Source organism: Rhizobium sp. BK491 (genome assembly GCF_014194925.1).
Taxonomy (GTDB): domain Bacteria; phylum Pseudomonadota; class Alphaproteobacteria; order Rhizobiales; family Rhizobiaceae; genus Rhizobium.
Genome location: NZ_JACIAR010000006.1, coordinates 56,018 through 170,107, shown reverse-complemented (window position 1 = coordinate 170,107; position 114,090 = coordinate 56,018). Strand labels below are relative to the sequence as shown.

Here is a 114,090-nt window from a genome sequence, read left to right as displayed (position 1 = left end):
CAGGAAACACTAGAGCGAAGGTCTTCGTCGCCAGCAGCGCCGCCGCCCTCGTCAGTGATCGGGCTTATAGACCCTACCTCCGAACCAAGTCAACACTCAGACTGTAAAAATTCTGACATTTTTGTAAGGGCTTGATTTTAAACGGGGTTTTGTAAGTGCCGTTGAAATCCTGGAGATTTTTTCGCGATTGGCGGCGATTTCAGGATTCATTTTACGTCGCCTGCCGGAATCGTCCAGATAGCCACTCCCAAAGGGCTGCTTGCGCCCTGTTGCAAGCAATGGATCCGCTCTCATTGCCAGCCGAACACCCAGGACCTAATAGACATCGAGAGATTGAAGGGAGCAGATATGGTGCCTCTCGATAAAAGGCGGCGCGCGCCGCGTCGAACCCGCAAACTCCAGCTTTCGCCCATAAACATATGTGGAGCCAGCCGGCGTGACATATAGAGTGCCTTTATTGCCGGAGCTGCCGGTCTCGCATGTGCTTGCCGATATTGGCACCGCGCTCTGTAGAGAGCGGCGTGCGGTACTCTCCGCGCCGCCCGGCGCCGGCAAGACGACGCTGGTGCCGCTTTATCTCTTAGGGCAGGCATGGCGCGGCGATGGCAGGATCATTCTTCTGGAACCACGGCGGCTGGCGGCACGGGCCGCTGCTGCCCGCATGGCCTCGCTACTTGGCGAACAGGTCGGCGATACAGTCGGCTATCGCATGCGGCTCGACAACCGCATTTCTTCCAAGACCCGTATTGAGGTGGTGACGGAGGGTGTCTTCGCGCGGATGATCCTCGACGATCCCGAACTGTCAGGCATCTCCACCGTCATCTTCGACGAATTCCACGAGCGCTCGCTGGATGCGGATTTCGGCCTGGCGCTGGCGCTCGACGTGCAATCGGCATTGCGCGACGATCTGCGCATCCTTGTTATGTCTGCAACGCTCGATGTGGAGCGCGTCGCTGCACTCCTCGACCATCCGCCTGTGATTGAAAGTATGGGCCGCAGCTTTCCGATCGATATCCGCCATCAGGATCGGCCAGCGGGAGAGCGGATCGAGGATACAGTGACGCGGGCGATCCTCAATGCGCATACGAGCGAACAGGGTTCCATCCTCGCCTTCCTGCCCGGTCAGGCGGAAATCACCCGCACGGTGGAGCGGCTTGAAGGCCGCTTCGGGTCGGAGACGATGATCGCGCCGCTCTATGGCAACCTCAGCCAGAAGGAACAGGATGCGGCGATAAGGCCAGCCGCGCAGGGCACACGCAAGATCGTGCTGGCAACCTCGATCGCCGAGACATCGATCACTATCGACGGTGTGCGCATCGTCATCGACAGCGGATTGCAGCGGCTGCCCGTCTTTGAGGCTTCGACCGGCATCACGCGGCTGGAAACGGTGCGCGTGTCACGTGCTTCGGCCGATCAGCGCGCCGGCCGTGCCGGGCGAACCGAGCCGGGCATTGCCATCCGGCTCTGGCATCCGGGGCAGACCGCGGCGCTTCCGGCCTTTACGCCGCCGCAAATCCTTTCCAGTGACCTTTCAGGCCTAGCGCTCGATCTCGCCCATTGGGGCGTGCAGGATCCGGCAACGCTTGCCTTCGTCGACCAACCGCCGGCAACGACGCTCGCCGAGGCGCGGACCCTGCTGCGGCAGCTGGGAGCGCTCGATGCGGAAAACGGGCTGACGGCGCGCGGCCGGCTGATGCGCGAGCTTGCCTTGCCGCCACGGCTGGCGGCCATGGTGATTTCCGCTGGCGAATTCGGCCAGGCGCGGGAGGCGGCGCTGCTTGCTGTGCTGCTGACGGAACAAGGGCTTGGCGGCCAGAGCAGCGATCTGGAAGATCGTTTGCGGCGCTTCAAGACGGAGAAGGGCGAGCGGGCCGAGGCGGCGCGGCGGCTGGCCGGGCGCCTTGCTCAGGCTGCCGGCGGCAATGGCGGCTTTGCCGCTTCTACTCCTCCGCTTGCCGGTGCGCTGCTGCTGCATGCCTTTCCCGATCGGATCGCGCTGCAGCGCGGCGGGCGAGGACGTTTCGTCATGGCCAACGGGCGCGGCGCGGAGCTGCCGGAGACCGAGCGGCTGGCAGGATCGCAGATGCTTGTCATTGCCGACCTAACCGGACGTGCGGCGCAGGCGCGTATTCTGACGGCGGCGGAGATTTCCCGCGCCGATGTCGAAGAGCATTTGCCGGGCGAGATCCGCACCGAAGATCAAAGCTTTTTCGATAAAGCGAGCCGACAGGTGCGGGCGCGGCGGGCGACAAGGCTCGGCGCCATCATCTTCGAAGAGACGCCCCTGCCCCGCCCCTCCGGTGAACAGGCGGCGAAAGCGCTGGCCGAAGGTATTCGCGAACTCGGCATTGACGTCCTGCCTTTCTCCAAAGAGGCGGTGCAGCTGCGGGACAGGATCGGCTTCTTATACAGGACGATCGGCGAGCCCTGGCCCGACATGAGCGACGAGGCGCTGCTTGCCCGACTCGACGAATGGTTCACGCCGTTTCAAAGCGATGTGCGCGGCCTCTCCGATATTTCGGCCGGCGGACTCTCCAATGGACTGATGTCGCTGGTGCCGCACGAGCTGCAGCGCGATCTCTCCCGGATGGCGCCGACGCATTTCGAGGCGCCCACCGGTCAGCGCCATCCCATACAATATGACGGCGAAGAGCCGCTGCTCACCATCCGCGTGCAGGAGCTGTTCGGGCTGAAGCAGCATCCGGCCATCGGCGGCGGCAGATTGCCGCTGGTGCTGGAATTGACATCGCCCGCACATCGCCCGATCCAGACGACGCGCGACCTGCCGGGCTTCTGGGCCGGATCCTGGAAGGATGTCCGCGCCGACATGCGCGGCCGCTATCCCAGGCATCCTTGGCCGGAGGATCCGGCCGAGGCCTTGCCGACAACACGCGCCAAGCCACGGGGGACCTGACGATGGCACGCTTCTTCCGGGGACTGGAAAAACTCTCCGAAGCCGAAATGAAGGCACAGGAGGGCCATCATACCAGCCGGCGGCTGAGATTGCAGACGCTGGTGCGGTTGCGCTGGCTGGCAGTCGGCGGTCAGACGGTGACGGTCATGATCGTCGCCTTCTGGCTGAAATTTCCGATGCCGCTTCTCCCATGCTGCGTGCTGATCGCCTGCCTTGCCTGGATCAACTTCTTCCTGACGCTACGCTACCCGCCGACGCACCGGCTGGAACCGCCGGCGGCCTTCGCGCTGCTCAGCCTCGATCTGCTGCAGCTCTGCGGGCTGCTCCTAATCACCGGTGGGCTTTCCAACCCTTTCTCAGCCTTGGTCTGCGTGCCCGTCATCATTTCCTTTGCCTCGCAGCCGATCCGCTACAGCATGCCGCTCATCGGACTTGCGATGATCTGCATTACCGCTCTGGCATTCTCTCCCTTCCCCTTGCCTTGGTATGAAGGCGTTTCGGTCAGCGTGCATAGCGTCATGCAGCTGGGCGTGTGGTGCTCAATTGCCTCCACCATGGCGTTTGCCGCCTTCTATGCCTACCGTGTCTCTATGGAGGCCTCGCAGCTTGCGGATGCTCTTTCAGCGACGGAGCTGGTGCTGCAGCGGGAAAAGCACCTGTCGCAGCTGGATGGGCTGGCGGCAGCGGCCGCACACGAACTCGGCACGCCGCTTGCGACGATCAGCGTCGTCGCCAAAGAGATGGAGCGGGAACTCCGGGAAGACGATCGGTTCCGGGAGGATGTGGCACTGCTGCGCAGCCAGAGCGAGCGTTGCCGCGACATCCTGCGGCGGCTAACGACACTCTCTTCGGAGGATGAGGCGCATATGCGGCGGCTGACCCTGTCTTCGATGATGGAAGAGGTTATCGCGCCGCACCGCGAATTCGGAATCAACCTGGAATTCATCGAGAAGAGCCCGCGGGCGGGCGAACCTGTTCTGTCACGCAATGCCGGCATCATGTACGGCCTCGGCAACCTCATCGAAAATGCGGTCGACTATGCCCGCAAGACTGTGACCGTCACGGTGGAATACACCGCCGAAACTCTGACTATTATCATCGAGGACGATGGCGGCGGGTACTCGCCGGAAATACTGGCGCGGATCGGCGAACCCTATGTCACCTCGCGCCAGCGCGACGACACGGCAGGCGGGCTCGGGCTCGGGCTCTTCATCGCCAAGACCTTGCTGGAACGCTCTGGCGCTACACTTTCCTTTAGCAATCGCGATGCGGAGACGCCGGGAGCGCGCGTCCGCGTCGAATGGCCGCGCGTGTTAATCGACAGTAATTCGACAAAATGATTTTCGCGGCCTAAAACTGCCATCGTCAAAATTGGTTGAATATGCAGGCGGATGGTCGCCGGGATAGAAGATAAAATGACGGATAAGGAAAGCGTGGCCCCGCAAGCAGGGGTCAAGGATGCCGAGGCCCATATCGGCCCGGATGCTACATTGCTGATCGTCGATGACGACGGCCCCTTTCTGCGCCGGCTGGCGCGGGCAATGGAGACACGCGGCTTTGCAGTCGAGACGGCGGAATCCGTCGCGGAAGGCGTTGCCAAATCCAAGGCGACCCCGCCGAAATATGCCGTGGTCGACCTTCGCCTCGGCGACGGCAACGGGCTCGACGTGATCGAAGCCATCCGCCAGCGTCGGGACGACACACATATTGTGGTGCTGACGGGCTATGGCAACATCGCGACGGCAGTGACCGCCGTCAAGCTTGGCGCTCTCGACTATCTCGCCAAGCCCGCCGATGCAGACGACGTCTATGCCGCGCTGACGCAGCGCCCCGGTGAAAAGGCCGAAGTGCCCGAAAACCCGATGTCTGCGGACCGCGTGCGCTGGGAGCATATCCAGCGCGTCTATGAAATGTGTGAGCGTAATGTCTCCGAGACGGCTCGCCGGCTCAACATGCATCGCCGCACTTTGCAGCGCATCCTTGCCAAGCGGGCTCCGAAATAGAGCATACTTTGCCTCGGGAGAAGGACGCTGTAAGTGCGAGTTGCAAAAACCACTCGAAGCTAAAGCTCTTCACCCCTCTCATCGGCGTCCTGAGCTATCGAAGGGCGGGCACTAACCAGGGTCGAGCCATCGGTCTCGACCCGTCCTTCGGACCCCCGTGGGGAGAAGGCAAAATCTTTACCCGTTGCCCACTCGGCCAGCATTAGGCGCTGGGCGGCAGCGCGGGAGAAGTTGAGCGTTACCGACTTGCGCGTCGCCGGCGGCAGGCGATGCTCCGGCGCCTCGCGGATCATATGGGCGCCATAACCATCTGACAGAAACAGCCCGCAATCTTCCGGGAAGATATCCAGGGGCACGTCCTTGTGCGTCGCGAAGAACATCCGGTCGCAATGCTGCCGGTATTCGGGCCATTTGCGGTCGACGCGGAAATCCTCGATCGAGGTCTTGATCTCGATGATCCAGATCTCGCCCTTTTCCGAAAGGCTGATGAGATCGGCGCGGCGACCGCTGGCGAGCGGCAGCTCGGGTAGCACGGCGTGACGCATGTCGTGCAGTAATAGTTGCACGCCCTTGCGTACAAGCATGGCCCGTTCCGACTGCCGGCCATCTATTAACGGATTGTTATTGTAAACGTTCAAAATCGTCATGAATTGTCTCTGGGACAGGCCTGGCGTTGTTGCAAAAAAACCATGTCCTTCTAATTTGCGCGCCGGCGCTATTTTTGTAGGGCCAGAGCAGCTTGCAAAGCTAAGTTTAATGGAAAATAAACTTTAGACAAAGATGGTTGATAGCCATCCGTTTCCCGCCACGAAAATTCAAGAGACTTCCATGCGCATCCGTAATGCTATGACCGCACTCGGCCTTGTCGCAATGCTCGCATCGGCTGGCTATGCCACCACCGCCGCAGCAGCGCCGGCCGCTACCGCCAATTCGGCTACCGAGACCATCAAGACGTTCGATGGCGATTACGGTGTGACGACCGACAATGGCTTTCAGCTGCCGGCGATCCCGATCCAGAAGGTGAAGCCGCAGTTCCGCCGTCAGATCGTCGAATACAAGACGGATGAGGCCGAAGGCACGATCATCGTCAACACGCGCGAGCGTCACCTCTACTACATCCTCGGCAATGGCGAAGCGATGCGCTACGGCATCGGCGTCGGCAAGCAGGGCTTCTCCTGGTCCGGCACCGCCTATGTTGCCTGGAAGCAGGAATGGCCGAATTGGCATCCGCCGAAGGAAATGGCTGTTCGCCGTCCGGAAATCGCCAAGTACGTCGATGGCGGCATGAACCCGGGCCTGTCGAACCCGCTCGGCGCGCGCGCCATGTATCTCTACAATGAAAAGGGCCAGGACACGCTGTTCCGCCTGCACGGCACGCCGGAATGGGCTTCCATCGGCACCGCCGCCTCCTCCGGCTGCATCCGCCTGATCAATCAGGACGTGATCGATCTCTACAGCCGCGTTCTTCCGGGCCGCAGCACCAAGGTTGTCGTGATCCAGTAATCACTGGGAATTCGCATTGAAAAAGCCGCCGGATATCGTCCGGCGGCTTTTTTGTTTGCGTTTTTCAGCTGCCCTCCGGCAGGCCTATCCGGCCTGCTTTGCCTTCAGCTCGATGCGGCGGCGATGCAGGACCGGTTCGGTATAGCCGTTTGGCTGCTGGCGTCCCTTGAGGACGAGATCGAGCGCTGCCTGGAAGGCGACGGAGTCGTCGAAATTGCCGGCCATGGGAATATAATTGGGATCGTCGGCATTCTGCTGATCGACGACGGCGGCCATACGCTTCATCGTTTCGACAATCTGCGCTTCGCTGATGACCTTGTGGTGCAGCCAATTGGCCATATGCTGCGCCGAGATGCGCAGGGTAGCTCTGTCTTCCATCAAGCCGATATTGTTGATGTCAGGCACCTTGGAGCAGCCGACGCCCTGATCGACCCAGCGCACGACATAGCCGAGAATGCCCTGGCTGTTGTTGTCGATCTCGCGCTGGATTTCCTCCGGCGTCCAGTTCGGCCGCGAGGCGACCGGCACGGAGAGGATGTCTGACAGCTTGGCGCGGGCGCGGCTCTTCAGGCTCTTCTGGACATCGGCGACATTGACGCGGTGGTAATGGGTGGCGTGCAGCGTGGCGGCGGTCGGCGACGGCACCCAGGCGGTGTTGGCGCCGGCCTTGGGATGGGCGATCTTCTGCTCGAGCATGGCGGCCATCAGGTCCGGCATGGCCCACATGCCCTTGCCGATCTGCGCATGGCCCGAGAGGCCGCATTCGAGGCCGATATCAACATTCCAGTTCTCATAGGCCGCAATCCAGGCCGCCTGCTTCATGTCGCCCTTGCGGATCATCGGGCCGGCTTCCATGGACGTGTGGATTTCATCGCCGGTGCGATCGAGGAAGCCGGTGTTGATGAAGACCACGCGCTCGCGGGCGGCGCGGATCGCCTCCTTGAGGTTGACCGTCGTGCGGCGCTCCTCGTCCATGATGCCCATCTTCATGGTGTTGCGCGCCATCCCAAGCAGGTCTTCGACGCGCGTGAAGATATCGACCGCGAAGGCGACTTCTTCCGGGCCGTGCATCTTCGGCTTGACGACATACATCGAACCCGCGCGTGAATTCTGGCGGCGCCCGTTCGGACCGATATCGTAGAGCGCGATCAGGCCGGTGATGACGGCGTCCATGATGCCTTCCGGCACCTCCTTGCCATCCCGGTCGAGAATGGCCGGATTGGTCATCAGGTGGCCGACATTGCGCACCAGCATGAGCGAGCGGCAATGCAGATCGAAGGTGCTGCCATCCGGCGCGGTGTAGGTGACATCGGGGTTCAGCCGACGCGTGAAGGTCTTGCCGCCCTTGGCGACTTCCTCAGCCAGATCGCCCTTCATCAGGCCAAGCCAGTTGCGATAGACCTCTGCCTTGTCCTCGGCATCGACGGCGGCGATCGAATCCTCGCAGTCCATGATCGTCGTGATCGCCGATTCCAGGCGAACATCGGAAATGCCGGCCGGATCAGCCTTGCCGATCTCGGTGCCGGCGTCGATGACGATTTCAATATGGATGCCGTTCTGCTTCAACAGGACATGCGAGGGGCTGGTGGCATCGCCGAGATAACCAGCGAAATGATCAGCCTCTGTCAGTTTTGCGGCGCCAACCTTCGTGGTGATCGTCAGTGCGCCGTTCTTTACGGCAAGATTGGTGACGTCCTTCCAGCTTGCACCATCAAGCGGCACGGCCGAATCAAGGAAATCACGGACCCAGGCAATGACCTTCTCGCCGCGCTTGGGGTTATAGCCCCTGCCCTTTTCGGCGCCATCGGTCTCGGCAATGGCATCGGTGCCGTAGAGCGCATCGTAGAGCGATCCCCACCGGGCATTGGCGGCATTCAAGGCATAGCGCGCGTTCATGACCGGAACGACAAGCTGCGGGCCGGCGATCTCGGATATTTCCGGATCGACATTGGTGGTCGAGATCGTGAAGGCCGGGCCTTCGGGCACGATATAGCCGATCTCGCGAAGGAAAGCCTCGTAGGCGGCGAGATCGACAGGCGCGCCGTTCTTGCGATACCAATCGTCAAGTGCTGCCTGCATGCGGTCGCGCTTGGCTAGAAGCTCACGGTTCCTTGGCGCGAGATCGTGGACGATCTTGGAAAAGCCGGCGAAGAAGGCCTCCGCATCCACGCCGGAACCGGGCAGCGCCTCCTTGACGAGGAAATCGTAGAGGACCTGTTCGATCTGAAGCCCGTGTTTTTCAATGCGGCTCATGCCATATACTCCTCAAGGCCGTTCCACGGCTCAATTTTTACATGTTGCCACTTTGCTCACGGTTTCACTTCTGTCAATTTGGCAATGGTTCGAAAGATTTATGCCACTCGGGAAATAATTAGTCCGCGGCGATACGGGGACGGCCCGTAGCGGTCGCCACGAACCGGGCCTCGATCAGCTTGCGACTGCCTTCCACCTCGGGCGCATCCACCTGCTCGTCCACCGCAACCACCAGATCCACGGCACCATTTAGCCTTGCCTGCGCCATTGCCGCCTCGATGGCGCGCGAGCGGGCATCGGCGAAGCTCCGATCCTCATTGGTGAAGCGTAGACTTTCGCCGGCGCCGTTTAGCACATAGATGCCATCCTCCGGCATGGTGACGAAAACGGTGACGCTGGTGCGGACCTGACCGACGACGGCACCGACGGCATTCGCCACATCCGAATCGCCGGGAATGGCGTTCTCGGTCGCCAGCATCTCGGCAATGGCGGGATAATAGACCGGAGCGGAAGCGCCGAGGCCGACAAGCGGCCGATCGAGCGAAATGGCAAAACGGGCGATCCCCGGCGCACGGCGAAGGGCGCGATCGATGGAGATGGATTTCGCGGGATCCAGATCGGCCACGCCATCTTCAGCAAGGCAGGCGGCGAGAATGACATCGGCCGACTGGCGGGTGAGGCGATCGACGATCTTCTGCGCCAATTCCTCGACAGATTCGGCGATGAGACGTCCCGAACCATCCTTCAGCCGCATCGCCAGAGCGAGCCCAAGGCGGGCAGCCTCTGCATTCCACTGGTTTTGCCCGCCGAGCACGTGCATGGCATCGGAAGGCGTCAGGCCGCTCAGATGCACGAGGCCGCGCGCGACAAGCCGATCCAAAGTCGCCTTCTGCGACGTCATTGTCAGGAGCTTGTCGAGCGCCACGGGAACGGCGCCGATTCGATCGAACAACGCCTGCTCCGGGCTGCTGAGGCCGCTTGCCAGATGATCCGGCACGCCGGTGCGCAGCGCAAAGCGGCCGGCGTTGCGGGCGAGATGCGTCGCCCGCAGCTGTTGCTCCAGGACATTCAAGACGGCATCGCCATGCATGTGAGCGGCGAGGCTCAGCGGCAACAAGCGGCGCGGGCCGAGTTCGAAGGCGGCGACGAGGCCGCGGTCGTTGATCTTCACTTCGGAATCGCCGCCAAGGCCATAAGTGCGCATGGCAACGGCCTCGACCATGGTGCGATAGCCTCCGACCACGGCACCATCGGCATCCAGCCGCGGCCTGCCATCCTCCATGACGGCGACATCGGTGGTGGTGCCGCCGATGTCGGAAACGACGGCATTGTCGAGGCCGGTGAGATAGCGCGCGCCGACGAGGCTTGCCGCCGGACCCGAGAGGATCGTCTCGATCGGGCGGAGCTTGGCTTCATCGGCCGAAATCAAGGCGCCATCGCCGCGCACCACCATCATCGGCGCGGCAATGCCGCGCGTCGCCAAAAACCCTTCGCAAGCACCGACGAGGCGGTCGATCATCGAGACGAGGCGAGCATTGAGCAGCGTCGTCAGGGCGCGGCGCGGGCCACCCAATTTGGAAGAGAGTTCATGGCTGCAGGTGACCGGCAGATGCGAGATCTCGCGGATGCAATCGCGCACCCTGATTTCATGAGCCGGATTCCGTACGGCGAAATAGCCGGCGACGGCAAAGGACGACACCGACTTCGCCAATTCGGGTAACGCATCGCGCAGCGCCGTCAGATCGAGCGGGTTTTCGTTGCCGTGAACATTGTGGCCGCCGGGGAGGAACAGCACAGGATCGGAGCCCAACGCTTCCGCAAGGCCATCACGCTTGAGATCCTCGGGGCCGAAACCGATCATGACCAGGCCGGCCCGGCCGCCCTGCCCTTCGACAAGCGCGTTGGTGGCAAGCGTCGTCGACAGCGATACGAGGCCGATGGCCGAAACGGGAATATCGGCCTTGGCGATGACGGCATCGACGGCGCCGGCAATGCCAACGGCCAGATCATGCCGCGTCGTCAGCGATTTCGCCTTGGCGACCACGCCCTCGGTTTCATGGAAGAGAACGGCATCGGTGTAGGTTCCACCCGTATCGATGCCGAGCAGGAAGTGAGATGTCACGACAATATCCAGCCTTGAATGCACTGCGATGCCGTTATTGCACCCTTCCGGGCCGGGCCGCTAGCTGGCAAGCGGCAAAAACAGTCCTACCGCCTCGTCACCCGCATCGGCAATCCGCCGTGCGGCTGCGTCGTGAGCTTCTGCACCGGCCAGGGATCAGTCTCATCAGTCAGGTCGAAGCGGAAGCGACGCATCATGACGGCAAGGGCGATGACGGCCTCCTGAAGCGCGAAAGTGGCGCCGATGCAGACGCGCGGACCGGCGCCGAAAGGCAGATACTGGAAGCGATTGATCTTGGCCCGGTTTTCCGGAAGAAAGCGCTCCGGCATGAAGGCGCGCGGCTTTTCCCAGTAGAGCTCGTGGCGATGCAGCGTCCAGGGCATGATGAGGACGGTGATTCCCTTCTCCATCGTCACGCGCTCGCCCTTGTCGCTCACCCATTCGTCATCGGCGATCGCGGCGCGATTGATCGACGGAGCCGGCGGATAGAGGCGCATCGCCTCCTCGAAGGCGGCGCGGACGTTCGGCATCAGGTCGAGCCAGGCGACCGGCTCGGCATCGGTTGCCAGCACCCGGTCGATTTCCTCTTCCATGGCCTCGCGAATATGCGGGCTATTGGCGACGCAATAGAGCGTCCAGGCAAGGGCACGGGCTGTTGTCTCGTGGCCTGCGCCGATGAAAGTGAGGATATTGTCCTCGATCTCCTCCATGGTCAGTCCATCCGGACCGGCCTTTTCGAGCAGCAGCGTCAGAAAATCGTCCGGCGCGCTGGCGCGATCCCGGCGCATCTTGTCCAGCCGCTGATCCATGGTGGTGCGGACGATGCCGCGGAACTTGTCGAGCACGCGCTGGCCGCCGATCCGGGTGATGCGCGGCACCCAGGCAGGGGCGCGCAAAAGATCCATCGGATCGACCCGGCCCATGCGATGCAGGAGCTCATTGACCTCATCGGCGAAATGCTCGCCTCCGGTGACGATCTCGCCGGAAAACAAGGTCTCTGCCAGGATGGCGAAGGTCAATTCGGTCATATCGGTGGCAATATCGAACACGGCGCCCTCCGCGCCGATGTCCTCGTATTTCTGCAGATATTCCAGGCTCTGGCTCAGCATCTGGCCGGCAAAGCCCTGTGCGTGACGTGGCGTGAACACCGGTGCCACAGCCTTGCGCGAGCGCTTCCAAACTGGCCCCTCCGCCGTCAGCAGGCCATCGCGCAGGATCGGCCGGAGCACGAGCTGGCGGATATCGGCCATGCGATAATTGGCTGCATTATCGACCAGAACATGCTTGATCAGGCCGGGATCGTTGACGATGAGCGTCCGCTCGTTGAAGAACTTGGTCTTGATCCAGGGCAGCGTATAGGAAGGCTCGCCCCAGAGTTCGAGCGGATTGCGCAGGATGGTCTTGATGATGGTCCATCGCGACGGCGGAATGGTACGCGGGATCGGCGCCGGCGGAGAGAAGGCTTCCGGAATCATATCCATGGATCAACTCTCCTCGAAATCCGGCGATTGCCGTAACAAACACAGCGGGAGCTGCGTACCCGTTCGATATGGGGAACGCCGCCTGCCAAATCCAGACGATAAAACGTCGCGCTGAGTGCTTACAAAAGCGACTTCAGATCGCTCAGCTTATCATTGATGAGCCAGCCATAGTAATTTTCTTCGGGCCAGACCGGCTGCGAGGAGCCGCGGTTCTTGGCGGCAAGGGCTGCGGCGCGCTTGCGGGAGTTGCCGAGATTATAAAGCGTCGCCGTGATGCCGGGATTGCCTGAGATATCCATGCCGGCGATCGAGCGATAGTCATCGATCGACTTGCGGATCGAAGCCGCGACGAAGGCCAGCGACAGGTCCGGGTCCATGATCGCCTTGTAGACGCCGCCCGCATCCTTCTCGCTGAGCTTCGGGATGCCCGAGGTGCGGCTGACGAGATCCGATAGCTCAAGGGCCGTCAGCGGATTGACTTGGCCGAGGCCGAAAGTCTGACCGGCATAGAAGGGCTGGAAGAAGACCGCGCTGAAACGATTGTCGGGATAGGATGTGCCGCCGACGGTCTTGCCGCGGAAGTCATCTTCCCAGACATCCTCACGGCAGGTCCAGAGGCTGTAGGAATCGCTCTTGCCCTTGCAGGCATCGAATTGCGGCCGCGCAACGAAATCATCGACGTTTTCGCCATTATAGGCAAAGCGGAAGCTCTGGCCGGCATAGGAGGCAGCCTTGACGTAATAGGACTGCAGGCCATCATAAGCATCGACATTGTAGGTATGCTCGCCGACGAGCGCGCCGATGATGTGGATGGGCTCGATACCATAGGCCCGCGCTGTCGACTTGATCTTTGCCATCAGCTTCGTATCGGTCGCCAGTAATTCGCGGACTTTCTGATACTTGCGCTCAAAGCTCGAATTCGTGCCGCGGGTCCGCCGGACCGAAGCGCCGGGAACCGGCGGCTGCTCGGCATTGCGGTTGCCCGGGGGCACCGCGGTCGCCGCCTCCGCATAGGCTGGTATCCAGGAAAGGCTGACAACTGCCAGAAGAAGAGTGATCAGTATCCGTCGCAAGATGGCTGTCCTGTCGAAGTTTAAACCGATGTTTCCGTGCGGTTGCCTGACGGATAATCTTGGCCGAATAAAGCCACGCGACACAAAGAAACGGGCCCCTAACTAAAAAGTTAACGGCCCGCTGTCGAGTGTTTACTGTCTTAAATCGCTTCTGCCGGCCCGCTTACAGAATGAAGCGGGACAGATCGGTGTTGGTGGCGAGGTCACCGACATGCTCGCGGACATAGGCGGCATCGATGGTTATCGATACCCCGGCGCGATCCGAGGCGTTGTAGGAGATCTCGTCGAGCACCCGCTCCATGACCGTCTGCAGGCGGCGGGCGCCGATATTCTCGACGGTCGAATTCAGATGCACGGCGACATCGGCGAGAGCGTCGATCGCGTCATCCGTGAAGTCGAGCTTCAGGTCTTCCGTTTCCATCAGTGCCTTGTACTGGCGGATGAGGCTTGCCTGCGGCTCGGTGAGGATGCGGCGGAAGTCTTCCTTGGTCAGCGGCCGGAGCTCGACGCGGATCGGCAGGCGGCCCTGCAACTCCGGCAGAAGATCCGAAGGCTTCGAGACATGGAAGGCACCGGAGGCGATGAAGAGGATATGGTCGGTCTTGACCGGGCCATACTTCGTCGACACCGTCGTGCCTTCGACCAGCGGCAGCAGGTCGCGCTGCACGCCTTCGCGGGAGACGCCGGCACCCATGCCGCCATCGCGGGCGGCGATCTTGTCGATCTCGTCGAGGAAGACGATGCCGTCATTTTCGGCGGATTGCACGGCTTCGCGCTGGATCGCCTCATTGTCGATCAGCTTGTCGGACTCGTCACGGATCAGCTCCTTGTAGGAATCCTTGACCGTCGTGCGCACCTTCTTCGTGCGGCCGCCCATGGCCTTGCCGAACATTTCGGAGAGGTTGAGTACGCCGATATTGGCGCCGGGCATGCCGGGGATCTCGAAGCCGCCGGGCATGCCGGAGCCGGTATCGGCCACCTCGATATCAATTTCCTTGTCGTCAAGCTGGCCGTCGCGCAGCTTCTTGCGGAAGCTGTCGCGCGTTGCCGGCGAGGCGGTGGCGCCAACCAGCGCATCGAGCACGCGCTCTTCGGCGCTCATATGCGCCTTGGCTTGCACCTCGGCGCGCTTCTTTTCGCGCACCAAACCGATGCCGACTTCGACGAGATCGCGGACGATCTGCTCGACATCGCGGCCGACATAGCCGACCTCGGTGAACTTGGTGGCTTCGACCTTGATGAAGGGGGCGCCCGCGAGCTTCGCAAGGCGGCGGGAGATTTCCGTCTTGCCGACGCCGGTGGGACCGATCATCAAAATGTTCTTGGGCATGACTTCGTCGCGCAGCTCAGGCTCGAGCTGTTGGCGACGCCAGCGGTTGCGCAGCGCAATCGCCACGGCGCGCTTGGCCTCATGTTGGCCGACAATATAGCGATCGAGCTCGGAAACGATCTCGCGGGGGGAAAAAGTGGTCATTTCGTATGTTCCCTATCAGGGCTGGAAACTATCAAGAGAGGAACTTATTGGGCTTCGGCATCGAGCGTTTCGACGACCACATTGTGGTTCGTGTAGACGCAAATGTCGGCGGCGATATCGAGGGCGCGGCGGGCGACGTCTTCAGCCGATTTGTCGCTATCCATCAGCGCACGGGCAGCAGCGAGCGCGAAATTGCCGCCGGAGCCGATTGCCATGGCGCCGTGTTCGGGCTCAAGCACATCGCCGTTGCCGGTGATGGCGAGCGTTATGTTCTTGTCGGCAACCAGCATCATGGCTTCGAGATTGCGCAGATATTTGTCGGTGCGCCAGTCCTTGGCGAGCTCGACGGCGGCGCGCATCAGTTGGCCGGGATATTGTTCGAGCTTCTTTTCAAGCCGTTCGAGCAGCGTGAAGGCATCGGCAGTCGCGCCGGCGAAACCGGCGATTACATCGCCCTTGCCGATGCGGCGAACCTTGCGCGCATTGCCCTTCATTACGGTCTGGCCAAGGCTGACCTGGCCATCGCCAGCCATCACGACCTTGCCGTCCTTGCGAATAGTCACGATTGTCGTCATTTAACACCTGTTTGCCCCCGTTTCGGCGGGCTTTCTGCCGGGCCGCGTATCGGCCCCGTCAGCACCTATGTAAGAGGGGTTTTGGCGATTGCAAATGGCAACCGCGCCCGAATAATGGCGGCAAGCCGGCTAAACGCGTAAGGCCCTTGCGTAACTTCTGGATATTTCCCGATACGCCTGATAAGGAACGGCCGTATTCCGATGGAGCAGCCCATGGCAGAGACCGCAGCGAGCCGCACGGCAAGCGTTTCCCGCAAGACCAACGAGACCTCGGTCTCCGTTTCCGTCAACATCGACGGCAGCGGCAAATCGACGATTTCGACGGGTGTCGGCTTCTTCGACCATATGCTGGAACAGCTGTCGCGACATTCGCTGATCGACATGGAGATCGACACCAAGGGCGACCTGCATGTCGACGATCATCATGCCGTCGAGGATACCGGCATCGCGATCGGCCAGGCGATTGCCAAGGCGCTGGGCGACCGGCGCGGCATCACGCGCTACGCTTCGATCGACCTCGCCATGGACGAGACCATGACGAAGGCGGCCGTCGATCTCTCGGGCCGGCCCTTCCTCGTCTGGAACGTCTCGTTCAGCGCGCCGAAGATCGGCACCTTCGATACCGAACTGGTGCGCGAATTCTTCCAGGCGCTGGCGCAGAATGCCGGCATCACCTTGCATATCCTCAACCATTATGGCGCCAACAATCACCATATAGCCGAGACATGCTTCAAGGCCGTTGCGCGCGCATTGCGTACCGCAACCGAGATCGATCCGCGGCAGGCAGGCCGGGTGCCCTCGACGAAAGGCACGCTCGCCTGAGCCCCGAACTGGGGAATTGAGGAAATGGCAAGCTATCTGATTTTGACTCCGCCTGGAGCGACGAACCGATCCGAAGCATCGGATCGGTATCGCGACGAAACACGATTCATCCGCGACGGCTTTTCATGGACGGCTTTCCTGTTTCCGACGCTCTGGATGCTCTTCCATCGGCTTTGGCTGCACGCGATCGCCGTCGTTCTGCTGCAGGGTATTGCGCTGGAACTGATACGCCAGCCGGGCTTTTTCGCCGCGGGGGCAGCACTTCTGCTTGGCGTGCATGTTCTTGTCGCTCTAGAAGGCCCGCATGCGATCAGCGATCGTCTCATCGGCCGCGGCTGGAAAGTGGAAAATCTCGTCTCGGCGCCTGATCTGGCAACTGCGGAGCAAATCCACTTTTCCGAACTTGAGCAGCAGCCAAACCGGAATATCCGTTCCGAAAATTGGGATATCCCGGCCAAAAACACCAATACCAGCCGCCCAGGCCCGAGCTTCGGCCTTCCCGGCTATGACGGAGGACGCTGACCATGCGGGTCGCGATTATCGACTATGGTTCCGGCAATCTGCGCTCGGCCACCAAGGCTTTCGAACGGGCTGCCCGCGAGGCAGGCATCGACGCAGAGATCGACCTGACCGATGATGCCGAGCGCGTTGCTACCGCCGACCGCATCGTGCTTCCCGGCGTCGGCGCCTATGCCGATTGCCGGCATGGCCTCGATGCCGTGCCCGGCATGGCAGAAGCCGTCGCCGACGTCGTGGAACACAAGGCCCGCCCCTTCCTTGGCATCTGCGTCGGCATGCAGCTGATGTCGTCGCGCGGGCTGGAAAAGACGATCACGAAAGGCTTCGGCTGGATCAAGGGTGACGTCAAGGAAATGACGCCGAGCGATCCCAACCTGAAAGTCCCGCAGATCGGCTGGAATACGCTGGATCTCCGCCACCCGCACGCGCTCTTCGACGGCATACCCACGGGGCCTGACGGCCTGCACGCCTATTTCGTACATTCCTACCATCTGGCCGCCGACCACGGCGACGATGTCATCGCAACCACAAGCTATGGCGGCGCGATGACCGCCTTCGTCGGTCGCGACAATATGGCGGGCTCGCAGTTCCATCCGGAAAAGAGCCAGAAGCTCGGCCTTGCCCTGATCGCAAATTTCCTGCGCTGGAAGCCATAAGGCTCGCGCTTCAAGGACAGACATCATGATTCTTTTTCCTGCTATCGACCTAAAAGACGGCCAATGCGTGCGCCTCAAGCTCGGCGACATGGAGCAGGCGACCGTCTACAACCCCGATCCCGGTGCCCAGGCGAAAGCCTTTGAAGACCAGGGCTTCGAATGGCTACATGTCGTCGATCTCAACGGCGCCTTCGCTGGCGAGACCGTCAACGGCGCCGCCGTCGATGCCATTCTTAAGGCGACGAAGAACCCGGTGCAGCTCGGCGGCGGTATCCGCACGCTCGACCACATCGAAAACTGGCTGTCGCGCGGGCTTGCCCGCGTTATCCTCGGCACCGTGGCAGTGCGCGATCCAGCGCTTGTCGTCGAAGCCTGCCGGCGTTATCCGGGCCATATTGCTGTCGGCATCGATGCCAAGGGCGGCAAGGTGGCGGTTGAGGGCTGGGCCGAAGCCTCCGAACTCGGCGTCATCGAACTCGCCAAGAAATTCGAAGGTGTCGGCGTTGCCGCGATCATCTACACCGACATCGACCGCGACGGCATTTTGACCGGCATCAACTGGGACTCGACGCTGGAACTGGCCGATGCCGTTTCCATCCCCGTCATCGCTTCCGGTGGGCTTGCCTCGCTCGTCGATATCAAGCGCATGATCCAGCCGGACGCCCGCAAACTGGAAGGTGCGATTTCCGGCCGCGCGCTTTATGATGGCCGGATCGATCCGAAAGAAGCACTGGCGCTGATCAAGCAGGCCAAGGAGGCAGCGCAATGACCCTGAAAGCCCGCGTCATCCCCTGCCTCGACGTCAAGGACGGCCGCGTCGTCAAGGGCGTCAACTTCGTCAATCTTATCGATGCCGGCGATCCGGTCGAGGCTGCCAAGGCCTATGACGCCGCCGGTGCTGACGAGCTATGCTTCCTCGACATCACGGCCTCTTCCGACAATCGCGACACCATTTTCGATGTTGTCGCCCGCACCGCCGAGCAGTGCTTTATGCCCGTTACGGTCGGCGGCGGCGTGCGCACCATTGCCGATATCCGCAAGCTGCTGCTCTGCGGCGCCGACAAGGTTTCGATCAACTCGGCGGCGGTCAACAATCCCGATTTCGTGGCTGAAGCGGCCGACAAGTTCGGCAACCAGTGCATCGTGGTATCCATCGATGCCAAGCGACGCCGGACCGAGGCGCTCGGCGGCGACAATCTGAGCGCCTGGGAAATCTACACCCACGGCGGCCGCATTGCGACCGGCATCGATGCCGTCGATTTTGCCCGCAAGATGGTCGAGCGCGGTGCCGGCGAGCTGCTCGTCACCTCCATGGACCGCGACGGCACCAAGGTCGGCTACGATCTGGAGCTGACACGGGCGATTGCCGATGCGGTGCGCGTGCCGGTTATCGCCTCAGGCGGCGTCGGCGATCTCGACGACCTCGTTGCCGGCGTCAAGGAAGGCCATGCGACGGCGGTGCTTGCCGCTTCGATCTTCCACTTCGGCACCTATTCGGTGGGCGAGGCAAAGCGCTATATGGCCGAGCGCGGCATTCCGATGCGGCTGGATTAGGAGACAGCGGACCAATGAGCGGATTTACCCTTTCCGACCTCGAACGAATCATCGAGGAACGCTCCAAGGCTTCGCCGGACGAATCCTGGACGGCGAAGCTTTTCGCCGCCGGCCAGCCGAAGGCAGCGAAGAAACTGGGCGAAGAAGCGATCGAAGCCGTGATGGCCGCGGTCACCAACGATCGCGACAACCTCGCCTACGAGGCGGCCGATCTGCTATATCATCTTTTAGTCGTATTGAAGATTGCCGGCATTCCGTTAGAGAATGTCATGGGTGAGCTCGAAAGGCGCACCGCCCAATCCGGCCTTCAGGAAAAGGCCAGCCGGTAAGAACGCGATGACAATAGCGACCAAGAGCGAGCCCGCGCCCGAGACACTCGATATTTTCGAGGCGAAGGCCTATTCGCCGTACTACTTCTTTTCCTCGGAAGAATGGGCGAAATTCCGGGCCGACACGCCGCTGACGCTGACATCAGACGAAGTGAAGCGACTGCGCTCCATGGGCGACCCGATCGATCTTGACGAAGTCAGGCGCATCTATCTGTCGCTGTCGCGGCTTTTGTCCTCGCATGTGGAATCCTCGCAGATCCTGTTCGAGCAGCGCAACCGCTTCCTCAGCCTCTCCGATATCGCCAAGACGCCCTTCGTCATCGGCATCGCCGGTTCGGTCGCGGTCGGCAAGTCCACGACAGCTCGTATCCTCAAGGAATTGCTGGGCCGCTGGCCGTCGAGCCCGAAGGTCGATCTGGTCACCACGGACGGCTTTCTCTATCCGAACGCCGAATTGCAGCGCCGCAACCTGATGCAGCGCAAGGGCTTTCCGGAAAGCTACGATACCGCAGCACTGCTGCGTTTCCTCTCGGCGATCAAGGCCGGCCAGCCGAATGTGCAGGCGCCTTCCTATTCGCACCTCGTCTACGACGTGCTGCCGAATGAATTCAAGACGGTCGACCGCCCGGATATCCTGATCTTCGAGGGCATCAACGTGCTGCAATCGCGGCATCTGCCGGCCGACGGCAAGATCGTGCCGATGGTCTCGGATTTCTTCGATTTCTCCATCTATATCGATGCCGACGAAGAACTCATCCACAACTGGTATGTCGCCCGTTTCATGCGGTTGCGCGAGACCGCCTTCCGCGATCCCAACTCCTTCTTCCATCGCTATGCCTCGATCAGCGAGGAAGAGGCGCTGGCGATCGCCGAGGGGCTCTGGAAGAACATCAATCTCAAGAACCTGCGCCAGAACATTCTGCCGACGCGGCCGCGCGCCGATCTCATCCTGCAGAAGGGCAAGAATCATCTAATCGAGCAGGTGGCGCTCAGAAAGCTCTGAGGCTCAGGGCTGAACACGCCGTAACGTCAGATTGATACGTCCACCATTCTTCAGCAATGTCGACGTTGCCGGATAGATGCGATCGACGCCGTGGAAGCATAGCCTGCCCTCGCCGCCGAGAACGACAATATCGCCGCTTGCAAGCTTGAAGGATAGCGTGCGATCATTGCGGTTGAGACCTCCGACCCGAAAGAGGCAGGTATTGCCGAGCGAGACCGATAGCACGGGCGCCTTGAGATCCTGTTCGTCGCGATCCTGATGCAGGCCCATGCGGGCATCGTCGCCATAGAAATTGACGAGGCAGGCTTCCGGCGGCTTTTCATAGCCAGCTATATCGCGCCAGAGATCGAGCAATTGCGGCGGCATGGGCGGCCACGGGCGACCGGTGACCGGATGGGTCGGCTGATAGCGATAGCCGCGCTGCTTGTCCGTCACCCAGCCGAGCGAACCGCAATTGGTCATGCGCACGGACATCTCCTTGCCGGTACCCGGCATGACCGGTGTGTAAAGCGGCGCCTCTGCCACGATGCTGCGAATCGTCTGGACGAGCGCTTCCTGGGTAGGGCGGTCGAGATATCCGGGGAGATGGCGAATTCCGTTGGGGAGCAGCATTTTGGTTTCCTGCAATGGTGCTGATCAGGTGAGCATATCATTGCCGCGCTATTGTGCCTGGCCCCTCACCCCCGCCCTCTCCCCGCAAGCGGGGCGAGGGGGTTTACCCTGCCTCAAGCCAGCCGCCGCAACTGAGAGTCTTGTTGTTTCGCTGTGTCGTCCCTTCTCCCCGCATGCGGGGAGAAGGCTAGGATGAGGGGCCGGGCAGACAGCGTCCACAAAACTGAACTCGCCCGACAAGCTACAATTTTACCCAGCCAAGCCAAAACTGCAGCCCGAAAACCAAATCTAGTCGCCGCCGACCTTGCCGCGCATCTTCTTGACCTCGGAGCGGCCGGATTTCTCCTTCAGCCGGCGCTCGATCGATCCCTTTGTCGGCTTGGTCTTTCGCCGCGGCGGCGGCGGCGGGGCGGCGGCTTCGAGGATCAGTTCCTTCAGCCGCTCGCGGGCGTCCTCGCGATTGCGGTCCTGGCTGCGGAAGCGGCTGGCCTCGATCATCAGAACGCCTTCCTTGGAAACCCGACGGCCGGCGAGCCGGATCGCATTCGCCTTGACGCGCTCGGTCAACGCGGGAGAATTCTGGAGATTGAAGAAAAGCTGGACCGCGGTCGCGACCTTGTTGACGTTTTGACCGCCAGGACCGCCCGCCAGAACGAATTGTTCCGTCAGTTCCCAGCCGGCAATGGTGATCCGGTCGTTAATGTAAAGCGCGTCGCTGGCCATGATTTTCTCCGCGCCTGTCTATCCCACATTGCATTGCGGTTGAAAACCACTGCCAGACAAAATGAAACCCGGCGAACTAGTCGCCGGGTTTCACGTGAGTCATTCCCGTTCTGGATGTTTATTCGGCTGCGACGCGGATTCCCGGTGCCGCATCGCGGACGTTGCCGTCCACATGATCCTCGAACTTGGCGAAGTTGGTGACGAACATCTGCACCAGCTTCTTGGCCTGTGCATCATAGGCTTCGCCATCGACCCAGGTGGAGCGCGGGTCTAGAATGGCCGTATCGACACCTTCGACGGCCACCGGAACCGCAAAGCCGAAATTCGCATCGATGCGGAATTCGACATTGTCGAGATCGCCCTTCAGGGCGGCCGCCAGCAGCGCGCGCGTCGCCTTGATCGGCATACGGCGTCCGGTGCCGTAAGCGCCGCCGGTCCAGCCAGTGTTAACCAGCCAGCAACGAGCGCCGTGGCGGGCGATCAGCTCCTTGAGGAGATTGCCGTATTCGGCCGGATGGCGCGGCATGAAGGGAGCGCCGAAGCAGGTCGAGAAGGTCGCTTCCGGCTCGACGACGCCCTTTTCGGTGCCGGCGACCTTGGCGGTGTAGCCGGACAGGAAGTGGTACATCGCCTGATCCGGTGTCAGCTTGGCGATCGGCGGCATGACGCCGAAAGCGTCCGCTGTCAGCATGATGATCGTCTCGGGATGACCGGTGATACCGGATTCCGAGGCATTCGGGATGAAATGCAGCGGGTAGGCGCTGCGGGTGTTTTCCGTCAGCGAGCCATCGTCGAGATCCGGCCGGCCATGCTCGTCGAGCACGACATTTTCCAGCACCGTGCCGAAACGGCGCGTCGTGGCATAGATTTCCGGCTCGGCTTCTGCCGAAAGGCGGATGGTCTTGGCATAGCAGCCGCCTTCGAAGTTGAAGATGCCGTTTTCGCCCCAGCCATGCTCGTCGTCGCCAATCAGCGTACGGGTGGGATCAGCCGACAGCGTTGTCTTGCCAGTGCCCGACAGGCCGAAGAAGATCGCGGCATCGCCTTCAGGGCCGACATTGGCCGAGCAGTGCATCGGCATGACGCCGCGCTCGGGCAGCATGTAGTTCAGCGCCGTGAATACCGATTTCTTCATCTCGCCGGCATAGGAGGTGCCGCCGATCAGGACAATGCCATTGACGAAGTCGCAGGCGATGACCGTTTCGGTGCGGCAACCATGGCGCTCGGGATCGGCGCGGAAGCTTGGCAGGTCGATGATCGTCAGCTGCGGTACGAAGCTTTCGAGCTCAGAGCGATCGGGGCGGATCAGCAGGTTGCGGATGAACAGCGAATGCCAGGCGAATTCGGTGATGACACGCGTCGGCAGAGCATATTCGGCATCGGCACCGCCGATCAGATCCTGCACGAACAGGTCCTTGCCGCGGGCATGGGCCAGCATGTCCTCGTGCAGCAGCGCGAAATGCTCCGGCGACATCGGCTTGTTGTTGTCCCACCAGATCTGGTCTTCGGTGGTGGCGTTGCGCACCACGAACTTGTCCTTCGGCGAACGGCCGGTGTGCTGTCCGGTCAAGGCCCTGAGCGCGCCGTCGGCGGTCAGATCGGCTTCGCAACGGCGAATCGCCTCTTCGTAAAGATGGGCTTCCATGAGGTTGTAACGCACACTGGCGGCGGCTCCCAGGCCGATCGATCCCAGTTCAGTCGCGGGATTGCGGACGCCGAATTGCTCCATCACTTTTTCCTCTACAAGGGGCTTGGCCGTTAGAATTATCTAAAGCGTAGAGGGGTCTTTTTAAAAGCACAAGAGCCTGCCGTGAGAAATATTTAATGATATCAGTTATTTAATCGATTTAAATAAATTTCCACAATTTTAAATCGTTTGAATAGCGGGCCGCGGGACGTTACGTCACACAACCCTTGCGCAAGGGTTTTTCTCCGCAACAATCCTCCCCTTTATCTTTGCCACAATTTGTTCCACCTTTATCCCCATAAGCGCGCCAGGTTACCGCCGACCGAGCTGGCAGACCGCCTGGGCTGGATTCCAAATCCGGGAGACGCGCACTGATGACGGAGACGAACACCATGTTGACAATCGCGCTCGTTGACGACGACCGCAATATCCTGACTTCCGTTTCGATTGCCTTGGAAGCAGAGGGATATAAGGTAGAGACCTACACGGACGGAGCCTCGGCGCTGGACGGCCTGCTTGCCCGGCCGCCGCAACTGGCGATCTTCGATATCAAGATGCCTCGCATGGATGGCATGGAGCTTCTGCGCCGCCTGCGCCAGAAATCCGATATACCAGTGATTTTCCTGACCTCGAAGGACGAGGAAATCGACGAACTCTTCGGCCTGAAGATGGGCGCCGACGATTTCATCACCAAGCCGTTCTCGCAGCGCCTGCTGGTCGAACGCGTCAAGGCCGTTCTCCGCCGTGCGTCCGCTCGCGAAGCCGCAAATGCTGCCGGCGGCGCAACCGCCGCCAAGCCGGGTGCTGCGCAGCAGGCCCGCTCGCTGGAACGCGGACAGCTCGTCATGGACCAGGAACGCCATACCTGCACCTGGAAGGGCGAGCCGGTGACGCTCACCGTCACCGAATTCCTCATCCTGCATTCGCTTGCCCAGCGCCCCGGCGTGGTCAAGAGCCGCGATGCCCTGATGGATGCGGCCTATGACGAGCAGGTCTATGTCGACGACCGCACGATCGACAGCCACATCAAGCGGCTGCGCAAGAAATTCAAGATGGTCGACCTCGATTTTGATATGATCGAGACGCTGTATGGCGTCGGCTACCGCTTCCGTGAAGCTGCATAAGAGTCAACTGGACCATACGGCGGACGATGGAATAAGAGCAGGCGGACGGGGTCGCGAATCCCGTTCTTCGAAAGGGCCGTAGGCTTGGCACAGCTGGTGCAGGACAGGGATATAGACGACTCGGAAAGCCTGAGCGGCGCTCGGATCGCGCGCCGGCGCTGGACTCATCCCTTCGTGCTGATCCGCCGCATCTTCGGCAATGCAGTCTTTTCGAGCCTGACGCGGCGCATCCTGTTCTTCAATCTGGCCGCCCTCGTCGTTCTGGTCGGCGGTATCCTGTACCTCAACCAGTTCCGCGAAGGCCTGATCGATGCCCGCGTCGAGAGCCTCTTGACACAGGGCGAGATCATCGCCGGTGCCGTCTCGGCCTCGGCATCGGTCGATACCAACTCCATCACCATCGATCCGCAGAAACTGCTGGAACTGCAGGCCGGCCAGAGCATCACGCCCGTTCCGAACGATGAGGATCTCGAATTCCCGATCGATCCGGAAAAGGTGGCGCCGGTGCTGACGCGGCTGATCTCGCCGACACGCACCCGCGCCCGCATCTTCGATGCCGATGCCAACTTGCTGCTCGACAGCCGCCATCTTTATTCGCGCGGTCAAGTGCTGCGCTACGACCTGCCCCCCGTCGACGACGAGAAGCAGAGCTGGTCCGACTGGTTCAGCGGCCTGCTCAACAAGATGCTGCAGCCGGGTAACCTGCCTGTCTACAAGGAAGCGCCCGGCGGCGACGGTTCGATCTATCCGGAAGTCATGAATGCGCTGACCGGCGTGCGCGGTGCTGTTGTCCGCACCACGGAGAAGGGCGAGCTGATCGTTTCGGTCGCCGTGCCGATCCAGCGCTTCCGCGCCGTTCTCGGTGTCTTGCTGCTTTCGACCCAGGCCGGCGACATCGACAAGATCGTTCATGCCGAGCGTCTTGCCATTATGCGCGTCTTTGGCGTTGCGACGCTGGTTAACGTCGTGCTCTCGCTGCTTTTATCCTCCACCATCGCCAATCCGCTGCGCCGGCTTTCGGCTGCGGCCATCCGCGTGCGCCGCGGTGGGGCGAAGGAACGCGAGGAAATCCCTGACTTTTCCGCCCGCCAGGACGAGATCGGCAACCTGTCGATCGCATTGCGCGACATGACATCGGCACTCTATGATCGCATCGATGCCATCGAGAGTTTTGCAGCCGACGTCAGCCACGAGCTGAAAAACCCGTTGACGTCGCTGCGCAGCGCTGTCGAAACGCTGCCGCTCGCCAAGAGCGATGATTCGAAGAAGCGGCTGATGGACGTGATTCAGCACGACGTGCGCCGCCTCGACCGCCTGATCAGTGATATCTCCGATGCATCGCGCCTTGACGCCGAACTTGCGCGCCCGGATGCGAAGTCGCTCGATCTGGAAGTACTGCTGCGCGACATGATCGATATTTCCAGACAAGTCGGACACAGCAAGAAGGCCGTCGAAATCGAATATGTCGTCGACCGCAAGCCGGGCAACAAGACGAATTTCTCCGTCGAGGGTCACGATCTGCGCATCGGTCAGATCGTCACCAATCTCATCGAAAACGCACGATCCTTCGTCCCGGCGGAAACCGGCAAGATCACCGTGCGGCTGACGCGGACGCGGACGCGTTGCGTCATCTATATCGAAGATAACGGTCCCGGCATTCAGGCCGAAAATATCGACCGCATCTTCGAACGCTTCTATACCGACCGGCCTGAATCCGAAGGTTTCGGGCAGAATTCCGGCCTCGGCCTTTCGATCAGCCGGCAGATCGCCGAAGCGCATGGCGGCTCGCTACGCGCCGAGAATATCGTCGACAGCGATGGCTCGACGCTGCTCGGGGCACGGTTTATCCTGTCGCTTCCCGCCCAGACACAGGCGTGAGCGCTCGCATGACCGGCGAAGCGACCAATATCCACGCCACGGCGATCACCATCGGCAGGACCGGGCTCCTGTTTCTCGGTCCTTCGGGCAGCGGCAAATCCGCCCTCGCCTTTTCGTGCCTTGCCGCTGCCAAACCGCTCGGACTGACTGCAAGCCTTATTGCCGACGACCGGGTGCTGATCAGCGAGCAAAGTGGCTCCGTGATTGCGAAATGCCCGCCCTCCATCGAAGGGCTCATGGAAATCCGCTATACCGGCATCGTCCGGATGCCTTACATTTCCGAAGGCGAAATGCACTTCGCCGTCCGCCCTGTCGATCCGGCCACGGCGGAAAGGATGCCGCCGGAAGACGAGCAGGTCGATATAACCCGCTCCATCCGGTTGCCCGTGATCCGCCTGGCCGCAACCTCCGCGAATCCGCTGGCCGTAATAATAGCGAAAATCGGCGCGAGTTTCCGCTAATCGGCCATTTAGGCCCGAACAGGCATGCAAATCCTATATTTTAAGCTTGCACTTCGCCTTTTCATCGCCAAGATGTCCCCCCACCGGTGGACGACATTGCTGCATTGCGATATTGGCCACCTGTTTGCGTATGCCATGGGAGCAGTAATATCATGATTGGACTTGTGCTTGTCACTCATGGCAAGCTGGCTGAAGAGTTTCGGCATGCCGTCGAGCATGTCGTTGGTCCGCAGAAGTTCATAGAGACGGTATGCATCGGTCCCGAAGACGACATGGACAAGCGGCGGCAGGACATTCTGCAGGCCGTTGCCGGCGCCGATGACGGGCACGGCGTCATCATCCTCACCGACATGTTCGGCGGCACTCCTTCCAATCTCGCAATCTCCGTCATGAATAGCGGCCATACCGAGGTCATCGCCGGCGTCAATTTGCCGATGCTGATCAAGCTCGCGGGCGTACGCGGCGACAACAACATGGAAAGAGCTCTGGTGGAGGCCTCAGAGGCCGGGCGCAAATATATCAACGTGGCCAGCCGTGTGCTCAGTGGCAAATAACGAGGCAAACACCGCTCCCATGACCGAGCTTTCCCGGGAACTCCTGATCATCAACAAGCGGGGCCTGCATGCCCGTGCCTCCGCGAAATTCGTCCAGACTGTCGAAGCCTACGACGCCGTGATCACCGTTTCAAAAGACGGCACCACGGTCGGCGGAACTTCGATCATGGGCCTGATGATGCTGGCAGCCAGCCCGGGCTGCAGCGTGCTTGTCGCAGCAAGCGGCAATCAGGCAGCCGAAGCGCTCGAGGCACTCGACCAACTGGTCGCCAACAAGTTCGGCGAGGAAATGTAGGCTTTTCCGCCTGCTATCGCGGATATAAAGACATAAAGACTTCTTTATATCATTATTGATTTCCACCCTGAAGCCTGCTACACGGCATCATCCACACGCTGTCAGCGTGCAATTCTTGTTGCATTCGGCCGAGGCGTCTGCCCGCGGCGCGACTGCATCGTTCAGGCTGGAGACCTTCATGAGCACTGAAAAGGACTACATCGTCGCGGATATCGGCCTTGCCGACTTCGGCCGCAAGGAAATCACGATCGCCGAAACCGAGATGCCGGGGCTGATGGCCTGCCGCGCCGAATTCGGCGAAGCGCAGCCGCTCAAGGGCGCCCGCATCACCGGCTCGCTGCACATGACGATCCAGACGGCCGTTCTCATCGAGACGCTGGTGGCACTCGGCGCTCAGGTGCGCTGGGCATCCTGCAACATCTTCTCGACGCAGGACCATGCCGCCGCCGCAATCGCCGCATCCGGCGTTCCGGTCTTTGCCGTCAAGGGCGAGAGCCTCGAAGATTATTGGATCTATACCGACAAGATCTTCCAGTGGGCCGATGGCGGTCTTTCCAACATGATCCTCGACGATGGCGGCGATGCCACCATGTACATCCTGCTCGGCGCCCGCGCCGAAGCCGGTGAGGACGTGCTCTCCAACCCGCATTCGGAAGAAGAAGAAATCCTCTTCGCGCAGATCAAGAAGCGCCTTCAGGCAACGCCTGGCTGGTTCACCAAGCAGCGCGATGCCATCAAGGGTGTGACCGAAGAAACCACGACGGGCGTCAACCGCCTCTACCAGCTCAGCCAAAAGGGCCTTCTGCCCTTCCCGGCCATCAACGTCAACGACAGCGTCACCAAGTCGAAGTTCGACAACAAGTACGGCTGCAAGGAATCGCTGGTCGACGGTATCCGCCGTGCCACCGACGTCATGATGGCCGGCAAGGTCGCCGTCGTCTGCGGCTATGGCGATGTCGGCAAGGGTTCTGCCGCTTCGCTCTCCGGGGCCGGTGCTCGCGTCAAGGTCACGGAAGTCGACCCGATCTGCGCACTGCAGGCTGCCATGGACGGCTATGAAGTCGTTCAGCTCGAGGACGTCGTTTCCTCGGCCGACATCTTCATCACCACGACCGGCAACAAGGACGTCATCCGCATCGACCACATGCGTGCGATGAAGGACATGGCGATCGTCGGCAACATCGGCCACTTCGATAACGAAATCCAGGTTGCCGCCCTGCGGAACCAGAAATGGACGAACATCAAGCCGCAGGTCGACATGGTCGAATTCTCCAAGGGCAACCGCATCATCCTGCTCTCGGAAGGCCGTCTCCTGAATCTTGGCAACGCCACCGGTCACCCGTCCTTCGTGATGTCGGCTTCCTTCACCAACCAGACGCTGGCGCAGATCGAGCTCTTCACCAAGCCCGGCCAGTACAAGAACGAAGTCTACGTCCTGCCGAAGCACCTCGACGAGAAGGTTGCCCGCCTGCATCTTGCCAAGCTCGGCGTGAAGCTGACGGAGCTTTCGGAAGAGCAGGCATCGTATATCGGCGTCACGCCGAAGGGCCCGTTCAAGTCCGACCACTACAGATACTGATTATTAAAACAGTATCCACAACATCTTGTGGCCCTGGCATTGACAAATGCCGGGGCTTATTTTTTAGCCAGCTCCCTTCCCCCAGATTCTCCTAGGCAGTATTGTTTTTACACTTGATTCGTGACGAACCGGGCGTGCCCGGAGCCATGAAAATGGGATGTCTTGTCAGGATGCGGCACAGTAGAGCCGGATGATTTTAGGTCTGCTCGACCTAAAATCTGAATCCGCTCCACAATCAGATGAGTAGAGCATGATGTCATCCGAAAACCGCTTACACTTTTCGGCATCATGCTCTGAAGGACGGAGACAGACCTCTTATGTTTGAAGGGGAAGACAACCTGCATCAGCCAGCGTTACGCCGAGCGGCGACGCTGTTGCTGCAGGGCGGTGCACATCGGCTCCCGGCGGGGGCGAAGCAGGTCAAGGGCCGGCTCGCTCGCCTGAGCCGATTGTTGAAGCTCAGCGTTTTCGGCGGCCTGTTGACCGGTTTGACCGGACCCGTTCTTGCGCAGGGCAATGACGCTGCTCAGACGAGCATGCGCCTCTTCACCTCGTCGGAAATGGCCGTCTTCTCCGTTATCATCGGCGTGATTTCCGCCGCACTTCTCTCGACCATGTGGATGGTTCGGCAGCGCGGCAATATGGAAAGCGAAAGCCGCGAGATTCGCACGGCCCTTTCAGATGCCAATCAGCGTATTTCCCAGTATCAGGCTTTGATTGCCGACAAGAACCGCCGGATCGTCATCTGGGATGGCCAGAATGCCCGGCCGGAACTGCTCGGCCAGCTGCCGGTCGAGACGGGCGCGCCGCAGGACAATGAATTCCTCGCCTTCGGGCGCTGGCTGAAATCATGGTCGGCTGGCGAGCTCGACAAGGCAATCGACAAGCTGCGTAGCAGCGGTCAGAGCTTCGATATGGTGGTCGAAACCAACCGCGACGAAATCCTGGAAGCGCAGGGCCGCATTTCCGGCGGGCGAGCTTTCGTCCGCTTCATCGCTCTCAACAATCTGCGTGCCGAACTCGCCGAGCTGAAGATCGAGCGCGATCGGCTGATGACCTCGATCTCCGCATTTCAGAATCTGCTCGATGCCATCGACCTGCCGGTCTGGCAGCGCGACGCGGAAGGCAAGCTCACCTGGGTCAATCAGGCCTATGGCGAGGCCGTGGAAGCGGTTTCGACCGATGAAGCGGTGCGCGAGGGGCGGGAATTCCTGACGACCGTGGCTCGCGAACGCATTCGCGCGGCTGCCACACCGGAGTCGCCATTCCACGACAAGATTTCGACCGTCGTACACGGCAATCGAACCTTCTTCGACGTTATCGACGTCAAATCGCCAAACGGCTCGGCCGGCATTGCGATCGATGTTTCCGAAGCAGAAGCGGTTCGCGCCGAGCTGGCCCGTACGCTGAAGAGCCACGCCGAGACCCTCGACCATCTGGCGACACCGGTTGCGATTTTCGATGGCGACAGGCGGCTGCAATTCTACAATCAGGCTTTCGTCCAGCTGTGGGAACTCGATATTGCTTTCCTCGAGAAACGACCCGACAACGGCGAGCTCCTGGACAGGCTGCGCGGCGCCAAGAAGCTGCCGGAACAGCTGAACTGGAAGACCTGGAAGGACGACGTCCTTTCGGTCTATCGTGCGCTCGATACGCAAACGGATCTCTGGCATCTGCCAAACGGCCAGATTCTCAAGGTTTTCGCGACCGCGCATCCGCAGGGTGGCGCCACATGGGTCTTCGAGAACCTGACCGAGCAGGTCGATCTTGAAACGCGCTACAACACGCTGGTCAAGGTCCAGGGCGAGACCATCGATCACCTCTCGGAAGGCGTCGCCGTTTTCGGCCCCGATGGTCGCATTCGGCTCTCGAACCCCGCCTTTCGCATTCTCTGGAACATTACCGAGGCACAGGCCAAGCCCGGCACGCATATCCAGGCTCTGGCGGAGGCATGCTCGCCTTCCTACGACCGGCCGGATGGCTGGAAGCGGTTTGCCGAGCAGATCACCAGTTTCGACGACGAGCGGCCCTCATCGCAGGGCACATTGGAACTTTACTCCAATCTCGTGCTCGACTATGCCGTCATTCCGCTGCCGAATGCGCAGACCATGCTGACCTTCGTCAACAAGACCGACAGCGTTCGCGCCGAGCGCGCCCTGACCGAAAAGAATGAAGCGCTGCTGAAGGCCGACGAGCTAAAGAACGATTTCGTCCAGCACGTCTCCTACGAGCTGCGTTCGCCGCTGACCAACATCATCGGCTTCACCGACCTCCTGAAGACGCCGGGCATCGGCTCGCTGAACGATCGGCAAGCGGAATATATCGACCATATCTCGACCTCCTCTTCGGTGCTGCTGACACTGGTCAACGACATTCTCGACCTTGCGACGGTCGATGCCGGCATCATGCGCCTGAATTATTCCGAAATCGTGCTCAACGACCTGCTCGACGAAGTGTCGATGCAGATCGCAGATCGGCTTCAGGAAAGCGGCGTGATGCTTGAGATCACCGTGCCAGCGCATCTCGGCTCTATTGTCGCCGACCAGCAGCGACTGAAGCAGATCCTGCTCAAACTTCTGACCAATGCCGCCAATTTCGCGCCCGAGGGATCGACGATCTCGCTGAAATGCGGACGCGAAGGTACGGATTTCGTCTTCTCTGTCTCGGACAAAGGTCCAGGCATCCCGGAGGATTTGATCAACACGGTTTTCAACCGCTTCGCCTCCGGCGCCAAGGGTGGCAAGCGCAGCGGCGCCGGCCTCGGCCTTTCCATCGTCGAAAGCTTCGTCAGTCTGCATGAGGGCGAGGTTTCGATCGAAAGCCAGGCGGGCAAGGGAACGACGGTCACCTGTCGAATTCCTTCGGCCGAACTGCCCCACTCCGTCGCAGCAGAATGACAGCCTCAGAGAGCAGCATTTCCCTCTTCCTCGCAGATGACGCAGCCACGGCTCAGCTCGGCGAGGATCTGGCACTAGCCCTGAAGGTCGGCGATTGTCTGGCGCTATCGGGCGATCTCGGCGCGGGAAAATCCTCGCTCGCTCGCGCGTTGCTGCGCGCCATGGCCGACGATGCCGAACTGGACGTGCCGAGCCCGACCTTTACCCTCGTGCAATCCTACGAGCTGCGCATCCCGGTCTCGCATTTCGATCTCTATCGCCTTGGCGACCCCAGCGAATTGACGGAGCTCGGCTTCGACGAAGCCCTGCAAACCGGCATCTGCCTTGTCGAGTGGCCCGAAATGGCCGAAGGCGAGCTGCCGAAGGAACGCATCGATCTCAAACTGACGCATGAGGGCGAAGGACGGCGCGCCGTCCTCACGGCACCGGACAAGCAGATGGCACGCATTGAGCGCGTGCTTGCTATCCGCGCCTTTCTCGATTCACACGGCTATCGCAGTGCCGCCAGACGTTTCCTCACCGGCGATGCCTCGCTGCGGGCCTACGAGTCCCTTTATCCTGCCGATGGCAGCGACCGCGTGATCCTGATGGACTGGCCGCGCCTGCCGGAAGGGCCGCCCGTGCTCGACGGGAAACCCTATCCAAAAGTCGCGCATCTTGCCTGGGATACTTATCCCTTCGTGGCAATCGCCAATATCCTCGGAGAAAATGGCTTCGCCGCCCCTCAAATTTTCGCCGCCGACTACAATCTCGGCATTCTTCTGATCGAGGATCTCGGCACCGACGGCGTGCTCGATGCGGAGGGCAAGCCGATCGCCGAGCGTTATCGGGCTAGCGTCGCCTGCCTTGCGCATCTGCACAGCCTTTCCATTCCTCGCGACATCCCGGTCACGCCGGATCACATCCATCACATTCCGGATTTCGACCGGACTGCGATGAAGATGGAAGCGCGGCTGCTGCTCGACTGGCATCTGCCCTGGAAGCGCGGCACGCCGGCAAGCGACGAGGAACGGGCCGACTATCTGGCGATCTGGGACAGACTGATCGATCAGCTCGACGACGCGGAAAAGAACCTGCTGCTGCGCGACATGCATTCGCCGAACATCATCTGGCGGGCGCATGAACAGGGTATCAAGCGCGTCGGCATCATCGATTTCCAGGATGCGATGATCGGGCCGACCTCGTACGATGTCGCCTCGCTCGTGCAGGATGCGCGGGTGACGATCGAGCGCGATCTGCATGATCAGCTGATGGCTGACTATCTCGCACTTCGTCACGCCCAGGGCGGCTTCGACGAGGCGAAATTCCTGAAGAGCTGGGCGATCATGTCGGCACAGCGCAATTGCAAGCTTGCCGGCCTTTGGGTGCGGCTCTTACAGCGTGACGGCAAGCCAGGATATTTGAAGCATATGCCGCGCACGCTCGCCTATCTCGCCATCGCCTTCGAGCACGAAGCGCTCGCGCCTCTCAAGGAATGGTGCGAGAAGGCCGGGATTGGCCGGGCATAACGGCCAGAGACCGGCGACGGCTTTCCGGCCTTGTGCTAAGGAAAACTGATAGCGAATCGAAAGTTCGAGACCAGATGACCATCAAGCAAGCCATGGTATTGGCGGCGGGGCTCGGAACCCGCATGCGGCCGATCACCGACACTATCCCGAAGCCGCTGGTGAAGATCGCCGGCAAGGCGATGATCGACTATACACTGGATGCGTTGGTGCAGGCAGGTGTGGAGCGGGCCGTCGTCAACGTCCATCATCATGCCGACCAGATGGAAGCGCATCTGAGCGCCTATCGCGGCCTTGAAATCCTGATCTCCGACGAGCGGGACGCGCTGATGAACAATGGCGGCGGCCTCGTTAAGGGCTTGAAACTTCTGAGCCGCGCTCCGGTGTTCGTCATGAATGCCGATCTGTTCTGGATCGGCGAGAAGCCCGACCATCCGAGCAATCTCGATCATTTAGCCGGATTCTTCGACGAACGGCGTATGGACATGGCCATGCTCTGCGTCGAGCTAGAGCGGACCACGGGCCACAACGGCAAGAATGACTTCAGCATGGCTGACGATGGTCGGCTCACACGCTATCGCGACAACCCATATAACGGTGTCGTCTATGCCGGTGTCTTCGCCATGAAGCCATCCTTCCTCGATGATGCGCCTGATGATGCCTTCAACATCAATATCTACTTCGACAAGGCCATCGAGCGCGGCCGGCTCTATGGCACGATGCTCGACGGCCACTGGCTGACTGTCGGCACGCCGGAGGCGGTCGGGGAAGCGGAGGAAACGATCCGGAATTTCCGGGCGTTTGCGTGAGCCTATGGCAGGCGGACACCGGCAGCGCATTCTGACTATTCCGGCAGGCCTGCCCTTCCTGAAAACGCTTGCGACAGCGCTCTGCGATGGCCGGCTGACCGAGCATTTCCGTCACGATCCGGCGGACCCGCTGTCACTCGCCAAGGTCAGCATCTTTCTGCCGACGCGGCGCGCGGCGCGCGTGCTGCGCTCGGAATTCGTCGATCTGCTCGGCGGCCGCTCCGCCATTCTGCCCGTCATCCGCCCGCTCGGCGAAACCGACGATGATAGCGGCTATTTCGAAGAAACCCTGCCGGAAACGGCCGATCTGGCGCAGCCGCTTGCTAATACGGCGCGGCTCTTGGAACTGGCACGGCTGATCCTTGCCTGGCGCAACAAGCTGCCGCAGATCGTGCGCGATATTCACTCCGATTCGCCGCTGGTGGCGCCGGCAAGTCCGGCTGATGCCATTTGGCTCGCACGTAATCTCGCCGAACTCATCGATTCGCTGGAAACCGAGGACAGGGAATGGAGCGAGCTTGCCACTCTCAGCGCGGAGGATCATGCGCTCTGGTGGCAGCTGACGGCCGAATTCCTGGCGATCGCCAGCGACTTCTGGCCGGCGCGTCTTGAAGAACTCGGAAAGTCCTCGCCCGCCCGCAACCGCAATGCCATCCTGCGCGCCGAGGCGCAGCGCATCTCCAACATGCGGCATCCCGGGCCGGTTATCATAGCAGGCTCGACGGGCTCAGTGCCGGCAACAGCGGAATTGATTGCAGCGGTCGCTGCCTTGCCGCAAGGCGTGATCGTGCTGCCCGGACTCGATCTTGCGATGCCGGAAGAGGATTGGCAGCTTGTGGCGCCAGAGACATCCATCGGCGAAAGAGCTGATCCGACCACGCGCAGCCATCCGCAATATGGTCTCTCGCTGCTGCTGAAACGGTTGCAGGTCACGCGGCGCGATGTCGAACCCATCGCGGATGCAGCTGAAACCATGCAGATGCGGGCGCAGATCCTATCGCGCGCGCTGGCGCCGGCCAAGGCGACGAGCGGCTGGGGAAGCTGGCGCAACACACTCGCTCCCGATGCGATCTTGGGCGCATTTGCCGACGTCGCCCTCATCGAAGCCGCCAACGAACGCGAGGAGGCGACCGCGATCGCCATCGCCTTACGGCTGGCGCTGGAGAAACCGGGGCGCAACGGTGGTGAAAGCCAGGCGGCTTTGATTACCCCCGACCGCAATCTCGCCCGACGGGTAACAGCCGAGCTTGCCCGCTTCGGCATCACCGCGGACGATTCCGCCGGTACGCCGCTGAACGCCACGCCTCAGGGCACGTTGCTGCAATTGCTGCTGGAAGCATCGCTTCGCCCTGGCGATCCCGTCGCCGTCGTCGCGCTGCTGAAACATCCTCTTGCCTTGTTCGGCCTGCCTGCGGAGACGCACCAGCCAGGCGTCGATGCGCTGGAGATCCTGGCGCTCAGGGGCGGCGTCGACACCATCGACATCGGCAGTCTGGAGGCCCTGCTGGACGACCGCATGGCGGAACAAGCCAATGACCGTTACGCCCCGCAATGGCGCAAAGCGCTGCCGCGTGAGGCGATCGAGCATGCACGCGCGCTTGCCCAGCGAGTGGCTGCGGCATGCGAACCGCTGATATCGGCGCTTTCCCTACCCGCATCAGAGGGTCTCCTCACACTTTCGGATTGGGCGGAGCGTACCGGCCGCGCCCTGGAAGCCGCGGCCGTCGACGAGCGCGGCAGCCTCGCAGGCCTCTGGTCCGGCGAGGCGGGGGACACCCTTGCCGGCCTCCTTCGCGATGTCATCGAAACCGATGGCCAGCTGGAGGCCGACGGTGTGCAGTGGATCGATATCATGGCCGCGCTCTGCGTGGGGCAGGCGGTAAAGCCCCGCGCACTCAGCCATCCCCGCCTCTTCATCTTCGGTACGCTGGAAGCGCGCCTGCAGAGCGTCGACACGCTGATCCTCGGCGGGTTGAACGAAGGGTCCTGGCCGGGGCAGACGGCCAACAACCCCTTCATTTCCCGCAGCATGAAGACCGAGATCGGCCTGGAACCACCGGAGCGCCGTATCGGCCAGCTCGCGCATGACTTCGAAATGGCGAACGGCACGCGCGACCTCATCTATTCCCGTGCGCTGCGTCAGGGATCAACGCCGACGGTCGCGTCGCGCTGGCTGCAGCGGCTGATCGCGCTCGTCGGCAAGGAGCTGGAAGACGCGATGAAGGCCCGTGGCGACCAGTATCGCCATTGGGCTGCGATGATCGACGAGGGCGAAAATCAGGCCCCGGCGCTGCGCCCGGCACCAAAGCCGCCTGCAGAGCTGCAGCCGAAGAGCTATTCCTTCAGCGAGGTGGGGCGGCTGCGCCGCGATCCGTACTCGATCTATGCCCGGCGCGTGCTGCGACTCGATCCGGTCGATCCGTTCAACCGCGATCCCGGCCCGGCCGAACGCGGCACGCTCTACCACAAGATCATCGACCGCTTCGTCCGAGAAGGGCATGTGGCCGGCACGCCCGATGCGGCGCTGGCCATGGATCGGATCATCGCGGAGCTTTTCGATGCCGAAAGGCTGCCTGTTCATATCGACAGCGTCTGGCGGCCGCGGTTCCGCGAAGTGGCGCGCGCCTTCCTTGCCTGGGAAGCTGAACGGCGGCCGACGGTTCGCAAAACGGCGACGGAAGTGCCCGCCGGCGTCGAGATCGAGCCGATCGGCATTCGGCTCACGGGCGTTGCCGACCGCATCGACATCAAGAGCGACAAGGGCGCGGATCTCATTGACTACAAGACCGGCTACAATCCCTCTCCGCCACAGGCGCGCGCGCTGCTCGATCCACAGCTGGCGTTGGAAGCCTATGCGCTGAAGGCCGGCGCGTTCCGCAACATCGGTGCACTGATCCCCGAAAACCTGTTTTATGTCCGGCTGCGGCCCGGCGATCGCTTCAAGGTCGACCAGGTCAACAACGAGCACTCCAGCCGCGGCGGCAAGACGGAAACGAAGTCGGCTATGGATCTGGCGCAGGAATCGATGGACCAGCTGGTGAAATTCGTCTCGTTACTGCAGTCGGGCGAGAAGGGTTTTTCCTCGCGCCTGATCCCGGCGCAGCAGTTCGAGTATGGCGGCGATTACGATCATCTCGCCCGCGTTTCGGAATGGTCGACGGCCGAGACCGAGCAGGAAGGCGGCGGCGATGAGTGATTTTCCCGCCGACGATATCGCCATCCTGCCCGAGAGCGACGATCCAGGCGTCTGGATCAGCTGGACGACCATCCAGCAGTCGATCGCGTCGGACCCCGAACGCTCGGCCTGGGTCTCGGCCAATGCCGGATCGGGCAAGACGCATGTGCTGACCCAGCGTGTCATCCGCCTGCTTCTTTCCGGCGCGCGGCCCTCGGCCATCCTTTGCCTGACCTATACCAAGGCCGCAGCGTCCGAAATGTCGAACCGTGTCTTCGATCGGCTTGCCGCCTGGGCGACGATGCCGGACGAGGAGCTGAAGAAACGCATCGCCGATATCGAAGGCAAGGAGCCCGATCTCTTCAAGCTCGCCGAGGCACGCCGTCTCTTTGCCAAGGCGCTGGAAACGCCCGGCGGATTGAAGATCCAGACCATCCATGCCTTCTGCGAAGCCTTGCTGCACCAATTCCCGCTCGAGGCCAATGTTGCCGGCCATTTCTCCGTTCTCGATGATCGAGCCGCCGAAGTTCTGCTCGACGATGCACGCCGCGCGTTGCTGACGGCAACGACGCCGCATGGTGATGCCGAACTGGCGCGAGCTTTCGACTATGTGCTCGATCTCGGCGATGAATCCGGCCTTGAGACCCTACTGGGTGATATCGTCGCCAATCGCAATGCTATCCGCCGCTTCACCGAAGCGGCCGAGCGCAAAGGCGGCATCGAAGCAGCACTGCTTGCCCGGCTTGGCCTTTCGCCCGGCGAAACGGAAAGAAGCATTGCCGAGCAATACTGTCCGTTGCCGGGCCTCTCAGGCGCGACGCTGGAGCTTTACCTCAGACTCGCAGACGAGAAGGGCGGCGCCAAGGCGCAGGAAATGGCCTACGCACTGCGCCTTGCCAAGCGCGAGGCAGATCCGATCGCGCGCGCCGAAATCCTCGAAAAGGCCATGCTAACCGCGAAGGGCGAACCGAAGTCGGACAGCCAATTCTTCGTCAAGGCGATGCTTGCGGATGCGCCGGCACTCGCGGATGCCGTCGCTGAAGCACGCGCCCATGTCGTTGCCTGCCGTGACCGGCTGAGGCTGATGCGGATGTATCGCGCCACCCATGCGGCCCTCATTCTCGCCGATCGCTTGAACCGCGACTATGAGGAACTAAAGAAGCGGCGCAGCCAGCTCGATTTCGAAGACCTCATCACCCGCACGGCCGATCTCTTGACCAAGAAGGATGTCGGCCCCTGGATTCACTACAAGCTGGATCAGGGCATCGACCACATTCTCGTGGACGAGGCGCAGGATACGAGCCCGATCCAATGGAGCGTCATCCAATCGCTGGCCGAGGATTTCTTCTCCGGGGACAGCGCCCGGCCGACGCAGCGCACGATCTTTGCCGTCGGCGACGAGAAGCAATCGATCTATTCGTTCCAGGGCGCTCGTCCCGAACGCTTTTCCGAGGAAAGCGATCGCACGCGGCGGCGCGTGGCGGCGAGCGGCCTGCAATTCTCGTCGATTCGCTTGCCGCTATCCTTCCGCTCGACTGCTGATGTGCTCGGCGCCGTCGACCATGTCTTCACCAGCCCGGAGAATGCCCGAGGACTCAGCGCCCTCAACGAGCCGGTGGTGCATCGCTCCAGCCGCATCGGCCATCCCGGCGCCGTCGATCTTTGGGAGATGATTGCACCGGAGCCGGCCGCCAAGGAAGAAGACTGGACGGCACCTTTTGATTCGACACCGGAAAGCGCGCCGGCCGCCATCTTGGCGCGACGGATGGCGCATACGATCGGCAATCTTGTCGGTCGGGAAACGATCATCGAGAAGGGTAAAGCCCGTTTCATCGAGGCTGGCGACATTCTCGTGCTGGTGCGCAAGCGCGACAGCTTCGTCAATGCTCTGACCCGCGCCCTCAAACGACGTGGCAATATTCCCGTCGCCGGCGCCGATCGCCTGGTGTTGACGAGCCATATCGCCATTCAGGATCTTCTCGCGCTCGGCCGCTTCCTGTTGCTGCCGGAAGACGATCTTTCGCTCTGTGCGCTACTGAAGAGCCCATTGTTTGATTTAAGCGAAGAGGATGTCTTTGCCGTTGCCGCCTATCGCGACGACGAGGAAAGCGTCTGGAGCCACCTGCAGAGATTTGCCGCGGACGACCATGACCGCTTCGGCCAGGCGGTCGAGCGGCTGCGAACCTTCCTTGTTCTGTCGAAGAACCTTCCCGTTCATGATTTCTATGCGCGCGTGCTCGGCAGCTTTGGCGGCCGGCGGAAATTTCTGGCGCGGCTTGGCACAGAGGTCAGCGATATCCTCGACGAATTCCTGACCTTTACGCTCGATCACGAGACAAGCGGCCTGCCCGGCCTGCAATCCTTCATCTCGACGCTGGAACTGGAAGCGCCGACGGTCAAGCGCGAGCAGGACAAGGGCCGCAACGAAGTCCGGATCATGACGGTGCACGCCTCGAAGGGGTTGGAAGCGCCGATCGTCTTTCTCGTCGATGGCGGCGGTAAGGCCTTAACCCATACACATCTGCCGAAGATGCGGCTGATGGAAACCGGCAGAGACGAAATCCCGCTGCCGGTCTGGGTGCCGGTCTCGGCACTTGCCAATTCGCTGACGCGGGCCGATACGGCGCGGCTGCAGGCGCTGGCGGAGGAGGAATATCGACGGCTGCTCTACGTCGGCATGACGCGCGCCGCCGACCGCCTGATCATCTGCGGTTACCGCGGCATCCGCGAGAACGCCGATACCTGGCATGCGATGATTTCAGCCGCCCTACGCGGCGATGAGCTGCACTGCACACAAAAGACCTTCACCGGCCCGGATGGCGACTGGGAGGGGTTAAGCTGGCGCGTCGCCCAGGTTCAGCTCGAATTCGAGGCCGCGAGAGAGCATGAAAGGCGTTCGGAACGGGCGGATTTGCCTGCAGGTCTGAGCCGGCCATTGCCGCCGCAGAAAAGCTTGCCGCGGCCGCTGAGCCCCTCCGGCGTCGGCACCGTCATCGATGAGGAGGCCGACGATCTGCTGGTGACTTCGGCGCTTTTCGGCGAGAAAGCCAAATCCGACCGCGCCTTGCAGAAGGGTCGCTTCATCCACCGTATGCTGCAGACCTTGCCTGAAATCGCGCCCGAAGAGCGGGTCGATGCCGCCCGGCGCTACGCCGAGCGGGCCGCGCGGTTCTGGCCGCAGGCCGAGCAAGAGGCGCTGGTGAAGTCCGTCATAGCGCTGCTGTCGCATCCGGATCTGCAAGGCACCTTCAGCACCCATGCACAGGCCGAAGTGTCGATCATGGGCACGCTGAAGCTCGCCAACCAGTCCTATGCCGTCTCCGGCCGCATCGACCGGCTGGCTGACCTAGACGATCGTGTCGTCATTCTCGACTATAAGACGAATCGCGTGCCGCCCGGCGAGGAAAGCAGCATTCCCTTCGCGCACAAAGCCCAGCTTGCCATCTATCGGGAAATTCTTTCGCCGCTCTATCCGGCGAAACGCATCGACTGCATGCTGGTCTATACCGAAAATGCCTCGATCTACACGCTGTCAGACAGGGCGCTTGCATTGGCGCTTGCGGAGCTCGAGACAAAGTGAAATACCAGATATTGAAATATGGGCACCGCACCATCACATATCTAGCAACCCGTAAATCCTGGTAAGGAGCAGCCTATGGCTACCGTTAAAGTCGATACCTCCAACTTCGCCACCGAGGTGCTGCAGTCTGCAGAGCCTGTCGTCGTTGATTTCTGGGCCGAATGGTGCGGTCCGTGCAAGATGATCGCCCCGGCTCTGGAAGAGCTTGCCGTGCAGTTCGAAGGCAAGGTCAAGGTTGCCAAGCTCAACATCGACGAAAATCCGGAACTGGCCGCCCAGTTCGGCGTTCGCTCGATCCCGACGCTCGCCATGTTCAAGGCCGGCGAAGTCGCTGACATCAAGGTCGGCGCCGCTCCCAAGACGGCCCTGCAGAACTGGATCTCCAGCGCAGCCTGATCGGTATCAATTGTAGGAACAAGGACCCCGCTTCGGCGGGGTTTTTTGTTGGTGCGGAGAGAGCGGGGCATGCTTGCCTTCGAAGCTTCGCACCTCAGGGGTGAGGATGGAGTGGGCTCGTCTCCATGGCAACGCAGAGGCCACGAAGAAATGAGCCCGTAGCGGCTGGGCGCGAAGGTCAGCCCTCATGCCGAGGAGGCCCAGGCCGTCTCGAAGCACGAGAGCGGGTGGTTGACCACCCGACCAGAATCACCGCGGCGGCGTGCCGTTGTCGGCAAGGACATCGCCGACCAGATAGAGAGAGCCGCCGATCAGGATGCGTGGGGGAGGCGAATTTGGCACGGCCGCACCCTTGATCGCATCCAGCGCCTCAACGACGCTGGACATGGGTTCGGCGATAAGGCCGGCATCATAGGCTGCATTCGCCAGGATAACTGGATCGATCATGGCTTCGCTGCCTCGGATCGGCACGCAATAAACCTTTTCGGCCAGGCCGACAAAGGCCTTGAAATAGCCGATCGGATCCTTGGTATTGATCATGCCGATGATCAGAAACAGAGGCCGCGGCTGGCGCTCCTCGAAATTCGCCATGGCCTCGGCGATGACTTCGCCGGCGCCGGGATTGTGGCCGCCATCGACCCAGATCTCGGAGCGCTCCGGGACATGCGCAACCAGCTCACCTTCCGTCAGTCGCTGCAGGCGGCCCGGCCATTCGACCGAGGTCATCGCCTTTTCCATCATCGCTTCGGTCACGACGAAGCCAGCGGCCTTGACGGCGCGGATGGCGGCGGCGGCATTGCCGTGTTGGTGACGGCCCGGCAGGCGCGGCAGCGGCAGGTCGGCAAGGCCGAACTCGTCCTGGTAGACCAGCTTGCCGTATTCCTCATGGGCGGAAAAATCCTGACCGAAAACGGCGGTCGGACAACGAAGCCGCTCGGCCGTTGAGATCAGCACGTCGAGTGCTGCATCATAGTCCTGATGGCCGATGACGACAGGGTGGCCCGGCTTCATGATGCCGGCCTTTTCGGCAGCGATCAGTTCGACGCGGTCGCCGAGGTAGGGCTGGTGATCGAGCGAAATCGGCATGATGACCGAAACCGCCGGATCGGAGAGGACATTGGTTGCATCGAAACGGCCGCCAAGACCAACCTCGATGACGGCAACATCTGCCGGATGTTCGGCAAAGAGGAGAAAGGTCGCTGCCGTCAGGATTTCGAAGACGGTGATTTTTTGCCCACCATTGGCCTTGGCGATGCGTTTCAGCGCATCGGCAAACACGGCATCGTCGACGAGCTTGCCGCGGCCGCCCTTGACGCCGATGCGATAGCGTTCATGCCAATTGACGAGATGCGGCGAGGTGTGGACGTGCACGCTATAGCCGCCGGCTTCGAGCAGCGCGCGGCAGAAGGCCGTGACGGAGCCCTTGCCGTTGGTGCCGGCGACATGGATCACCGGCGGCAATTTCTGATGAGGGTTGCCGAGGGCGTCGAGCAGCCGGGTTATTCTCTCCAGAGAAAGATCGAAGCCCTTGGGGTGCAACCCCATGAGCTTCTCGATCTCGCGTGCTGCCTCGCTCATTGCGGACTGATCCATAGACGTCATCCCGCACCTCCGCCCGTCGGCAATCGATGATGTCAGGCGCTCGCTGCTATCGCCAGTGCTGCGCCATTCTTGTTCTTGACCGATACGTCGTTTGCCGGCGCCTTGGTCAGGATCTTCAGAAGCGTCGCCAGGGTGTCAGGAATGTCGTGACGCTTGACCACCATATCCACCATGCCGTGCTCCAGCAGGTATTCCGAAGTCTGGAAGCCTTCGGGAAGCTTTTCGCGCAGCGTCTGCTCGATCACGCGCTTGCCGGCAAAGCCGATTTCGGCGCCGGGTTCCGCGAGATGAATGTCGCCCAGCATCGCGTAGGAGGCCGTGACGCCGCCGGTCGTCGGGTTGGTCAGAACCACGACGTAGGGCTGGCCTGCTTCCTTCAGCATGTCGACGGCAACCGTCGTGCGCGGCAGCTGCATCAGCGACAGAATGCCTTCCTGCATGCGGGCGCCGCCCGAAGCCGGGAACATCACGACAGGGCATTTTTCGGCGATCGCACGCTCGAAAGCCTTCACGATAGCTTCGCCGGCCGCCATGCCGAGCGAGCCGCCGATGAAGTTGAACTCATGAACGATGGCGACGAGCTTCAGGCCGCGAACTTTGCCGACGCCGGAGAGGATCGTATCCTCCTGCTCGGTCTTCAAGCGGCTGTCCTTCAGGCGGTCGGTATATTTCTTCGAATCCCGGAACTTCAGCGGATCCTGCGCGACCTTCGGCTGCAGCAGGGCTTCGTATTCGCCGTTGTCGAAGAGATCAGCAAGGCGAGCCTTGGCCGGCATCTTCATATGGAAGCCGGATGCGGGGATGACCCACTTGTTGTCTTCCAGATCCTTGTGGAAGACCATCTCGCCCGTTTCCGGGCACTTGATCCAGAGATTCTCCGGAACCTCGCGACGGCCCAGCATGGAATTGATCCGCGGGCGGACGTAGTTCGTGATCCAGTTCAATTCGAAACTCCTAATCGACCGAATTAATCGATATCCTAGTCGTCACCAAATGCCCATAGGGCTTTTCCATCAATCCGCAGGGGATTGATGGGAGGCCTATATGGGAAAACTATTCGGCGGCAACAAGGCGGGCGGAACGCGTTCCTGTCGACAGGCCGCGCACCAGGGTGGCAACAGCCTGGATGGTGTCTGCTGTTGCCTTGCCGTCCTTGGTCAGGCTGGTGGCGATCTGGTTGACGATCGCGGTGCCTACAACGACGCCATCGGCGGAGGCGCCGATCAGCTTGGCATGTTCGGCCGTCTTGACGCCAAAGCCGACGCAGACCGGCAGCTCGGTGTGCTGCTTGATGCGCTCGACGGCACCCGAGACCAGCGACGGATCGGGCAATGCCGAACCGGTGATGCCGTTCATCGAGACGTAGTAGACGAAGCCGGTCGTGTTCTTCAGAACCGTCGGCAGGCGCTTGTCATCGGTGGTCGGCGTTGCCAGGCGAATGAAGTTGATGCCCTTGCGGATCGCCGGGATGCAAAGCTCGTCGTCCATTTCCGGCGGCAGATCGACGACGATCAGGCCGTCGATGCCGGCGGCCAGAGCATCGTCGAGGAACTTTTCGACGCCGTAGATATAGATCGGATTGTAATAGCCCATCATGACGATCGGCGTATCGGCATCGACCTTACGGAAGTCCGCAGCGAGCTGCAGCGTCTTCTTCAGCGTCTGGCCGGCCTTCAGGGCGCGCTGGCCGGCAAGCTGTATCGCCGGGCCGTCGGCCATGGGATCGGAAAAGGGCATGCCGAGCTCGATGACGTCGGCGCCGGCTTCCGGCAGCGCCTTCATGATGCCGAGCGAGGTCTCGTAATCGGGATCGCCGCCCATGAAATAGGTGACGAGTGCCGGGCGGCCTTCAGCCTTCAAAGCGGCGAAGCGTTTGTCCATACGTGCGGTCATGGCGTCTAACTCACATTCCCAGAATCTTGCCGACGGTAAAGATATCCTTGTCACCGCGGCCGGAGAGGTTCATCAGGATGATCTCGTCCTTGCCCATCTTCGGGGCACGCTTGATGACTTCGGCGAGCGCATGGCTCGGCTCCAGCGCCGGGATGATGCCCTCAAGGCGCGTCAGCGTCTGGAAGGCTTCGAGCGCTTCGTGGTCCATGATCGGCACATATTCGGCGCGGCCGATATCGTTCAGCCAGGAATGTTCCGGGCCGATGCCGGGATAGTCGAGGCCGGCCGAGATGGAATGGCCTTCCTTGATCTGGCCGTCGCCATCCTGCAGCAGATAGGTGCGGTTGCCGTGCAGCACGCCGGGCGAACCGGCGGTGATCGAGGCACAATGCTCGTCACCCTGCAGACCCTTGCCGCCGGCTTCCACGCCGACGATCTTGACGCCCTCGTCATCGAGGAAGGGATGGAAGATGCCGATGGCATTCGAGCCGCCGCCGACGGCCGCAATGACGAGATCCGGCAGGCGGCCTTCGGCCTCCAGGATCTGCGCGCGGGCTTCGGTGCCGATTACGGCCTGGAAATCCCGGACCATTTCCGGATAGGGATGCGGGCCGGCGGCCGTGCCGATCAGGTAATAGGTGTCTTCGACATTGGTGACCCAATCACGAAGAGCTTCGTTCATGGCGTCCTTGAGCGTGCCGCTGCCGGCCGTCACTGGGATGACCTCGGCGCCCAAGAGCTTCATGCGGAAGACGTTCGGCGCCTGGCGTTCGACATCGGTCGCGCCCATGTAGACGACGCAAGGCAGGCCGAAACGGGCGGCTACGGTCGCGGATGCGACACCGTGCTGGCCGGCGCCGGTTTCAGCGATGATGCGGGTCTTGCCCATGCGCTTGGCGAGCAGGATCTGGCCAATGCAGTTGTTGATCTTGTGCGAGCCGGTATGGTTCAGCTCTTCGCGCTTGAAGTAGATCTTCGCGCCACCAAGCTCAGCCGTCAGGCGCTCGGCAAAGTAAAGCGGGCTCGGACGGCCGATATAATGCGTGCCGAGAGACTTCAGCTCCGCCTGAAAGGCCGGATCATCCTTCGCCTTCGCCCATTCCTCCTGCAGGTCCAGGATCAGCGGCATGAGCGTTTCAGCAACGAAACGACCGCCGTAAATGCCGAAACGGCCATCCTCATCGGGGCCGGAGCGGAAGGAATTGAGTTTAGGCGTCTGGTTCACTTTCTACTCCCTGCTGCCGGTTCCGGCAGGCATGCTTCTGCAAAAGCGTCGAAAAACTGGTCGATCTTGCCGAGATCCTTCACGCCGGGCGCACTTTCTAACGCGGAGGAAAGATCGATGCCACTGGCCTTGGTGGAGGCCAGCGCCTCGGCGACATTGTCCTTGTTGACACCGCCGGACAGCATGTAATCCACCCGATCGTCGAGCCAACTCATCAGGCTCCAATCGAAGGATACGCCGTTTCCGCCCGGCAGCACAGAGCCGGCCGGCGGCTTGGCGTCGAAGAGGAAGCGGTCGGCAATGCCGATATAGGATTCCACCCGCCTCAGATCGTCGGCATCGCGCACCGACATGGCCTTCATGACCGGCACGTTATGGACCGCCTTGATGGTCAGTACGCGTTCCGGGCTCTCATTGCCATGGAGCTGCAGCATATCGGGCTTCACAAGCGCCATGATCTCGTCGAGATCGTCATTCGTCGGATCGACCGTGACGGCAACGACCTTTGCCTTGCCGCGGGCACGCTCGGCGAGCGCGCCAGCGAGGTCCGGCTCGATATAGCGCGGGCTCTTTTCAAAGAAGATGAAGCCGATATGGGTGGCGCCGCGCTCAAGAGCACGATCCACCGCTTCCGGCGTCTTCAGACCGCAAATTTTGACATCGGGGTTCATGGCAGCGGAGTGACACGAAATTTCGAAAGAGTCGAGCCTAAAGGCGAGGGTCAAGGGTGGTTTTTCGGCCCGTGACCCACTCGATGACCTCTTGAAACAACAGTTTGCGGTTACTTTACGGCGATTACGACCTTGCCTTTGGCGCGACCGGTGTCGACATATGCCAGCGCCTCATTCGTGCTGTGGAACGGGAAGACCCGATCGACGACCGCTCTTATGGCTCCTGCCTCTATCAAAGAGGTGATCTTGCGGAGCTGTCCGCCGTTCGCGGTCATGAAGAGGAACGAATAGCTGACGCCACGACGTTTTGATTTTCTCCGAATGCCGAAGCTCAACAGCCCCATGATCAACTGAAACAACCATCCGGAACCATTCTGCCTGGCAAACGCCGCGTCCGGTGGACCAGAAATCGATATGAGCTTCCCACCCGGCTTCAGGACACGAAGCGATTTCTCCAGTGTATCCTTGCCAAGGCTGTTCAGCACGACGTCGTAGCCCTGCAATACCTTTTCGAAATCATCTTTTTTGTAGTCTACGACGGCGTCGGCTCCGAGGCTTTTGACGAGATCGACATTGGCTGTGCTCGTTGTCGTCGCAACATGCGCTCCAAGGTATTTGGCGAGCTGGATGGCGACCGTTCCCACCCCACCCGAGCCCGCGTGAATGAGTACCTTTTGCCCCTTCCTCAGTTTTGCCTTCTCGACAAGCGCCTGCCAGGCGGTCAACGCAACGAGCGGCATCGACGCCGCCTCTTCCATCGTCAGGTTCTGCGGCTTGAGCGCCACGTCAGCCTCGTTCATCGCGATGAACTCCGCGAACGTGCCGATGCGATCGTGGCCCGGACGCGCATAAACTTCGTCACCCGGCTTGAAGCCACGGACACTGGGGCCGACCCGGACGACGACGCCCGCGACATCGTTGCCGAGGATGAGCGGAAGGCGATAAGGCAGGATGAGCTTGAACTCACCATCTCTGATTTTGGCATCGAGAGGATTCACGCTGGCGGCATGTATCTCCACCATCACATCGTTCTCTCGCAACTCCGGCACCGGGCTTTCACCGAACCGAAGAGCGCCACCTTTCGCATAGCGATCGATCAGAAATGCTTTCATGGGACTGACTTCCGTTTCCAGGGTAGCAAATAGCCGGGCATCGAAGATGTAGCATCGGCAATGGAGGTTATCAGGCGGGAAGCCCGTTGAACTTGCGCAGGTTTTTGTCGACGAACGCTTCCGGCAGAAAACGGCGTATGAAGTGAACCTGCTTTGCTATCTTGCCTGCGGTATAGCGTCTCCTGGGCGATGCGGCGTTGGCGGCTTTGACCACCATGTCGGCGACCACCTCCGGCGCGTCGCCTCTCTCGACGATCTCACGCATCAGCTTTTCCGCATCGGCGCGAGCTTTATCGTACGCAGAGAGCGGTCGATCCGGCCGCGTGATGTTCTCTTCGAAGGCGGTGCGGGTAACGCCTGGTTCGACGAGGACGACGCGTATGCCTTGGGTACGGACTTCATGGTCGAGGGATTCGGAATATCCCTCTAGGGCATGTTTGGTCGATGCATAGAGTGCATTGTAGGGCGCAGGAATCAGCCCGAGGATGGAGCTGATATTGATGATCCTGCCTTTTCTCTGCCGTCTCATTACAGGCAGGATTGCGTTCGTCATGCGCAGAACGCCGAAAACATTGACATCGAAAAGCGCCCTCGCCTGTGCCACGGAGGATTCCTCGGCGCCGCCAAGCAATCCAATTCCCGCATTGTTGACGAGCAGATCGATCCTTCCGGCGCGGACCATTATATCATCGACTGCCGCCTGCACGGATTTATCGTCCGTGACATCACAGACCAGCATCGAAACGCCGTCGGGAGCGTCGGCCAACGGTTTCCGGCTGGTTCCAAATACTTTGTATCCCTCGCGCAGTAGCGCCTGCGCGGTCACTCGCCCTATACCGGAAGAGGCGCCCGTGACCAGGGCGACGCCGCGTTCTGTCTTACTCATCGGTCTTCGCTTTCATTTTCACGTGGAATATCGATGAACATTCTGTTACTATCAAATTAGTAGTAAGTCACTATCAAAAAGATATCGACATGAAGAATCTTTCGAACCAGCCATGTCTGATCGCCCGCAGCCTCGCATTGGTGGGCGATGCGTGGAGCATGTTAATCTTGCGGGATGCCCATGCAGGGCTCACGCGCTTTGACGAGTTTCGCAAGAGTCTCGGCATCGCGCCGACGATGCTGACCGCTCGGCTATCCGCCCTCACAGAAGATGGCCTGCTGGAGAAACGCCGCTACTCCGAGCGGCCTCCGCGTGATGAATATGTGCTGACGGCGGCTGGTCAGGATTTTCTGCCGGTCCTGTTTGCGATCGGGGCATGGGGGCGCAAGCATCGCCCAAGCGACGGCGTGACCCGTTTCTTTGACGCTGAAACTGGAACAGAGATCGATGCCGTCACGATCGACCGTGCGACGGGGGCTCCCATCGGAACGCGCCGGATCCGCATTGCCGTGCCGGAATGAAATGTCCCGGGCGCGAGGAGCAGAGGTCTTGCTCGTGTAACATGCCGCTATCGGCTCACAGCGGAGTTTGAGCGCCTTCGATCGACCCAAACAGCATGTTCAATCAAAATCGATCGCGTGCAGCTGGCTGCCATGGCGCTTCAACCAGGCCTTGGCCTCGTCCATGTCGGGGCAAAGCTTGCGGCAGAGCGCCCAGAAGCGAGGCCCATGGTTCATCTCGCGCAAGTGCGCGACCTCATGTGCGGCGAGGTAATCGATGACCAACGGCGGCGCCATGACAATGCGCCATGAGAAGCTCAGGTTCCCTTGCGAGGAACAGGAACCCCAGCGGCTGCGAGTATCCTTCATAGCAATTGACGTGACGGTGGCGCGGATGGATTTGGCGTGGACAGCGACAAGCTTTTCCAGATCGGCGCGCGCCTCCTTCTTGAGGAAAGTGGCGATGCGGCGGCCGGCATGTTCCGGCAGGCCGCTGACGCGCAGCACTGGAACGCCTTCAATCACGATCGCTTCGGTGAGGCCGCGCAGGGTTCCGGTATGCTCGATTCGATGACGGACACCGCGCAGCAGGATTTCGCTGCCACTGCGCAGGCTGCCATCGGCCGCAAATTTCGCGAGCTTCGTCAGTAGCCAACCCTGATGCCGATCGAGGAAGGCATTGACCTCGCGTGCCGCCAACCCACGTGGAATGGTCATCTTCAGCGACCGCCCGCCGGGCTCGATCCTGAGCGTGATGCGCGTTGCGCGCTCGTGCTGGCGGATCGTCAGCGGCATCAGCCGGCCGGCGACCTCGAGGGTGCGCGTTTCCGGCGCGGGCGGCTTGGCCGGCTGTTTGCGAGATCTGGAGAGCAGCGGAAACATGAGGCAGTTTTATATGATTCGCCAAAGCGCGTCGCAATCTTTCAGATTTGCTCCTTGCGCTTTGGTCCTCGATTTTCGCATATCGTTATCGCAAAACCGCTGCGCACTTTTGTGCGACTTGCTTTGCGGATTCTGGCAAAGAAAAACCGGCATCGGGTGATGCCGGTTTTGACCTCGTGACGGAACTTCCGTCACGGCGTCTGGAATTCAGTCGGCGAGCCGCCATTGTCATTGCGCTTGACGCTGTTGCGCTCGCGCATGAAACGGTCGAACTCTTCCTGGTCCTTGGCACGGCGCAGTTCGCGGGCATAGGAGTCGAATTCGGCGCGCATCTCATCCAGCTTGCGGCGTTCCTGCTCGAGGCGCTCAAGCTCTGCCCGGCGCCAGTCGTCGAAGGCGACGTTGCCGGTCGAGGAGAAAGAGTGGCGATGACGATTGCGATGACGTCCGCAGCCAGCAAACATGCCGTCAGTCCTTTCGTTCACATCCCGTTTGAATTCCCGCAAACGTTCTCCGAAGAGAATATAGGCGAGCATGGCGAAGCCCAGCGGCCAGAAGACCACGAAGCCAAGCACCATCAGGGCAATAGTAGCCGGAGTCCAATCCGGGCGAAGCAATGCAGATTGATTCATTGTCAGGTATCCTCGCACGGCGCATCGCCCCTCGACCGATACCGGTCAATGGTCAGGCTTCTGCGCGGTTTTTAAAGCTCTACCTGCATCTCAGCGCGTTCCAAGGACGCGCGGCGCGGTAAACGGCCCGATCATCTCTGCGGTACCGCTGCAATCGAGATGGTAACCTCTTCGTGAGGCTTCAATGGGATCGCCAGGCGGAATCGGACAAGTACTTGAATCAACCCGGATAATTCAACAAAAGCTAATAGTTTGCACGGCAGGAACCACTCAGCCGTTTAACAACGCTCCGAACTGCTCCATCTATCTGATTTTATTTACTTTCAGGCGGACTTTCCGCCCTTGATGACGCGCTTGACGACCGACCGACCGGTACGGGCGTGCTCGCGGGTGAAGGCGAGGATGCGCGGCGCGATCTCGCGGCGGAAGCGCGAGCCGTTGAAGACGCCGTAATGGCCGACATCCGGCTGCAGATAGTGCATGCGCATGTGGTCTGGGATATTGGTACAGATGGTCTGTGCCGCATGCGTCTGGCCGACGCCGGAAATATCGTCGTTTTCGCCTTCGACGGTCAGAAGCGCAACGTTGCGGATGGCGGAGGGATCGACGCGCTCGCCGCGATGCATGAGCTCGCCCTTGGGTAGCGCGTGTTTGATGAAGACCTGATCGACCGTCTGCAGATAGAACTCCGCCGTCAGATCCATGACGGCCAGATATTCGTCATAGAAATCGCGGTGCTTTTCGGCCGGCTCGCCGTCATTCTTGACGAGGTGCACGAAGAAGTCCTTGTGAGCGATCATGTGCCGATCGAGGTTCATCGACATGAAACCGGAAAGCTGCAGGAAGCCGGGATAGACGGGCCGCATGAAACCCGGCTGCGGCCAGGGCACGTTCATGACGACATTGTCGGCAAACCATTCCAGCGGCTTCTCCTTGGCGAGCTGGTTGACGGCAGTCGGATTGATGCGGGTATCGATCGGGCCCCCCATCAGCGTCATGGATGAGGGCGCCAAGCGATCGCCCGCCGCTTCCATCACGGCAGCTGCGGCCAGAACCGGCACCGAGGGCTGGCAAACAGCGACGACATGCGTATCCGGCCCGAGGTGGTGCAACATCTCGATGACGTAATCGATATAATCCTCCAGATCGAAGGTGCCCTCTGTCATCGGCACCATACGCGCATCGATCCAGTCGGTGATGTAGACGTCAGCACCCGGCACCAGGGCTTCCACAGTGCCGCGCAGCAGCGTCGCATAGTGGCCGGACATCGGCGCGACGATCAGAATGCGGGGATCGGCGCCATGGCCGGCGGGCAGGCTGCGCTCGAAATGGATGAGATTGCAGAAGGGCTTCTTCCAGACGATCTTTTCGTGCACGGAAACCGTCCTGCCGTCGATCTGCGTCTCATTGAGACCGAATTCCGGCTTGCCGTAGCGCCGGGTCGTGCGCTCGAAAACCTCGAGGCTCGCCGTCAAGGTGCGGCCGAACACGGTATGAGAGAGGGGATTAAGGGGATTGGCATAGGCCAGGCGCATCATGTCCGCCGCGGCGCGAAAAGGGGCGAGAGCGGCATGATTGAGTTCATAAAACTGATAAAACATGGGGGCTTTACCTTTCGTGATGCGGGGCATCCGGCCGCGCAAATCACCTAAATCATTGAAGCGCACGCGTCTTGCGTGTCGCTGCCTTCACTGCGGCGCTCCTCCGGTCGCGCTGTGCAGCAGGATAATGATGGCTCCTCGGGCGCGATCTTCATCCTTCCTATGATCCAACCTAGCAGTTTTTGCTGCAGAGCAACATAACTACAATTGGTTCTTATCTATAAAAAACGCCGGAGAATCGCTTCCCCGGCATCAAGAATGATCTCAAAAGGTTAAAGTTCCTGAGCCTCGCACGCCTTACGCGTCGGCAAGGAAGGTCTGGCGCTGCGTGCCCAAGCCTTCCATGCCGAGCTCGACGACATCGCCCGGCTTCAAATACTGCGGCGGCTTCATGCCCATGCCGACGCCGGGAGGCGTGCCAGTGGAGATGACATCACCCGGGTGCAGCGACATGAACTGGCTGAGATAGGAGACGAGGTAGGCGACACCATAGACCATGGTCCTGGTCGAGCCATTCTGCATCATCTTGCCGTTGACCTTGAGCCACATGCCGAGATTCTGCGGATCGGCAATCTCGTCCTTGGTGACGAGCCAGGGGCCGATCGGGCCGAAGGTGTCGCAGGACTTGCCCTTGGTCCACTGTCCCGAACGCTCGGTCTGGAAGGCGCGCTCGGAGACATCGTGGGAAACGCAGTAACCGGCAACATAATCAAGCGCATCGGCTTCGCTGACATATTTCGCCGTCTTGCCGATGACGACGCCGAGCTCGACTTCCCAGTCGGTCTTTTCAGAACCGCGCGGGATCAGCACATTGTCGTTCGGGCCGACGATAGCAGAGCTTGCCTTCATGAAGATGATCGGCTCCGGCGGTACGGTGGCTCCCGTTTCGGCGGCGTGATCGGAGAAGTTCAGGCCGATGCAGATGAACTTGCCGGTGCCCGCGACGCAGGCGCCGAGGCGCCCTTCCGGCAACTCGGGCAGGCTCTTCGGATCGAGGGCCGCAATCTTTGCCAGACCTGCCGGCGAAATCGCCTCGCCGCCGATATCGGCGACATGGGCGGAGAGATCGCGGATCTTGCCGTCGCTATCCAGAAGCGCCGGCTTTTCCTTGCCGACTTCGCCAACACGCAACAGTTTCATGGATTTTCCTTCCCTGCATTTTCAAAGACGAGATCGATGACGTCATATATGAACGAGTTATTCACCAGTGTCATCAATCGATTTCCGAAAGCCTAGCATGGCTCGGCCCTCCGCGCTGGAAAAACAGCTTTTCTAGTTCGGGGATAATGACCTGGCGATTTCGACGATGACGTCAAAGGCCGTATTGATGTCTTCGGCCGTCGCCTCGAACTGACCGGCCTGGAAGCGGATGACCAGCCGGCCGCCGACGCGGGTCTGCGTCAGATAGATGCGGCCGTCATTGTTGATGGCATTGAGCAGGCGCTGCGTATGCTGTTCCTGATCGACCCCCGCGGGCGCCTTATGATCGAAGGAGAACAGCGACAGGAACGGCTCGGTGACAACCTTGAAATCAGCCTCTGCAGCTAGGCGCACCGCCAGATTCTGCGACCAGGACACATGGTTGCGGATCATCGTGCGCAATCCTTCCAGGCCGTGATAGCGCAACAAAAACCAGAGCTTCAGCGCACGGAAGCGGCGACCGAGCGGCACGGACCATTCCGAGTAATTGATGATGCCATCATGGCCGTGCGTGCGCAGATATTCGGGCTGTATCGCCAGCGTGCGGACCAACGTCTCCGGCTCACGAACGAACTGTACGGAGCAATCAAATTGCGCGCCAAGCCATTTATGCGGGTTGAAGACGACGGAATCGGCCTGTTCGACGCCTTGCCACAAAGTGCGGAATTCCGGGCAGATCATCGCCGAGCCCGCCCACGCGGCATCGACATGGACATATAGCCTATGCGCATGGGCGACCTCAACGACGGCGGCGATATCGTCGCAGGCGCCAACGCTGGTGCCACCGACGCAGGCAATGACGCCGGCGGGCAGCAGCCCGGCCGCGCGGTCACGCTCGATCGCCTCGGCAAGTGCTTTCGGATCCATGGCCTTGTTGGGACCGCCCGTGGGGATGCGCACCAGATTATCCTCGCCGACACCTGATATCCAGATGGCCCGGTCGATGGAGGTATGGACCTGATCTGTCGAATAGATGCGCACTGCCTTGTTGGCCGCAAGCCCGCTTTCGTTGCCTTGCCAGTCCAGCGCTCTTTCGCGCATGACCAGCACAGCCGCAAGGGTCGCGGTCGAGGCGGAATCCTGAATGACGCCGGTGAAGCTTTCCGGCAGGCCGAGCGCCTGGCGCAGCCAGTCAACGACCTTCGTTTCAAGTTCGGTCGCGGAAGGCGATGTCTGCCAGAGCATACATTGCGCGGCAATGGCGCTGACCAGATATTCGGCAACCACCGAGACGGGAGCGGCATTGGCAGGAAAATAGGCGAAAAAGCGCGGATGCTGCCAATGCGTCATGCCAGGCACCAGGATATCCTCAAAATCCTTGAAGATATCCTCCATGGCTTCGCCCGTTTCCGGTGGAGAATCGGCGATATGAGCCGCGATCTCGCCTGGCGCCATCTTCGCCCGGACCGGCCTGTCGCGAAGCGACGCACGATAATCCGCGCCCCAATTGGCCGCCTTCTCCGACCACTGTCGGAACTCCTCCCAATCCATGACGCTCCTCCTGCTCCATCGGACGGGGCGGACCTTAGACCGGTTTGACCACTCGGTCGAGTATCAGAACAGCTCGTCCAGCGCGGGCCCTAGCGGTACGATGCCGGTGGGATTGAGCGTCGAAATCGAGTAGTAGCCGCGCTTGATATGATCGAAGTCAACGGTTTCGGCAACACCTGGCCAATCGAACATCCGGCGGCAGAAAGACTGGAGGTTGGCATAGTCCGACAACCGGCGGAGATTGCATTTGAACAGGCCGTGATAGGCGACGTCGAAACGGACGAGGGTGACGAAGAGCCTGATATCGCTTTCCGTCGGATTGGCGGCAAAGAGGAAATCCCTGCCCTCCAGCTCGGTTTCGATCTGATCGAGGCAATCGAAGACCTCGTTGAAGGCTTCTTCATAGGCGATCTGCGTCGTGGCGAAGCCCGCGCGATAGACGCCATTGTTGAGAGCGGGATAGATCCGGGCATTGAAACTGTCGATTTCATCCCGCTTACCGGCCGGATAGAGATCGATGTCATTGCGGGCAAGATCGCCAAAGCCGTCATTCAGCATGCGCAGAATATCGGAGGATTCGTTGTTGACGATCGTGCCCTTCTGCTTGTCCCATAGGACCGGTACGGTGGCGCGGCCAGTAAACGTCGGATCAGCCTTGGTATAGATCTCATGCATGTAGCTGGCGCCGTTTATCGGATCGTTCGTCGCACCGGGATAATCGCCAAACTGCCAGCCCTGCTTGGACAACACGGGTTCGACGATGGAAACGGAAATGACCTCTTCCAGACCCTTCAGCTTGCGGCCAATCAGGGTACGTGAAGCCCAGGGGCAGATCAGAGCGACGTAAAGATGATAGCGGCCGGCCTCTGCTTTGAAACCGCCGTCACCCGTCGGTCCTGCACGACCATCGGGCGTGACCCAGTTGCGGAAGCTCGAAATCTGGCGAACGAAACCGCCCTTCTCATCCTTGGCCTGGACCGGCTGCCAATCCTCAGTCCATTTTCCATTTACCAGCAAGGCTCTGTCTCCGCTCGCACGCGTTCCTATAGGGGCGGAGCATAGCGGAACAAAATTTCAACGGAATAACGCAAACTTGAAACAGACTGTCTACCTGGCGAATGTAGATACCTCTATGTATCAAATGACGCGTTTGCGATCAGGTTTATCGGAGAAATCCCATGGCGACATCCGTTTCCAACGTCAGGACCGACCATGCCAGCCGCTATCTCCAGCAGCTCTGCAAGCATTGGAGCCATCGCTTCAGCGTGGAATTTGATGCGGCTGCCGGCAGGGTGCCGTTCGGCGCGGAAAACTTCCTCGATCTGGCGGCCGAACCCGGCAACCTCGTCATGACGCTGACGGTCGAGAAGCCCGAAGACCTCGAGCGCATGCAGAACGTCGTTGCCGACCACCTCAAGCGCTTCGCCTTCCGCGAGGAGCTCGACGTGAACTGGACTGCCCGAGTTTAAGTTCTCATCCTCTATTTATGACCAGCCAACGGCCAGTTTCGATCGCCTGCGGCAAATGCTCTCTAAGGAAGAAGCCCTCATGACATCAAGCAACAGCCGCGAATCCCAATATCCGATCGACAAGCTCTTTCTCGACCGCTGGTCGCCGCGCGCCTTTTCCAACGAGACCCTGCCGGAAGCCGACCTGCTGACCATTCTGGAAGCGGCGCATTGGGCACCCTCCGCCTCGAACCTGCAGCCCTGGCGTTTCCTCTATGCGCTGCGCGGCTCGGAACATTGGGACCGGTTTTTGAGCGTCCTGATCGACTTCAATCAGGGCTGGGTGAAATCCGCTGGTGCGCTGCTTTTCGTCATTTCCCGCACTCACAGCGGCGAGCTTGGCTCCGCCGAGCAGAAGCCCAGCTACAGCCACTCTTTCGATGCGGGCGCGGCTTGGGGCTTCCTGGCCATCCAGGCACATTTAGCCGGCTATGAAGCTCATGGCATGACGGGCTTCCACGTCGAAAAGGCGTACGAGGTTCTCGGCATTCCGGATGGCTTCCGCGTCGAGGCTGCCGTTGCGATCGGCAAGATCGGCGACAAGAATCAACTTCCGGAAAAGCTGCGCGAGCGCGAAGTGCCGAGCCAGCGCAATCCGCTGTCAGGACTGGCCTTCAACGGGACCTTCATCGCCAAGTAATCGATAAAAAAGAAAGGCCCGCCGAAACTATCCGGCGGGCCTTTTGTGTTTTCGTCAAACAATCAGATGTCGAGATTGGCGACGTTCAGCGCATTGTCCTGAATGAACTCGCGCCGCGGCTCGACCTCATCGCCCATGAGCCGGGCAAAGAGGCCGTCTGCATCGGTCGCATCCGTGACCCTCACCTGCAGCAGCGAGCGGACGTTCGGGTCGAGCGTCGTTTCCCAGAGCTGCTCGGCATTCATCTCGCCGAGACCTTTATAACGCTGCAGCGTCAGCCCCTTGCGGCCGCCGGCGAAGATCGTGTCCAGCAGCTGGCGAGGGCCGGAAATCTCCGTCTCTCCATCGCGGCGAACGAGCTTTGGCGGTGTGATATAGACCTCCTTCAACCGCGCGCCGAGCTGATCGATAAGGCGGGCATCCTGCGAACCGATCAGCGCCATGTCGAGGAAGACGACTTCCTTGACGCCGCGTACGGTGCGCTCAAAGCGCAGGCCGCCCTCGCTCGTCACGGCGCCAGTCCAGCCGCGCTCGGTTTCCTCGGCGATGACATCTAGCCGCTTGGCAACGTCATTGGCGAGCGCCTCCGCACGCGCGGGATCGCTGACCATTTCGGCATTGAGAGCGCCTGCAATTGCCGCCTGCTCGACGACGGAGCGATTATAGCGGGAATGCAGATTGTCGATCAGCGTGCGCAGACGAAGCGCGTCATAGATCGCCTCGCGCAGATCCTGACCGGTACGGACTTCGCCGTTGCCGAGGCGCAGGCTCGCATCGTCCGTGCCCTGGCCGATCAGATATTCTTCCAGCGCCTTCTCGTCCTTGACATATTGCACCGACTTGCCGCGCGTCACCTTATAGAGCGGCGGCTGGGCGATATAGAGATGGCCGCGCTCGATGAGATCGGGCATCTGCCGGAAGAAGAACGTCAGCAGCAGGGTGCGGATATGCGCGCCGTCGACGTCTGCGTCCGTCATGATGATGATCTTGTGATAGCGGAGCTTTTCGGCGTTGAATTCGTCCTTGCCGATGCCGGTGCCGAGTGCAGTGATCAGCGTGCCGATTTCCTGGCTCGACAGCATCTTGTCGAAGCGAGCGCGCTCGACGTTCAGGATCTTGCCACGCAGCGGCAGGATGGCCTGGTTTTCGCGCGAACGGCCCTGCTTGGCCGAACCGCCCGCCGAGTCGCCCTCGACGAGGAAGACCTCGGACTTGGCGGGATCACGCTCCGAGCAGTCGGCAAGCTTGCCGGGGAGCGAGGCGATATCAAGCGCGCCCTTGCGGCGGGTCAGTTCGCGCGCCTTGCGGGCCGCTTCACGGGCGGCTGCGGCTTCGACGACCTTGCCGACCAGAACCTTGGCTTCGGACGGATGTTCCTCGAGCCAGGTGCTGAGGGCTTCGTTGACCAGGCTCTCGACGACGGGGCGAACTTCGGAGGAAACCAGCTTGTCCTTGGTCTGCGAGGAGAATTTCGGATCGGGAACCTTGACCGACAGCACGGCCGTCAGGCCTTCGCGGCAGTCGTCGCCCGTCAGCGTCACCTTTTCCTTCTTGGTAATGCCCGAGCTGTCCGCATAGGAGGTGATCTGGCGCGTCAGGGCAGCGCGGAAACCGGCCATGTGCGTGCCGCCATCGCGCTGCGGGATGTTGTTGGTGAAGCAGAGTACGTTTTCGTGGTAGCTGTCGTTCCACCACATCGCAACTTCGACGGTGATTCCGTCCTTCTCGCTGCGGATCGAAACCGGCTTTTGGACCAGCGGCTTCTTGGCGCGATCGAGATAGGAGACGAAGGCTTCCAGGCCGCCGTCGTAAAGCAACTCTTCCTGCCTGACGTCGGAATGACGCTTGTCGGTCAGAAGGATGCGGACGCCGGAATTCAGAAAAGCGAGTTCGCGCAGACGATGCTCGAGCGTGCCGTAGTCGAACTCAATCATGGTGAAGGTTTCGGAGCTCGGCATGAAGCTGACTTCGGTGCCGGTCTCGTCGCCCGCATCACCCGTTTCCTTCAGCGGTGCATCCGCCACGCCATGGGTGAAGCTCATTTCATGGATCTTGCCCTGGCGGCGGATCTTCAGCTTCAGCCAGACAGACAGCGCGTTAACGACCGAAACGCCGACGCCATGCAGGCCGCCGGAAACCTTATAGGAATTCTGGTCGAACTTACCGCCGGCATGAAGCTGGGTCATGATAACCTCAGCCGCCGAAACACCTTCGCCGCTGTGAATATCCGTCGGGATACCGCGGCCGTTATCAGTGACCGTGACCGAACCGTCGGGATTGAGCGTCACCGTTACGATATCGGCATGGCCGGCCAAGGCCTCGTCGATCGCGTTATCGACGACCTCATAGACCATATGATGCAGGCCCGAGCCGTCATCCGTATCGCCGATATACATGCCGGGACGCTTGCGCACCGCATCGAGGCCCTTCAGGACCTTGATGGAATCTGCGCCATACTCGGCGTTGCCACCATTATCGGTTACGGACGTGTCGGTCATATATTGAAGTCTTTCCAGTGTTTAGAGAACGCTGCCGATCCGTAGAGCATGATGCCGAAAAGTGTGAGCGGTTTTCGGACGACATCATGCTCTACTTCTTTGAGTTTAGAGCGGATTCAGATTTCAGGTCGTTTCGACCTGAAATCTTCCGACTCTAACGAATCAGCGGTTTTTCCTAGCCTGTATATAGGATGTTTCACCCTGAAGTTCCAAACGGAAGGCCCCGAAATCAGGTATAAAACAGGGGATTAAGGCGGTTTTCAGCCGGTTTTTCCGGCATTTTCCAGAACCTTCGAGAGTTCGCGGATCGTTGCCGCGTCAAGGCTGCGGATCTTGCCTGCCAAGTGATTGACAAAGGCCGTATATTCCGGCGAAAGCCCGGAGGTATCGACGACAACGCGGGGGTCGGAAAACCGCGCCAGTAGGAACAATTCCTCGGCCTCGTCCCAGATGATGTTGAAATAACCGGCGATGCGCTGCAGGAGATCGAAGGTCGGCAGGCCGCGCTTTCCATGTTCTAAGGCGGATAAATAAGCCGGAGTCACGTTCAGCGCAGCCGCCATCTGCTTCTGCGAGACGCCTTTGCGCAGCCGCAGCTTGCGTACCGCTTCGCCGAACGGGGTCAAAGCTTCTCCCCCTTCAGGCGCGACAGGCGGATATAAAGCGCACCCTCGCCGCCGTGATGCTGCGCCGCCGTCTCATAAGAGGAAATCAGAAAGCGGAATTCGGGCTTGGAAAACCAGAGCGGTACGGCACGCTTCAGGGCTCCCTCGCTGCCCATGGAGCTACCCTTGCCTGTTATGACGAGCACATGGCGAAGGCCGCGGCTATGGGCGCGCAGCAAGAAATCCAGAAGCATGCCATGGGCCTCGCTCTGGATGAGGCCGTGAAGATCGATCCTGGCCTCAAGTGCGAGATGCCCCCTAGCTATCTTGCGCTTGACGGGGCGTTCGAGCGGATGATGGCGGCCAGCGGGCTGCTTTACAGGCGCGGGAGCTTCCTGCATTTCGGCCGAGGGAGGCACTGGCTTCGTCCTTGCGGCGCGGGCGCTTTCTTCGATTTCGGCTTCCGCCTGCAGTACCGCTTCGAAAGCCTCTATATCGGCCACACGTCCGGGCATGGGACGCGTGCTCTTGGCGACCTTACCCCAGAGGATACGGTCTTCCGTGCTGAGCTTTCGTTCCTTGTTCTGCCGTTCCGGGGCCATCAGCCGAACCTCTGCGCCGCCGCCTTCGGGATGAGTATATAAAAATCGGCGTCGTTGCGCACGGTACCGGCAAGCTCGCCGGCATCGTAGCCGGAGCCGGTAAAGATATCGCCACGCGCAGGCCCGACGATCGCCGAACCCGTATCGAGCGCCAGCATGAGGCGTGCAAATGGCTTGCCGGCGTCGAGATGCGTCAAGCTTTCAGACCGGATGAAGAAGGGGAAACCGAAGGTGTGGATCAGCCGATCGACCGCAAGGGAACGGCCGGGTACTAGCGGCACTTTTGCCGCTGCAATCGGCCCGAGAGCGGGATCGCTGACATCGGCTTCGCGGAAGAAGATATAGGACCGATTGTGCCAGAGAACTTCATCGACCTGCTCGGGGTGCGCATAAAGCCAGTCGCGGATCGTCTGCATGGAGATCGTCGCGCGATCCAGCAGGCCACGGTCGATGAGCAGGCGACCGACCGCCGAAAAGGGATGACCGGCCTTGGCGGCATAGGTGATGCGGCCGAGACGCCCGTCCGGATAGCGCAGACGTGCCGCGCCCTGCACATGCACGAAGAAGATATCGACCTTGGATTTCGCCCAGGCGATCTCCAAGCCCTTGCCTTCGAGATAGCCGCGATCGATTTCGCCGCGGTCGGGATAGCCGGAAATTAACCCGCCTCGCAGCCGTCCAAACATGTAGGATGGATCGAGCTCGGCAGGGCGATTGCTGTCATCCAGATCGATGAGATCGTCCGGGCGGCGATAAAAGGGATAGCGGTAGATCTCGTTCGGCTCGGCGGAGACTTCGATTTCCGGCTCGTAGAAGGCTGTCACAAAGCCGGCCGCGCCGCTATCACGGCGAATGAAAAAGGGCTGACAGTGTTGCTCGAAGAAAGCCCGGGCTTCGGCCGCATTGCGCGGCTCCTGCCCGTCTGCCGCATCGAGGAGCGTCATGAGATCATCGGCTGTCAGTCCCACTACACCCGTGCGATAGGGCTTCACATCGCGGATATGGGTGCGACAGTCTTTCATCGCGCGAAAAAGGCTGGAAGGATCGTCCTCCTCCCAGCCCTTCAGATCGGCGAAGGTTGCCGGCTCCAGCCTGAAATCCTGCGATAGGCTCGTCATTGTTCCGATTCGGTCGCCACAAGTTTCCAGTTCGGATCGCGCGAACGCGTGTCGCGGGCGAAGGTCCAGAGATCGCTGACCTCGGCCACGGCTTCGGCATCGCCATCGATCAAAGTGCCGGCCTTGTCGTAGGTGGCCGAGATCATCTGGCTGACGATGCGCATGGTGATGAGGACATCCGTTCCCTTCACCTCGGCGGTGACGATATCGGCCTTGTCGATACCGACAAAGGTGGACTTCACCTTTTCGCCCCTAGCTTCGCGTTCGGCGATGGCGGCATCGAAGCCCTCGTAGACCTCGCGCGACAGCAGGCCTTTCAGCGACTTGCGATCACCCTCGGCAAAGGCCATGACGATCATCTCGTAGGCCATCCGGGCACCGTTGACGAATTCCTTGGGATTGAAGGAAGGATCCGCCTTGCTCACGTCGCGCAGCGAATCATTGAGCGGCGTGCCGGCCGGCGTAAAGGCATCGATGGCAGCAAAACGATCTTCCTCTTCGGTCCCATCGCGCCGCGGCAAGGTCACCACCTTACCGGCATCCGGTGCCGTTGGGCCATTGGCCGGATCTGCGGAACCATAGAGATCGCGCGGCGGCTTCTCATTCCCCGTGCGGCGGCCGAGAACGCTGCGCAGCTGAAAGAAGATCAGCACCGCTGCCACCAGGAAAAAGATCGTCACAAAATCGTTTGCACCCATCTCGTATCGGAACCACCGTTAAAATTAAAAGATCAATCCCCATATAGTCCGCATCGATCTATCATTCAAATAGCGGACCGGTTTCTTTATTATACGCGCGAAACCAACGCTTACGCGAAGAAACCCCGCTCTCAGGACCACCGTAACATGCGCCTATCACTTCTTCCTATCTTCGTCTTTCTGATGCCTCTGGCTGAAATTGCCGGATTCATCGTGGTTGGAAAGATGATCGGCGTCTGGGCGACACTGGGGCTTGTCATCCTCAGCGTGCTGCTCGGTGCTGCTCTTCTGAGAATCCAGGGCATCGGCATTCTCCAGCGCATTTCGGCCGAAAGCCGCAATGGCGGCGATCCCGGCCGCGAGATGGTGCATGGCGCCATGATCGTCGTTGCCGCCTTCTTCCTGATGCTGCCCGGCTTCATCTCTGATATCATCGGCCTGCTGCTCTTCATCCCGGCCGTACGCGATCTCGCCTGGCAAGTTTTGCGCAAGCGCATCGTCGTCGTCGGCAATTCGCGGGCGTTCCGCCGCGGGCAGGGCCCGGGCGCCGGACCGCAGAGCCGGCCGAACAAACCCGGAAACGTCGTCGATCTCGATGAAGGCGATTTCCATCGGGAGCCAAACCGCAACTCGCCCTGGTCGGACCAAAAGCGGCTGGAAGACTAGAGAACGGCCTCCGGAGCGCCGGAGCCATAAGGGTTGTAAGCCCCTTTTCTAAATGCTAGATGGCGACACCCATCGAGACGTGAGAGGACACCCCCATGGCCAACGAGACCAACGGCAACGGTGCTGCCAGCCCGAGCCTTAGCATCCTTGCTCAGTACACCAAGGATCTTTCCTTCGAAAATCCGGGTGCCCCGCGCTCGCTTCAGGCCCGGGAAAATGCTCCCGACATCAATATCAATGTGAACGTCAACGCCAACCCGCTGTCGGATTCCGATTTCGACGTCGTGCTGACGCTGAGCGCCGAAGCCAAGGATGGCGAGCGCGTTCTCTTTCACACCGAGCTGGTTTATGGCGGTGTCTTCCGCGTCACCGGTTTCCCGCAGGAACACATGCTGCCGCTGCTCTTCATCGAATGCCCGCGCCTGCTGTTCCCCTTCGCACGCCAGATCATCGCCGACGTCACGCGCAACGGCGGCTTCCCGCCGCTGATGATCGATCCGATCGATTTCGCTCAGATGTTCACGCAGCGCATGGCCGAAGAACAGGCCCGCGCCCAGGTTTCGGCCGTTCCGAACTGAGCCTCGATTTTTCCTGTTCTGGAAACGAAAATGCCCGGATCGCACGTCCGGGCATTTTCTTTTGATTCTTGAAAAAACGCCCTATTCGGAAGCAGGGTATTTCGACCAGATTCCCTTCGTGCCGAGCTTGGCGACCAGCGCCGCGTGAGCCGCGAGTTCCTCCTCGGTCAGCCGGCTCGGCAGCGGAGCGGGCCGCGCCAAGATGTCGACGACGATTTCCTCCGCGACATCGTTCTGGCGCGAGCGCGCCGATGAACCGGTGACACTGCCAAGCCCAAGCGCCGTCTGCCGGCCGCCGATCATCTCGATATAGACTTCAGCCAGCAGTTCGGAGTCGAGCAACGCGCCATGTTTCGTGCGGTGCGAGTTGTCGATGCCGTAGCGACGGCAAAGAGCATCGAGCGAATTCGGACCCATCGGATGTTTGCGCCGGGCCATGGCCAGCGTATCGATCACCATATCGGGCAGGATCGGCGGCCGGCCTAGCCTTGCGAATTCGGCGTTGACGAAGCCCATGTCGAAGGTGGCGTTGTGTGCAATCCATTTGGCATCGCCGAAGAAGTTGAGGATCTTGTCGGCGACCTCTTCGAAGGGCGGCTTGTCCTTCAGCGATTCATCGGTGATGCCGTGCACCGCGAGCGCATCCGGATGCACCTTGCGATCACCAGGATTGATATAGAGGTGCAGCGTGTTTCCTGTCGGGAAATGGTTGATGAGCTCGATACCGCCAATTTCGATGATCCGGTCGGCCCTGTTGTCGAGGCCCGTGGTTTCCGTATCGAAAATGATCTCGCGCATATCGAAACTCCGCTTTCCTATGTCTTGCTCTGCTGCTTGCGCCGCAGATCAGCAATAATCTCTCTGACCTGCTCGCCGGCCGCCTCGATACTCCCGCCGGTATCGATGACGTAATCGGCGCGCGCCCGCTTTTCCGCGTCCGGCGTCTGGCGGGAGAGAATCATATTGAATTTTTCCTCCGTCATGCCCGGTCGGGCAAGAACCCTCTCCCGCTGAATCTGTGGATCGCAGCTGACGACAACAACCTTATCCACTCGTTTGTCGGCGCCAGTTTCGAAGAGCAGCGGGATATCCAGCACCACCAGATCGGCGCCGGCCTCGCTTTGACGTTCCAAAAACTGACGCTCGCGTTCGCGCACCAGCGGATGAACGATGGCCTCGAGACGCTTGAAACCGGAGGGATCGCCGGCAAGCTTTCGGCTGAGCTCCTGCCGATCGACCTTACCGTCGCTGGTCGTTCCCGGAAAGGAAGCCTCGACCAGCGGCACGGCTTCGCCACTATAGAGATCATGCACGACCGCATCGGAATCGTTCACCGGTATTCCGGCTTCGGCGAAAAGTTTTGCCGAGGTCGATTTTCCCATGCCGATCGATCCGGTGAGCCCGATCTTGATCATATTAGTGCTTTTCCATATCGGCGATGATCAATGCCCTCAAGGTTTCATCGACCGCCGGACGTTTTCCGAACCATTTTTCGAAGCCCGGCACGGCCTGATGCAGCAGCATGCCGAGGCCATCGACGATGGCGAAGCCCTGTTCCTGGGCCTGGGCGAGAAGCGGTGTCTTCAACGGTACATAGACAATGTCGGTGACGACGGCGCCTTCTGCAAGAGAGGAAAAATCGATACGGGGCGATGCTTCGCCGTCCATGCCGAGCGATGTCGTATTGATAAAGAGACCGGCACCCTGCATCACCTCACGGAGTGCGGCCATTGGATGGGCATGAACCCGTTCGCCGAAGCGGTCCGCTAATTCCTGCGCCCGCTCGACCGTGCGGTTGACCACATGAATTTCCTTGAAGCCGCGGTCGCGCACCGCCTGGATCACGGCGCGGCTGGCACCCCCCGCCCCGAGGATGACGGCACGATCGCTACGATCCCAGCCAGGGTGACGCTCATCCAGATTTGCTGTGAAGCCGCGGCTATCGGTGTTCGTTGCGTGCAGCTCGCCGCCTTCGAGCCACAGGGTGTTGGAAGCGCCCAATTCTTCCGAAAGTTCGTCAGGCCGATCAGCGAGTTTGAACGCCGCTTCCTTATGGGGGATGGTGACGTTGCCGCCCACGAAGCCGGTGGTGCCGTCCTTCAAGGATTTAATGAAGGCTTCGAAAGCTTCTACTGGAACTTCGTGGGCACGATAGCTGCCGGCCAGACCGAGCTGTTTCAGCCAGTAACCATGGATGAGCGGCGAGCGCGAATGCTTGACCGGATAACCCGTTACGAAAGCGTTTATGCTTTGTGTTTCACGTGAATCATCCATCGATCGTCCCCAACTCTCGCAGTTTTTCCAGAAGCGGCAGCATCGGCAATCCAACGATGGTGAAATAGTCGCCGTCGATTTTGGAGAAGAGCTGGATGCCTTCGCCTTCCAGCTGATAGGCGCCGACGCTCGACAACGCCTTCTCGCCGACGCGGCTCAGATGGCGGTGAATGAAATCGGCCGACAATTCCCGCATGGTCAGATCGGCGTGAGACACATGCTCCCATATAATGTCGCCGTTGCGTGCGAGCGCGATGGCGCTGTTCAGCCGATGCGTCTTTCCGGACAAGGTCCGCAGATGATTTTCCGCATCGGCTATCGACTTCGGCTTGTGGAAGACCTGGGCACCCAACGACATGGTCTGATCGGAACCGATGACGAGCGAGGCGGGAAAGCGATCGCTCACCTCTTTTGCCTTCGCCTTTGCCAGCACGAGCGCGACCGCATCCGGGCTGGCGCCGCCCAGTTCCAGCGGTGCTTCGATCGCGCGCTCATCGATATCGGCAGCGATCGCCTGAAAATGCAATCCGGCGTTTTCCATCAGCATCCGCCGGAATGGGCTGGAGGATGCAAGGATAAGGGGCGAGGTCATGACGGCTGCCTCCGAGATAGTCATGGGGAGCGCTTAGCGCAGCTTGGGGCGCAGGGCAACAATGGCGGCGGCCGTCTCTTCGATGGAACGGCGTGTGACATCGATGATCGGCCAGTTGTGCCTGGCGCAGAGCGAGCGAGCATATTTCAGCTCTTCGGAGATTGCGGCCCGATCGGTGTAGTCGCCTCGATCGAAGCCGGGCGTCGTGCCGAGGATGCGGTTTTCGCGAACCTGCGAGATACGGTCGGTCGTCGCAACAAGCCCGACGATCAAGGGCTTCGTCGCCCTGGCAAGGCTTTCAGGCAACGGCACGCCATGGACGATCGGAATGTTTGCTGTCTTGATGCCGCGGTTGGCCAGATAAATGCTCGTCGGCGTTTTCGAGGTGCGGCTGATACCGATTATGACGACGTCGGCGTCGTCATAATCATCGGGCATCTGGCCGTCATCATGATCCATGGTGAAGTTCAGCGCTTCGATGCGGGCGAAATAATCCGCATTCATCACATGCTGCGCGCCGACGCGGCGGCGCGACGCCGTGCCGAGATAGGTCTGAAAAACATTCATGACCGGCTCGAGAACATTGACTGATGGTACGCCCATCTCCCTGCAGCGCTCGGCGATGAAATCGGCAAGTTCTCGATCGACGATCGTATAGAGGACGATACCCGGGCTGTGGTCGATCGCCTCCAAGACAGGCAGAAGCTGCTTGCGGTTTCGGATCAGCGGATAGACGTGCTCGATCGGCTGGCTGGCATGGAATTGCACAGAGGCGGCGCGGCCGGCCGAGATGAGAGTCTCGCCCGTTGAGTCAGAAATCAGGTGCAGATGAAAGAAGCTCGTCCGGTTTTCCACGCTACTTTCCATCACCTGTTGATATCTCGGGAGAAAAGAGAGGTACGAGAAGGGGGCTATCTAGGGCAAGTGGAAAACGGCCAAGTTTTCCACATTTGGAATTTTCGAGAGAAGGCTTTCGCGGCGGCTGTGGGCAATGTGGACAAGATTGGCAACACCTCGTTCATCCCCGACTTGTCCCCAGACCGGGACGAGCCAAATTTCTCGTCAACCTCCTCAAAAGATTGAAAAATCGCCTTTCTTTTCCACATATCAGCTTGTGATCTCGAAATCTCTCCCGATTCCATGCTCGAGGCGCGACAAATTGGACAGGCAAGGGACGAACTTTAATCCTTGCTACTCACCGACTCTAAGAAATAGAAACCTTTTAATATATGTTTGGTTTTATATAGGACGACGTCTGTGACCGATGAACGCCGGAAGATCCTGCGGGTGCTGAGCGGCGAAACGCTCACCCCTCCTCCCCTCTGGCTGATGAGACAGGCAGGCCGCTACCTACCCGAATATCGTGAAACGCGTGCGAAAGCCGGAAGTTTCCTCGATCTCTGTTATACACCCGACCACGCTGTCGAAGTGACGCTGCAGCCAATCCGGCGTTATGGCTTTGATGCTGCCATTCTCTTCTCCGATATTCTGGTCATCCCCGATGCGCTGAAGCGGAATGTTCGCTTCACCGAGGGACATGGGCCGGAAATGGACCCAATCGACGAGACGGGTATCCTGGCTTTAAAAGCAGAGGGTATACTGGCGTATCTGGAGCCCGTCATGGAGACGGTGCGACGGCTGCGGCGGGACTTGCCCCAGGAAACCACGCTTCTTGGCTTCTGTGGAGCTCCCTGGACCGTTGCGACCTATATGATCGCCGGACACGGCACGCCGGATCAGGCCCCTGCCCGGCTGTTTGCCTATCGCTATCCTAAGGCCTTCGAACATCTGCTGATGCTGCTTGCCGAGATCTCGGCCGATTACCTCGTGGCGCAGATCGATGCCGGTGCGGATGCCGTGCAGATTTTCGATTCCTGGGCGGGCGTGCTCGGTGAGAAGGAATTTGAGGCTTTCGCCATCAAGCCCGTCGCGAAGATGATCGCGTCGATCAAGACGCGGCGGCCACGGGCTCGGGTAATCGCCTTCGCCAAGGGAGCGGGCTATCTGCTGAAAACCTATCGGCAGAAGACCGGTGCCGATGCGATCGGGCTTGATTGGTCGGTACCGCTTGCCTTCGCGCGGGAGCTTCAGAAGGATGGCCCGGTGCAGGGCAATCTCGATCCGATGCGTGTCGTTGCCGGCGGCAAGGCGCTGGACGACGGGATCGACGATATCCTGCAGCAGCTCGGGAACGGCCCGCTGATCTTCAATCTTGGGCACGGCATTACGCCGCAAGCCGATCCGGCCAATGTGGCGGCGCTGGTCGAACGCGTGCGGGGATGGAGGAGCTGATGACGGTGGAAAAGCAGACGGATTCCGTGCCGGGCCAGAAGGCCGGACGGCGGGCCTATTTCATGATCCTGATCTTTGCGGCGCTGGCGATCGGGCTTTTCGCCTGGCATCCGGCCGATCTTTATCTCTGGATCAAGGCGCTGCACATCATCGCCGTGATCTCGTGGATGGCCGGCATGTTCTATCTGCCGCGGCTTTTCGTCTATCACACCGATGCCGAACCCGGCTCCCCGCAATCCGAGACGTTCAAGGTGATGGAACAGCGGCTGCTGCGCTACATCATCAACCCGGCGATGATCCTGACCTGGATTTTCGGGCTTTATCTTGCCTGGTCGGTGTATGATTTCCAGGGCGGCTGGCTGCATGCCAAGATCGGGCTTGTCTTGGTTCTCTCGGGCGTTCACGGCCATTTCAGCAGTGCGGTGCGGGCCTTTGCCCGCGACGAGAACAAGCATTCGGCGCGCTACTGGCGTGTCATGAACGAGGCGCCGACGCTTTTGATGATCGCAATCGTCATTCTCGTGGTCGTCAAGCCGTTTGCGTGAAGCGGGGCTGTATTAGGGGCGGCGTTAAATTTCTTTCATTTTGCCTGCCCCCCTTGCGGTTCAGAAAGTGAGTCGCTATTTTCCCGCCATCTTCTCTTCGTGGCATGTATCCATTCTGTCGCCCGCGAGCGCCCCTATCGCGGTTCTGAATACGAGCAACATTGCCTTTCCCCTCCTAAAAAAATGAGTAATTCCCTTCATGGCTGAAATGAAGCTTCAGGAACTGAAAAATAAATCCCCGACCGATCTCCTGGCCTTTGCCGAATCGCTCGAGGTCGAAAACGCCAGCACGATGCGCAAACAGGAACTGATGTTTGCAATTCTGAAGGAATTGGCGAGCCAAGACGTAGAAATCATCGGCGAGGGCGTCGTCGAAGTTTTGCAGGACGGCTTCGGTTTCTTGCGTTCCGCGAATGCAAACTATCTTCCCGGTCCGGACGATATCTATATCTCCCCCTCCCAGATTCGCCGCTTTTCCTTGAAGACCGGCGACACGGTCGAGGGACCGATCCGCGGACCGAAGGAAGGCGAACGTTATTTCGCGCTCCTGAAAGTCAACACCATCAATTTCGACGATCCGGAAAAGATCCGTCACAAAGTTCACTTCGATAATCTGACGCCGCTCTATCCCAATGAGCGCTTCCGCATGGAACTCGACGTGCCCACGTCGAAGGATCTTTCGCCGCGCGTGATCGATCTCGTTGCACCGCTCGGCAAGGGTCAACGCGGCCTGATCGTCGCTCCGCCGCGTACGGGTAAGACCGTCCTGCTGCAGAATATCGCCCATTCTATCACCGCCAATCATCCGGACTGCTACCTGATCGTTCTGCTGATCGATGAGCGTCCGGAAGAAGTGACTGATATGCAGCGCTCTGTGCGCGGCGAAGTTATCTCGTCGACCTTCGACGAGCCGGCAGTTCGCCACGTCCAGGTCGCCGAAATGGTCATCGAAAAGGCCAAGCGCCTCGTCGAGCACGGCCGCGACGTCGTCATCCTGCTCGATTCCATCACCCGCCTCGGCCGCGCCTACAACACCGTCGTCCCCTCCTCCGGCAAGGTTTTGACCGGTGGTGTCGACGCCAACGCCCTGCAGCGCCCGAAGCGCTTCTTCGGTGCCGCGCGTAATATCGAAGAAGGTGGTTCGCTGACGATCATCGCGACGGCCCTGATCGATACAGGCAGCCGCATGGATGAAGTCATCTTTGAAGAGTTCAAGGGTACCGGTAACTCGGAAATCGTTCTTGATCGCAAGGTCGCCGACAAGCGCATCTTCCCGGCGATGGATATCCTCAAGTCCGGTACGCGCAAGGAAGACCTTCTCGTTCCGCGCCAGGATCTGCAGAAGATTTTCGTTCTTCGCCGTATCCTCGCGCCCATGGGCACGACCGATGCGATCGAATTCCTGATCGACAAGCTCAAGCAGACGAAGAACAACCCGGATTTCTTCGATTCAATGAACACCTAACCTGCTGCGGGATCGCTCCTGTCGAAGGTTTCTCGGTGTTGAATAGTGCGATGATCGGGCTGCGTTATGCGGCCCGATTTTGTTTTTGATGTATCGAACGTCGAAGTGAGAAATTCTTCGGCAATCGATTCGGATGCGGTTCAATCTGATGTTGGCGACAAGCGAGACAATCTATGCACTATCCAGCGGCGGCTTGCCCGCTGGAGTTGCTGTGGTGCGTATCAGCGGAAATGGAGCCTTTCGCGCGGCCAAGTCGCTTGCTGGCGCGTTGCCGATGCCACGACAAGCGGCTCTTAAAACGATTCGGACTCGTAACGGTCTAATTATCGACCGAGCTCTTGTCCTGACTTTTCCCGGTCCTGCCTCCTTCACGGGTGAGGATTGCGTGGAAATTCACGTTCATGGCGGCAAGGCGGTGGTGAACGCGCTCCTCGACGAGCTCTCGAGCTTCGAAAACTTTCGCCTGGCGGAACATGGTGAGTTCTCCCGACGGGCGCTGGAAAATGGAAAGATGGATCTGGTCGAGGTAGAAGGTCTTGCCGATCTCATCAGCGCCGAAACCGAGATGCAGCGGCGGCTCGCAATGGAGCATGCCGCCGGCGGGCTATCCGACCTCTATAATAGCTGGGCGGATCGTTTAACGCGCGCGCGTGCCCTGATCGAAGCGGAGCTGGACTTTGCCGATGAGGATGATGTACCCGGCTCCGTATCGGATATGGTCTGGGCGGATATGAAGCAATTGCACCGCGAACTGTCTGATCATCTTGCAGGCGCGGATCTCGGCGAGATCATTCGCGACGGGCTAAAGGTGGTGATCGCAGGCCCTCCCAATGCCGGCAAATCCAGCCTGATGAACGCGCTAGCGAAGCGCGAAGTGGCGATCGTCACCGACATTGCCGGAACCACCCGTGACGTGCTGCACGTCGATCTGAATATCGAGGGATATGCTGTCAAGCTCTACGATACGGCGGGTCTTCGGGAGACTAACGAGATCGTGGAGCGTGAAGGCATTCGCCGTGCGTTACGCACAGTGGCAGACGCGGATCTGGTTTTATCCCTTGCAGAAATCGGCGAGGAACCGCAACGCGCCTTTCCAGGGTTTGCCGGCAAGGTGCTGACTGTCGGAACAAAGTCTGATATTCACCCCGGCATTCACAATGGCTATGATGTACTGATTTCGGCTGTGGACGTCGCCGGATTGAATGAGTTGCATGAGCTTCTTCGGCGGCATTTGCAGGCGCGTTCGGGAATGCTGTCCCTTGCTCTACCTAGCCGTTTGCGTCATCGCACATTGCTGACCGATAGCCTTGGTGCAGTGGCGGCAGCGCTCGCGTCCGATCGAGGTCTGGATATCAGAGCGGAATACTTGCGGCAGGCGGCCACGAGCTTGGGACGAATAACCGGACGGGTCGATGTTGAAGATCTACTGGATGTGATCTTCTCGGAATTCTGCATCGGCAAATGATTCACGTGAAACAGAGAGCGGCATACCCTCGCTGAACGTTTCACGTGAAACCTTCTTGACTCCTGAAATTGGTGTGCCAAACAAACGGCACGACCGAGGGCTTGATGATGTTCGATAAAGCGTATGATGTGATTGTTGTGGGCGGTGGCCATGCCGGAAGCGAAGCTGCCGCTGCATCGGCGCGCTTGGGCGCGCGCACGGCGCTCGTGACGCATAGGCGCGAGACGATCGGCGTCATGTCCTGCAATCCCGCGATTGGCGGACTTGGCAAGGGTCACCTGGTTCGCGAAATTGACGCTCTTGACGGCTTGATGGGCCGCGTCGCGGATGCGGCGGGCATTCAATTTCGCATGCTCAATCGCAAGAAAGGCCCGGCGGTGCGCGGCCCCCGCACCCAGGCGGATCGGAAGCTGTATCGTCTGGCCATGCAGGCAGAGATCGCCGCCATCGATAATCTCGATGTTATAGAGGGTGACGCTTTCGATCTTGCCTTCGAGCACGGACATGTGTCCGGCGTGATCTTGAGGGACGGGCGTCATATTCCCTGTGGTGCCGTCGTCCTGACAACAGGGACTTTTCTTCGCGGCCTTATTCACATCGGCGATAAAAAGATAGCGGCGGGCCGCGTCGGAGAAGAACCCTCTATGGGACTCTCGAATACGTTGCTCCGGCACGGACTGGCATTGGGTCGGTTGAAGACCGGGACACCTGCCCGGCTTGATGGTGCAACGATCGATTGGGACTCGGTCGGGCGTCAGGGTGCGGATGAAGATCCGACGCCCTTTTCCTTCATGACGGATGCTATCGTGAATCCGCAGATCGAATGCGGTGTTACCCGCACGACGCCGGAAACGCATAGAATTATTGCTGAAAACCTGAAGCGGTCGGCGATGTATTCAGGGCAGATTGAAGGTGTCGGGCCACGCTATTGTCCTTCCATAGAGGACAAGATCGTCAAGTTCGGTGAGCGCGACGGCCACCAGATCTTTCTGGAGCCAGAAGGTTTGGACGACAGCACAGTCTACCCAAACGGCATATCGACGTCCCTGCCGGAGGAGGTTCAAGAGGAGTTCATCAGGACCATTCCGGGTCTGGAACGAGTTCGCATTCTTCAACATGCTTACGCAATCGAATACGACCATGTCGATCCGCGCGAATTAAAACTGTCCCTGGAGGTGGAAAAGATTCCCGGCCTTTTTCTGGCGGGCCAGATCAACGGCACAACGGGATATGAAGAAGCTGGTGCTCAGGGGCTCGTTGCGGGACTGAATGCTGCGTGTCTAGCGGCGGGCGGCAAATCAATCGAGTTCAGCCGGACGGAATCCTATATTGGGGTGATGATTGACGATTTGACCTCACGCGGCGTCGCGGAACCTTATCGCATGTTTACATCGCGGGCGGAGTATCGTCTATCGCTGCGGGCAGACAACGCAGACGTTCGTCTGACGCCGATGGGTATTGCCGTAGGCTGCGTCGGTCCTGATCGGGCCATGCGCTTCGAGCAGTATATAAAGACTCTTGACCAGGCCCGCGATCGCTTGAAGAGCTTGACGGTGACGCCGAATGAGGCGGAACGCGTCGGAATGCATCTTAACAAGGATGGCCAACGTCGCTCGGCTTATGAGCTTCTTTCGCATCCCGGCCAGTCTATTGAAAGTCTGTCGCGCATTTGGCCGGAACTGCATTCAATGCAGCGAAAGATTGGCGAGGCGATAGAAATCGAGGCGGCCTACGCCGTTTATATGGATCGCCAGACCGCCGATATCGTTCAGGCTCGGAGAGAGGAAGAGCGTGCAATACCGACGGAATTCGACTTCTCCGTTATTTCGGGATTATCCAACGAGCTGAAGCAGAAGCTCACGGTCGCCCGCCCCAAGAATATCGCACAAGCATCACGCCTTGACGGAATGACGCCGGCTGCAATCTCTTTGCTGTTGGCTTATCTGAGGAAGTTGAGTACAGCCGAAGAGCAGAAACTCGTTTCCTGACAATACAAGGTTAGAGAGTCCATAATATGGAATTGAACGGCGTACGTGTTTCACGTGAAACACAGGAGCGGCTGCAGCATTTTGCGCAACTCTTTCAAAAATGGGCAAAGACCATCAATCTTGTCGCACCGTCCACGATCGATGATCTCTGGCGTCGCCATATTTCGGATAGTGCGCAGATTTTTCAATTGCATCCCGTAACCGACCATTGGGTTGATTTGGGAAGCGGTGGCGGATTTCCGGGCGTGATAACTGCGATCCTGCTTGCAGAAAAAGGCGCGGGTCATGTCGATCTGGTCGAGAGCAATCAGAAGAAGGCTGCTTTTCTGCGCGTCTGCCTGCGTGAATGCGATGCTCGCGGCGCGGTTCATGCCATTCGTATCGAAGAGGCACCCGCGGTCATCCAGAACTGCGATGTGATCTCCGCTCGCGCACTTGCGGAGCTTGAGACGTTGCTGGACTACGCGGAGGCTTGGCTCGTGCGCAATGAAAATCTCCGCCTTCTGCTGCACAAAGGCCGGGATTACGAGCGGGAGCTTCAGAAAGCCCGTGGTCGTTGGCAATTCGATCTGGTAAAACATCAGAGCGTCGTTGAGCGAGATTCGGTTATTTTGGAATTCAGCCACCTTCGACGCCTGATTTAACCATAATTGGATATGCGGCAGATGATCGGCGAGCGAAACCGGATTATTACCATCGCAAATCAAAAGGGCGGCGTTGGTAAGACAACGACTGCAATCAACCTCGCGACGGCCCTTGCCGCCATTGGCGAGCGTGTCCTGATCGTCGATCTTGATCCGCAGGGCAATGCCAGCACGGGTTTGGGTATTGAACGGCGCGATCGCAAATTGTCGTCCTATGATCTGCTCGTCGGTAGCCACGGCATCATGGACACGGTGCAGGAAACGGCCGTACCGAATCTCTTTATTGTGCCGTCGACGATGGATCTGCTCGGGATCGAGATGGAGATTGCGCAGCAATCTGATCGCGTCTTCAAGCTGCGCCGTGCGTTGAATACGCCGGATGCCCTCTCCTTTTCCTATATTCTCGTTGATTGCCCGCCCTCGTTCAATCTCCTGACGATGAACGCGATGGCTGCGGCACATTCCGTTCTGGTGCCGTTACAATGCGAATTTTTCGCCCTGGAAGGCCTTAGTCAATTGCTGGAGACGGTCGATCAGGTTCGGCGCACGGTCAATCCATCCCTGGACATCCAGGGGATCGTCCTAACCATGTTCGATTCCCGCAATAATCTAGCGCAGCAAGTGGTGAGTGACGTACGGACCCATCTGGGCGAAAAGGTCTACCACACGTTGATTCCACGCAACGTGCGCGTGTCCGAGGCGCCTTCCTATGGCAAGCCAGCCATTCTTTATGATCTTAAGTGCGCAGGCAGTCAGGCCTATCTCCAGCTGGCTTCCGAAGTCATTCAAAGAGAGCGGCAGCGGAAAGCTGCCGCCTGATATCTAGTATTTGTTTCAGGGTGAGTATCGGCAATGAATGATGATCTTTCGAAGCGGCGCCTTGGGCGCGGACTGGCGGCTCTCATCGGGGAGATGGATCAACCGACGCCCGTGGATGCAAGCCGACCGGCGGTCAATCCCGATCGCCTGGTTCCGATCGAATTCATCAGCCGCAACCCGCGCAATCCTCGCCGCTATTTCGACGAGACCGAGTTACATGATCTTGCCAGCTCCATTCGCCAACATGGCATCGTACAGCCGGTCGTCGTTCGCACCACCTCGGTCGATCGCTATGAGATCATTGCCGGTGAACGGCGCTGGCGGGCGGCGCAGCTTGCCGGGCTGATCGAAATCCCGGTAATCGTTCGGGATGTCGATGATAAGACCGCACTTGAGATTGCGATCGTCGAGAACGTGCAGCGAGCGGATCTCAATCCCCTGGAAGAGGCGCTGGGTTACGAACAGCTGATTGCCGAACACGGCTATACGCAAAACGATCTCGGCGAAATCATCGGCAAGAGCCGCAGCCATGTCGCCAACTCTCTGCGTCTGTTGAAGCTCCCCGACCCGGTGCGTGATATGCTTGCCGCGGGTTCGCTTTCCGCCGGCCACGCCCGCGCCCTGGTTTCAACCTCCGATCCGACAGGGCTTGCGAGAACCGTTGTTTCAAAGGGCATGTCGGTTCGCGACGCCGAGCGTCTCGCGCAGAACGACATTAAGGCTCAGAATGACCCCCGCCCCGCCGGCGCGCGCAGGGATGAAAAGGATTCCGATACGCTGGCGCTCGAGCGCACACTGTCGGATACGCTCGGGCTGGATGTCTCGATCAATCACCGCGGCAATGGCGGCCAGGTGAAAATCAGCTATAAGACGCTGGAGCAGCTTGAAGAGATATGCCGGCTGCTGGAGCGCCGATAACATAGAGAAAATGCAATAAGAACAATATATTAGCGGAGAGCTCTGGCTTTTTCCGAGCTACGCGCGCGTTTGATTCCCGTGAAACATCAGCCCTTGCGGGCTGATTGGAGAGTGGTCGCAAGCAGCGTTTGCGTTGCGATCGTATCTTCGAGGCTGGCGCGCTGACGTGTCTGCAGAATGGCCATTTGCAGCCTGTTCATCTCGCGGGCAATGGCGGGAGCGTTCCAGCTTTTCAGCGCCTGCTCGATCACGGGCTTTCGTCTGAAATGGAGATGGCGTCCATGCGTCTGCATGACCTGAGCGGGTGCGAGGCGCTTTTCATCCATCTCAGCCCGCATCGTGTCAAGCATCTGAAACTGCCTCAGACAGCCTTGCAAAACGAGAAACATCGGCGTTTTGGACGAGGCGATTTTCTGCATGGCATGCAGAAAGGCGCCGGAATCCCCTTTTAGAATCGCATCAACGGCATCGTCGGTGGATATGGCGCTGGCATCGCCAATAATTTCAATCACGTGCTCTTCTTCGATCGTCCCCTGCCCGCGGCAGTAAAGCGCGAGCTTGCGCACTTCGTTGCGCGAGGCGATGCGGTCGCCACCGAGAAGTTCGAGCAGCGCCTGGCGGGCAGCAGATGAGATGCGCAGGCCTTCATTCGCCAATTCGGTGTCGATCAGATTGTTGAGGGCTCTTGCGTCATCGGCATAGCAGGGAATGGTCGCGACAGTTCGAGCCGGCTCTGCCACCTTGCGCAATCCCGATCCCTTCTTGAGATCGCCGGCCTCGACGATGACAAAACTGGCATCGGGCGGATTGTCCGCGATGATCTGCAGCGCATCGACCAGCGCCTTCTCATTGGCGGCGCCGCGAATCCAGACGAGCTTTTCGCCGCCGAACAGGCCGATCGCGTTGACTTCGTCAAGCAGGCGGCCAGCGTCATTCTGCAGGTCGCCGACGTCGAGCTTTATGAGGGAAAATGCGTCGTTGAGATCGACGCCCGTCTTGCCGGCAATCTGCGCGGCGCGTTCGGAAACGAGACCGCGATCCGGACCATAGATCACGAAGATCCGGTAATTGCGCGCGGCATTTTGCAGGAATCCGTCAAATTCATGAGACTTGATTTCTGCCATGCCGCGCTCTCTATCAGCGGCTGAGCGCAGCGCCGATGTCGGCTGCTACTATCTCGGCGACTTCGCGGGCGGCACGGTCTTCCGAATCACGGATTGCGCGCTGCTTGGCAAATTCCTGCGTCGGGAAGTCAACCAGCGAAGTTACCGCACGGCTACCGGACTTGATGACCTTGCCGGTGCTGATCTCCTTCAATGTAAAGGAGGCGGTCACAGTCGTGCGGCCTGCGGCCGACGTACTTGAAGACGGCAGATAAAGCACGCCGCCGGTGCCGGAGCTGACGCTCAGGTCGACACTGTATTTCGGCGTCTTGGTCTCCCCTGCACCGCGCCCGGCGATGAAGATCAGCTGGTTGCGCACCTGGAGGCCCACGCGCGTGTTGACGTCAGAGAAGGAAACTTCCGACAGCTTCTGCGTCACGCCCGTGCTGACGGCATAGAGCGGCCGAACCTGACATGCAGACAAGAGGCCGGCAACGGCCACCAGAGACGCAACGCCGGCCATGCGGGCGAATTTGAAAAGTCTATCAGACGACAATGTTTACGATCCTCTGTGGAACGACGATGATCTTCTTTGGCGCCTGACCATTCAATGCGCTTGTAACGGCGTCCAGGGCGAGCACGGCCTGTTGCACGGCATTCTGATCTGCATCGCGCGCGATTGTCAATTCGGCGCGCTTCTTGCCGTTGATCTGAACGGGATAAACGATCTCGTTCTCGATCACGAGCGCCTCGTCATAAACGGGCCATGAGCTGGTTGCTACCATGTTGACGTTGCCAAGCGCAGCGGAGCATTCCTCGGCCAGATGCGGCGTGATCGGCGCGACCAGCGCAATCAGAATTTCCACGGCTTCGCGAACGGCAGAGCGATAGGCGCTATCGGCCTGACCGGCGGCGACCTTGCCGAGCGGTGCCGCCAGCGCATTGACGAATTCATAAATGCGCGCCACGGCCTTGTTGAAGGCGAGCTTGTCGTAATCGCCCTGAACCGCCTTCAGCGTGCGGTGGGCGATCTGCGAAATCGCCAGGGCTTCGCCTTCCTTAGCCGGCGCAGGTTCGACCGCCTTCAGGACATCGGCGGCTTCGGAGACCAGGCGCCACATGCGCTGGGTGAAACGATGTGCGCCCTCGACGCCGGCTTCCGACCAGATGACATCGCGATCGGGCGGCGAATCGGAGAGCACGAAGAAGCGTGCCGTATCAGCGCCATAGGAGGCGATGATATCGTCGGGGTCGACGACATTCTTCTTCGATTTCGACATCTTCTCGATCGAACCTATGGCGATGTCTTCACCTGATGACAGCAGTGTGGCGCGGCGCTGGCCGTCGACTTCCTCGATCCTGATATCGGCCGGCGACACCCATTCGCGTGTCAGGCCGCTTCCGCGGCTATAGGTTTCGTGCACGACCATGCCTTGCGTGAACAGGCCCTTGAAAGGCTCCTTCACGTCGAGATGGCCGGTTTCGCGCATGGCGCGGGTAAAGAAGCGCGAATAGAGCAGGTGCAGGATCGCGTGTTCGATACCGCCGATATACTGGTCGACAGGCAGCCAGTGATTGGCGGCCTTCGGATCCGTCGGCTGATTTTCCCAGGGAGCGGTGAAGCGGGCGTAATACCAGCTCGAATCGACGAAAGTATCCATCGTATCGGTTTCACGGCGGGCATCCTTGCCACATTGCGGGCAGGCGACATGCCGCCAGCTGGCGTGCCGGTCGAGCGGATTGCCCGGCTGGTCGAAAGTCACGTCGTCGGGCAGCTTGACCGGCAGATCCTTCTTCGGCACCGGCAGCACGCCGCAGTCATCGCAATGGATGACCGGGATCGGGCAGCCCCAGTAACGCTGACGGGAGATGCCCCAATCGCGCAGGCGGAAATTCACCTTGCGCTCAGCCTGCGGCGTGTTGCCGAGGCTCGTCTCAGAGAGCTTCGTCGCCACCGTCTGGAAGGCTTCCTCGGTGCTCATGCCGTCGAGGAAGCGCGAATTGATCATCACGCCATCGCCGTCATAGGCGACGTCGCCGACGGTAAAGCTCGAAGCATCGCCATCAGCGGGCATGACGACGGGAACGACCGGCAAGCCGTACTTGCGGGCGAAATCCAGGTCGCGCTGATCGCCGGACGGGCAGCCGAAGATAGCGCCCGTGCCATAATCCATCAGCACGAAATTGGCGATATAGACGGGCAGCTCCCAGGATGCGTCAAAGGGATGGTGGACGCGGATGCCGGTGTCCATGCCCTTCTTCTCGGCGGTTTCGAGTGCTGCCAGCGAGGTGCCGGCGCGGCGGCATTCCTCACAGAAAGCCTCGATGGCCGGATCCTTGGCAGCCGCTTCCTTGGCGAGCGGATGGTCGGCCGAGATCGCCAGGAAGGAGGCGCCGAACAGCGTATCGGGACGGGTGGTGTAAACGGTGATCTCGCGATCGCTGTTGGGAGCTGTTTCGGCCACGATTTCCCAGCGAACCGTCAGGCCCTCGGAGCGCCCGATCCAGTTCTTCTGCATCAGCCGCACTTTTTCCGGCCAATGGTCGAGCGTATCCAGAGCATCCAGCAGTTCCTGGCTGAACTCTGTGATCTTGAAAAACCACTGCGTCAGCTCGCGCTGCTCGACCAGAGCGCCCGAGCGCCAGCCGCGGCCGTCGATGACCTGCTCATTGGCGAGAACGGTATTGTCAACCGGGTCCCAGTTGACCTTGGACTTCTTGCGGTAGACCAGGCCCTTCTCCATCATGTCGATGAAGAGCATCTGCTGACGGTGATAATAATCGACGTCGCAGGTCGCGAACTCGCGGCTCCAGTCGAGCGACAGCCCCATGGCCTTCAGCTGGGTGCGCATGGAGGCGATGTTCTGGTAGGTCCATTCCTTCGGATGCACCTTATTGTCGCGTGCGGCGTTTTCCGCCGGCATGCCGAAGGCGTCCCAGCCCATAGGATGCAGCACGTTATAGCCGCGGGCGCGCTTGTAGCGGGCAACGACATCGCCCATGGCGTAGTTACGCACATGGCCCATATGGATGCGGCCCGACGGATAGGGAAACATCTCTAGGACGTAATATTTCTCACGCGGATCGGCATTATCTGTCACGAAGACCTTCTCTTCGTTCCATTTTTCCTGCCAGCGGGGCTCGGCATCGCGCGGATTATAACGTTCGCTAGTCATCTGTTCTTGTATTCCGGAAAATCATGGGGAGTAAGGCGTGACCTTCACCACGAAACCACCCAAGCGTCAAGTTTAGCAGCCGCAGCAAGTGCCTTATCTTGCAATGCAAAGCCGGATTCGGTCGCATTCGCCCTTGGCAAAGCCTGCGAGCCTCATTACTGCAAAGTTTGAGAAGCAAGCCAAATATCGAGGCGAGAAGATGGAACTTCAAGAGCGCTTGGACGAAGTCCGTTCCCATATCGCGGCTGCCGAGCGTCAGGCCGGCCGAGCTGCCGGCTCTGTGCAGCTCGTTGCCGTTTCCAAGACCTTCGATGCCGATCAGATCCGCCCGGCGATTTCGGCCGGCCAGCGGGTGTTTGGCGAAAACCGCGTGCAGGAGAGCCAGGGGAAGTGGCCGGAGCTGAAGACCGAAACGCCCGGGATTGAACTGCATCTAATCGGGCCGCTGCAATCGAACAAGGCCGCAGACGCCGTGGCGCTGTTCGACGTGATCGAAACCATTGACCGGGAAAAGATCGCGCGGGCCATTGCCGATGAAATCAAGCGACAGGGCAAGGCCATTCGGCTCTACGTGCAGGTCAATACCGGGTTAGAGCCGCAAAAGGCAGGTATTGCGCCCGACGATACGGCCAGTTTCGTCGATCTCTGCCGTAAGGAGCTCGGGCTTTCCATAGACGGCCTGATGTGCATCCCGCCCGCCGACGAAAATCCGGGGCCGCATTTTGCCCTGCTTGCAAAGCTCGCCAAGCAGGCCGGCGTCGAAAAGCTCTCGATGGGCATGTCGAGCGATTATGAAATCGCAGTTGCCTTCGGCGCGACCAGTGTTCGCGTCGGCTCGGCGATTTTCGGCGCGCGATAGGTTAAAAAAGCTCTGGCCGTTACTTTTTCCTGCGTTGTGCAGGATGGACGAGGTGGCGTAGCTGCACCATCGCCATCGGTGTCGATAGGCTTGCGGAATCGACAGCCAGCGTCAGCTCGTTGCTGCCGCGCTTGACGGCTCGTGCCAGCACCTCGAAGACGCTGGCCGTCGTCAGCTGCAATGCCCGCTCCTCATCCATCCCCGAAAGCAGGCGCGACAGGAAGACGGCAGACAGGAGATCGCCGAGCCCATTCGGTGCGCCTTCGACGCTGCGATGCTCGGCAAGCAGTGCGTTTCGGCCGCTGAGATAGAGGTTCCCGATACCACCGGCCATCATCGGAACGGCGGACGTCACCAGCATGCGCGACGGTCCAAGCGCGAGCGCCGCCTCCATGATGGCGTTGTTATCCTCGAGCGGCGCTCCCGCCAGCCAGGCAAGCTCATAGCGGTTCGGCGTTGCGAGTGACGCCAGCGGGATCAGGCAGTCGCGGATCGCTTCCGCCGTCGCCTGCGGCACATAGAGCCCGCCGGCATCGCCGATGACGGGATCACAGGCATAGAGAATATCCGGGTTTTTCTCCCGCAGAGCCGTCACCAGCCGGGCGACGGCATACGCCTGGGCGGCGTTGCCGAAGTAGCCCGATAGGACGGCCTTGACCTCGGAAAGCCAGGGTGCGGTGATAAGATCGTCAATCGCATGGTCGAAATCGGCTTCGTTGAAGGTTAGCCGCGTCGAGCGGCCATGGCCAGGGTGCCATGGCAGAACGATGGTCGGCAGCGCCCAGACCGGATGGCCGAGTGTTTCCAGAGCAAAGACTGCAGCGCGATTGCCAACGGACCCTCGAACGACATGACTGGAAATGACGATAACGGCGCCGGCCGACACTTGCGACATGATTGTGCTTTCAGTTCAGGGCTTCAAACTGCAACGGCGCAAGTTGATGATCCCTTTCGCGGCACTCTGTCAACCGCCCTTCACAGAGTCATGAAAACCTCTGTTGACGAGTTGATTCCGCCAATTTCTCGCCGATGAAGCCAGTTTTTCATCAACATCGCCGTTTTCGGCAAGTTTTTTGAAAAAACCGACCAAAATCAGTCCGAAACGAACCAAATTCGCATTCTTTTTGCCAGTTTTTTCGCTAAACCTTCTGCTACTGTCGTCCAAATTCGAAAATCGGGAGGAATTTCATGGCGCCCAAGACCAATCCGAAACGGGAAAAACAGATCGAGGCGGCACGCAAGATTGCGGCGGCGACAGGCGAGGCACATCTCGATCCCGAAATCCTGTTTGGCCGGGCGAGCAATGACGACATCGAGCTTTACAGCCCGGAGATGCTGGCACTTGCCGCGGCGCATGCGGCCAAGGAACTCGCAGCCTGGAGCGCCACGTCCCCCCGCGTCAGCATCGAGCAGGTCGGCGGTATCGAACCCGATGGTGTTGCCGTCTCGATCCTTTCGATCACCGACCACAATATGCCCTTCCTTTATGAATCGATCATGGGCGAAGTGACCAGCAGCTATCGCGATCTCTATATGGCGGTGCATCCGATCCTGGTCATCGAGAAGGGTAAAGAGCCGAGCCTTTATTCCGCCGATCGCCCGAGCGATCCGGCCCATCGGGTCAGCCATATCCAGCTTCATCTCTCGCCCCTGACGACAGTGCAGGCGACCGATCTGACCAAGCGGATCCAGACCGTGCTTGATCAGACGCATCTTGCCGTTTCCGACTGGAAGCCGATGCTGTCGCGCCTCGATACCGTGATATCGGAACTATCAACCTATGAGGCTGCCGGCCGCCGCAAGAATGACCGCGATGAAGCGCTTGCCTTCCTTGCCTGGCTACGCGACGGCAATTTCACCTTCCTCGGCATGCGCGAATATGTCTATTCCGGCAAGGGCGCCAACGCCAAGGTCGAGCGGGATCGCGGTACCGGCCTCGGCATTCTCTCCAATCCGGATGTTCGCGTTCTCCGGCAGGGCAAGGACGCCGTCACCACGACGCCGGAAATCCTCGCCTTCCTCGACGGCCCGGATTTCCTGATCGTCACCAAGGCCAACGTCAAGTCGATCGTCCACCGCCGTGCCTATATGGATTATGTCGGCGTCAAGCGTTTCGATGCTGATGGCAATGTTACGGGCGAACTGCGCATCGTCGGCCTCTTCACATCGACGGCGTATACGAGCGCTGCCACCGAAGTGCCGTTGCTGCGCTCAAAGGTGCAGAAGGTCAAGGATCACTTCGGCTTCGATCCCACAAGCCACTCAGGTCGCACGCTCGAAAACACGCTGGAATCCTATCCCCGCGACGATCTCTTCCAGATCGACACCTCGTTGCTGGCAAGCTTCGCCGAGCAGATCAACGACCTGACCGATCGGCCGCGCGTACGCGTTTTGCCGCGCATCGACCATTTCGACCGCTTCGTCTCCGTCATCGTCTATGTCCCGCGCGAAGAGTATGATTCCGTCGTTCGTGAAAAGATCGGCAATTATCTGAAGACCGTCTATGACGGCCGCGTCTCCGCCTATTATCCCGCCTTCCCGGAAGGCGGGGTGGCGCGCGTGCATTTCATTATCGGCCGCAGCGCCGGAAAGACGCCGCATGTTCCGCAAGCCAAGCTCGAAGAAGCGATACGCGCCATAACAGCCCGCTGGGACGAACGCTTTGCCATGCTGGCAGGTCCAAAGGCGCCGAACATTTCCGTCAGCCAGGCCTTCCAGGAAGCCTTCTCGCCGGAAGACGCCTTTGCCGATCTTCCCGATATCATTGCCACGGCCGGCACCGAGCCGATCCGCATCGGCTTCTATATTCGCAAGGATGAAGCGGGTGATATTCTCTCGCTGAAGATATTCCATGGCGGCGGCAACCTGGCGCTGTCGCGCCGCGTGCCGCTGCTCGAAAATCTCGGTTTCAACGTTCTCAGCGAGCGCACCTTCGATATCTACGTCACGGCAAAGGACGGCTCGACCGGCCATGTTGTCCTCCACGACATGGAGCTTGAGACCCGCAGCGGCCTGACGATCGATCTCGCTCGCCACGGCGCCGCTCTTGAAGAAGCCTTCCTCGCTGCCTTCGGCGCCACGATCGACAATGACGCTTTCAACCGGCTGATCGTCTCTGCCGATCTCTCAGCCCGTGAAACCAACGTGTTGCGCGCCTATTCTCGCTATCTGCGCCAGGCCGGTATTGCCTATTCGCAGGATTATATCGCCTCTACCCTGGATAAATATCCCGGGATCGCCGCCTCGCTCTTCCGCCTGTTTCACGACACGCTCGATCCAAAGCTCAGCGACAAGAGCCGCACGAAGAGGCTCCCGGAACTGCATGCTGCCATCGAAACCAAGCTTGCCGACGTACCGAGTCTCGATGACGACCGCATCCTGCGCCGTTACGTCAACGCCATCGACGCGACACTGCGCACCAATTACTTCCAGAAAAATGCGGACGGCACGCCTAAGGCCATGCTTGCCTTCAAGCTCGATCCGAAGCTGCTCGACGGCCTGCCCGAACCCCGGCCCTTCCGTGAAATCTTCGTCTACGGCGTCGAGGTGGAAGGCGTGCACCTACGCTTCGGCAAGGTGGCGCGCGGCGGCCTGCGCTGGTCGGATCGCGCTGAAGACTATCGCACTGAAGTGTTGGGCCTCGTGAAGGCGCAGCAGGTCAAGAACGCCGTCATCGTGCCTGTTGGCGCCAAGGGCGGCTTCTATCCGAAGAAGCTCCCCGTCGGCGGCAGCCGCGACGAGATCTTCAATGCCGGCCGCGAAGCTTACAAGACCTATATCCGCACGCTGCTGTCGATCACGGACAACATTTCCGGCGCCGATATTATCCCGCCGGCCGATACGGTCCGGCTCGATGGCGACGACCCCTATTTCGTCGTCGCCGCCGACAAGGGCACGGCCACCTTCTCCGACACCGCCAATGCCCTGGCGCAGGAAGCCGGCTTCTGGCTCGACGATGCCTTTGCGTCAGGCGGCTCGGCCGGCTACGACCACAAGAAGATGGGCATCACCGCCCGCGGCGCCTGGGAAACCGTGAAGCGCCACTTCCGCGAAATGGATATCGACATCCAGACGACGCCTTTCAACGTCGTCGGCGTCGGCGACATGTCCGGTGATGTCTTCGGCAACGGCATGCTGCTCTCTCCGAAGATCCGCCTGCTTGCCGCTTTCGACCATCGTGACATCTTCATCGATCCCGATCCGGACATGGACAAGACGCTCGCCGAGCGGCAACGCCTATTCGATCTGTCGCGCTCGAGCTGGCAGGACTTCGACAAGTCCGTTCTGTCGAAGGGCGCGATGATCATTTCCCGATCGGCAAAATCGGTCACGCTGACGCCGGAGGCGGTCGCAGCCATTGGCATCGACAAGTCGGTCGCAACCCCCTTCGAGATCATGACGGCGATCCTCAAGGCACCTGTCGACCTCCTGTGGTTCGGCGGCATCGGCACTTACGTCAAGGCGCCGTCCGAAACTGATTCGGAAGTCGGCGACCGCGCCAACGATCCGATCCGCATCACGGCCGATGAAGTCCGTGCCAAGGTCATCGGCGAAGGCGCCAATCTCGGCGTTACGCAGAAGGGCCGCATCGCCTATGGCCTGAAGGGCGGGCGCTGCAACTCCGACGCCATCGACAACTCCGCCGGCGTTAACACTTCCGACGTCGAGGTCAACATCAAGATCGCGCTTGCCAACGCAATGCATGACGGCCGGCTGACCCGCGCCAAGCGCGATACGCTGCTTGCCTCCATGACCGACGAGGTGGCTTCGCTCGTCCTGCGTAACAACTATCTGCAATCCCTGGCGATCTCGCTGACCGAGCGCAAGGGCACCGGCAACGGCCTGGAACTCAGCCGCTTCATGAGCGTGCTGGAAGCGGCCAAGCAGCTCAACCGCAAGGTCGAGACCCTGCCCGACGACCAGACCTTCGCGGAGCGTTATGCCAACGGACGTCCGTTGACCCGTGCCGAAATCGGCGTGCTGCTTTCCTATGCCAAGATCGTTCTCTTCGACGCGATTGTTGCCAGCAACCTGCCCGACGACCCCTATTTCGCCGCGACGCTCAGCCGCTATTTTCCGGCCAAGATGCAGCGTTCGAACGCCGTCGATATCGAAAGCCATCGCCTGCGCCGCGAAATCATCGGCACGGCGCTTGCCAACGAAGCGATCAATCGCGGCGGACCGGGCTTTGCGGTCAGCATGATGGATGCGACGGCGGCATCGGCTGCCGAGGTGGTGAAAGCCGCCGTCATCGCCCGAGACGGTTTCGATCTCGACCGGCTCTGGAACGAGACGGATGCGCTTGATGGTAAGGTCGGCGGCCAGATGCAGAACCGCGTCTATGGTGAGATCACCGAAGTCTATACCGTGCTGACGCGGCTCCTGTTGAAGACCGGGGCCGCCAAGGGTGAAATCGAGGAAACCATTAGCCGGCTTCGTGCAGCTTTGAAGAAACTGCGACCTGTCTTCCTGACGCATATTCCGGCGGATTTCGCCGCGGAGATCGCCGCGCGCGAAGCGGAATATCAGGCTGCCGGCCTGCCGGAGAAGCTCGCTTCGGAGATCGCGACGATCTACGCGCTCGTCCTCGTGCCTGAGATCATGCAGATCGCCGAGCGCACCGGCGACACGTTGAACCGGGCGGCTGAAAGCTACTTCACCGTCTCTCAAACCTTCCGCGTCGGCCGCCTGTTGCTGGCCGGCAGCCGGATCGTGACAGGCGATCACTATGAGAGCCTGGCCTTGGCACGCAGCCTCGATCAGATCGCCGGCGCCCGCCGCGATATCGTCATCTCCGCATTGTCCAACCATCCGAAGGACAAGCAGCCGGTTCAGGCATGGCATGCGGAAGACCGTATCCGCATCAATCGCATCGCCGAGGAGCTCGGCGGCCTCAGCGAAAGCGGCGATCCAAACCTCGCCCGCATCACCGTCGCCGCCGGCCTGCTTAGCGATCTTGCGAACGGCCGGGCAAGGTGACACAGTCCGCCCCGACCGCTTGATGCGGTAACGGAATCAGGGGCAGGATCTGGTGGCAACCGAAGTTAGCAATGACGTGCCGGCAAAAGTGCCGGCACGCGGCATCTGGGGCTGGATGTTCTTCGACTGGGCGGCTCAGCCCTTCTTCACCGTCGTCACCACCTTCATCTTTGGCCCCTATTTCGTCGCGCGACTGACCGCCGATCCCGTTTCCGCCCAGACGACATGGAGCAATATGGCGACGATCTCCTCGGTGATCATCGCCATCCTCTCGCCGGTTCTCGGCTCGATTGCCGATCAATCCGGTGCCCGCAAGCCCTGGATCGCCTTCTTCGCCATCATCAAGATCGCAAGTCTCTTCTGCCTCTGGGGCGCAGCCCCCGGGTCGCCCGTCATCTATCCCGTGATCTTCATGATCCTCGCTTCGATCTCGGCCGAATTCTCCATTGTCTTCAACGATTCGATGATGCCACGGCTGGTCGGCAAGGACGATGTCGGCAGGCTGTCGAACGCCGCCTGGGGGCTCGGCTATCTCGGCGGCATGATCGTGCTGATCACCGTCGTGACCCTGCTCGCCGGTAATCCGCAGACCGGGAAGACCATTCTCGGCCTGACGCCGCTCTTCGGGCTTGATGCCACGCTCGGCGAGGATGCCCGCATCACCGGGCCGATCTCGGCCGTGTGGTACTTCATCTTCATTCTGCCGATGTTCTTCTTCACGCCCGACGCCGCCCGTGGCCTGCCGCTTCGCGCTGCCGTTCGCTCGGGCCTGCGTGAGCTATCGGCGACCTTGGGCGAGCTGAAGCGCCGGCGCGGCATCAGTCTCTTCCTCATTGCCCGCATGATCTATCAGGATGGCGTCAACGGCCTGCTTATCCTCGGCGGCACTTTTGCGGCCGGCATGTTCGGCTGGGCGACGATCGAGATCGGTATCTACGGCATTATCCTCAATATCATCGCCATCTTCGGCTGCTTTGCCGCTGGCTATGTCGATCGCTGGCTGGGCTCCAAAACGACAGTCGTCATCAGTCTGACGCTGCTGCTGGTCGCCACCTTCGGCATCATCTCCACAGGCCCCGGCTTCACGCTCTTCGGTCTTGTGCCTCTCTCCACCGTCAGCTCCGGCGGCCTGTTCGGCACCGCGGCGGAAAAGGCCTATATCGGCTACGGCCTGCTGATCGGCATCGCCTTCGGCCCCGTACAGGCCTCCTCGCGCTCCTATCTCGCCCGCAGCGTCAGCCTCTCGGAGGCCGGCCGCTATTTCGGCATCTACGCACTCTCCGGCCGCGCCACCAGCTTCATGGCGACCCTATTCTTCTCGCTGGTGACCTATTGGAGCGGTTCGGCCCGCCTCGGCATGGCGACGCTGGTCATCTTCCTCGCCGGGGGCCTTCTACTCCTGTTACCGACGCCCTATCCGGCTGACAAGGGGGCAAAGTAGGGATATCCTTCTATTCAAGTTGGGATATGCCCTTCCCTTCTCCCCCGCGGAGAGAAGGTGGTCCGAAGGGTCGGATGAGGGGTAGCGCGGCGTAACCCGGAATCGCCGTATATCATTGCGAACAACATATACCTTCTCGGAAACGCCCCCTCACCCCGCGCGTGGGGTTCAATTCAGACGAACCTTGGCGAGGCCGTCATGGCTAAGTTCACGAAGATGCGGGGGTGCCGCTGGCGGCCTAATCAACGCTAGGCATCTTGATCGAATATGCGGCGTCGTCGGGACTTTCCGGCGACGTTTCTTTGTGATGTTGGGCGTGCGATGTCACCACGTTGTCGAGATATTCGAGGATGCCTTGAATGGGTGGCACTGTCGTTTCCTCGTGGGCACAATGCATCCACATTCCGTCGATCATTGCGGTTAAGGTCTCGGCTGTCACCAAGGCCTTCTCTTTCCCGACCAGGACTTTGAGATCGGCAACCAAATTGCTTTTGAGCCTCCGGGCGTTGATGCGCGATAGACGCCGCAATCTCTCGTCATGGGTAGAGTGAGCCGCGAAGTGTAACCATGCTACGCACACCTCGCGGGAGAATACAGAAGGTAGGAAATTGCTTTCGATGATCGCATGCAAGCGCTCTAGTGGCGTTGTTGCACCAGCCATCCTTCTTACGGTTTCAATGCGAACGGATTCGAGACGGACACGCATTGCCTCGCCGAGAAGGGCATCCTTGCCCCCGAAGTAGTGGTGGACATTGCCTGCTGAAATCCCTGCGATCGATGCGATGTTCGCTACGGTGATCCCAGCGAACCCATATTGATAGATAGCCTTCACGGTAGCATCAACGAGGGCCTTGCGACGGTCTGCTCGCATCTCCTTCCTGGTGGCATTTGCATTCGCAAGCGAGCGGTTCGTTTCGCTTCGTTTCTTCTTGAGTGGCATTTTAACGACGATCTCTTTGGCATTACTCAATCATCACAAGACGCTGTCGCGGTTCGAAAGTCAAAGCATTCAAACTGAATCTACCAAATTATTTGCATGAGCAAGCAAAATGGATTAACGGTCGGCAAGTTGTCCATAGGAAGTCGTGACAGTGAACGGAAAAGATATAGTTGGTGGACTTGAAGCCTTTAATTTGGTTGGAAAAAACGCAATGGTGACAGGTGCCGGACGAGGTATAGGCCGCGCAATTGCCGAAGGGCTTGCCGCCGCCGGCGCGAACGTGTTGCTCGCCTCCCGGACGGAGAACAACCTGGCAGATACCGCCGCAACGATCCGTGCAGGAGGGCGACGGGTCGAGACGACACGGGCCGATATTTCGTTGCCTGACGATTGCGAAGCTTTAATGCGACGAGCGAACGACCTTTTCGGCGCTATCGATATTCTGGTCTGCAATGCCGCCACGAACATTCAAGGCGTGGCGGCCGGGATGACGGCCGAAAGCTGGCGACGGGTGATCGACGTCGAACTCTCGGGCTACTTCTACCTCTCCAAGGCGGCGCATCCGTATATGGCCAGCCGACGTTCAGGCTCGATCATATTCGTTTCCGCTAATTCCAGCCTTGTCGGCTATGCCGATTTGGTGGCGGTCGCCACCGCGAAAGGCGGTTTGGACATGATGGCGAGGAACTTGGCCGTTGAGTGGGGTAGCGACGGCATACGAGTCAACACCATCAATCCGGGCTGGACGGAACACGTGCCGCCCGACGGTGCGGACGTAGCCGCCGGGACTGGCGACCTTGAGGAAGATATTCGCGCGACGACGCCGTTGCAGAGACGAGGCACCATGCGTGAATTCGGGGCGCCGGCGGTATTCCTAGCGAGCGATGCCGCTTCTTATATTACTGGCCAAAACCTCATCATCGACGGTGGATATTCGGTTAAATGATGAATGAGACGGCGGGGAAGACTTAGTCAGCTTCCATCCGAAGATTTAACGTCTCCGCGTGGCGAAGCTCCCGGCGCTGCCTCTGGCGGCGCCGGTTGCCTTCGGCCTGGTACTCGGCGAGGAGCCGCAACGCTTGCCGTAGGTCAGATTGCGGATTCCTCTTCAATGCTTGGAATTCCGCTGGGGCGAGGGTAATGTCATCAATGGCGGAAATGACGCACGCCGGTGAAGACCATTGCGACATTGTGCTCGTTGGCCGCATCGATCACTTCCTGGTCGCGCATCGAGCCGCCGGGCTGGATGACGGCCGTAGCGCCCGCCGCGATTGCCGAGAGCAGACCGTCGGCAAAAGGCAGGAAGGCTTCGGAAGCGACGGCGGAGCCGCGCGTCAGCGGCTCGGCGAGCCCCATGGCCTTGGCGGCTTCCTCGGCCTTGATGGCGGCGATCCGGGCGGAATCGACACGGCTCATCTGCCCCGCGCCGATGCCGGCCGTCTGGCCGTCCTTGGCGTAAACAACGGCGTTCGACTTCACGTGCTTTGCGACGCGGAAGGCGAACTTCATGTCTTCCAGCTCCTGCGCCGTCGGCGCGCGCTTGGTGACAACCTTGAGCTCCATATCCTCGACCAGCGCGTTGTCGCGGTTCTGCACGAGCAGGCCGCCCGAGACGGTCTTGGCGGTAAGGCCAGCTGCACGCGGATCGGGCAGGGCGCCAACCGAGAGGAGGCGGAGATTCGGCTTGCGGGCGATGATCGCCTTGGCTTCCTCGGTGACGTCAGGCGCAATGATGACCTCGGTGAAGAGCTTGACGATCTCTTCCGCCGTTGCGGCGTCGAGCAGGGTGTTCAGTGCGATGATGCCGCCGAAGGCAGAGGTGGAATCGCAGGCGAGCGCGCGCTTGTAGGCTTCGACAAGGCTCGGGCCGATGGCAACGCCGCAAGGGTTAGCATGCTTGATGATCGCGCAGGCCGGACCATTTTCCGGCAGGAACTCGGCAACGAGTTCATAGGCGGCGTCGGTGTCGTTGATATTGTTGTAGGAAAGCTGCTTGCCCTGGATGAGCGTTGCCGTGGAAACGCCGGGGCGGTTTTCGCCGGTCAGATAGAACGCCGCCTTCTGGTGCGGGTTTTCGCCATAGCGCATTTCCTCGCGCAGAACCCCGCCGATGACGCGATGGCGTGGCGTGGCAATATCGAGCGCTTCGGCAAACCAGTTGGAGATCATCGCGTCATAGGCAGCGGTGCGGGCAAAGGCCTTGGCGGCCATGCGCTTGCGGAAATCATAGGTCGTCTGGCCTGCATCGGCGGAAAGCTGCGTGAGCAGCTCGGTATAATCGGCGGGATCGGTGAGCGTCGTCACATAGGCATGGTTCTTGGCCGAAGCACGGATCATCGCCGGGCCGCCAATGTCGATATTCTCCACCGTCGTCGGATAGTCGCCGCCCGCCTTGCGCACGTCCTCAAAGGGATAGAGGTTGATGACGGCAAGATCGATGCCCTCGATACCGTGCTCCTTCATCGCAGCCTGATGCTCGGCATCGTCACGGATGGCGAGCAGGCCGCCATGCACCTTCGGATGCAGCGTCTTGACGCGGCCGTCCATGATCTCCGGAAAATTCGTCACTTCCGACACGTCGGTCACAGCAAGGCCAGCCGCAGCAATCGCTTTGTGCGTGCCGCCGGTCGATAGCAGGCGCACGCCCTGTTCGCTGAGCGCACGCGCCAACTCGACGATGCCAGTCTTGTCGAAAACGGACAGAAGCGCGGTTTTCACCTTCACCTTGTCGGGAGCGGGAATTTTCTTGGAAACGACGGCCATGGGCTTTCTCCTGTCTAGCATAGGGAGATGTGGCGTCCGGCAAAAAGGGCGCGGGACGGATAATGCCGCCCCGTTAGCATAGCTCACGCGCTTAGCCTATGGCCGATGCGATAAAAACCAGCGGATTTCCGGCTTTTCCGTGATCCGGAAGACGATCTCGAGCTGATCGGAAGAGCGCATACCCGAGGGATCGGCAAAGAAGATATCCTCCGCCACAAGCACCTCATTGCCGGGCGAGGAGAAGACCCAGGTTTCTCCGTCCGGCGCGATCAGCAGCGCGGAATCCGTTTCCGTCTGCAAAAGGCTGATGGAAGGGTGGATATGGAAGCGGGCCGAAGCAATGCCCTGACCCTTCGGCTTGTTCTTCTTGCCCTCGGGCACGAAGAAGCGATCGCGGCCGGCGACGATCGTGCCGCTGGCATTGAGGCTGATTTCCCGCTCATGGACATAGCCGAAGGTGGAGACATAGCCATCATGCGCGGCGCGCACATAGTCACGCCCGTCTTCGGTCTCGGCCCGCTCGACGATGACCTTCTTGATGCCGCTGACCATGATTGGCCCAAGCGATTTCGATTTGGAAAACTGGCAGGAGGAGGTGTCATTGAGCGTGACGGTGGAATGCGCCGCGGTTGCCCGCGCCGCCTGCATGAAGCGATCGCCTGCGAATTCGGGCGCGCCGGAATTGATGATGAAGCGCGTCTTGCCCGACGACATCTCGAAGGAGAGACAGCCGGCATGCGCAGTGCGGCTGAGATCCGTTGAAGCTGCAGCCCCTGCATCGATGATGACAACGGCCGAACCGGCCGCCAGCCGGTGATATCTGGTATGCGGCAGCGCCTTGAAGGCCTGACCGGCCGTCTCGTCATAGCGCAGCACCGACATTAGCTCGTTGGCGAGCGTCGATGTCGCGCCGTTGAACAGGGCCAGATCGCCATCCTGGTGGCGGAAGAAGCGCAGTGCCGGATACATGCGATCGATGCCAGGGATCAACCGCACCGGTACGTCGTGGCCGAGATTGACATAGGTCTGGCGCAGCGGCAGCAGATCGAGCAGCAGCTCCAGCGATGCGCGCGGATTGCGGGAGATGTGGCCCCCATCCTGCAGGATCTGCCGGTCTATCTCCCGGTCGAGCGCCTGCCCCGCCCGCTTCAGCGTCAGCGAACTGCTCGGCATGGCGACCGAGGCCATGGCAAGCGCGATGCGCACACGAAACCGGGTGATGCCATCCGGTGACGACGCAACGGTCCGGCGCAGAAAGCGCACGTGGAAAACCAGCATGCGCATGAAACGGCGGTAAAAACCGCTATCCGTGCCTTGCAAGAGCACGGGCGAATGCGACAGAAGCGCGATCAGGCGCTGCGCCGCTATATCGGGCGACCAGGCAAGGCCATGCAGCCGGCGGCCGTGAATGGCAATCCAATCGGTGAGGATCGATCGCGCCGCGGCTGAGGCCTGATCGCTCTTTTCCGCTCGCAAATGCCGCAGCCAGCGAAAATTGTGCAGTCGGGCGGCAAAGGCCAGCGATGGCAATTCGAGTGAAAAAGGCGATTCGCCCTGTGTTTCCAAGACCCGTCCAGCCAGCAGGATGCGGCCGTTCAGAAGTTCTTCGACGAAAAAGGGATCGACGCTGCGCAGATCGGTGGGTGCCACGATTAGGCGTTCCGGCACACGCATCGTGTGGCGGGTGAGACGCAATCGCGTCAACGCCGCGCGGCGGGACATCCGCCGCCATGCTTCCCGCATATATGAACTCACAAAACCCTGCCGCAGAACTGCATATGTGCTTCTGCTTACTCTCATTGGCCGTGGTTAAAAAGAGGTTACAAATATATCAATTAGGGACATATTCGCCCGTTTTTTAACCGCCCGGTAAAAACGATTCGAGGTGGAGATTAATAAGTGCGGCGAAGCACGACGGCAAAGAAGCCATCGAGACCGGAAGCAAAGCCATCGGAAAGCGGCAGCATGTCCGGCGTGGTGCGGAAGGCGCCAAGCGACGATATCGCCGCTTCCAGACCCGGCCAATCGCCCGCTGTGACCGGGACTCGTTCGACATTCTGCGTGTCTGCCAGCAGACGCGCGACCAGATCCTCACCCTCTTCGGGATCGAGCGAGCAGTTGGAAAACACGACTATGCCGCCCGGCTTGACCAATGTCAGGGCATGGCGAAGCAGGCGCTCCTGCAGGGCGGCGAGCTTGGCGATATCCTCCGGCCCCTTGGTCCAGAGCACGTCCGGATGGCGGCGCGTCGTTCCTGTCGAGGAGCAGGGAGCGTCGAGTAGAGCGGCGTCGAAAAGCTCTTCGGGCTGGTATTTGCTCATATCGGCAACGACGGTTTCGGCCTCGAAGCCTAGGCGCGCCAGATTGCCGGACAGTCTCTTCAAGCGATTGGCGGATTGATCGAGAGCCGTCACCTTGGCGCCGGCGAGAATGAGCTGCGCCGTCTTGCCGCCGGGCGCTGCACAGAGATCCACCACGCGCTTGCCGACCAGCGAACCGAAGAGCTTTGCCGGAATGCTGGCGGCAGCATCCTGAACCCACCACTCGCCGTCATCGAAACCCTCCAGCGAGGGAATGGACCCTTCGAACGCGGCAAGCCTTACCCCCCCGGTCGGCAGCACTACGCCATTCAGGCGTTTTGCCCAGCCCTCAGGATCGGATTTGACCGTGAGGTCGATCGCCGCCGGCTCGAGCTGCGTGTTGGAGATCCTGAGCGCCGCAGGGCGGCCATAGGCAGCTTCCAGGCGAGACAGGAACCAGGCCGGCATGGCCGGCACCTTCGCGATTTGCTCAAGAATCTCCTGCTTCTCGCGGCCAATGCGGCGGAGGATCGCGTTGACCAGCTTGGCGAAGCGGCGGTTGCGGGGATCGCGGTTGGCCTGCTCAACGGCAAGATCGACGGCGGAGTGATCCGGCACGTCGAGATAAAGGATCTGCGTCGCACCGACGACAAGCACGTGATGCAGGGCGCGGGCGCCTTCCGGCAGCGGCGAATCCAGCAGCGACGATATCGCCGCCTCGATGCGCGGCAGGTGGCGCAACGCGCTATTCAAAATGGCTCGCACCAAAGCCCGGTCGCCATCGCTGAGCGTCGTATAGGCGGCGCTGCCGCCCTCGGCATCCAACATGCCGTCGAGCGAGGTCTGGCGGTCGAGCACGGCTCCCAGGATCTTCGACGCAGCCGCGCGGGCCGCAAGGCCCGGCTTCGGCGGGGACGTATCAGGCTGCCGCGTTGGCTGCGGCGGCTTGCCCGATCGTTTTCCGTCTCTGTTGGAAGCGTTGTTTTTCGTGTCAGAACTCAAGACCAGGGACCCTTCGGCGGTTGCGAACCACCGCGACCCGTATTCGGTACGGAGCGCGATTTGCGCCCCGGATTAGCAGTGAAGGACGGTCCCGTCGAGCCAAAGCCGGAAGATGGGCCAGAAGACGGCGTCATCGGCGAGGCGCCACCGCCGCCGTAACGGGCCATATCATGCAGCGCGGCGATGCGGTTTTCCGTGTTCGGGTGGGTGGAAAACAGGTTGTCCATGCGCTCGCCGGAGAGCGGATTGATGATGAACATATGGGCAGTTGCCGGATGGCCTTCGGCCTCTTCGTTCGGAATATGCGCCGCACCGCGGGCGATCTTGCCGAGGGCGGAGGCGAGCCAGAGCGGATTGCCGCAGATTTCGGCGCCGCGGCGGTCGGCCGAATATTCGCGCGTACGGCTGATCGCCATCTGCACCAGCATGGCAGCCAGCGGAGCGACGATCATGGCGACGAGAACGCCGACCATGCCGAGCGGATTGTTGTTGTCGCGACGGCCGCCGAAGAAGAAAGCGAAATTGCCAAGCATCGAGATGGCGCCGGCAAGGGTCGCGGTGATCGTCATGGTCAGCGTGTCGCGGTTCTGGACGTGGGCAAGTTCGTGGGCCATCACGCCGGCCACTTCCTCCGGCGTCAGCGCGTGCAGCAGGCCAGTGGAGGCGGCAACGGCGGCATTTTCCGGATTGCGGCCCGTGGCAAACGCATTCGGCTGCGGACTGTCATAGAGATAGACTTTCGGCATCGGCAGGCCGGCATTGTGGGCGAGATCGCGGACGATGCGGTAGAATTCCGGCGCGCTGCGCTCATCCACCTCCTGCGCACCATAGGTGGAGAGCACCATCCGGTCGGAATTCCAGTAGGAAAAGAAATTCATGCCGGCAGCGACGACCAATGCGATCAGCATGCCCGATTGACCGCCGATCAGATAGCCGACGCCCATGAACAGGGCGGTCATGAAGGCAAGCAGCATCGCGGTACGCATGAGATTCATCGAAAGGTCTCCAACACATCTGGCGTCCGAACCTTTTTCTTTGCGGCCGGACGCACTATGATTTGGCTATTCCTCCCTTCATTTCAATATTTCGGAGGTCGCGCGAGACCATGCAAACAGCAGATAACGACAATAATATCGACACCGAAGCCGGCGAAACCCAACGCAAACCGCTCTCGCCCGCTGCAAAGCGCGCTCTTGCCGAAGCCGAAGAGCGCCGTCGGGCGCAGGCACAAGCCGAACTCGCCCCTGAAATCGGCGGCCGCGGCGGCGCCGACCCCGCACGCTTCGGCGACTGGGAAATCAACGGCAGGGCGATCGATTTTTAGAGTAACTATTGTTTTCTGCTCAATCAGAACAAGTCTTTATCTCCACCAGAATCATAAGTTGCAAATAGGATTCGTCTTCATTTGCAACAATAGCTATATTTACTCAGCGTTTGGGAGGGCGCGATTCGCTGGGTAGGAGATTGCAGTGAGAGAGTCCGTCTTCGACGTAAGATCTGATAACTACGAACATACAATAGCATCATATAGATCAAATAATTTTCCTCCGAATTTTAAAAAAAATTCAGAAAATAGTATTTACATTTTTGCCGATGAGGCGGGATGCTTCACGTTTAATAGAAATCCAAACGTGAGCAAGTACTTTATAATTTGCACAGTCACGATGAGTAAGCTTGATGTTGGACACGCGATTCAAGAACTTCGCCATCAGTTGCTATGGGAAAAATTTGATATCGGAGATTTTTTTCACGCGACAGTCGACTCCCAGTCAGTCAGAGACCGAGTATTTGAGGAAATATTGCGATACGATTTTCAGGTTCAAGCTACAATCTGCGAGAAAGCAAAAGCTCAACCGCATGTTCGTCAGGATAAGGCGAGGTTTTATAAATATCCTTGGTTTTTCCAATTCAAACATGGTGTTGCAAAACAGGTTCATCGGAATACGCGAGCGTTAATTACTGCCGCATCAATCGGCACGAAAAAAGAAAGAGCAACGTTCACGACTGCTCTGAGTGATGTGATGTCCCAAACGATCCACAACGTCCAATGGGCTGTCGATTTCCGACCCTCCAATTGCGATCCGTGCTTGCAACTGGCTGACTATTGCGCTTGGGCGATTCAGAGGAAATGGGAGAGAGACGATAGAAGGTCATACGACCTTATTAAAAATCGCATTTCCTACGAGTATGAACTTTGGAAAAACGGGAAGGAACTCTACTATTGAGCTAGGTGCAACCCGCCATATCGGCGATCTTAGCTATCTCTTGAAAGTCCCAGGGGCCTTTATCACTAAGCAAGGGTTGCAGCAGCAGAATAGATATCTATTCTGATTCGGTCAATAGAATCATTTATTTAACGAAAAAGACTCAACTAATTGCTTTCGCTCGTTTCTTTTTAGAGGCTCAAATATGAGTTGGTTGTTTAGGATTTGCCTTCGCAGAAATTTAGGATGAATTCCCGTCCTATCCCTAATCTCGACGAAGCTTTGTTAGATCGTTGAGAAACGCCACTTCAGTTTCCCAAAGTGGCGTTACAGTTATTCAAGCAGCGTCCGGCTTGTTCTGCCTGTTGGCGATCAGATCATCGACGACAGCCGGATCGGCGAGCGTCGAGGTATCGCCAAGCGCGCCGAAATCGTCCTCGGCGATCTTGCGCAGGATGCGGCGCATGATTTTGCCAGAGCGGGTTTTCGGCAGGCCGGGCGTGAACTGGATCTTGTCCGGCGAGGCGATCGGGCCGATTTCGGCGCGCACATGCTTTACCAGCTCCTGCCGCAGCGCTTCGGTGCCTTCCATCCCGACCATCAGTGTCACATAGCAATAAATGCCCTGGCCTTTGATGGAATGCGGATAGCCGACGACGGCGGCTTCCGAGACATGTTTGTGCGACACCAGTGCCGATTCCACTTCGGCCGTGCCGAGACGGTGGCCAGAGACGTTGAGCACGTCATCGACGCGGCCGGTGATCCAATAGTAGCCGTCCTCGTCTCGGCGGCAGCCGTCGCCGGTGAAATACTTGCCCTTGTAGGTGGAGAAATAGGTCTGGATGAAGCGCTCATGGTCGCCATAGACGGTGCGCATCTGGCCGGGCCAGCTGTCGGCGATGACGAGATTGCCGTCGGCCGCCCCTTCCAGCACATTGCCCTCATTGTCGACCAGCTCAGGCTGCACGCCGAAGAAGGGCAAGGTGGCGGAGCCCGCCTTCAGGTCGGTTGCGCCCGGAAGCGGCGTGATCATGTGGCCGCCGGTTTCCGTCTGCCACCAGGTATCGACGATCGGGCAGCGGCTGTCGCCGACCACCTTGTAATACCATTCCCAGGCTTCCGGATTGATGGGCTCGCCGACCGTGCCAAGGATACGCAGGCTGGAGCGCGAGGCGCGCTTGACGAAATGATCGCCGGCGCCCATCAGCGAGCGGATCGCCGTCGGCGCGGTGTAGAAGATATTGACCTTGTGCTTGTCGATGACATCCCAGAAGCGACCCTGGTCCGGGTAGTTCGGCACGCCTTCGAACATCAGCGAGGTCGCGGCATTCGCAAGCGGCCCGTAGACGATATAGGAGTGGCCGGTCACCCAGCCGACATCGGCCGTGCACCAGTAGATATCGCCGGGATGATAGTCGAATACATATTCATGCGTCATCGCCGCATAGACGAGATAGCCGGCCGTCGTGTGCAGCACGCCCTTCGGCTTGCCGGTGGAACCGGAGGTGTAGAGAATGAAGAGCGGGTCTTCCGCCTTCATCTTCGCCGGCGGGCAATCCGCCTTCACCTTGGCGATTTCCTCGTGATACCAGACATCGCGGCCGTGCTCCCAGCCGACCTTGCCGCCGGTGCGGCGCACGGCGATCACCGTCTTGACCGCGACCTCTTGCTTCGCGGCGATCTGAACGGCCTTATCGGTGTTTTCCTTGAGCGGGATCGATTTTCCGCCACGCACACCTTCATCGCAGGTGATGACGACGCTCGAGGCGCAGTCGACGATGCGGCCGGCAAGCGCTTCCGGCGAGAAGCCGCCGAAGACGACCGAATGCACCGCGCCGATGCGGGCGCAGGCGAGCATCGCATAGGCGGCTTCCGGGATCATCGGCATGTAGATGGTGACGCGGTCGCCCTTTTTGACGCCGTGTTTTTTGAGCACATTCGCCAGCCGGCAGACTCGGTCGTAAAGCTCGTTATAGGTGATCTTCTTGTCGATATAGGGATTGTCGCCTTCCCAGATGAAGGCGACGCGATCGCCGTGCTTCTTCAGATGGCGGTCGATGCAATTATAAGAGACGTTGGTGACGCCATCCTCGAACCATTTGATCGAGACCTTGCCGGTGAACGACGTGTTCTTCACCTTGGTGAAGGGCTTGAACCAGTCGATCCGCTTGCCGTGCTTGCCCCAGAACTTGTCGGGATCCTGAACACTCTGCTCATACCATTTCTGGTACTTCGCCTTGTCGATCAAAGCATGCGCCTTGGCCGCCTTCGTCACAGGATGAACCTTCTCCGACATCACTTCCTCCTCAACTCCCTTGCACTCCGATTTGTCGTTGTGAGTGCTCTTTCCGTGCAATAAATAGCAGGTCAAACTACGACAGCAATTGGACAAAGTGCATTTCATGCGCAAAGAATTGCAATTCCGCGACACTATCGCTATATAGGGCCGTATTTCCCGGACAATGTGGTGTTACACCCCGGACCGCGACACCGGCGCGGACTGACAGAAGGACTATATCCATGGCTCAACAATTGCTCATGCCGAAGGCAACTGCCATCTGGCTTGTCGACAATACGGCCTTGTCATTCGACCAGATCGCGCAGTTCTGCAAGCTGCATCCGCTCGAAGTGAAGGCCATTGCCGACGGCGAAGCAGCACAGGGCATCAAGGGCCTCGACCCGATCTCGACCGGTCAGCTGACCCGCGACGAAATCGCCCGCGCCGAAGCCAACCCGAACCACAAGCTGAAGCTTTCCGAGCCGAAGGTCCGCGTGCCGGAATCTAAGCGCCGCGGCCCGCGTTACACGCCGGTCTCCAAGCGCCAGGATCGCCCGAACGCCATCCTGTGGCTGGTGCGCAACCATCCGGAACTGAAGGATGCGCAGATTTCCCGCCTGGTCGGCACCACCAAGTCGACGATCGAGCAGATCCGCGACCGCACGCACTGGAACGCAGCCAATCTGACACCGATGGACCCGGTCACGCTCGGCCTCTGCAGCCAGATCGACCTCGACATGGAAGTCGAAAAGGCCTCCAAGGGCCGTCCGCTGCCGACCGCCGCCGAGCTCGGCGCAACCCTGCAGCCGGCTCAGGAAACCGAAAAGCTCGGCTTCAGCTATGAGCGTGAAGAAGAGAAGGAAAAGGAAATCGATGCCGACGCCGTTTTCGCTAAGCTGAAGTCGCTGAAGTCGACCAGCCGCGACGACGAAGACGACGACCAGTTCTAAGATCCCACGATCGGATTGTTGCAAAGCCCCGGCTTTCGACCGGGGCTTTTTGCGGTGAAACGGTTGCCATCGGCCGAAGTGCGGGGTAATTCAATATCATGAAAAGCTTTCCCGACACCCTTCTGAACGGTTATCGCAACTTCATGAGCGGGCGTTACGTCGATGAGCGCGAACGCTACCGCACTCTCGCCGAGCTCGGCCAAAACCCATCGACCCTCGTGATTGCCTGTAGTGACTCCCGCTCGGCGCCGGAGATCATCTTCGACGCGGGGCCTGGCGAGCTCTTCGTCATCCGTAACGTCGCCAATATGGTGCCGCCCTACGAGCCGGACAGCAATTTCCATGCGACTTCGGCAGCGCTCGAATTCGCGGTTTTGTCGCTGAAAGTGTCGGATATCGTCGTCATGGGTCACGGCCGCTGCGGGGGTATCCGCGCTGCGCTTGACCCCAACGCCGAACCACTGTCGCCGGGCGATTTTATCGGCCGATGGATGGGATTGCTGAAGCCGGCAGCCGAACAGATCCAGAGCAACGACATCATGACGCAGACCGAGCGTCAGACGGCTCTGGAGCGCATCTCAATCCGCAATTCGCTCGACAATCTCCGTAGTTTTCCGGAGATCAGGGCGCGCGAGGAAGAAGGCAAGCTTAATCTGCACGGTGCCTGGTTTGATATTTCGACCGGCGAACTCTGGGTCATGGACCCGGCGACGCGCGATTTCATCCGCCCTGAGATTTAAGGGGCTCGAGGTTTAAAGGACTGGCCGCCTGATGGGGCGGCAGGTGGATCAAACGAAAAAGGCGCTGCGGACCATCTGGTCGCAGCGCCTTTTTTGATTCATGAGATCAGACTTACTTGCCGTCGATCTGCTGGCCGATATAGGCGATTGCCTGCTGATAGACCTTTGCGTCGTTCCAGCCGGCGATAGCGGAGAAATTGGGCTCGCCGGGCTGGTATCCGGCGCCCGGCTGCCAGCCATGGCCGCGCAGGAAATTGGCGGTCGAGGCGAGTGCGTCTGCTCGCGATCCCACAAGATCGACCCTGCCGTTGCCATCTTCATCGACGCCGTAGAGGACCACATTCTTCGGCATGAACTGCGTCTGGCCGATTTCGCCATGGGCGGCGCCTCGGGCTGATGGGCTGAGATAGCCTTCGCCGACGAGCTTCAGGGCGGCGTAGAGCTGCTCGGTAAAGAATGCGGAACGACGGCAATCATAAGCAAGGGTTGAGACCGCTGAAAGCGTATGCTGGTCGCCCATATAGCTGCCGAAGCCGGTTTCCATGCCCCAAATCGCGATGATAGGGCCTGGGGGAACGCCGAAACGCTTCTCGATCTTGGCAAACAGCGCCGCATTGGCCTGCTTCATGCTCTTGCCACGATTGATGATCGTCTGTCCCCCGCGCTTCTTCATGAATTCCTCGAAGGAAAGCTTGAAGCTCTTCTGGCCGCGGTCGGCGCGGATGGTGGGTTGGTTGTAATGAACGTCGGCGAAGGCCCTGTCGAGGGTGGATGGGCTGACACCCTGTCCCTGCGCTTCCCGCTTGAATTCCTGCACCCAGTTCTCGAATCCGGCGGAAGTGTTACCACAAGAGGCGGCATTTGCCGCAAGCGGCATTCCCAGCAGCAACCCGCCCGCCACGAGAGCTGCCATTCCAGATTTTGTGAAGCGCATTCAGTGTCCCCGAATTCTTACCGCGATGCGAACGCGGTAACCGTTTTCAATGGCGCGCAAACCCTTGGAAGCCAAGGGATCACACGCGTTTAGTCGTCACCGGACCATGCCAGCATCCGGCCATCATGTCATCATATTTTAGCGCGTGATGTTTTCGTTGCATTTGAAACATCGCCGCCAAAATCATTCAAAAAAGCCCCGCCGTTTATCGAAATGGCGAGGCTTCCGTTCCATCCTGCTTACCCAATGAGGGTTGATAAACCGTAAATTGGTTTACAGATCCTTATGCAGCCTGCTTGCGCGGCTTGATCAGCCCACGGTTGACGAGCAATTCGGCGATCTGAATGGCGTTGAGCGCGGCGCCCTTGCGCAGGTTGTCGGAGACGACCCACAGGTTGAGGCCGTTTTCGACGGTCGCGTCTTCACGGATGCGCGAAATATAGGTCGCATCTTCGCCGGCGGATTCGTACGGCGTGATGTATCCGCCGTTCTCATGCTTGTCGATGACGAGGCAGCCCGGAGCTTCGCGAAGGATGTCACGGGCCTGATCGGCAGTGATCTCGTTCTCGAATTCGATGTTGACCGATTCCGAATGGCCGATGAAGACAGGCACGCGGACAGCCGTGCAGGTGACCTTGATCTTCGGGTCGAGCATCTTCTTGGTTTCGGCCAGTACCTTCCACTCTTCCTTGGTGTAGCCGTCTTCCATGAACACATCGATGTGCGGGATGACGTTGAAGGCGATGCGCTTGGTGAACTTCTTGTTCTCGATCGGGTCAGCGACGAAGACGGCGCGGGTCTGGTTGAAGAGCTCGTCCATGCCGTCCTTGCCGGCGCCGGAAACCGACTGGTAGGTGGAAACGACGACGCGCTTGATCTTGGCGAAGTCATGCAGCGGCTTTAGCGCAACAACGAGCTGCGCGGTGGAGCAATTCGGATTGGCGATGATGTTGCGCTTGGTGAACTGCGTGATGGCATCCGGGTTTACTTCCGGAACGATGAGCGGCACGTCCGCGTCGTAGCGCCAGGCGGAGGAGTTGTCGATGACGACGCAGCCCTGGGCGCCGATCTTCGGCGATATCCTCTTGGAAACGTCGCCGCCGGCCGACATCAGGCAGATGTCGGTGTCGGAGAAATCGTAATTCTCCAGGTTGGAAACCTTCAGCGTCCGATCGCCGAAGGACACTTCGGTTCCCTGCGAGCGGGCCGATGCGAGTGCCACGACCTCATCGGCCGGAAAGCCGCGTTCGGCGAGGATATTGAGCATTTCACGGCCGACATTCCCGGTCGCGCCCGCTACTGCAACTTTGAAACCCATTTCTCAAGCTCTCTTTCTCTTCTCTCCTCTTGGGCGAGGGGGGAACCGCGGCCATCGGCGACGGGTCCTGTCCCCGGCCGGGCCGGGGAGAGAGCGGCAGGCCAGAGACGTCAGACGGTTTTCGTCGTCGTTTTGGCCTTGGTTTTGGAAGAAACCGGAAAATAGACATCCCGCCCGGCACATTGCGCCAGGTGACTGAAGCTATCGAGCTGTTCGAAGCGAACCATGGAAGTCTTCCTTTTCCGTCGCCGGTTCTAAGATGTTTTCCACAGGAGTCAAGGATTTCCTCGCTTGCATCGTTGCCGGAGCGAGGAAATCGGAGGCGTCGAAACCGGCCTTCATCATGTTCGAAGGTGCGCCGTTTCAGTATCAGCGGTTGGACTTGCGTGTGGTTTCAAACAGGAACCAGGTGCGGCGCTCGGTCTCGTCAATCCAGTTTTCCAGAAGGCTGGCTGTAGCGACATCGCCGTACTCGTCGCAGACGTCGTGGACGGCCCGCATTTCGGCGGAAAGCTTCAGATTATCGTCCGCCAGCTCGGCGAGCATGTCCTGCGGATCGACATATTCGGCATCATTGTCCGGGATGCGCTGCAGCTTGGCGATCTGCCCGATCGACCGCAGGGTCGTTCCGCCGATCTTCCTGGCACGCTCGGCCATCGGGTCGGTCATTGCGAAAATCTGTTCGCCCTGTTCGTCGAGAAGCAGGTGATAATCGCGGAAATGCGGTCCGCTCATATGCCAGTGAAAATTCTTGGTTTTCAGATAGAGGGCGAAGACATCCGCCAGCAGGGCGCTCAAGGCCGCGGAAATATCGCGCGTCGCATCTTCGCTGAGATTGGTGCGCGTACCCAATTTCGATTTGGTGTTGGCGGTATTCATAAAGGCGTCCTCCGTTTGTTGTTCACGACAGCGATCGCCGGCGGATCTTAGGGGAGTTCGATGACATCAGCTGCTGCGCGGGATCGCATTGAAGACAGGATTGTTTTGAAATTTCACAGTCGAAATGTCGCTTCGCGGCATGGCCAACTGCGATGCTTAAGCGGAAAACCCGAACATATTCATTAAATAGGAAATTGAGGTGGTTTGGCAATTGCTTGCTAATGTATTGGCCGGGCGCGCGGTTGTGTCGCGCCCGGCAAACCGCCCTCCTCTCGGACGGCAGTATCGCGAATAGCGGCTACTTCAGGCCACCACCGACATAGAGGGTTTCGCCGGTCACCCACGCGGCATCCTGCGAGGCGAGGAAGACGGCGACCGGGGCGATATCGGTTGGCTGGCCGAGACGGCCGAGAGGTGTCTGGGAGACGAGATGCTTTTCAAAATCGCTGCCAATGATGCCTGCGGCAACGACGCCCTCCGTCTCGACGCCACCGGGTGCCAGATTGTTGACGCGGATATTGCGTGGACCGAGTTCCTTGGCGAGGATCTTGGTGATGGAATCAACAGCGGCCTTGGTCGCCGTATAGACGGAGGCCGTCGCCAGGTTCATGCTGACGGCGTTGGAGCCGATGTTGATCACGCTGCCGCCCTCAGGGCCGAACTGTTTCACCGCTTCTTGCGTAGCCAGCAATGTGCCCAGGACGTTGATATTGAACTGGCGATGGAACTCCTGCTCGGTGAATTCCTCGATCGGGGCGAATTGATAGACGCCGGCATTGTTAACGAGGATATCGACGCGGCCGAAGGCTTGTTTCGTTTCTGCAAAGAGGCGCTTGACGTCTTCTGATTTGGAAACGTCGCCATGGACGGCGAGCGCCTTGCCGCCCTTGGCTGTGATTTCCGCAACCACCCTATCGGCGCCTTCGCGGCTCGAGGCGTAGTTGACGACAACGGCCGCGCCCGCTTCGCCCATCGCCTTGGCGATGCCGGCGCCGATACCCTTGGATGCTCCGGTCACGATCGCGACCTTGCCTGTCAGTTTGCTCATGTCATTTTCCTTTGAAAAACTTAGACAGTCTTACAATCATCGAATCATTTGGCGCGTGCGACCCGAAAACCGATCGCACCGTCACTTTGATATTTAGATAATCATCTAATTGATGCAAGAGCGGTGAGAAGAAATGCTGATGGCGTGGATGGAATCGTCAAATCTTGGAAAGTTCCGCCATATAGGCGTTCAGAGTATCGCGGCGCAGCACGAGATTGGCGAATTTGCCTTCTCGCTGGATCTCGATGAGGCCCGCATTCTCCAGCTCCTTGATATGATGCGACATTGTCGCGGCGCTGACGGCATGGCACTCGTTCAGGAGGCTGCAGGGCATGGGTTCGCTCCGTGTGCCGATCTCCTTCAGGATCTGCACGCGTCGCGGCTCGGCAAGTGCCCGGGAGATCAATCCCATCTGCCTTTCGCTTAAACGTATTGGCCCGGCATCCATGGTGTTCATCGCAAACGGAAACAAAATCGGGTTGACCGGCTTCGATCATCCCCATCCTGCCAGATATATGAATGCGCGAGAGCCTTGGCAACCTTTGCGATGCAGCCGCGGCGGGCTCAGGAATCGGTCTGACGCATCCTGCCGCTTTTGAAGAACGGCAAGCGCGGCGTCGGCCAACCGGCAGCGTCGATGCGGAAGAGTAGGCCGTAGCGTGAATAGACGATGGCTATCATGAAGGAAAACCAGCCGCCGAGCGCTAGGCCGGCCATGACGTCGCTCGGATAATGCGCGCCGACCATGACGCGGGTGATAGCCAGCCATAGGGCGCAAGCAGCGAAGATATAGCGATAGCGCGGAAACAGGAAGGCAAGCGCCACGAACAGGGCGCCGATGGTGGTCGCATGGCCGGAGGGGAAGCTTTCGAAGCTGGCACGGCCATTAAAGGGCGAGAAGCCAAAAGGCCCCCAATCGGCAAAATGCGTCGGGCGGGCGCGGCCGATGGCGCGCTTCAGCAAATTGGCGAGGATGCCTGAAAGCGCCACGGTCGTTAGGAGATAACCGCCGATCTGACAGATGCGCAGTGCCTGGCAGCGACAGCGCTGCGAATGCAGCAGCTTGCTGCCTGCCCAACCTTCGAAAAACAGGAAGGCGCTGATGAGAAGGATCCATCCGGAATCGCCAAAATCGGTCAGCATTCCACCGACGAAGCGAATGGAGGGCGATAGGCTTTTAAGGGTGGCGCCGACAGGTCCATCGAACAGGAGAGCGGAAAGAAGGACAATATTGGCTGTCACAAAAAGGCAGAGTTTCCAATGGGATGGTGCAAAAGCTGCATCGCTTCGCCGCCAACGCCTGTCGAGAGACGTCAAGATCGCCTGCATAATCAATGCCTATGTCGATTTCCAATCGATCCGACCGATAGCAGGTTGTTGTTACAGTTTTTCTAAAAATCGATGACGAAGGCCTGCGCGGCGGTCGCGAGCTGAGACGCGCCCATCCCGTTCACACGAAAAAGCCCCGTTCCTCGCAGAATGGGGCTTCGTGTTTCACGTGAAATATATCAGGCGATTTCTGCCGGCGATTATGCGGAGAGAGCCTTGAATTCGGCAAGGATGGCGTCACCCATTTCGGTGGTGCCGACCTGGCGGCTGCCTGGCGACATGATGTCGCCGGTACGGATGCCGCTGTCGAGCACGTTGGCGATCGCCCTTTCCAGCGCATCGGCTTCGGCAACCATGCCGAAGGAATAGCGCAGGCACATGGCGAAGGAGGCGATCATGGCAATCGGATTGGCAATGCCCTTGCCGGCGATATCGGGGGCCGAGCCATGCACGGGTTCATAGAGAGCCTTGCGCTTGCCGGTCTTTGCATCGGGGGCGCCGAGTGAGGCGGACGGCAGCATGCCGAGGGAGCCGGTGAGCATGGCGGCGACGTCGGAGAGCATATCACCGAAGAGGTTGTCGGTGACGATGACGTCGAACTGCTTCGGCTGGCGCACGAGCTGCATGCCGCCGGCATCGGCCAGCATGTGCTCGAGCTGCACGTCGGAATATTTTTCCTTATGCGTCGCGGTAACGACCTGGTTCCAGAGCACGCCTGATTTCATGACGTTGCGCTTTTCCATCGAGCAGACGCGGTTGTTGCGGGTGCGCGCCAGTTCGAAGGCGACGCCGGCAATACGCTCGATCTCGTAGGTGTCGTAGACCTGGGTGTCGATACCGCGCTTCTGGCCGTTGCCGAGGTCGATGATTTCCTTCGGCTCGCCGAAATAGACGCCGCCGGTGAGCTCGCGCACGATGAGGATGTCGAGACCTTCGACCAGCTCCGGCTTCAGCGAAGAAGCGGATGCCAGCGCCGGATAGCAGATGGCCGGGCGCAGGTTGGCGAACAGCTGTAGATCCTTGCGCAGGCGCAGTAGGCCTGCTTCCGGACGTACTTCGTAAGGCACGCTATCCCACTTCGGGCCGCCAACGGCGCCGAAGAGCACGGCGTCAGCCGCCATTGCCTTTGCCATGTCGGCATCGGAGATCGCCGCGCCATGCGCATCATAGGCGCTGCCGCCGACAAGGCCCTCGTCGGTGACGAAGCCGGCGTTCTTGGCCTCGTTCATGTAAGCGATGATCTTGCGAACTTCACCCATGGCCTCTGGGCCGATGCCGTCGCCCGGCAGGAGGAAAAGATTGCGCACTGTCATGAGGAAGCCTCCGCGAAAGAAAAAGTTGCGGGGTTTTTAGACTTCCAAATGCGGCTTTTCAAGCGAGGAAGAGGCCGAAACGGTACGGTTTTCGGGCGTATTGGACCGAAAGCCTACCCTCGCCCCATCGGGGAGAGGGTCGCGCGGAACGCGCGGGGTGAGGGGGCGTTACCGGAGATTTAGGTAAATCTGGTATCGGCAGCTTCGTGCCGCCCCCTCATCCGCCCTCCGGGCACCTTCTCCCCGAGGGGAGAAGGGATGTCCGAACCTTACTCAGCCAGCCCGAGCGAAGCGAGATAGGCTGATGATGCCGGGATCTTCGACTTGTCCTTGATCTCGATGATCAGACGCGGATTGCTGTTAAGCTTGGCAAGGGCGGCAAAGACGGCTCGCCAGTGGATGTTGCCTTCGCCGAGGCTCCAGTGGCGGTCGGCATAGCCGTCGGCGTCCTGCAGGTGGACATGCTGCAGGCGGTTGCCGGCGGCATGGACGTAGTAGTCAACAGGAGGAGCGCCCGTATAGCCATGGGCGTAATGGGCATGACCGGTGTCGATCGAAACGGCGACGGCGGGTGAATTGAAGCTGTCGGCGAGGCCGACGCGGATATGAGGATCCTTGTCCTCGATGTTCTCGATGACCATGGTGAGCCCGATGTCTTCGGCGCGCTTGACCGCTTCTTTCAGCGTCAGATGCGTGTATTCGATGATCTTTTCGCGCTCGCCCTTGTTGTTGTCGAGGTTGTTGTAGGACCACGACGTATAGGGGCTATGGATGACCATCTGCGTGGCGCCGATATTGGCGCAGACGTCGAGCGCCTGCAGCAGGCGCTTGGAGACGACGGCGCGGACGTCCGGGTCTTGCGAGGCGATGACGAAGCCCCAGAACGGACCGTGGATGCCGAGACGACCCTGATGGCCGTCGAGCAGCTTGCGGGCGCGCTCGGCCAGCGGAGCCCAATCGCCGTTCAGGATTTCGGCTTCGACAAAGCTCTGCAGCTCCAGATCGCGCGGCTTTTCGAGCAGCCAGTTGCGATGGATTTCGACGTCGTCGAGCGTCATGGCGGCGCCGACAATGGGAAGGGAGGTCATGAAGGGGCTCCATTGCGTGGAGAAAATTTAAGGGTGGGAGAGACGGCCCGAAGGATCTCGGCGGTCTGTATGGACCTCCTTCTTGTCGATCATATTACAGCGGGCGGGAAAGACGGCGTCTGAGCTGTTTTCGCGGGATTTGCGGTCTCCGCTCCTGGGCTGTGATAATTGCGGGATAGTCCCACTCCCCGCAGGCGGGGAGAGGGGACTATTATGCCCGGCATGAAAAAAGCCGGGCGCAAGGCCCGGCTTCGAAACATGCGATAAGGGAAAGACCGATCAGGCAGCCCAGGGGCGCGATGCGGCGTTCGTCTTTTCGAAGTCGCTGATCGCAGAGGATTTTTCCAGCGTCAGGCCGATATCGTCGAGGCCGTTCAGCAGGCAGTGACGCTTGAACTCGTCGAGTTCGAACTTCAGCGAGCCGCCGTCCGGGCCAGTGATCTCGAGGTTTTCCAGATCGACCGTCAGAATGGCGTTGGAGCCGCGCGAGGCGTCGTCCATCAGCTTGTCGAGCTCTTCCTGGCTGACCTTGATCGGCAAGATGCCGTTCTTGAAGCAGTTGTTGTAGAAGATGTCAGCGAAGCTGGTCGAAATAACGCAGCGGATGCCGAAATCGAGCAGCGCCCACGGAGCATGCTCACGCGAGGAGCCGCAGCCGAAATTATCGCCGGCGACGAGGATCTTGGCATTCTGATAGGCCGGCTTGTTCAGCACGAAATCCGGGTTCGGAGAACCGTCTTCATTGTAACGGGCTTCAGCGAAGAGCCCCTTGCCGAGACCCGTGCGCTTGATGGTCTTCAGATAATCCTTCGGGATGATCATGTCGGTATCGACATTGACGACCGGGAGGGGTGCTGCGACACCGGTCAACTTCACGAACTTGTCCATGGGGTCCTGCCTTCATTCTCGTCTAAGCACGAATTATCCTGCCAATAGAGCAAATCCGGCCCGAAATGAAGGAAAATCTTGGAAATGCTCTAAAACGCGGCGCTTTGGGTCCTCGTGCCCTTCAGGACGCGGCCTGATCGCACACATAGGCCCGCCGGATAGACCACCCTGCCCTGCTTTCAATCCTAGAGGTCGATGATCGTGCCGCGACCGTCGTTCCAGATGCGCATTTCGCGCTGGCCGTTCGTCTTCGCCTTGGCGTGCACCGGGGCCGGCTTCATGCGCAGCGAAATCGCGCGGGCTGCCATCAGCACGGTAAGGATAGCGCCGACGGCGAGCGTGACCGAAACGGTAAACAGCGCCATAGCTGCAAACACGGTGATACCGGCAAGCGCGATGAACAGGGAACGGATATTCTGCATGGTCGAGACCTCTCTACATCAAGCAATGTGGCCCTCATGATTGTCATCTGCAAGAGGAGCATGGCTTTTTGTTGACTTGCCTGCCGATTAAAAGCGCGGCAAAACGGCACAATGAGCCAATCTGCGAGCCAAAACCCCCCGTCCCGTCCCGCTCGTCTGCGCCGCTCGGTCTTGAGCGTTCCCGCTATCAACCGACGCGCGCTGGACAAGCTTTCGAGCCTCGAATGCGACGCGGTCATCTTCGATCTCGAGGATTCGGTTTCGCCGGAGAAAAAGGCCGAGGCGCGGGAGAATCTCCGGGCCTTCTTTGCGGTCTCGCCGCTTCCCGGCAAGGAGCGGATCATCCGTATCAATGCGCTCTACTCCAATTTCGGTGCCGATGACCTGGCGCTGGTTACGGAGGTGGAGCCGGATGCGGTGTTGCTGCCGAAGGTGGACGAGCCGCAGGACGTGAGCGATGTCAGTGACCGGCTTGCGGAAGCCGATGCACGGGAAGACTTGCGTATCTGGGCCATGATCGAGACGCCGCGCGGCATCCTGAATGCGGCGGCGATCGCCGAAGCCGGGCGCACGGCAGGAAGCCGGCTCGATTGTTTCGTCGTCGGTCTCAACGACCTCAGAAAGGAAACGGGCGTTCTGCCGCAGCCCGGTCGCCCCTATCTCGTGCCCTGGCTGATGCAGGTGATATTGGCCGTCAGCGCTTACGGCCTTGAGGCGATCGACAGCGTCTTCAACGATTTCAGGGATGCTGAGGCATTTGAGGCCGAATGTGGCCAGGGTGTCGCCATGGGCTTTGCCGGCAAGATGCTGATCCATCCAAGCCAGATCGAGGCGGCCAACCGCCATTTCGGCCCGGCTGAGGCTGCCATTGCCGAGGCCGAAGCCATCATTGCGGCTTTTGCCGCACCCGATGCCGCCACTCTCAATGTCGTGAACCTCGGCGGACGGATGGTGGAGCGGCTGCACCTTGTCCAGGCGGAAAGACTCATTCATAAAGCTCGCCTGATCGAACAGCGCTCTTCGGGCACGGCAGCGGCGCCCCGCACCGAGGTCTGACCGTCGAATTGCCCGGCCAAATACGAAAGATGCCCTAATGAAACTCTACCGCTTCCTCACCGGCCCCGATGACGCTTCCTTCTGCCACAAGGTCAGTGCGGCGCTGAACAAGGGCTGGGAGCTATACGGCTCGCCGACCTATGGCTTCAATTCTGCAAGCGGGCGTATGGAATGCGGCCAGGCCGTCGTCAAGGACGTTGCCGGCAAGGATTACGATCCGGATATGAAGCTTTCGGAGCAGTAAGCCGTAACTGAAGTTCTTCGCCCAGGTTGGCTTACGATCGGGGTTGGTATTACCGATCCGTCGCTTCCTCAGCACTTTCCTCAATACGCTCCATGTCCTCGTCGCTCAGGCCGAAATGGTGGCCGATCTCGTGGATCAGGACATGGGTAATGATGTCGCCGAGAGTTTCGTCGTTTTCAGCCCAATAGTCGATGATCGGCCGGCGATAGAGGCGGATCTTATTGGGCATATCGCCGGTCTGGGCGGTAAAGCGCTCCGAGATGCCGCGACCTTCGAAAAGGCCGAGCAGGTCGAAGGGGGTTTCCAGCGCCATATCCTCGAACACTTCGTCATCCGGGAAATCCTCGATGAGAATGACGAGGTTGCCGGTGAGCGAGCGGAATTCCTCCGGCAAGTGGCTGTAAGCCTCCATTGCCAGGGATTCGAATGTGCTGATGGAGGGAGAATGGCGATCCCGCCAATCTTCGCTCTGGTCAACGCGAGCCATGAATATTCCTTCCTTGGCTGGTCATATAGAGACTTTGCGCTGCTTTTACGAGAGCGGAATAGAGCGTGATGCCGAAAAGTGTTTGAGCGGTTTTCGATCGACATCATGCTCTACTTTTTTGATTCTAGAGCGGATTCGAATTTTCGGGCGACAGACCGAAATCATCTGGCTCGGTTCACAGGA

At 60.0% G+C, this 114,090-nt stretch carries 101 protein-coding genes; 46 read left to right on the top strand and 55 right to left on the bottom strand.

Going from position 1 to position 114,090, the window contains the following annotated elements:
- Positions 1-448: 448 nt before the first annotated feature.
- The 3 genes from hrpB (at position 449) to FHX05_RS24710 (ending at position 4,917) form a co-directional block, all read left to right on the top strand.
- Entirely contained in the window at positions 449-2,914 is a 2,466-nt protein-coding gene (hrpB, locus tag FHX05_RS24720) for an ATP-dependent helicase HrpB (RefSeq protein WP_183875133.1), read from the top strand.
- A gap of 47 nt (positions 2,915-2,961) precedes the next feature.
- On the top strand, positions 2,962-4,254 hold the full coding sequence (locus FHX05_RS24715; RefSeq protein ID WP_183875131.1) for an ActS/PrrB/RegB family redox-sensitive histidine kinase: 1,293 nt from the start codon (positions 2,962-2,964) through the stop codon (positions 4,252-4,254).
- A gap of 75 nt (positions 4,255-4,329) precedes the next feature.
- Positions 4,330-4,917 (top strand): ActR/PrrA/RegA family redox response regulator transcription factor, encoded by a 588-nt coding sequence (locus tag FHX05_RS24710; RefSeq protein ID WP_112400216.1) that lies wholly within the window; start codon positions 4,330-4,332, stop codon positions 4,915-4,917.
- Between the two features lie 59 nt (positions 4,918-4,976).
- Here the strand turns inward: FHX05_RS24710 and FHX05_RS24705 are convergent, their stop codons facing one another.
- Entirely contained in the window at positions 4,977-5,564 is a 588-nt protein-coding gene (locus FHX05_RS24705; protein ID WP_246699072.1) for an MmcB family DNA repair protein, read from the bottom strand.
- A 181-nt stretch (positions 5,565-5,745) separates the two neighbouring features.
- On the opposite strand from FHX05_RS24705, the gene FHX05_RS24700 reads away from it, so the two are divergent.
- Positions 5,746-6,420, top strand: coding sequence for a L,D-transpeptidase (locus FHX05_RS24700; RefSeq protein WP_112338657.1), 675 nt, complete (start codon positions 5,746-5,748; stop codon positions 6,418-6,420).
- 84 nt (positions 6,421-6,504) lie between these two features.
- Here the strand turns inward: FHX05_RS24700 and FHX05_RS24695 are convergent, their stop codons facing one another.
- The 6 genes from FHX05_RS24695 to hslV form a co-directional block, all read right to left on the bottom strand.
- Positions 6,505-8,673 carry a malate synthase G gene (locus FHX05_RS24695; protein ID WP_183875115.1) on the bottom strand — a complete coding sequence of 723 codons (2,169 nt, stop codon included), beginning with the start codon at positions 8,671-8,673 and terminating at the stop codon, positions 6,505-6,507.
- A 118-nt stretch (positions 8,674-8,791) separates the two neighbouring features.
- Positions 8,792-10,795: a hydantoinase/oxoprolinase family protein gene (locus FHX05_RS24690; RefSeq protein WP_183875113.1), complete on the bottom strand. Its 2,004-nt coding sequence runs from the start codon at positions 10,793-10,795 to the stop codon at positions 8,792-8,794.
- A gap of 86 nt (positions 10,796-10,881) precedes the next feature.
- Positions 10,882-12,276, bottom strand: coding sequence for a cytochrome P450 (locus tag FHX05_RS24685; RefSeq protein ID WP_183875111.1), 1,395 nt, complete (start codon positions 12,274-12,276; stop codon positions 10,882-10,884).
- Positions 12,277-12,395: 119 nt separating this feature from the next.
- Positions 12,396-13,349 (bottom strand): DUF1402 family protein, encoded by a 954-nt coding sequence (locus tag FHX05_RS24680; RefSeq protein ID WP_112400218.1) that lies wholly within the window; start codon positions 13,347-13,349, stop codon positions 12,396-12,398.
- 163 nt (positions 13,350-13,512) lie between these two features.
- Positions 13,513-14,823 carry an ATP-dependent protease ATPase subunit HslU gene (hslU, locus tag FHX05_RS24675; RefSeq protein WP_075853300.1) on the bottom strand — a complete coding sequence of 437 codons (1,311 nt, stop codon included), beginning with the start codon at positions 14,821-14,823 and terminating at the stop codon, positions 13,513-13,515.
- A gap of 44 nt (positions 14,824-14,867) precedes the next feature.
- The gene (gene hslV / locus FHX05_RS24670) at positions 14,868-15,398 is read right to left on the bottom strand and encodes an ATP-dependent protease subunit HslV (protein ID WP_112338568.1); all 531 of its coding nucleotides are present in this window, start codon (positions 15,396-15,398) and stop codon (positions 14,868-14,870) included.
- A gap of 213 nt (positions 15,399-15,611) precedes the next feature.
- Here hslV and hisB point away from each other — a divergent pair, with 213 nt between their 5' ends.
- Genes hisB through coaA form a run of 7 tightly spaced genes read left to right on the top strand, consistent with a single transcriptional unit; the run spans position 15,612 to position 20,281 of the window.
- Positions 15,612-16,220 (top strand): imidazoleglycerol-phosphate dehydratase HisB, encoded by a 609-nt coding sequence (hisB, locus tag FHX05_RS24665; protein WP_015338215.1) that lies wholly within the window; start codon positions 15,612-15,614, stop codon positions 16,218-16,220.
- Positions 16,221-16,244: 24 nt separating this feature from the next.
- On the top strand, positions 16,245-16,742 hold the full coding sequence (locus FHX05_RS24660; RefSeq protein ID WP_183875110.1) for a DUF2628 domain-containing protein: 498 nt from the start codon (positions 16,245-16,247) through the stop codon (positions 16,740-16,742).
- Between the two features lie 2 nt (positions 16,743-16,744).
- Positions 16,745-17,395 (top strand): imidazole glycerol phosphate synthase subunit HisH, encoded by a 651-nt coding sequence (gene hisH / locus FHX05_RS24655; protein ID WP_183875108.1) that lies wholly within the window; start codon positions 16,745-16,747, stop codon positions 17,393-17,395.
- A gap of 25 nt (positions 17,396-17,420) precedes the next feature.
- Positions 17,421-18,164, top strand: coding sequence for a 1-(5-phosphoribosyl)-5-[(5-phosphoribosylamino)methylideneamino]imidazole-4-carboxamide isomerase (hisA, locus tag FHX05_RS24650; protein ID WP_183875106.1), 744 nt, complete (start codon positions 17,421-17,423; stop codon positions 18,162-18,164).
- On the top strand, positions 18,161-18,949 hold the full coding sequence (gene hisF, locus FHX05_RS24645; RefSeq protein ID WP_112607008.1) for an imidazole glycerol phosphate synthase subunit HisF: 789 nt from the start codon (positions 18,161-18,163) through the stop codon (positions 18,947-18,949). Before hisA ends, hisF begins: the two co-directional genes overlap by 4 nt.
- Before the next feature lie 14 nt (positions 18,950-18,963).
- Positions 18,964-19,278: a phosphoribosyl-ATP diphosphatase gene (locus FHX05_RS24640; protein WP_112607006.1), complete on the top strand. Its 315-nt coding sequence runs from the start codon at positions 18,964-18,966 to the stop codon at positions 19,276-19,278.
- Between the two features lie 7 nt (positions 19,279-19,285).
- Positions 19,286-20,281 carry a type I pantothenate kinase gene (gene coaA / locus FHX05_RS24635; RefSeq protein ID WP_112400225.1) on the top strand — a complete coding sequence of 332 codons (996 nt, stop codon included), beginning with the start codon at positions 19,286-19,288 and terminating at the stop codon, positions 20,279-20,281.
- Positions 20,282-20,284: 3 nt separating this feature from the next.
- On the opposite strand, the gene FHX05_RS24630 is transcribed toward coaA, so the two are convergent.
- The 3 genes from FHX05_RS24630 to FHX05_RS24620 form a co-directional block, all read right to left on the bottom strand.
- The gene (locus FHX05_RS24630) at positions 20,285-20,893 is read right to left on the bottom strand and encodes an alpha-ketoglutarate-dependent dioxygenase AlkB (protein WP_183875104.1); all 609 of its coding nucleotides are present in this window, start codon (positions 20,891-20,893) and stop codon (positions 20,285-20,287) included.
- Positions 20,894-21,181: 288 nt separating this feature from the next.
- The gene (arfB, locus tag FHX05_RS24625) at positions 21,182-21,616 is read right to left on the bottom strand and encodes an alternative ribosome rescue aminoacyl-tRNA hydrolase ArfB (protein ID WP_112607002.1); all 435 of its coding nucleotides are present in this window, start codon (positions 21,614-21,616) and stop codon (positions 21,182-21,184) included.
- Between the two features lie 118 nt (positions 21,617-21,734).
- The gene (locus FHX05_RS24620; RefSeq protein ID WP_183875102.1) at positions 21,735-23,345 is read right to left on the bottom strand and encodes a phosphoenolpyruvate carboxykinase; all 1,611 of its coding nucleotides are present in this window, start codon (positions 23,343-23,345) and stop codon (positions 21,735-21,737) included.
- 350 nt (positions 23,346-23,695) lie between these two features.
- Here FHX05_RS24620 and FHX05_RS24615 point away from each other — a divergent pair, with 350 nt between their 5' ends.
- The 12 genes from FHX05_RS24615 to trxA all read left to right on the top strand — a co-directional run bounded on the left by FHX05_RS24615 (position 23,696) and on the right by trxA (position 41,556).
- A complete protein-coding gene (locus FHX05_RS24615; RefSeq protein ID WP_210294983.1) occupies positions 23,696-24,427 on the top strand; it encodes a response regulator transcription factor in 732 nt (243 codons plus the stop codon).
- Positions 24,428-24,511: 84 nt separating this feature from the next.
- Positions 24,512-26,305, top strand: a complete 1,794-nt coding sequence (locus tag FHX05_RS24610; RefSeq protein ID WP_183875100.1) for a sensor histidine kinase — start codon at positions 24,512-24,514, stop codon at positions 26,303-26,305.
- 8 nt (positions 26,306-26,313) lie between these two features.
- Positions 26,314-26,766, top strand: a complete 453-nt coding sequence (locus FHX05_RS24605; RefSeq protein ID WP_183875099.1) for an HPr kinase/phosphorylase — start codon at positions 26,314-26,316, stop codon at positions 26,764-26,766.
- Positions 26,767-26,918: 152 nt separating this feature from the next.
- Positions 26,919-27,320: a PTS sugar transporter subunit IIA gene (locus FHX05_RS24600; RefSeq protein WP_015338202.1), complete on the top strand. Its 402-nt coding sequence runs from the start codon at positions 26,919-26,921 to the stop codon at positions 27,318-27,320.
- A 19-nt stretch (positions 27,321-27,339) separates the two neighbouring features.
- Positions 27,340-27,615 carry an HPr family phosphocarrier protein gene (locus FHX05_RS24595; protein ID WP_015338201.1) on the top strand — a complete coding sequence of 92 codons (276 nt, stop codon included), beginning with the start codon at positions 27,340-27,342 and terminating at the stop codon, positions 27,613-27,615.
- A gap of 178 nt (positions 27,616-27,793) precedes the next feature.
- Complete coding sequence (gene ahcY, locus FHX05_RS24590; RefSeq protein ID WP_112338580.1) at positions 27,794-29,194, top strand: adenosylhomocysteinase; 1,401 nt, start codon at positions 27,794-27,796, stop codon at positions 29,192-29,194.
- Between the two features lie 317 nt (positions 29,195-29,511).
- Entirely contained in the window at positions 29,512-32,091 is a 2,580-nt protein-coding gene (locus tag FHX05_RS24585) for a PAS domain-containing sensor histidine kinase (protein ID WP_183875097.1), read from the top strand.
- Positions 32,088-33,599, top strand: coding sequence for a tRNA (adenosine(37)-N6)-threonylcarbamoyltransferase complex ATPase subunit type 1 TsaE (tsaE, locus tag FHX05_RS24580; RefSeq protein ID WP_183875095.1), 1,512 nt, complete (start codon positions 32,088-32,090; stop codon positions 33,597-33,599). Before FHX05_RS24585 ends, tsaE begins: the two co-directional genes overlap by 4 nt.
- Before the next feature lie 74 nt (positions 33,600-33,673).
- The gene (locus FHX05_RS24575; protein WP_183875093.1) at positions 33,674-34,405 is read left to right on the top strand and encodes a nucleotidyltransferase family protein; all 732 of its coding nucleotides are present in this window, start codon (positions 33,674-33,676) and stop codon (positions 34,403-34,405) included.
- Positions 34,406-34,409: 4 nt separating this feature from the next.
- Positions 34,410-37,601 carry a double-strand break repair protein AddB gene (gene addB, locus FHX05_RS24570; RefSeq protein ID WP_183875091.1) on the top strand — a complete coding sequence of 1,064 codons (3,192 nt, stop codon included), beginning with the start codon at positions 34,410-34,412 and terminating at the stop codon, positions 37,599-37,601.
- Entirely contained in the window at positions 37,594-41,160 is a 3,567-nt protein-coding gene (gene addA / locus FHX05_RS24565; RefSeq protein ID WP_183875089.1) for a double-strand break repair helicase AddA, read from the top strand. Before addB ends, addA begins: the two co-directional genes overlap by 8 nt.
- 75 nt (positions 41,161-41,235) lie before the next feature.
- Entirely contained in the window at positions 41,236-41,556 is a 321-nt protein-coding gene (trxA, locus tag FHX05_RS24560) for a thioredoxin (RefSeq protein ID WP_015338194.1), read from the top strand.
- 249 nt (positions 41,557-41,805) lie between these two features.
- On the opposite strand, the gene FHX05_RS24555 is transcribed toward trxA, so the two are convergent.
- From FHX05_RS24555 to FHX05_RS24525, 7 genes are all read right to left on the bottom strand, one after another.
- Positions 41,806-43,158: a folylpolyglutamate synthase/dihydrofolate synthase family protein gene (locus FHX05_RS24555; RefSeq protein WP_246699071.1), complete on the bottom strand. Its 1,353-nt coding sequence runs from the start codon at positions 43,156-43,158 to the stop codon at positions 41,806-41,808.
- 32 nt (positions 43,159-43,190) lie between these two features.
- The gene (gene accD, locus FHX05_RS24550) at positions 43,191-44,102 is read right to left on the bottom strand and encodes an acetyl-CoA carboxylase, carboxyltransferase subunit beta (RefSeq protein ID WP_183875087.1); all 912 of its coding nucleotides are present in this window, start codon (positions 44,100-44,102) and stop codon (positions 43,191-43,193) included.
- Positions 44,103-44,211: 109 nt separating this feature from the next.
- Complete coding sequence (gene trpA, locus FHX05_RS24545; RefSeq protein ID WP_112338587.1) at positions 44,212-45,051, bottom strand: tryptophan synthase subunit alpha; 840 nt, start codon at positions 45,049-45,051, stop codon at positions 44,212-44,214.
- Positions 45,052-45,061: 10 nt separating this feature from the next.
- On the bottom strand, positions 45,062-46,276 hold the full coding sequence (gene trpB, locus FHX05_RS24540; RefSeq protein WP_112338588.1) for a tryptophan synthase subunit beta: 1,215 nt from the start codon (positions 46,274-46,276) through the stop codon (positions 45,062-45,064).
- A complete protein-coding gene (locus FHX05_RS24535) occupies positions 46,273-46,947 on the bottom strand; it encodes a phosphoribosylanthranilate isomerase (RefSeq protein ID WP_183875085.1) in 675 nt (224 codons plus the stop codon). Before FHX05_RS24535 ends, trpB begins: the two co-directional genes overlap by 4 nt.
- 110 nt (positions 46,948-47,057) lie before the next feature.
- Positions 47,058-48,059 carry an NADP-dependent oxidoreductase gene (locus tag FHX05_RS24530; RefSeq protein WP_183875083.1) on the bottom strand — a complete coding sequence of 334 codons (1,002 nt, stop codon included), beginning with the start codon at positions 48,057-48,059 and terminating at the stop codon, positions 47,058-47,060.
- Positions 48,060-48,129: 70 nt separating this feature from the next.
- Positions 48,130-48,945 (bottom strand): oxidoreductase, encoded by an 816-nt coding sequence (locus FHX05_RS24525; protein WP_183875081.1) that lies wholly within the window; start codon positions 48,943-48,945, stop codon positions 48,130-48,132.
- Positions 48,946-49,034: 89 nt separating this feature from the next.
- Between FHX05_RS24525 and FHX05_RS24520 the strand changes: the two genes are divergently transcribed.
- Positions 49,035-49,466, top strand: coding sequence for a helix-turn-helix domain-containing protein (locus FHX05_RS24520; RefSeq protein WP_112606976.1), 432 nt, complete (start codon positions 49,035-49,037; stop codon positions 49,464-49,466).
- A gap of 99 nt (positions 49,467-49,565) precedes the next feature.
- On the opposite strand, the gene FHX05_RS24515 is transcribed toward FHX05_RS24520, so the two are convergent.
- From FHX05_RS24515 to FHX05_RS24490, 6 genes are all read right to left on the bottom strand, one after another.
- Positions 49,566-50,327, bottom strand: a complete 762-nt coding sequence (locus FHX05_RS24515) for a SprT family zinc-dependent metalloprotease (RefSeq protein WP_112410469.1) — start codon at positions 50,325-50,327, stop codon at positions 49,566-49,568.
- A gap of 191 nt (positions 50,328-50,518) precedes the next feature.
- Positions 50,519-50,959 (bottom strand): DUF2852 domain-containing protein, encoded by a 441-nt coding sequence (locus tag FHX05_RS24510; protein ID WP_112410470.1) that lies wholly within the window; start codon positions 50,957-50,959, stop codon positions 50,519-50,521.
- A 323-nt stretch (positions 50,960-51,282) separates the two neighbouring features.
- Complete coding sequence (gene phaZ / locus FHX05_RS24505; RefSeq protein WP_183875079.1) at positions 51,283-52,560, bottom strand: polyhydroxyalkanoate depolymerase; 1,278 nt, start codon at positions 52,558-52,560, stop codon at positions 51,283-51,285.
- A gap of 297 nt (positions 52,561-52,857) precedes the next feature.
- Positions 52,858-53,700, bottom strand: a complete 843-nt coding sequence (locus FHX05_RS24500; protein ID WP_183875077.1) for a fumarylacetoacetate hydrolase family protein — start codon at positions 53,698-53,700, stop codon at positions 52,858-52,860.
- Between the two features lie 132 nt (positions 53,701-53,832).
- Positions 53,833-55,251, bottom strand: coding sequence for a pyridoxal-dependent decarboxylase (locus FHX05_RS24495; protein ID WP_183875075.1), 1,419 nt, complete (start codon positions 55,249-55,251; stop codon positions 53,833-53,835).
- 63 nt (positions 55,252-55,314) lie between these two features.
- Positions 55,315-56,268, bottom strand: coding sequence for a glutathione S-transferase family protein (locus FHX05_RS24490; protein ID WP_112606966.1), 954 nt, complete (start codon positions 56,266-56,268; stop codon positions 55,315-55,317).
- Positions 56,269-56,429: 161 nt separating this feature from the next.
- Here FHX05_RS24490 and FHX05_RS24485 point away from each other — a divergent pair, with 161 nt between their 5' ends.
- On the top strand, positions 56,430-56,720 hold the full coding sequence (locus FHX05_RS24485) for a DUF2218 domain-containing protein (RefSeq protein ID WP_112606964.1): 291 nt from the start codon (positions 56,430-56,432) through the stop codon (positions 56,718-56,720).
- A gap of 79 nt (positions 56,721-56,799) precedes the next feature.
- Positions 56,800-57,399 (top strand): nitroreductase family protein, encoded by a 600-nt coding sequence (locus FHX05_RS24480; protein WP_015338178.1) that lies wholly within the window; start codon positions 56,800-56,802, stop codon positions 57,397-57,399.
- A gap of 62 nt (positions 57,400-57,461) precedes the next feature.
- Here FHX05_RS24480 and gyrB read toward each other — a convergent pair whose 3' ends face one another.
- The 5 genes from gyrB to FHX05_RS24455 form a co-directional block, all read right to left on the bottom strand.
- Positions 57,462-59,897, bottom strand: coding sequence for a DNA topoisomerase (ATP-hydrolyzing) subunit B (gyrB, locus tag FHX05_RS24475; RefSeq protein WP_112338600.1), 2,436 nt, complete (start codon positions 59,895-59,897; stop codon positions 57,462-57,464).
- Between the two features lie 260 nt (positions 59,898-60,157).
- Positions 60,158-60,523 (bottom strand): helix-turn-helix domain-containing protein, encoded by a 366-nt coding sequence (locus FHX05_RS24470; RefSeq protein WP_069613918.1) that lies wholly within the window; start codon positions 60,521-60,523, stop codon positions 60,158-60,160.
- On the bottom strand, positions 60,520-61,104 hold the full coding sequence (locus FHX05_RS24465) for a Smr/MutS family protein (protein WP_183875073.1): 585 nt from the start codon (positions 61,102-61,104) through the stop codon (positions 60,520-60,522). Before FHX05_RS24465 ends, FHX05_RS24470 begins: the two co-directional genes overlap by 4 nt.
- On the bottom strand, positions 61,104-62,222 hold the full coding sequence (locus tag FHX05_RS24460; RefSeq protein ID WP_183875071.1) for a murein transglycosylase A: 1,119 nt from the start codon (positions 62,220-62,222) through the stop codon (positions 61,104-61,106). Before FHX05_RS24460 ends, FHX05_RS24465 begins: the two co-directional genes overlap by 1 nt.
- Positions 62,219-62,920: a Tim44/TimA family putative adaptor protein gene (locus FHX05_RS24455; protein ID WP_015338173.1), complete on the bottom strand. Its 702-nt coding sequence runs from the start codon at positions 62,918-62,920 to the stop codon at positions 62,219-62,221. The genes FHX05_RS24460 and FHX05_RS24455 overlap by 4 nt, the downstream gene beginning before the upstream one ends.
- Before the next feature lie 147 nt (positions 62,921-63,067).
- Here FHX05_RS24455 and FHX05_RS24450 point away from each other — a divergent pair, with 147 nt between their 5' ends.
- Both FHX05_RS24450 and secB read left to right on the top strand, forming a co-directional pair.
- Positions 63,068-63,586 carry an FxsA family protein gene (locus FHX05_RS24450; RefSeq protein ID WP_183875069.1) on the top strand — a complete coding sequence of 173 codons (519 nt, stop codon included), beginning with the start codon at positions 63,068-63,070 and terminating at the stop codon, positions 63,584-63,586.
- A gap of 95 nt (positions 63,587-63,681) precedes the next feature.
- Complete coding sequence (secB, locus tag FHX05_RS24445) at positions 63,682-64,164, top strand: protein-export chaperone SecB (protein ID WP_069613913.1); 483 nt, start codon at positions 63,682-63,684, stop codon at positions 64,162-64,164.
- An 81-nt stretch (positions 64,165-64,245) separates the two neighbouring features.
- Here secB and dnaQ read toward each other — a convergent pair whose 3' ends face one another.
- The 5 genes from dnaQ to FHX05_RS24420 are packed head-to-tail and all read right to left on the bottom strand — an operon-like array spanning position 64,246 to position 67,885.
- Positions 64,246-64,962: a DNA polymerase III subunit epsilon gene (gene dnaQ, locus FHX05_RS24440; RefSeq protein WP_112338606.1), complete on the bottom strand. Its 717-nt coding sequence runs from the start codon at positions 64,960-64,962 to the stop codon at positions 64,246-64,248.
- A gap of 17 nt (positions 64,963-64,979) precedes the next feature.
- Positions 64,980-65,579 (bottom strand): dephospho-CoA kinase, encoded by a 600-nt coding sequence (gene coaE / locus FHX05_RS24435; RefSeq protein ID WP_112606952.1) that lies wholly within the window; start codon positions 65,577-65,579, stop codon positions 64,980-64,982.
- 1 nt (position 65,580) lies between these two features.
- Entirely contained in the window at positions 65,581-66,438 is an 858-nt protein-coding gene (locus tag FHX05_RS24430; RefSeq protein WP_183875067.1) for a shikimate dehydrogenase, read from the bottom strand.
- On the bottom strand, positions 66,431-67,030 hold the full coding sequence (locus tag FHX05_RS24425) for a Maf-like protein (RefSeq protein WP_183875065.1): 600 nt from the start codon (positions 67,028-67,030) through the stop codon (positions 66,431-66,433). Before FHX05_RS24425 ends, FHX05_RS24430 begins: the two co-directional genes overlap by 8 nt.
- Positions 67,031-67,063: 33 nt before the next feature.
- Positions 67,064-67,885, bottom strand: coding sequence for a pyruvate, water dikinase regulatory protein (locus tag FHX05_RS24420; protein ID WP_183712922.1), 822 nt, complete (start codon positions 67,883-67,885; stop codon positions 67,064-67,066).
- A 402-nt stretch (positions 67,886-68,287) separates the two neighbouring features.
- Here FHX05_RS24420 and hemE point away from each other — a divergent pair, with 402 nt between their 5' ends.
- The 8 genes from hemE (at position 68,288) to FHX05_RS24380 (ending at position 77,166) form a co-directional block, all read left to right on the top strand.
- Entirely contained in the window at positions 68,288-69,322 is a 1,035-nt protein-coding gene (gene hemE, locus FHX05_RS24415; protein WP_183875063.1) for a uroporphyrinogen decarboxylase, read from the top strand.
- The gene (gene hemJ / locus FHX05_RS24410) at positions 69,322-69,867 is read left to right on the top strand and encodes a protoporphyrinogen oxidase HemJ (protein WP_183875061.1); all 546 of its coding nucleotides are present in this window, start codon (positions 69,322-69,324) and stop codon (positions 69,865-69,867) included. The genes hemE and hemJ overlap by 1 nt, the downstream gene beginning before the upstream one ends.
- Positions 69,868-70,066: 199 nt before the next feature.
- The gene (gene rho, locus FHX05_RS24405; RefSeq protein ID WP_015341775.1) at positions 70,067-71,332 is read left to right on the top strand and encodes a transcription termination factor Rho; all 1,266 of its coding nucleotides are present in this window, start codon (positions 70,067-70,069) and stop codon (positions 71,330-71,332) included.
- A 133-nt stretch (positions 71,333-71,465) separates the two neighbouring features.
- Positions 71,466-72,797: a tRNA uridine-5-carboxymethylaminomethyl(34) synthesis GTPase MnmE gene (gene mnmE / locus FHX05_RS24400; RefSeq protein WP_183875059.1), complete on the top strand. Its 1,332-nt coding sequence runs from the start codon at positions 71,466-71,468 to the stop codon at positions 72,795-72,797.
- Positions 72,798-72,904: 107 nt separating this feature from the next.
- Positions 72,905-74,785 (top strand): tRNA uridine-5-carboxymethylaminomethyl(34) synthesis enzyme MnmG, encoded by a 1,881-nt coding sequence (mnmG, locus tag FHX05_RS24395; protein WP_183875127.1) that lies wholly within the window; start codon positions 72,905-72,907, stop codon positions 74,783-74,785.
- Between the two features lie 26 nt (positions 74,786-74,811).
- Entirely contained in the window at positions 74,812-75,429 is a 618-nt protein-coding gene (gene rsmG, locus FHX05_RS24390; RefSeq protein ID WP_183875057.1) for a 16S rRNA (guanine(527)-N(7))-methyltransferase RsmG, read from the top strand.
- Between the two features lie 21 nt (positions 75,430-75,450).
- Positions 75,451-76,248 (top strand): ParA family protein, encoded by a 798-nt coding sequence (locus FHX05_RS24385; protein ID WP_015341771.1) that lies wholly within the window; start codon positions 75,451-75,453, stop codon positions 76,246-76,248.
- 33 nt (positions 76,249-76,281) lie between these two features.
- Entirely contained in the window at positions 76,282-77,166 is an 885-nt protein-coding gene (locus FHX05_RS24380; protein ID WP_112338614.1) for a ParB/RepB/Spo0J family partition protein, read from the top strand.
- An 86-nt stretch (positions 77,167-77,252) separates the two neighbouring features.
- Here FHX05_RS24380 and holA read toward each other — a convergent pair whose 3' ends face one another.
- Genes holA through leuS form a run of 3 tightly spaced genes read right to left on the bottom strand, consistent with a single transcriptional unit; the run spans position 77,253 to position 81,445 of the window.
- Positions 77,253-78,290, bottom strand: coding sequence for a DNA polymerase III subunit delta (holA, locus tag FHX05_RS24375; RefSeq protein WP_183875055.1), 1,038 nt, complete (start codon positions 78,288-78,290; stop codon positions 77,253-77,255).
- 13 nt (positions 78,291-78,303) lie between these two features.
- Complete coding sequence (gene lptE, locus FHX05_RS24370; protein ID WP_183875053.1) at positions 78,304-78,825, bottom strand: LPS assembly lipoprotein LptE; 522 nt, start codon at positions 78,823-78,825, stop codon at positions 78,304-78,306.
- A complete protein-coding gene (leuS, locus tag FHX05_RS24365; RefSeq protein ID WP_183875051.1) occupies positions 78,815-81,445 on the bottom strand; it encodes a leucine--tRNA ligase in 2,631 nt (876 codons plus the stop codon). Before leuS ends, lptE begins: the two co-directional genes overlap by 11 nt.
- A 199-nt stretch (positions 81,446-81,644) precedes the next feature.
- Between leuS and FHX05_RS24360 the strand changes: the two genes are divergently transcribed.
- Positions 81,645-82,304, top strand: coding sequence for a YggS family pyridoxal phosphate-dependent enzyme (locus FHX05_RS24360; protein ID WP_112606934.1), 660 nt, complete (start codon positions 81,645-81,647; stop codon positions 82,302-82,304).
- A 19-nt stretch (positions 82,305-82,323) separates the two neighbouring features.
- Here the strand turns inward: FHX05_RS24360 and pdxY are convergent, their stop codons facing one another.
- Positions 82,324-83,199, bottom strand: coding sequence for a pyridoxal kinase PdxY (pdxY, locus tag FHX05_RS24355; RefSeq protein WP_183875049.1), 876 nt, complete (start codon positions 83,197-83,199; stop codon positions 82,324-82,326).
- Between the two features lie 69 nt (positions 83,200-83,268).
- Positions 83,269-83,469, bottom strand: coding sequence for a hypothetical protein (locus FHX05_RS24350; protein WP_183875047.1), 201 nt, complete (start codon positions 83,467-83,469; stop codon positions 83,269-83,271).
- A 23-nt stretch (positions 83,470-83,492) separates the two neighbouring features.
- Here FHX05_RS24350 and FHX05_RS24345 point away from each other — a divergent pair, with 23 nt between their 5' ends.
- Positions 83,493-88,283, top strand: coding sequence for an NAD-glutamate dehydrogenase (locus tag FHX05_RS24345; protein WP_183875045.1), 4,791 nt, complete (start codon positions 83,493-83,495; stop codon positions 88,281-88,283).
- A gap of 49 nt (positions 88,284-88,332) precedes the next feature.
- A complete protein-coding gene (locus FHX05_RS24340) occupies positions 88,333-89,724 on the top strand; it encodes an MFS transporter (protein ID WP_183875125.1) in 1,392 nt (463 codons plus the stop codon).
- Between the two features lie 238 nt (positions 89,725-89,962).
- Here the strand turns inward: FHX05_RS24340 and betI are convergent, their stop codons facing one another.
- Entirely contained in the window at positions 89,963-90,664 is a 702-nt protein-coding gene (gene betI / locus FHX05_RS24335; protein WP_183875043.1) for a transcriptional regulator BetI, read from the bottom strand.
- Positions 90,665-90,815: 151 nt separating this feature from the next.
- Here betI and FHX05_RS24330 point away from each other — a divergent pair, with 151 nt between their 5' ends.
- Positions 90,816-91,610, top strand: coding sequence for an SDR family oxidoreductase (locus tag FHX05_RS24330; protein ID WP_183875042.1), 795 nt, complete (start codon positions 90,816-90,818; stop codon positions 91,608-91,610).
- Between the two features lie 200 nt (positions 91,611-91,810).
- Here FHX05_RS24330 and purH read toward each other — a convergent pair whose 3' ends face one another.
- The 4 genes from purH to htpX all read right to left on the bottom strand — a co-directional run bounded on the left by purH (position 91,811) and on the right by htpX (position 97,724).
- Positions 91,811-93,427: a bifunctional phosphoribosylaminoimidazolecarboxamide formyltransferase/IMP cyclohydrolase gene (purH, locus tag FHX05_RS24325; RefSeq protein WP_183875040.1), complete on the bottom strand. Its 1,617-nt coding sequence runs from the start codon at positions 93,425-93,427 to the stop codon at positions 91,811-91,813.
- 96 nt (positions 93,428-93,523) lie between these two features.
- Positions 93,524-95,227 carry a heparinase II/III family protein gene (locus tag FHX05_RS24320; protein WP_183875038.1) on the bottom strand — a complete coding sequence of 568 codons (1,704 nt, stop codon included), beginning with the start codon at positions 95,225-95,227 and terminating at the stop codon, positions 93,524-93,526.
- A gap of 92 nt (positions 95,228-95,319) precedes the next feature.
- Positions 95,320-96,729, bottom strand: coding sequence for an RsmB/NOP family class I SAM-dependent RNA methyltransferase (locus FHX05_RS24315; RefSeq protein ID WP_183875036.1), 1,410 nt, complete (start codon positions 96,727-96,729; stop codon positions 95,320-95,322).
- Positions 96,726-97,724: a zinc metalloprotease HtpX gene (htpX, locus tag FHX05_RS24310; RefSeq protein ID WP_183875034.1), complete on the bottom strand. Its 999-nt coding sequence runs from the start codon at positions 97,722-97,724 to the stop codon at positions 96,726-96,728. The genes FHX05_RS24315 and htpX overlap by 4 nt, the downstream gene beginning before the upstream one ends.
- 110 nt (positions 97,725-97,834) lie before the next feature.
- Here htpX and FHX05_RS24305 point away from each other — a divergent pair, with 110 nt between their 5' ends.
- Complete coding sequence (locus FHX05_RS24305; RefSeq protein WP_183875032.1) at positions 97,835-98,053, top strand: DUF1674 domain-containing protein; 219 nt, start codon at positions 97,835-97,837, stop codon at positions 98,051-98,053.
- Positions 98,054-98,198: 145 nt separating this feature from the next.
- Positions 98,199-98,954, top strand: a complete 756-nt coding sequence (locus tag FHX05_RS24300; protein WP_183875030.1) for a DUF3800 domain-containing protein — start codon at positions 98,199-98,201, stop codon at positions 98,952-98,954.
- 316 nt (positions 98,955-99,270) lie between these two features.
- Here FHX05_RS24300 and acs read toward each other — a convergent pair whose 3' ends face one another.
- Positions 99,271-101,229 (bottom strand): acetate--CoA ligase, encoded by a 1,959-nt coding sequence (gene acs, locus FHX05_RS24295; protein WP_183875028.1) that lies wholly within the window; start codon positions 101,227-101,229, stop codon positions 99,271-99,273.
- Between the two features lie 224 nt (positions 101,230-101,453).
- Here acs and FHX05_RS24290 point away from each other — a divergent pair, with 224 nt between their 5' ends.
- Entirely contained in the window at positions 101,454-102,161 is a 708-nt protein-coding gene (locus tag FHX05_RS24290) for a DUF1013 domain-containing protein (RefSeq protein WP_106999610.1), read from the top strand.
- A 98-nt stretch (positions 102,162-102,259) separates the two neighbouring features.
- Complete coding sequence (locus FHX05_RS24285) at positions 102,260-102,901, top strand: carbonic anhydrase (RefSeq protein WP_112606914.1); 642 nt, start codon at positions 102,260-102,262, stop codon at positions 102,899-102,901.
- 112 nt (positions 102,902-103,013) lie between these two features.
- On the opposite strand, the gene FHX05_RS24280 is transcribed toward FHX05_RS24285, so the two are convergent.
- The 10 genes from FHX05_RS24280 to FHX05_RS24235 all read right to left on the bottom strand — a co-directional run bounded on the left by FHX05_RS24280 (position 103,014) and on the right by FHX05_RS24235 (position 112,120).
- Positions 103,014-103,835, bottom strand: coding sequence for a lytic murein transglycosylase (locus FHX05_RS24280; RefSeq protein ID WP_112338627.1), 822 nt, complete (start codon positions 103,833-103,835; stop codon positions 103,014-103,016).
- Positions 103,836-104,118: 283 nt separating this feature from the next.
- Positions 104,119-105,153 carry an aspartate-semialdehyde dehydrogenase gene (locus FHX05_RS24275; protein ID WP_183875026.1) on the bottom strand — a complete coding sequence of 345 codons (1,035 nt, stop codon included), beginning with the start codon at positions 105,151-105,153 and terminating at the stop codon, positions 104,119-104,121.
- 369 nt (positions 105,154-105,522) lie between these two features.
- On the bottom strand, positions 105,523-106,032 hold the full coding sequence (locus FHX05_RS24270) for a DNA starvation/stationary phase protection protein (protein ID WP_069613886.1): 510 nt from the start codon (positions 106,030-106,032) through the stop codon (positions 105,523-105,525).
- Positions 106,033-106,330: 298 nt separating this feature from the next.
- The gene (locus FHX05_RS24265; protein ID WP_183875024.1) at positions 106,331-107,080 is read right to left on the bottom strand and encodes a glucose 1-dehydrogenase; all 750 of its coding nucleotides are present in this window, start codon (positions 107,078-107,080) and stop codon (positions 106,331-106,333) included.
- A gap of 157 nt (positions 107,081-107,237) precedes the next feature.
- Entirely contained in the window at positions 107,238-107,492 is a 255-nt protein-coding gene (locus tag FHX05_RS24260) for a helix-turn-helix domain-containing protein (protein ID WP_083258232.1), read from the bottom strand.
- Between the two features lie 152 nt (positions 107,493-107,644).
- Positions 107,645-108,409, bottom strand: coding sequence for a lipid A 1-phosphatase LpxE (lpxE, locus tag FHX05_RS24255; protein ID WP_183875022.1), 765 nt, complete (start codon positions 108,407-108,409; stop codon positions 107,645-107,647).
- Positions 108,410-108,609: 200 nt separating this feature from the next.
- Positions 108,610-109,722 carry a 3-isopropylmalate dehydrogenase gene (gene leuB / locus FHX05_RS24250; RefSeq protein ID WP_183875020.1) on the bottom strand — a complete coding sequence of 371 codons (1,113 nt, stop codon included), beginning with the start codon at positions 109,720-109,722 and terminating at the stop codon, positions 108,610-108,612.
- Between the two features lie 269 nt (positions 109,723-109,991).
- Positions 109,992-110,810, bottom strand: a complete 819-nt coding sequence (locus tag FHX05_RS24245; protein ID WP_183875018.1) for a sugar phosphate isomerase/epimerase family protein — start codon at positions 110,808-110,810, stop codon at positions 109,992-109,994.
- 279 nt (positions 110,811-111,089) lie between these two features.
- Positions 111,090-111,698: a 3-isopropylmalate dehydratase small subunit gene (leuD, locus tag FHX05_RS24240; RefSeq protein ID WP_015341746.1), complete on the bottom strand. Its 609-nt coding sequence runs from the start codon at positions 111,696-111,698 to the stop codon at positions 111,090-111,092.
- A gap of 185 nt (positions 111,699-111,883) precedes the next feature.
- On the bottom strand, positions 111,884-112,120 hold the full coding sequence (locus FHX05_RS24235) for a hypothetical protein (RefSeq protein ID WP_041677743.1): 237 nt from the start codon (positions 112,118-112,120) through the stop codon (positions 111,884-111,886).
- 111 nt (positions 112,121-112,231) lie between these two features.
- Here FHX05_RS24235 and FHX05_RS24230 point away from each other — a divergent pair, with 111 nt between their 5' ends.
- Both FHX05_RS24230 and FHX05_RS24225 read left to right on the top strand, forming a co-directional pair.
- The gene (locus tag FHX05_RS24230) at positions 112,232-113,176 is read left to right on the top strand and encodes a CoA ester lyase (protein ID WP_183875016.1); all 945 of its coding nucleotides are present in this window, start codon (positions 112,232-112,234) and stop codon (positions 113,174-113,176) included.
- A 37-nt stretch (positions 113,177-113,213) separates the two neighbouring features.
- Positions 113,214-113,420 (top strand): DUF1737 domain-containing protein, encoded by a 207-nt coding sequence (locus tag FHX05_RS24225; protein ID WP_069611395.1) that lies wholly within the window; start codon positions 113,214-113,216, stop codon positions 113,418-113,420.
- 49 nt (positions 113,421-113,469) lie between these two features.
- Here FHX05_RS24225 and FHX05_RS24220 read toward each other — a convergent pair whose 3' ends face one another.
- Positions 113,470-113,907, bottom strand: a complete 438-nt coding sequence (locus tag FHX05_RS24220; protein ID WP_015341742.1) for a metallopeptidase family protein — start codon at positions 113,905-113,907, stop codon at positions 113,470-113,472.
- Between the last annotated feature and the right edge of the window lie 183 nt (positions 113,908-114,090).

Excerpts from the sequence above, each read along its gene's own strand:
- FHX05_RS24305 (WP_183875032.1), top strand. The coding sequence starts at position 97,835 with ATGCAAACAGCAGATAACGACAATAATATCGACACCGAAGCCGGCGAA.
- FHX05_RS24480 (WP_015338178.1), top strand. The coding sequence starts at position 56,800 with ATGACATCAAGCAACAGCCGCGAATCCCAATATCCGATCGACAAGCTC.
- purH (WP_183875040.1), bottom strand. The coding sequence starts at position 93,427 with ATGGCCGTCGTTTCCAAGAAAATTCCCGCTCCCGACAAGGTGAAGGTG.
- addB (WP_183875091.1), top strand. The coding sequence starts at position 34,410 with ATGGCAGGCGGACACCGGCAGCGCATTCTGACTATTCCGGCAGGCCTG.
- secB (WP_069613913.1), top strand. The coding sequence starts at position 63,682 with ATGGCCAACGAGACCAACGGCAACGGTGCTGCCAGCCCGAGCCTTAGC.
- leuB (WP_183875020.1), bottom strand. The coding sequence starts at position 109,722 with ATGACAGTGCGCAATCTTTTCCTCCTGCCGGGCGACGGCATCGGCCCA.
- pdxY (WP_183875049.1), bottom strand. The coding sequence starts at position 83,199 with ATGTCGCAAGTGTCGGCCGGCGCCGTTATCGTCATTTCCAGTCATGTC.
- FHX05_RS24630 (WP_183875104.1), bottom strand. The coding sequence starts at position 20,893 with ATGCTGCTCCCCAACGGAATTCGCCATCTCCCCGGATATCTCGACCGC.
- addA (WP_183875089.1), top strand. The coding sequence starts at position 37,594 with ATGAGTGATTTTCCCGCCGACGATATCGCCATCCTGCCCGAGAGCGAC.
- betI (WP_183875043.1), bottom strand. The coding sequence starts at position 90,664 with ATGCCACTCAAGAAGAAACGAAGCGAAACGAACCGCTCGCTTGCGAAT.
- ahcY (WP_112338580.1), top strand. The coding sequence starts at position 27,794 with ATGAGCACTGAAAAGGACTACATCGTCGCGGATATCGGCCTTGCCGAC.
- FHX05_RS24460 (WP_183875071.1), bottom strand. The coding sequence starts at position 62,222 with ATGACGAGCCTATCGCAGGATTTCAGGCTGGAGCCGGCAACCTTCGCC.
- leuD (WP_015341746.1), bottom strand. The coding sequence starts at position 111,698 with ATGGACAAGTTCGTGAAGTTGACCGGTGTCGCAGCACCCCTCCCGGTC.
- arfB (WP_112607002.1), bottom strand. The coding sequence starts at position 21,616 with ATGGCCAGCGACGCGCTTTACATTAACGACCGGATCACCATTGCCGGC.
- htpX (WP_183875034.1), bottom strand. The coding sequence starts at position 97,724 with ATGAATCTCATGCGTACCGCGATGCTGCTTGCCTTCATGACCGCCCTG.
- FHX05_RS24615 (WP_210294983.1), top strand. The coding sequence starts at position 23,696 with ATGTTGACAATCGCGCTCGTTGACGACGACCGCAATATCCTGACTTCC.
- phaZ (WP_183875079.1), bottom strand. The coding sequence starts at position 52,560 with ATGTTTTATCAGTTTTATGAACTCAATCATGCCGCTCTCGCCCCTTTT.
- FHX05_RS24450 (WP_183875069.1), top strand. The coding sequence starts at position 63,068 with ATGCGCCTATCACTTCTTCCTATCTTCGTCTTTCTGATGCCTCTGGCT.
- FHX05_RS24235 (WP_041677743.1), bottom strand. The coding sequence starts at position 112,120 with ATGCAGAATATCCGTTCCCTGTTCATCGCGCTTGCCGGTATCACCGTG.
- hisB (WP_015338215.1), top strand. The coding sequence starts at position 15,612 with ATGGCAGAGACCGCAGCGAGCCGCACGGCAAGCGTTTCCCGCAAGACC.
- lpxE (WP_183875022.1), bottom strand. The coding sequence starts at position 108,409 with ATGCAGGCGATCTTGACGTCTCTCGACAGGCGTTGGCGGCGAAGCGAT.
- FHX05_RS24715 (WP_183875131.1), top strand. The coding sequence starts at position 2,962 with ATGAAGGCACAGGAGGGCCATCATACCAGCCGGCGGCTGAGATTGCAG.
- FHX05_RS24640 (WP_112607006.1), top strand. The coding sequence starts at position 18,964 with ATGAGCGGATTTACCCTTTCCGACCTCGAACGAATCATCGAGGAACGC.
- mnmE (WP_183875059.1), top strand. The coding sequence starts at position 71,466 with ATGCGGTTCAATCTGATGTTGGCGACAAGCGAGACAATCTATGCACTA.
- FHX05_RS24660 (WP_183875110.1), top strand. The coding sequence starts at position 16,245 with ATGGCAAGCTATCTGATTTTGACTCCGCCTGGAGCGACGAACCGATCC.
- FHX05_RS24605 (WP_183875099.1), top strand. The coding sequence starts at position 26,314 with ATGACCGGCGAAGCGACCAATATCCACGCCACGGCGATCACCATCGGC.
- coaE (WP_112606952.1), bottom strand. The coding sequence starts at position 65,579 with ATGATCAAGATCGGGCTCACCGGATCGATCGGCATGGGAAAATCGACC.
- rho (WP_015341775.1), top strand. The coding sequence starts at position 70,067 with ATGGCTGAAATGAAGCTTCAGGAACTGAAAAATAAATCCCCGACCGAT.
- FHX05_RS24465 (WP_183875073.1), bottom strand. The coding sequence starts at position 61,104 with ATGGCCCCGGAACGGCAGAACAAGGAACGAAAGCTCAGCACGGAAGAC.
- FHX05_RS24430 (WP_183875067.1), bottom strand. The coding sequence starts at position 66,438 with ATGGATGATTCACGTGAAACACAAAGCATAAACGCTTTCGTAACGGGT.
- trpA (WP_112338587.1), bottom strand. The coding sequence starts at position 45,051 with ATGACCGCACGTATGGACAAACGCTTCGCCGCTTTGAAGGCTGAAGGC.
- FHX05_RS24385 (WP_015341771.1), top strand. The coding sequence starts at position 75,451 with ATGATCGGCGAGCGAAACCGGATTATTACCATCGCAAATCAAAAGGGC.
- FHX05_RS24220 (WP_015341742.1), bottom strand. The coding sequence starts at position 113,907 with ATGGCTCGCGTTGACCAGAGCGAAGATTGGCGGGATCGCCATTCTCCC.
- FHX05_RS24585 (WP_183875097.1), top strand. The coding sequence starts at position 29,512 with ATGTTTGAAGGGGAAGACAACCTGCATCAGCCAGCGTTACGCCGAGCG.
- FHX05_RS24685 (WP_183875111.1), bottom strand. The coding sequence starts at position 12,276 with ATGGATATGATTCCGGAAGCCTTCTCTCCGCCGGCGCCGATCCCGCGT.
- FHX05_RS24230 (WP_183875016.1), top strand. The coding sequence starts at position 112,232 with ATGAGCCAATCTGCGAGCCAAAACCCCCCGTCCCGTCCCGCTCGTCTG.
- rsmG (WP_183875057.1), top strand. The coding sequence starts at position 74,812 with ATGGAATTGAACGGCGTACGTGTTTCACGTGAAACACAGGAGCGGCTG.
- FHX05_RS24380 (WP_112338614.1), top strand. The coding sequence starts at position 76,282 with ATGAATGATGATCTTTCGAAGCGGCGCCTTGGGCGCGGACTGGCGGCT.
- FHX05_RS24695 (WP_183875115.1), bottom strand. The coding sequence starts at position 8,673 with ATGAGCCGCATTGAAAAACACGGGCTTCAGATCGAACAGGTCCTCTAC.
- hslV (WP_112338568.1), bottom strand. The coding sequence starts at position 15,398 with ATGACGACAATCGTGACTATTCGCAAGGACGGCAAGGTCGTGATGGCT.
- dnaQ (WP_112338606.1), bottom strand. The coding sequence starts at position 64,962 with ATGCGCGAGATCATTTTCGATACGGAAACCACGGGCCTCGACAACAGG.
- leuS (WP_183875051.1), bottom strand. The coding sequence starts at position 81,445 with ATGACTAGCGAACGTTATAATCCGCGCGATGCCGAGCCCCGCTGGCAG.
- FHX05_RS24600 (WP_015338202.1), top strand. The coding sequence starts at position 26,919 with ATGATTGGACTTGTGCTTGTCACTCATGGCAAGCTGGCTGAAGAGTTT.
- FHX05_RS24485 (WP_112606964.1), top strand. The coding sequence starts at position 56,430 with ATGGCGACATCCGTTTCCAACGTCAGGACCGACCATGCCAGCCGCTAT.
- FHX05_RS24345 (WP_183875045.1), top strand. The coding sequence starts at position 83,493 with ATGGCGCCCAAGACCAATCCGAAACGGGAAAAACAGATCGAGGCGGCA.
- FHX05_RS24225 (WP_069611395.1), top strand. The coding sequence starts at position 113,214 with ATGAAACTCTACCGCTTCCTCACCGGCCCCGATGACGCTTCCTTCTGC.
- mnmG (WP_183875127.1), top strand. The coding sequence starts at position 72,905 with ATGTTCGATAAAGCGTATGATGTGATTGTTGTGGGCGGTGGCCATGCC.
- hslU (WP_075853300.1), bottom strand. The coding sequence starts at position 14,823 with ATGACCACTTTTTCCCCCCGCGAGATCGTTTCCGAGCTCGATCGCTAT.
- FHX05_RS24620 (WP_183875102.1), bottom strand. The coding sequence starts at position 23,345 with ATGGAGCAATTCGGCGTCCGCAATCCCGCGACTGAACTGGGATCGATC.
- FHX05_RS24285 (WP_112606914.1), top strand. The coding sequence starts at position 102,260 with ATGAAAAGCTTTCCCGACACCCTTCTGAACGGTTATCGCAACTTCATG.
- FHX05_RS24700 (WP_112338657.1), top strand. The coding sequence starts at position 5,746 with ATGCGCATCCGTAATGCTATGACCGCACTCGGCCTTGTCGCAATGCTC.
- gyrB (WP_112338600.1), bottom strand. The coding sequence starts at position 59,897 with ATGACCGACACGTCCGTAACCGATAATGGTGGCAACGCCGAGTATGGC.
- holA (WP_183875055.1), bottom strand. The coding sequence starts at position 78,290 with ATGGCAGAAATCAAGTCTCATGAATTTGACGGATTCCTGCAAAATGCC.
- hisH (WP_183875108.1), top strand. The coding sequence starts at position 16,745 with ATGCGGGTCGCGATTATCGACTATGGTTCCGGCAATCTGCGCTCGGCC.
- FHX05_RS24360 (WP_112606934.1), top strand. The coding sequence starts at position 81,645 with ATGGAACTTCAAGAGCGCTTGGACGAAGTCCGTTCCCATATCGCGGCT.
- tsaE (WP_183875095.1), top strand. The coding sequence starts at position 32,088 with ATGACAGCCTCAGAGAGCAGCATTTCCCTCTTCCTCGCAGATGACGCA.
- FHX05_RS24710 (WP_112400216.1), top strand. The coding sequence starts at position 4,330 with ATGACGGATAAGGAAAGCGTGGCCCCGCAAGCAGGGGTCAAGGATGCC.
- FHX05_RS24500 (WP_183875077.1), bottom strand. The coding sequence starts at position 53,700 with ATGAAACTGTTGCGTGTTGGCGAAGTCGGCAAGGAAAAGCCGGCGCTT.
- FHX05_RS24260 (WP_083258232.1), bottom strand. The coding sequence starts at position 107,492 with ATGGGATTGATCTCCCGGGCACTTGCCGAGCCGCGACGCGTGCAGATC.
- FHX05_RS24525 (WP_183875081.1), bottom strand. The coding sequence starts at position 48,945 with ATGAGTAAGACAGAACGCGGCGTCGCCCTGGTCACGGGCGCCTCTTCC.
- trxA (WP_015338194.1), top strand. The coding sequence starts at position 41,236 with ATGGCTACCGTTAAAGTCGATACCTCCAACTTCGCCACCGAGGTGCTG.
- FHX05_RS24270 (WP_069613886.1), bottom strand. The coding sequence starts at position 106,032 with ATGAATACCGCCAACACCAAATCGAAATTGGGTACGCGCACCAATCTC.
- FHX05_RS24320 (WP_183875038.1), bottom strand. The coding sequence starts at position 95,227 with ATGAGAGTAAGCAGAAGCACATATGCAGTTCTGCGGCAGGGTTTTGTG.
- FHX05_RS24530 (WP_183875083.1), bottom strand. The coding sequence starts at position 48,059 with ATGAAAGCATTTCTGATCGATCGCTATGCGAAAGGTGGCGCTCTTCGG.
- hisA (WP_183875106.1), top strand. The coding sequence starts at position 17,421 with ATGATTCTTTTTCCTGCTATCGACCTAAAAGACGGCCAATGCGTGCGC.
- FHX05_RS24595 (WP_015338201.1), top strand. The coding sequence starts at position 27,340 with ATGACCGAGCTTTCCCGGGAACTCCTGATCATCAACAAGCGGGGCCTG.
- FHX05_RS24705 (WP_246699072.1), bottom strand. The coding sequence starts at position 5,564 with ATGACGATTTTGAACGTTTACAATAACAATCCGTTAATAGATGGCCGG.
- FHX05_RS24245 (WP_183875018.1), bottom strand. The coding sequence starts at position 110,810 with ATGACCTCCCTTCCCATTGTCGGCGCCGCCATGACGCTCGACGACGTC.
- FHX05_RS24515 (WP_112410469.1), bottom strand. The coding sequence starts at position 50,327 with ATGTTTCCGCTGCTCTCCAGATCTCGCAAACAGCCGGCCAAGCCGCCC.
- FHX05_RS24535 (WP_183875085.1), bottom strand. The coding sequence starts at position 46,947 with ATGAACCCCGATGTCAAAATTTGCGGTCTGAAGACGCCGGAAGCGGTG.
- coaA (WP_112400225.1), top strand. The coding sequence starts at position 19,286 with ATGACAATAGCGACCAAGAGCGAGCCCGCGCCCGAGACACTCGATATT.
- FHX05_RS24575 (WP_183875093.1), top strand. The coding sequence starts at position 33,674 with ATGACCATCAAGCAAGCCATGGTATTGGCGGCGGGGCTCGGAACCCGC.
- FHX05_RS24265 (WP_183875024.1), bottom strand. The coding sequence starts at position 107,080 with ATGAGCAAACTGACAGGCAAGGTCGCGATCGTGACCGGAGCATCCAAG.
- FHX05_RS24275 (WP_183875026.1), bottom strand. The coding sequence starts at position 105,153 with ATGGGTTTCAAAGTTGCAGTAGCGGGCGCGACCGGGAATGTCGGCCGT.
- hisF (WP_112607008.1), top strand. The coding sequence starts at position 18,161 with ATGACCCTGAAAGCCCGCGTCATCCCCTGCCTCGACGTCAAGGACGGC.
- FHX05_RS24425 (WP_183875065.1), bottom strand. The coding sequence starts at position 67,030 with ATGACCTCGCCCCTTATCCTTGCATCCTCCAGCCCATTCCGGCGGATG.
- FHX05_RS24290 (WP_106999610.1), top strand. The coding sequence starts at position 101,454 with ATGGCTCAACAATTGCTCATGCCGAAGGCAACTGCCATCTGGCTTGTC.
- FHX05_RS24520 (WP_112606976.1), top strand. The coding sequence starts at position 49,035 with ATGAAGAATCTTTCGAACCAGCCATGTCTGATCGCCCGCAGCCTCGCA.
- FHX05_RS24280 (WP_112338627.1), bottom strand. The coding sequence starts at position 103,835 with ATGCGCTTCACAAAATCTGGAATGGCAGCTCTCGTGGCGGGCGGGTTG.
- FHX05_RS24555 (WP_246699071.1), bottom strand. The coding sequence starts at position 43,158 with ATGACGTCTATGGATCAGTCCGCAATGAGCGAGGCAGCACGCGAGATC.
- FHX05_RS24510 (WP_112410470.1), bottom strand. The coding sequence starts at position 50,959 with ATGAATCAATCTGCATTGCTTCGCCCGGATTGGACTCCGGCTACTATT.
- hemJ (WP_183875061.1), top strand. The coding sequence starts at position 69,322 with ATGACGGTGGAAAAGCAGACGGATTCCGTGCCGGGCCAGAAGGCCGGA.
- acs (WP_183875028.1), bottom strand. The coding sequence starts at position 101,229 with ATGTCGGAGAAGGTTCATCCTGTGACGAAGGCGGCCAAGGCGCATGCT.
- FHX05_RS24455 (WP_015338173.1), bottom strand. The coding sequence starts at position 62,920 with ATGGGTGCAAACGATTTTGTGACGATCTTTTTCCTGGTGGCAGCGGTG.
- FHX05_RS24495 (WP_183875075.1), bottom strand. The coding sequence starts at position 55,251 with ATGGATTGGGAGGAGTTCCGACAGTGGTCGGAGAAGGCGGCCAATTGG.